At 69.6% G+C, this 112,445-nt stretch carries 113 protein-coding genes (2 of these 113 cut by a window edge); 72 read left to right on the plus strand and 41 right to left on the minus strand.

Going from position 1 to position 112,445, the window contains the following annotated elements:
- Nucleotides 1-525, minus strand: partial view of a pentapeptide repeat-containing protein gene (locus IE246_RS07985; RefSeq protein ID WP_189988428.1) — the 5' end (the start) only. 705 nt of this gene lie to the left of the window's left edge; 525 of the gene's 1,230 nt are visible here — the first part of the coding sequence; its start codon is at nt 523-525; the stop codon falls past the left edge of the window.
- Between the two features lie 244 nt (nt 526-769).
- On the opposite strand from IE246_RS07985, the gene dnaE reads away from it, so the two are divergent.
- Nucleotides 770-4,258: a DNA polymerase III subunit alpha gene (dnaE, locus tag IE246_RS07990; RefSeq protein ID WP_189988429.1), complete on the plus strand. Its 3,489-nt coding sequence runs from the start codon at nt 770-772 to the stop codon at nt 4,256-4,258.
- A 72-nt stretch (nt 4,259-4,330) separates the two neighbouring features.
- Nucleotides 4,331-5,857 carry a M81 family metallopeptidase gene (locus IE246_RS07995; protein ID WP_189988430.1) on the plus strand — a complete coding sequence of 509 codons (1,527 nt, stop codon included), beginning with the start codon at nt 4,331-4,333 and terminating at the stop codon, nt 5,855-5,857.
- A 3-nt stretch (nt 5,858-5,860) separates the two neighbouring features.
- Here IE246_RS07995 and IE246_RS08000 read toward each other — a convergent pair whose 3' ends face one another.
- A complete protein-coding gene (locus IE246_RS08000; protein ID WP_189988431.1) occupies nt 5,861-6,406 on the minus strand; it encodes a hypothetical protein in 546 nt (181 codons plus the stop codon).
- Here IE246_RS08000 and rpsB point away from each other — a divergent pair.
- The 15 genes from rpsB (at nt 6,384) to lpxB (ending at nt 20,860) form a co-directional block, all read left to right on the plus strand.
- Entirely contained in the window at nt 6,384-7,196 is an 813-nt protein-coding gene (gene rpsB, locus IE246_RS08005; RefSeq protein WP_189988432.1) for a 30S ribosomal protein S2, read from the plus strand. The genes IE246_RS08000 and rpsB overlap by 23 nt on opposite strands.
- An 82-nt stretch (nt 7,197-7,278) precedes the next feature.
- Complete coding sequence (gene tsf, locus IE246_RS08010; RefSeq protein WP_189988433.1) at nt 7,279-8,199, plus strand: translation elongation factor Ts; 921 nt, start codon at nt 7,279-7,281, stop codon at nt 8,197-8,199.
- Between the two features lie 82 nt (nt 8,200-8,281).
- Nucleotides 8,282-8,998 carry a UMP kinase gene (gene pyrH / locus IE246_RS08015; RefSeq protein ID WP_268245271.1) on the plus strand — a complete coding sequence of 239 codons (717 nt, stop codon included), beginning with the start codon at nt 8,282-8,284 and terminating at the stop codon, nt 8,996-8,998.
- 5 nt (nt 8,999-9,003) lie between these two features.
- Nucleotides 9,004-9,561, plus strand: coding sequence for a ribosome recycling factor (gene frr / locus IE246_RS08020; RefSeq protein ID WP_189988435.1), 558 nt, complete (start codon nt 9,004-9,006; stop codon nt 9,559-9,561).
- Between the two features lie 3 nt (nt 9,562-9,564).
- Nucleotides 9,565-10,311 carry an isoprenyl transferase gene (locus IE246_RS08025; protein ID WP_189988436.1) on the plus strand — a complete coding sequence of 249 codons (747 nt, stop codon included), beginning with the start codon at nt 9,565-9,567 and terminating at the stop codon, nt 10,309-10,311.
- Complete coding sequence (locus IE246_RS08030) at nt 10,308-11,150, plus strand: phosphatidate cytidylyltransferase (protein ID WP_189988437.1); 843 nt, start codon at nt 10,308-10,310, stop codon at nt 11,148-11,150. The genes IE246_RS08025 and IE246_RS08030 overlap by 4 nt, the downstream gene beginning before the upstream one ends.
- Nucleotides 11,144-12,355, plus strand: a complete 1,212-nt coding sequence (locus IE246_RS08035; RefSeq protein ID WP_189988438.1) for a 1-deoxy-D-xylulose-5-phosphate reductoisomerase — start codon at nt 11,144-11,146, stop codon at nt 12,353-12,355. Before IE246_RS08030 ends, IE246_RS08035 begins: the two co-directional genes overlap by 7 nt.
- Before the next feature lie 51 nt (nt 12,356-12,406).
- Entirely contained in the window at nt 12,407-13,534 is a 1,128-nt protein-coding gene (gene rseP / locus IE246_RS08040; protein ID WP_189988439.1) for an RIP metalloprotease RseP, read from the plus strand.
- 98 nt (nt 13,535-13,632) lie between these two features.
- Nucleotides 13,633-15,909, plus strand: a complete 2,277-nt coding sequence (gene bamA / locus IE246_RS08045; RefSeq protein ID WP_229836668.1) for an outer membrane protein assembly factor BamA — start codon at nt 13,633-13,635, stop codon at nt 15,907-15,909.
- 11 nt (nt 15,910-15,920) lie between these two features.
- Entirely contained in the window at nt 15,921-16,505 is a 585-nt protein-coding gene (locus tag IE246_RS08050; protein ID WP_189988440.1) for an OmpH/Skp family outer membrane protein, read from the plus strand.
- Nucleotides 16,506-16,515: 10 nt separating this feature from the next.
- Nucleotides 16,516-17,544: a UDP-3-O-(3-hydroxymyristoyl)glucosamine N-acyltransferase gene (gene lpxD / locus IE246_RS08055; RefSeq protein WP_189988441.1), complete on the plus strand. Its 1,029-nt coding sequence runs from the start codon at nt 16,516-16,518 to the stop codon at nt 17,542-17,544.
- Between the two features lie 11 nt (nt 17,545-17,555).
- Complete coding sequence (gene fabZ, locus IE246_RS08060; protein WP_189988442.1) at nt 17,556-18,032, plus strand: 3-hydroxyacyl-ACP dehydratase FabZ; 477 nt, start codon at nt 17,556-17,558, stop codon at nt 18,030-18,032.
- A gap of 14 nt (nt 18,033-18,046) precedes the next feature.
- A complete protein-coding gene (gene lpxA, locus IE246_RS08065) occupies nt 18,047-18,850 on the plus strand; it encodes an acyl-ACP--UDP-N-acetylglucosamine O-acyltransferase (RefSeq protein ID WP_189988443.1) in 804 nt (267 codons plus the stop codon).
- 7 nt (nt 18,851-18,857) lie between these two features.
- Complete coding sequence (locus IE246_RS08070; protein ID WP_189988444.1) at nt 18,858-19,682, plus strand: LpxI family protein; 825 nt, start codon at nt 18,858-18,860, stop codon at nt 19,680-19,682.
- Entirely contained in the window at nt 19,679-20,860 is a 1,182-nt protein-coding gene (lpxB, locus tag IE246_RS08075; protein ID WP_189988445.1) for a lipid-A-disaccharide synthase, read from the plus strand. The genes IE246_RS08070 and lpxB overlap by 4 nt, the downstream gene beginning before the upstream one ends.
- 75 nt (nt 20,861-20,935) lie before the next feature.
- Here lpxB and IE246_RS08080 read toward each other — a convergent pair whose 3' ends face one another.
- Both IE246_RS08080 and gltX read right to left on the minus strand, forming a co-directional pair.
- A complete protein-coding gene (locus IE246_RS08080) occupies nt 20,936-22,237 on the minus strand; it encodes a citrate synthase (RefSeq protein ID WP_189988446.1) in 1,302 nt (433 codons plus the stop codon).
- Nucleotides 22,238-22,309: 72 nt separating this feature from the next.
- Nucleotides 22,310-23,725 carry a glutamate--tRNA ligase gene (gltX, locus tag IE246_RS08085; protein ID WP_189988447.1) on the minus strand — a complete coding sequence of 472 codons (1,416 nt, stop codon included), beginning with the start codon at nt 23,723-23,725 and terminating at the stop codon, nt 22,310-22,312.
- A 176-nt stretch (nt 23,726-23,901) separates the two neighbouring features.
- Here gltX and IE246_RS08090 point away from each other — a divergent pair, with 176 nt between their 5' ends.
- On the plus strand, nt 23,902-26,037 hold the full coding sequence (locus IE246_RS08090) for a ComEC/Rec2 family competence protein (protein WP_189988448.1): 2,136 nt from the start codon (nt 23,902-23,904) through the stop codon (nt 26,035-26,037).
- A gap of 86 nt (nt 26,038-26,123) precedes the next feature.
- The gene (locus IE246_RS08095) at nt 26,124-26,432 is read left to right on the plus strand and encodes a hypothetical protein (protein WP_189988449.1); all 309 of its coding nucleotides are present in this window, start codon (nt 26,124-26,126) and stop codon (nt 26,430-26,432) included.
- 13 nt (nt 26,433-26,445) lie between these two features.
- On the opposite strand, the gene lexA is transcribed toward IE246_RS08095, so the two are convergent.
- The 6 genes from lexA to IE246_RS08125 all read right to left on the minus strand — a co-directional run bounded on the left by lexA (nt 26,446) and on the right by IE246_RS08125 (nt 31,552).
- Nucleotides 26,446-27,171 (minus strand): transcriptional repressor LexA, encoded by a 726-nt coding sequence (gene lexA / locus IE246_RS08100; protein WP_189988450.1) that lies wholly within the window; start codon nt 27,169-27,171, stop codon nt 26,446-26,448.
- A 134-nt stretch (nt 27,172-27,305) separates the two neighbouring features.
- The gene (locus IE246_RS08105; RefSeq protein ID WP_444545904.1) at nt 27,306-28,559 is read right to left on the minus strand and encodes a molybdopterin molybdotransferase MoeA; all 1,254 of its coding nucleotides are present in this window, start codon (nt 28,557-28,559) and stop codon (nt 27,306-27,308) included.
- Complete coding sequence (gene moaC, locus IE246_RS08110) at nt 28,549-29,025, minus strand: cyclic pyranopterin monophosphate synthase MoaC (RefSeq protein WP_189988451.1); 477 nt, start codon at nt 29,023-29,025, stop codon at nt 28,549-28,551. Before moaC ends, IE246_RS08105 begins: the two co-directional genes overlap by 11 nt.
- A gap of 41 nt (nt 29,026-29,066) precedes the next feature.
- A complete protein-coding gene (gene trpC / locus IE246_RS08115) occupies nt 29,067-29,873 on the minus strand; it encodes an indole-3-glycerol phosphate synthase TrpC (protein ID WP_189988452.1) in 807 nt (268 codons plus the stop codon).
- On the minus strand, nt 29,870-30,904 hold the full coding sequence (gene trpD / locus IE246_RS08120; protein ID WP_189988453.1) for an anthranilate phosphoribosyltransferase: 1,035 nt from the start codon (nt 30,902-30,904) through the stop codon (nt 29,870-29,872). Before trpD ends, trpC begins: the two co-directional genes overlap by 4 nt.
- A 9-nt stretch (nt 30,905-30,913) precedes the next feature.
- A complete protein-coding gene (locus tag IE246_RS08125; RefSeq protein ID WP_189988454.1) occupies nt 30,914-31,552 on the minus strand; it encodes an anthranilate synthase component II in 639 nt (212 codons plus the stop codon).
- A gap of 143 nt (nt 31,553-31,695) precedes the next feature.
- Here IE246_RS08125 and IE246_RS08130 point away from each other — a divergent pair, with 143 nt between their 5' ends.
- The 7 genes from IE246_RS08130 to IE246_RS08160 all read left to right on the plus strand — a co-directional run bounded on the left by IE246_RS08130 (nt 31,696) and on the right by IE246_RS08160 (nt 38,176).
- Nucleotides 31,696-32,736, plus strand: a complete 1,041-nt coding sequence (locus IE246_RS08130) for a divergent polysaccharide deacetylase family protein (RefSeq protein WP_189988455.1) — start codon at nt 31,696-31,698, stop codon at nt 32,734-32,736.
- Nucleotides 32,737-32,765: 29 nt separating this feature from the next.
- On the plus strand, nt 32,766-33,236 hold the full coding sequence (locus IE246_RS08135; protein ID WP_229836671.1) for a GNAT family N-acetyltransferase: 471 nt from the start codon (nt 32,766-32,768) through the stop codon (nt 33,234-33,236).
- 63 nt (nt 33,237-33,299) lie between these two features.
- Entirely contained in the window at nt 33,300-34,052 is a 753-nt protein-coding gene (locus tag IE246_RS08140) for a sulfite exporter TauE/SafE family protein (RefSeq protein WP_189988456.1), read from the plus strand.
- Between the two features lie 93 nt (nt 34,053-34,145).
- Nucleotides 34,146-34,829, plus strand: a complete 684-nt coding sequence (locus IE246_RS08145) for a nitroreductase (RefSeq protein WP_229836673.1) — start codon at nt 34,146-34,148, stop codon at nt 34,827-34,829.
- Between the two features lie 117 nt (nt 34,830-34,946).
- The gene (locus tag IE246_RS08150; protein ID WP_189988458.1) at nt 34,947-36,587 is read left to right on the plus strand and encodes a CHASE2 domain-containing protein; all 1,641 of its coding nucleotides are present in this window, start codon (nt 34,947-34,949) and stop codon (nt 36,585-36,587) included.
- 159 nt (nt 36,588-36,746) lie between these two features.
- Nucleotides 36,747-37,091, plus strand: a complete 345-nt coding sequence (locus tag IE246_RS08155) for a hypothetical protein (RefSeq protein WP_189988459.1) — start codon at nt 36,747-36,749, stop codon at nt 37,089-37,091.
- A 2-nt stretch (nt 37,092-37,093) separates the two neighbouring features.
- Nucleotides 37,094-38,176, plus strand: coding sequence for a M48 family metalloprotease (locus IE246_RS08160; RefSeq protein ID WP_189988460.1), 1,083 nt, complete (start codon nt 37,094-37,096; stop codon nt 38,174-38,176).
- Nucleotides 38,177-38,228: 52 nt separating this feature from the next.
- Here IE246_RS08160 and IE246_RS08165 read toward each other — a convergent pair whose 3' ends face one another.
- The gene (locus tag IE246_RS08165) at nt 38,229-39,020 is read right to left on the minus strand and encodes a helix-turn-helix domain-containing protein (protein ID WP_189988461.1); all 792 of its coding nucleotides are present in this window, start codon (nt 39,018-39,020) and stop codon (nt 38,229-38,231) included.
- A 126-nt stretch (nt 39,021-39,146) separates the two neighbouring features.
- Between IE246_RS08165 and IE246_RS08170 the strand changes: the two genes are divergently transcribed.
- The 13 genes from IE246_RS08170 to IE246_RS08230 all read left to right on the plus strand — a co-directional run bounded on the left by IE246_RS08170 (nt 39,147) and on the right by IE246_RS08230 (nt 52,675).
- Nucleotides 39,147-40,310 (plus strand): acyl-CoA dehydrogenase family protein, encoded by a 1,164-nt coding sequence (locus tag IE246_RS08170; protein ID WP_189988462.1) that lies wholly within the window; start codon nt 39,147-39,149, stop codon nt 40,308-40,310.
- A gap of 14 nt (nt 40,311-40,324) precedes the next feature.
- A complete protein-coding gene (locus tag IE246_RS08175; protein WP_189988463.1) occupies nt 40,325-41,494 on the plus strand; it encodes a CaiB/BaiF CoA transferase family protein in 1,170 nt (389 codons plus the stop codon).
- Nucleotides 41,495-41,528: 34 nt separating this feature from the next.
- On the plus strand, nt 41,529-42,323 hold the full coding sequence (locus IE246_RS08180; protein ID WP_189988464.1) for an SDR family NAD(P)-dependent oxidoreductase: 795 nt from the start codon (nt 41,529-41,531) through the stop codon (nt 42,321-42,323).
- 101 nt (nt 42,324-42,424) lie between these two features.
- On the plus strand, nt 42,425-43,246 hold the full coding sequence (locus IE246_RS08185; protein ID WP_189988465.1) for a CoA transferase subunit A: 822 nt from the start codon (nt 42,425-42,427) through the stop codon (nt 43,244-43,246).
- A complete protein-coding gene (locus IE246_RS08190) occupies nt 43,243-43,983 on the plus strand; it encodes a CoA-transferase (RefSeq protein ID WP_189988466.1) in 741 nt (246 codons plus the stop codon). Before IE246_RS08185 ends, IE246_RS08190 begins: the two co-directional genes overlap by 4 nt.
- Nucleotides 43,984-44,033: 50 nt before the next feature.
- Nucleotides 44,034-45,251 (plus strand): CaiB/BaiF CoA transferase family protein, encoded by a 1,218-nt coding sequence (locus tag IE246_RS08195; RefSeq protein ID WP_189988467.1) that lies wholly within the window; start codon nt 44,034-44,036, stop codon nt 45,249-45,251.
- A gap of 43 nt (nt 45,252-45,294) precedes the next feature.
- The gene (locus IE246_RS08200) at nt 45,295-46,251 is read left to right on the plus strand and encodes a D-2-hydroxyacid dehydrogenase family protein (protein WP_189988468.1); all 957 of its coding nucleotides are present in this window, start codon (nt 45,295-45,297) and stop codon (nt 46,249-46,251) included.
- Between the two features lie 27 nt (nt 46,252-46,278).
- Nucleotides 46,279-46,998, plus strand: coding sequence for an SDR family NAD(P)-dependent oxidoreductase (locus IE246_RS08205; RefSeq protein ID WP_189988469.1), 720 nt, complete (start codon nt 46,279-46,281; stop codon nt 46,996-46,998).
- Between the two features lie 151 nt (nt 46,999-47,149).
- On the plus strand, nt 47,150-47,344 hold the full coding sequence (locus IE246_RS08210) for a hypothetical protein (protein WP_189988470.1): 195 nt from the start codon (nt 47,150-47,152) through the stop codon (nt 47,342-47,344).
- A 105-nt stretch (nt 47,345-47,449) separates the two neighbouring features.
- Complete coding sequence (gene katG, locus IE246_RS08215; protein WP_189988471.1) at nt 47,450-49,666, plus strand: catalase/peroxidase HPI; 2,217 nt, start codon at nt 47,450-47,452, stop codon at nt 49,664-49,666.
- Nucleotides 49,667-49,783: 117 nt separating this feature from the next.
- Nucleotides 49,784-50,530, plus strand: a complete 747-nt coding sequence (locus IE246_RS08220) for a GntR family transcriptional regulator (RefSeq protein WP_189988472.1) — start codon at nt 49,784-49,786, stop codon at nt 50,528-50,530.
- Nucleotides 50,496-51,293 (plus strand): phytanoyl-CoA dioxygenase family protein, encoded by a 798-nt coding sequence (locus IE246_RS08225; protein WP_189988473.1) that lies wholly within the window; start codon nt 50,496-50,498, stop codon nt 51,291-51,293. The genes IE246_RS08220 and IE246_RS08225 overlap by 35 nt, the downstream gene beginning before the upstream one ends.
- A 20-nt stretch (nt 51,294-51,313) precedes the next feature.
- Nucleotides 51,314-52,675 (plus strand): NAD(P)H-dependent oxidoreductase, encoded by a 1,362-nt coding sequence (locus IE246_RS08230; RefSeq protein WP_189988474.1) that lies wholly within the window; start codon nt 51,314-51,316, stop codon nt 52,673-52,675.
- A 132-nt stretch (nt 52,676-52,807) separates the two neighbouring features.
- On the opposite strand, the gene arsC is transcribed toward IE246_RS08230, so the two are convergent.
- The gene (arsC, locus tag IE246_RS08235; RefSeq protein ID WP_189988475.1) at nt 52,808-53,155 is read right to left on the minus strand and encodes an arsenate reductase (glutaredoxin); all 348 of its coding nucleotides are present in this window, start codon (nt 53,153-53,155) and stop codon (nt 52,808-52,810) included.
- Nucleotides 53,156-53,224: 69 nt separating this feature from the next.
- On the opposite strand from arsC, the gene IE246_RS08240 reads away from it, so the two are divergent.
- Entirely contained in the window at nt 53,225-53,794 is a 570-nt protein-coding gene (locus IE246_RS08240; RefSeq protein WP_189988476.1) for a GNAT family N-acetyltransferase, read from the plus strand.
- Here IE246_RS08240 and IE246_RS08245 read toward each other — a convergent pair.
- Both IE246_RS08245 and IE246_RS08250 read right to left on the minus strand, forming a co-directional pair.
- Nucleotides 53,781-54,578, minus strand: a complete 798-nt coding sequence (locus IE246_RS08245) for an enoyl-CoA hydratase-related protein (RefSeq protein ID WP_189988477.1) — start codon at nt 54,576-54,578, stop codon at nt 53,781-53,783. The genes IE246_RS08240 and IE246_RS08245 overlap by 14 nt on opposite strands.
- A 19-nt stretch (nt 54,579-54,597) precedes the next feature.
- Complete coding sequence (locus IE246_RS08250; RefSeq protein WP_189988478.1) at nt 54,598-55,221, minus strand: class I SAM-dependent methyltransferase; 624 nt, start codon at nt 55,219-55,221, stop codon at nt 54,598-54,600.
- A gap of 75 nt (nt 55,222-55,296) precedes the next feature.
- On the opposite strand from IE246_RS08250, the gene IE246_RS08255 reads away from it, so the two are divergent.
- A complete protein-coding gene (locus IE246_RS08255; RefSeq protein WP_189988479.1) occupies nt 55,297-55,851 on the plus strand; it encodes a PAS domain-containing protein in 555 nt (184 codons plus the stop codon).
- Nucleotides 55,852-55,856: 5 nt separating this feature from the next.
- Here the strand turns inward: IE246_RS08255 and IE246_RS08260 are convergent, their stop codons facing one another.
- Entirely contained in the window at nt 55,857-56,579 is a 723-nt protein-coding gene (locus tag IE246_RS08260; RefSeq protein WP_189988480.1) for a ribonuclease activity regulator RraA, read from the minus strand.
- A gap of 112 nt (nt 56,580-56,691) precedes the next feature.
- Between IE246_RS08260 and IE246_RS08265 the strand changes: the two genes are divergently transcribed.
- The 3 genes from IE246_RS08265 to IE246_RS08275 all read left to right on the plus strand — a co-directional run bounded on the left by IE246_RS08265 (nt 56,692) and on the right by IE246_RS08275 (nt 59,310).
- Nucleotides 56,692-57,702 carry an aldo/keto reductase gene (locus IE246_RS08265; protein WP_189988481.1) on the plus strand — a complete coding sequence of 337 codons (1,011 nt, stop codon included), beginning with the start codon at nt 56,692-56,694 and terminating at the stop codon, nt 57,700-57,702.
- A 2-nt stretch (nt 57,703-57,704) separates the two neighbouring features.
- Nucleotides 57,705-58,130: a GNAT family N-acetyltransferase gene (locus IE246_RS08270; protein WP_229836675.1), complete on the plus strand. Its 426-nt coding sequence runs from the start codon at nt 57,705-57,707 to the stop codon at nt 58,128-58,130.
- A 61-nt stretch (nt 58,131-58,191) separates the two neighbouring features.
- Complete coding sequence (locus IE246_RS08275) at nt 58,192-59,310, plus strand: glycine cleavage T C-terminal barrel domain-containing protein (protein ID WP_189988482.1); 1,119 nt, start codon at nt 58,192-58,194, stop codon at nt 59,308-59,310.
- A gap of 46 nt (nt 59,311-59,356) precedes the next feature.
- Here IE246_RS08275 and typA read toward each other — a convergent pair whose 3' ends face one another.
- Entirely contained in the window at nt 59,357-61,186 is a 1,830-nt protein-coding gene (gene typA / locus IE246_RS08280) for a translational GTPase TypA (RefSeq protein ID WP_189988483.1), read from the minus strand.
- A gap of 165 nt (nt 61,187-61,351) precedes the next feature.
- Here typA and IE246_RS08285 point away from each other — a divergent pair, with 165 nt between their 5' ends.
- Nucleotides 61,352-62,182 carry a substrate-binding periplasmic protein gene (locus IE246_RS08285; protein WP_189988484.1) on the plus strand — a complete coding sequence of 277 codons (831 nt, stop codon included), beginning with the start codon at nt 61,352-61,354 and terminating at the stop codon, nt 62,180-62,182.
- Nucleotides 62,183-62,222: 40 nt separating this feature from the next.
- On the opposite strand, the gene IE246_RS08290 is transcribed toward IE246_RS08285, so the two are convergent.
- A complete protein-coding gene (locus IE246_RS08290; RefSeq protein WP_189988485.1) occupies nt 62,223-63,401 on the minus strand; it encodes a M24 family metallopeptidase in 1,179 nt (392 codons plus the stop codon).
- A 121-nt stretch (nt 63,402-63,522) separates the two neighbouring features.
- Nucleotides 63,523-64,299 carry a LamB/YcsF family protein gene (locus IE246_RS08295; protein ID WP_189988486.1) on the minus strand — a complete coding sequence of 259 codons (777 nt, stop codon included), beginning with the start codon at nt 64,297-64,299 and terminating at the stop codon, nt 63,523-63,525.
- An 80-nt stretch (nt 64,300-64,379) separates the two neighbouring features.
- On the opposite strand from IE246_RS08295, the gene pxpB reads away from it, so the two are divergent.
- Together pxpB and IE246_RS08305 are read left to right on the plus strand one after the other, a co-directional pair.
- The gene (gene pxpB / locus IE246_RS08300; protein ID WP_189988487.1) at nt 64,380-65,135 is read left to right on the plus strand and encodes a 5-oxoprolinase subunit PxpB; all 756 of its coding nucleotides are present in this window, start codon (nt 64,380-64,382) and stop codon (nt 65,133-65,135) included.
- The gene (locus tag IE246_RS08305) at nt 65,132-66,154 is read left to right on the plus strand and encodes a 5-oxoprolinase subunit C family protein (protein WP_189988488.1); all 1,023 of its coding nucleotides are present in this window, start codon (nt 65,132-65,134) and stop codon (nt 66,152-66,154) included. Before pxpB ends, IE246_RS08305 begins: the two co-directional genes overlap by 4 nt.
- A 184-nt stretch (nt 66,155-66,338) precedes the next feature.
- Here the strand turns inward: IE246_RS08305 and IE246_RS08310 are convergent, their stop codons facing one another.
- From IE246_RS08310 to phnG, 14 genes are all read right to left on the minus strand, one after another.
- Nucleotides 66,339-67,367, minus strand: a complete 1,029-nt coding sequence (locus IE246_RS08310) for an MBL fold metallo-hydrolase (protein ID WP_189988489.1) — start codon at nt 67,365-67,367, stop codon at nt 66,339-66,341.
- Nucleotides 67,368-67,437: 70 nt separating this feature from the next.
- Complete coding sequence (phnE, locus tag IE246_RS08315; RefSeq protein ID WP_189988490.1) at nt 67,438-68,301, minus strand: phosphonate ABC transporter, permease protein PhnE; 864 nt, start codon at nt 68,299-68,301, stop codon at nt 67,438-67,440.
- On the minus strand, nt 68,298-69,215 hold the full coding sequence (phnE, locus tag IE246_RS08320) for a phosphonate ABC transporter, permease protein PhnE (RefSeq protein WP_229836676.1): 918 nt from the start codon (nt 69,213-69,215) through the stop codon (nt 68,298-68,300). The genes phnE (IE246_RS08315) and phnE (IE246_RS08320) overlap by 4 nt, the downstream gene beginning before the upstream one ends.
- 84 nt (nt 69,216-69,299) lie before the next feature.
- Nucleotides 69,300-70,238 (minus strand): phosphonate ABC transporter substrate-binding protein, encoded by a 939-nt coding sequence (gene phnD / locus IE246_RS08325; protein WP_189988491.1) that lies wholly within the window; start codon nt 70,236-70,238, stop codon nt 69,300-69,302.
- Between the two features lie 40 nt (nt 70,239-70,278).
- Entirely contained in the window at nt 70,279-71,118 is an 840-nt protein-coding gene (gene phnC / locus IE246_RS08330) for a phosphonate ABC transporter ATP-binding protein (RefSeq protein WP_189988492.1), read from the minus strand.
- A 143-nt stretch (nt 71,119-71,261) separates the two neighbouring features.
- Nucleotides 71,262-71,846 (minus strand): phosphonate metabolism protein/1,5-bisphosphokinase (PRPP-forming) PhnN, encoded by a 585-nt coding sequence (phnN, locus tag IE246_RS08335; protein ID WP_189988493.1) that lies wholly within the window; start codon nt 71,844-71,846, stop codon nt 71,262-71,264.
- The gene (locus tag IE246_RS08340) at nt 71,843-72,475 is read right to left on the minus strand and encodes a DapH/DapD/GlmU-related protein (protein WP_189988494.1); all 633 of its coding nucleotides are present in this window, start codon (nt 72,473-72,475) and stop codon (nt 71,843-71,845) included. The genes phnN and IE246_RS08340 overlap by 4 nt, the downstream gene beginning before the upstream one ends.
- Nucleotides 72,475-73,620 (minus strand): alpha-D-ribose 1-methylphosphonate 5-triphosphate diphosphatase, encoded by a 1,146-nt coding sequence (locus IE246_RS08345; RefSeq protein ID WP_189988495.1) that lies wholly within the window; start codon nt 73,618-73,620, stop codon nt 72,475-72,477. Before IE246_RS08345 ends, IE246_RS08340 begins: the two co-directional genes overlap by 1 nt.
- Nucleotides 73,617-74,345, minus strand: coding sequence for a phosphonate C-P lyase system protein PhnL (gene phnL / locus IE246_RS08350; protein WP_189988496.1), 729 nt, complete (start codon nt 74,343-74,345; stop codon nt 73,617-73,619). Before phnL ends, IE246_RS08345 begins: the two co-directional genes overlap by 4 nt.
- Before the next feature lie 4 nt (nt 74,346-74,349).
- Nucleotides 74,350-75,129 (minus strand): phosphonate C-P lyase system protein PhnK, encoded by a 780-nt coding sequence (phnK, locus tag IE246_RS08355; RefSeq protein ID WP_189988497.1) that lies wholly within the window; start codon nt 75,127-75,129, stop codon nt 74,350-74,352.
- Complete coding sequence (locus tag IE246_RS08360) at nt 75,126-76,055, minus strand: alpha-D-ribose 1-methylphosphonate 5-phosphate C-P-lyase PhnJ (protein ID WP_189988498.1); 930 nt, start codon at nt 76,053-76,055, stop codon at nt 75,126-75,128. Before IE246_RS08360 ends, phnK begins: the two co-directional genes overlap by 4 nt.
- 8 nt (nt 76,056-76,063) lie before the next feature.
- Nucleotides 76,064-77,176 (minus strand): carbon-phosphorus lyase complex subunit, encoded by a 1,113-nt coding sequence (locus tag IE246_RS08365; RefSeq protein WP_189988499.1) that lies wholly within the window; start codon nt 77,174-77,176, stop codon nt 76,064-76,066.
- A 3-nt stretch (nt 77,177-77,179) separates the two neighbouring features.
- Nucleotides 77,180-77,779, minus strand: coding sequence for a phosphonate C-P lyase system protein PhnH (gene phnH / locus IE246_RS08370; protein ID WP_189988500.1), 600 nt, complete (start codon nt 77,777-77,779; stop codon nt 77,180-77,182).
- A 3-nt stretch (nt 77,780-77,782) separates the two neighbouring features.
- On the minus strand, nt 77,783-78,265 hold the full coding sequence (phnG, locus tag IE246_RS08375; protein WP_189988501.1) for a phosphonate C-P lyase system protein PhnG: 483 nt from the start codon (nt 78,263-78,265) through the stop codon (nt 77,783-77,785).
- A gap of 113 nt (nt 78,266-78,378) precedes the next feature.
- Between phnG and phnF the strand changes: the two genes are divergently transcribed.
- Both phnF and IE246_RS08385 read left to right on the plus strand, forming a co-directional pair.
- Entirely contained in the window at nt 78,379-79,146 is a 768-nt protein-coding gene (gene phnF, locus IE246_RS08380; RefSeq protein WP_229836677.1) for a phosphonate metabolism transcriptional regulator PhnF, read from the plus strand.
- Between the two features lie 67 nt (nt 79,147-79,213).
- Nucleotides 79,214-80,497, plus strand: a complete 1,284-nt coding sequence (locus IE246_RS08385) for a pentapeptide repeat-containing protein (protein ID WP_189988502.1) — start codon at nt 79,214-79,216, stop codon at nt 80,495-80,497.
- A 12-nt stretch (nt 80,498-80,509) separates the two neighbouring features.
- Here IE246_RS08385 and IE246_RS08390 read toward each other — a convergent pair whose 3' ends face one another.
- Nucleotides 80,510-81,946, minus strand: a complete 1,437-nt coding sequence (locus IE246_RS08390; protein WP_189988503.1) for an aldehyde dehydrogenase family protein — start codon at nt 81,944-81,946, stop codon at nt 80,510-80,512.
- Between the two features lie 208 nt (nt 81,947-82,154).
- Here IE246_RS08390 and IE246_RS08395 point away from each other — a divergent pair, with 208 nt between their 5' ends.
- From IE246_RS08395 to metZ, 8 genes are all read left to right on the plus strand, one after another.
- Nucleotides 82,155-83,456 carry an ABC transporter substrate-binding protein gene (locus IE246_RS08395; protein WP_229836686.1) on the plus strand — a complete coding sequence of 434 codons (1,302 nt, stop codon included), beginning with the start codon at nt 82,155-82,157 and terminating at the stop codon, nt 83,454-83,456.
- A 102-nt stretch (nt 83,457-83,558) separates the two neighbouring features.
- The gene (locus IE246_RS08400; RefSeq protein WP_189988504.1) at nt 83,559-84,455 is read left to right on the plus strand and encodes a branched-chain amino acid ABC transporter permease; all 897 of its coding nucleotides are present in this window, start codon (nt 83,559-83,561) and stop codon (nt 84,453-84,455) included.
- Nucleotides 84,456-84,467: 12 nt separating this feature from the next.
- Nucleotides 84,468-85,433 (plus strand): branched-chain amino acid ABC transporter permease, encoded by a 966-nt coding sequence (locus IE246_RS08405; RefSeq protein WP_189988505.1) that lies wholly within the window; start codon nt 84,468-84,470, stop codon nt 85,431-85,433.
- Entirely contained in the window at nt 85,430-86,248 is an 819-nt protein-coding gene (locus tag IE246_RS08410; RefSeq protein ID WP_189988506.1) for an ABC transporter ATP-binding protein, read from the plus strand. Before IE246_RS08405 ends, IE246_RS08410 begins: the two co-directional genes overlap by 4 nt.
- Nucleotides 86,235-86,897, plus strand: coding sequence for an ABC transporter ATP-binding protein (locus IE246_RS08415; RefSeq protein ID WP_189988507.1), 663 nt, complete (start codon nt 86,235-86,237; stop codon nt 86,895-86,897). The genes IE246_RS08410 and IE246_RS08415 overlap by 14 nt, the downstream gene beginning before the upstream one ends.
- 67 nt (nt 86,898-86,964) lie before the next feature.
- On the plus strand, nt 86,965-87,630 hold the full coding sequence (locus tag IE246_RS08420) for a hypothetical protein (RefSeq protein ID WP_189988508.1): 666 nt from the start codon (nt 86,965-86,967) through the stop codon (nt 87,628-87,630).
- Nucleotides 87,605-89,308, plus strand: a complete 1,704-nt coding sequence (locus IE246_RS08425; RefSeq protein WP_189988509.1) for a thiamine pyrophosphate-binding protein — start codon at nt 87,605-87,607, stop codon at nt 89,306-89,308. The genes IE246_RS08420 and IE246_RS08425 overlap by 26 nt, the downstream gene beginning before the upstream one ends.
- A gap of 255 nt (nt 89,309-89,563) precedes the next feature.
- The gene (metZ, locus tag IE246_RS08430) at nt 89,564-90,754 is read left to right on the plus strand and encodes an O-succinylhomoserine sulfhydrylase (protein WP_189988510.1); all 1,191 of its coding nucleotides are present in this window, start codon (nt 89,564-89,566) and stop codon (nt 90,752-90,754) included.
- A gap of 39 nt (nt 90,755-90,793) precedes the next feature.
- Here metZ and IE246_RS08435 read toward each other — a convergent pair whose 3' ends face one another.
- Genes IE246_RS08435 through IE246_RS08450 form a run of 4 tightly spaced genes read right to left on the minus strand, consistent with a single transcriptional unit; the run spans nt 90,794 to nt 92,894 of the window.
- Nucleotides 90,794-91,288, minus strand: a complete 495-nt coding sequence (locus IE246_RS08435; RefSeq protein WP_189988511.1) for a periplasmic heavy metal sensor — start codon at nt 91,286-91,288, stop codon at nt 90,794-90,796.
- The gene (locus IE246_RS08440) at nt 91,285-91,758 is read right to left on the minus strand and encodes a hypothetical protein (protein ID WP_189988512.1); all 474 of its coding nucleotides are present in this window, start codon (nt 91,756-91,758) and stop codon (nt 91,285-91,287) included. The genes IE246_RS08435 and IE246_RS08440 overlap by 4 nt, the downstream gene beginning before the upstream one ends.
- The gene (locus IE246_RS08445) at nt 91,755-92,327 is read right to left on the minus strand and encodes an RNA polymerase sigma factor (RefSeq protein WP_189988513.1); all 573 of its coding nucleotides are present in this window, start codon (nt 92,325-92,327) and stop codon (nt 91,755-91,757) included. Before IE246_RS08445 ends, IE246_RS08440 begins: the two co-directional genes overlap by 4 nt.
- Nucleotides 92,328-92,345: 18 nt before the next feature.
- The gene (locus IE246_RS08450; RefSeq protein ID WP_189988514.1) at nt 92,346-92,894 is read right to left on the minus strand and encodes an EF-hand domain-containing protein; all 549 of its coding nucleotides are present in this window, start codon (nt 92,892-92,894) and stop codon (nt 92,346-92,348) included.
- 178 nt (nt 92,895-93,072) lie between these two features.
- Here IE246_RS08450 and kce point away from each other — a divergent pair, with 178 nt between their 5' ends.
- From kce to IE246_RS08515, 13 genes are all read left to right on the plus strand, one after another.
- On the plus strand, nt 93,073-94,008 hold the full coding sequence (gene kce, locus IE246_RS08455; protein WP_189988515.1) for a 3,5-dioxohexanoate:acetyl-CoA acetone transferase: 936 nt from the start codon (nt 93,073-93,075) through the stop codon (nt 94,006-94,008).
- Nucleotides 94,009-94,012: 4 nt separating this feature from the next.
- On the plus strand, nt 94,013-94,843 hold the full coding sequence (locus tag IE246_RS08460) for a shikimate dehydrogenase family protein (protein WP_189988516.1): 831 nt from the start codon (nt 94,013-94,015) through the stop codon (nt 94,841-94,843).
- A 168-nt stretch (nt 94,844-95,011) separates the two neighbouring features.
- Nucleotides 95,012-95,437, plus strand: coding sequence for a GNAT family N-acetyltransferase (locus tag IE246_RS08465; RefSeq protein ID WP_189988517.1), 426 nt, complete (start codon nt 95,012-95,014; stop codon nt 95,435-95,437).
- 123 nt (nt 95,438-95,560) lie between these two features.
- Entirely contained in the window at nt 95,561-96,238 is a 678-nt protein-coding gene (locus IE246_RS08470; protein WP_189988518.1) for a glutathione S-transferase family protein, read from the plus strand.
- A gap of 105 nt (nt 96,239-96,343) precedes the next feature.
- Nucleotides 96,344-97,246, plus strand: coding sequence for a penicillin-binding transpeptidase domain-containing protein (locus IE246_RS08475; RefSeq protein WP_189988519.1), 903 nt, complete (start codon nt 96,344-96,346; stop codon nt 97,244-97,246).
- A gap of 196 nt (nt 97,247-97,442) precedes the next feature.
- Nucleotides 97,443-97,835, plus strand: coding sequence for a GcrA family cell cycle regulator (locus IE246_RS08480; RefSeq protein ID WP_229836692.1), 393 nt, complete (start codon nt 97,443-97,445; stop codon nt 97,833-97,835).
- A gap of 13 nt (nt 97,836-97,848) precedes the next feature.
- Nucleotides 97,849-98,619, plus strand: coding sequence for an SDR family NAD(P)-dependent oxidoreductase (locus IE246_RS08485; protein ID WP_189988521.1), 771 nt, complete (start codon nt 97,849-97,851; stop codon nt 98,617-98,619).
- Nucleotides 98,620-98,656: 37 nt separating this feature from the next.
- A complete protein-coding gene (gene pepN, locus IE246_RS08490) occupies nt 98,657-101,326 on the plus strand; it encodes an aminopeptidase N (protein WP_189988522.1) in 2,670 nt (889 codons plus the stop codon).
- Nucleotides 101,327-101,353: 27 nt separating this feature from the next.
- Complete coding sequence (locus IE246_RS08495; RefSeq protein WP_189988523.1) at nt 101,354-102,043, plus strand: aspartate/glutamate racemase family protein; 690 nt, start codon at nt 101,354-101,356, stop codon at nt 102,041-102,043.
- 4 nt (nt 102,044-102,047) lie between these two features.
- Nucleotides 102,048-102,926, plus strand: coding sequence for a polysaccharide deacetylase family protein (locus IE246_RS08500; RefSeq protein ID WP_229836693.1), 879 nt, complete (start codon nt 102,048-102,050; stop codon nt 102,924-102,926).
- Nucleotides 102,927-103,055: 129 nt separating this feature from the next.
- Nucleotides 103,056-103,631 (plus strand): PAS domain-containing protein, encoded by a 576-nt coding sequence (locus IE246_RS08505; protein WP_189988524.1) that lies wholly within the window; start codon nt 103,056-103,058, stop codon nt 103,629-103,631.
- Between the two features lie 159 nt (nt 103,632-103,790).
- Nucleotides 103,791-105,464, plus strand: coding sequence for an FAD-dependent oxidoreductase (locus IE246_RS08510; protein ID WP_189988525.1), 1,674 nt, complete (start codon nt 103,791-103,793; stop codon nt 105,462-105,464).
- Nucleotides 105,465-105,468: 4 nt separating this feature from the next.
- Nucleotides 105,469-105,663 carry a DUF2783 domain-containing protein gene (locus tag IE246_RS08515; protein WP_189988526.1) on the plus strand — a complete coding sequence of 65 codons (195 nt, stop codon included), beginning with the start codon at nt 105,469-105,471 and terminating at the stop codon, nt 105,661-105,663.
- An 11-nt stretch (nt 105,664-105,674) separates the two neighbouring features.
- Here IE246_RS08515 and IE246_RS08520 read toward each other — a convergent pair whose 3' ends face one another.
- The 3 genes from IE246_RS08520 to IE246_RS08530 all read right to left on the minus strand — a co-directional run bounded on the left by IE246_RS08520 (nt 105,675) and on the right by IE246_RS08530 (nt 108,782).
- Nucleotides 105,675-105,917 carry an Lrp/AsnC ligand binding domain-containing protein gene (locus IE246_RS08520; RefSeq protein ID WP_189988527.1) on the minus strand — a complete coding sequence of 81 codons (243 nt, stop codon included), beginning with the start codon at nt 105,915-105,917 and terminating at the stop codon, nt 105,675-105,677.
- A 57-nt stretch (nt 105,918-105,974) separates the two neighbouring features.
- The gene (locus tag IE246_RS08525) at nt 105,975-107,498 is read right to left on the minus strand and encodes a DEAD/DEAH box helicase (protein WP_189988528.1); all 1,524 of its coding nucleotides are present in this window, start codon (nt 107,496-107,498) and stop codon (nt 105,975-105,977) included.
- Nucleotides 107,499-107,702: 204 nt separating this feature from the next.
- Nucleotides 107,703-108,782 (minus strand): mandelate racemase/muconate lactonizing enzyme family protein, encoded by a 1,080-nt coding sequence (locus IE246_RS08530; protein ID WP_189988529.1) that lies wholly within the window; start codon nt 108,780-108,782, stop codon nt 107,703-107,705.
- Nucleotides 108,783-108,873: 91 nt separating this feature from the next.
- Between IE246_RS08530 and IE246_RS08535 the strand changes: the two genes are divergently transcribed.
- On the plus strand, nt 108,874-109,572 hold the full coding sequence (locus IE246_RS08535) for an alpha/beta fold hydrolase (RefSeq protein ID WP_308434480.1): 699 nt from the start codon (nt 108,874-108,876) through the stop codon (nt 109,570-109,572).
- Nucleotides 109,573-109,574: 2 nt separating this feature from the next.
- Nucleotides 109,575-110,498, plus strand: a complete 924-nt coding sequence (locus IE246_RS08540; protein WP_189988531.1) for a glycosyltransferase — start codon at nt 109,575-109,577, stop codon at nt 110,496-110,498.
- A 16-nt stretch (nt 110,499-110,514) separates the two neighbouring features.
- Here the strand turns inward: IE246_RS08540 and parE are convergent, their stop codons facing one another.
- Nucleotides 110,515-112,445 carry the 3' portion of a DNA topoisomerase IV subunit B gene (gene parE / locus IE246_RS08545; RefSeq protein WP_189988532.1) on the minus strand. It continues 79 nt past the right edge of the window, so the window shows 1,931 of its 2,010 coding nt (coding positions 80-2,010); the start codon falls outside the window, past its right edge — the gene reads right to left on this strand; it ends in the stop codon at nt 110,515-110,517.

The following is a 112,445-nucleotide window of genomic DNA, read 5'->3' on the forward strand; positions in this document are numbered from 1 at the left end:
CAGGTTGACCGCGTGCAGGACGACGTCGCGGAAGATCGCGCCGCGCGCGCTGCTCACGGCCAGATTCGCTTCCGACATGTTGGAGCCGGTGAAATCCGCCCCGTCCAGGTTGGCGTCGGTGAAATTGGTGTCCCGCTTCTCTTCCTCGCCCCAGTTGACCACGTGGCCGGGCCGCATGTCGGCGCCGCGCAGGATCGCGCCGGACAGGTTGGCCATCGCGAAGTTCGCGCCGCGCAGGTCGGCCCGCTCGAAGTTCGCCGACTGCAGGTCGGCCTGGGAGAAGTCGCAGCCGAACAGGTCGGCTTCGCCGAAGTTGGTGACCCGGGCGTGGGCCTTGATGAAGCTGGCGCCGGTCAGGATCGAGCGGCGCAGGTCGAGGGTGTCGACCGTCTTGCCGTTCAGATTGGCGCCCTTCAGCAGCAGGCGCCGCCCGTTCGGGCGTCCGGCCAGATAGACCTCGTGCGCCTTGACCGCCTTTGCGGTCTCGAAAGGAATGTCGATCGGGCGGGTGAGGACGGGTGGCATCTTTCTGACGCCTCGGTAGTGGTGATGGCGCGGCGACGCATCGAGTCGAGCGACCATGCAGCGTCGGCGGTAAACAGACCGTAAACGGCAATGATCGAAATTGGTTAACGGCCTCCGTCCGAGTCGCATGGGGGCCGGGACCGGCCGACGCGCCGGAATCCCGCGCGACGACCCGGCCGCGCGCGCGACCGTGACCCGGCGCGGCCCGCATGGAAGAATGGTCGGCCGATCGCTGGAGCCCCCGATGCCGCACGCAGACTTCGTCCATCTTCGCGTTCATTCCGCCTTTTCGCTGGCGGAGGGCGCGATCCACGCCAAGCAGCTGGTCAAGATGACCAAGGCCAGCCGGATGCCGGCCGTGGCGATCACCGACAGCGGCAACCTGTTCGGTGCATTGGAGTTCTCGGTGACCGCGGCGGGCGAGGGCGTGCAGCCGATCGTCGGGGTCCAGTTGATGGTGCGCCGACCGGCCGAACCGGACCGTCGCGGGCTCCGCGTAGTCGGCGGGCGCGACGTGCACCCCGATCAGCTGCTGCTGCTGGTGCAGTCGGAGACCGGCTATCTCAATCTGATGGAGCTGGTCAGCCGGGCCTACATGGAGACCTCCGGCGAGGAGGAGCCGCAGCTCAGGCTCGAAGAGCTGGAGGGCCTGACCGACGGGCTGATCGCGTTGACCGCGGGGCCGCGCGGCGGGGTCGGGCGACTTCTGCTGGAGGGACGCGACACCGACGCCGAGGCCATGCTCCTGCATCTCAACCGGCTGTTTCCGGGGCGGCTGTACGTGGAACTGCAGCGGCACTTCCTCGACGAGGAGAACCGGATCGAGGAGCGCCTGATCGACCTGGCCTATGCCCACGACGTTCCGCTGGTCGCCACCAACGAGGTGTTCTTCGCCGACGAGTCGATGTCGGAGGCCCACGACGTCCTGCTGTGCATCGCCCAGAGCACGACGATCGGGAATCCCAAGCGGCGCCGGGTGACCCCCCATCACCGGTTCAAGTCGGCCGCCGAGATGCGCGAGCTGTTCGCCGACATCCCGGAAGCGGTCGACAACACGCTGGTGATCGCCCGGCGATGCTCCTACATGCCGCGCAAGCTGGCGCCGATCCTGCCGCGGTTCGACACCGAGGGCGGCCGGTCGGAGGCGGCGGAACTGCGGGCCCAGGCGGAGGAGGGACTGCAGGCGCGGCTCGAGGCGCACGTGTTCACGCCGGACATGGACGAGGCCCGCCGGGCCGAGATCGCCGAGCCCTACCGCGAACGGCTCGAGATGGAGCTCGGGGTCATCGAGCAGATGGGCTTCCCCGGCTATTTCCTGATCGTGTCGGACTTCATCAAGTGGGCCAAGGCGCACGACATCCCGGTGGGACCGGGACGCGGGTCGGGTGCCGGGTCGCTGGTCGCGTACTCGCTGCTGATCACCGACCTGGATCCGTTGCGCTGGGGGCTGCTGTTCGAGCGCTTCCTGAACCCCGAGCGTGTGTCGATGCCCGATTTCGACATCGACTTCTGCCAGGACCGGCGCGACGAGGTGATCCGCTACGTCCAGGACAAGTACGGCCGCGACCGGGTGGCGCAGATCATCACCTTCGGCAAGCTGCAGGCCCGCGCCGCGCTGCGCGACGTCGGCCGGGTGCTGGAGATGCCGTACGGGCAGGTCGACCGGATCTGCAAGCTGGTGCCGAACAACCCGGCCAACCCGGTGACCCTGGCGCAGGCCCTGGAGACCGAGGAGGAACTCCGCCGCCAGCGCGACGCCGACGAGAACGTCGCCAGCCTGATCCGGGTGGCGCTGCAGATCGAGGGCCTGTACCGCAACTCGTCGACTCACGCCGCCGGCGTGGTGATCGGCGACCGGCCGCTGTCGCAGCTGGTGCCGTTGTACCGCGACCCGCGGTCCGACATGCCGGTCACCCAGTTCAACATGAAGTGGGTCGAGCCGGCCGGGCTGGTGAAGTTCGACTTCCTTGGCCTGAAGACGCTGACGGTCCTGCAGCGCGCCGTCGACCTGCTCAAGGAGCGGGGTATCCAACTCGATCTCTCGAAGATCCCGCTCGACGACGAGCCGACCTACGCGATGCTGGCCAAGGGCGACAGCACCGGGGTGTTCCAGCTCGAAAGTTCGGGCATGCGCGACGTGCTGCGCCGCCTGCGCCCCGACCGCTTCGAAGACATCATCGCGCTGGTGGCGCTGTACCGCCCGGGGCCGATGGCGAATATCCCGAAGTACATCGCCTGCAAGCACGGCGAGGAGCAGCCGGACTACATGCACCCGAAGCTGGAGCCGGTGCTGACCGAGACCTTCGGGATCATGATCTACCAGGAGCAGGTGCAGCAGGCCGCCCAGCGGTTGTCCGGCTACACCCTCGGCGGTGCCGACCTGCTGCGCCGCGCCATGGGCAAGAAGATCAAGGAGGAGATGGACGCCCAGCGCGAGAAGTTCGTCTCGGGCGCCGTCGAGAACGGGGTGGAGGAGGCGCGGGCCAGCGCCATCTTCGACCAGATCGCGGCGTTCGCCGGCTACGGCTTCAACAAGAGCCACGCCGCCGCCTACGCCCTGGTCGCCTATCACACCGCCTACCTCAAGGCGAACCATCCCGTGGAGTTCCTGGCGGCGTCGATGACGTACGACATGGGGAACTCCGACAAGCTCAACACGTTCCGGCAGGAGCTGCAGAAGCTGAAGATCCCGCTGCTGCCGCCGGACATCAACCGGTCGCGGCGCGACTTCGCGGTGGAGCGCCTGCCGGACGGCACCATGGGCATTCGATACGCCCTGGCGGCGATCAAGAACGTCGGCGGCGCGGCGATGGACGCGCTGGCCACGGCGCGCGATGCCGACGGCCCGTTCAGGAGCCTCGGCGATTTCGCCGAGCGCGCCGACCCGCAGCACGTCAACAAGCGGCTGCTCGAGAACCTGGTGCGGGCCGGCGCCTTCGACGGGCTGCATCCGAACCGGGCCGAGCTGTTCGAGAGCCTGGAGACCGTCGTCCGCCATGTCAGCGCGGCCGCCAGCGAGCGCGGTTCGAGCCAGGTCAACCTGTTCGCGGTCGACGGCGGGCGCGAGCCGGCGCGGCTGCGGCTCAAGGACCGGCCGGACTGGCCGCCGATGGAGCGCCTGAAGGAGGAGTTCGACGCCCTCGGCTTCTATCTCTCGGCCCATCCGCTGGACGCCTATGCGGAATCCCTCGATCGCCTGAAGGTGGTCGCGTCCGACCGGGCGCTCGCCGAAACCCGGGCGAAGGGCGGCACCGCCCGGTTGACGCTCGCCGGCATCGTCGTGGGCAAGCAGATCCGCACCTCGAAGTCCGGCAACCGCTTCGCCTTCGTCCAGCTCACCGACCGTTCCGGGGTGTTCGAGGTCACGCTGTTCTCGGAGGTGCTGGCGGTCAGCCGGGAGCTGCTGGATTCCGGCGATCCGCTGCTGGTGAAGGCCGACGCCCGGATCGAGGACGACGCCATGCGGCTGCTGGCGTCGCGCATCGAGCCGCTGGACAAGGCGGTCGAGCAGACCGCCGCCGGCCTGGAGATCCACGTGCGCGATACCCGGGCGCTGGAGCCCCTGCAGTCGCTGATCGCCAAGGAAGGGCGGGGCCGCGGCCGGATCCGCGTGGTGGTCCCGACCGGCGAGGGCGACGTCGGCATCGTCCTGCCGGAGGCCTACAAGGTGTCGGGCCAGCTGCGCGGGGCGGTGAAGGCGATCCCGGGAATCGACTTCGTGCGTGACCTGTAGGCCCGACGGCCGACTTTCCTAACGGCCGGACCGGTGGCAGGCTGGGCGCCTTCCGTCAGCCGGAGAGGTCCGATGAAACGCATCGCCATTCTCGGCTTCGCGCTTGAGAGCAACGCCTTCGCGCCGCCCTGCGGGCGCGCGGATTTCGAGCAGCGGGGCTACTACCGGGGCGCCGACATTACCGCGCAGGCGCGTGCCGAGCATCCGGCGATCTATTCCGGCATCTGCGGCTTCTATGCCGAGATGGACCGTCGCCACGGTCCGGCCGGCTGGCAGCCGGTGCCGATCGTCCATGCGGCTTCGCAGCCGGCTGGGCCGGTGGAGGAGGGATTCTTCCGGGAGCTGCTGGGCGAGTTCGAGGCCGGGCTGCAGGCCGCCGGCCGGCTCGACGGGGTCTACGTCGCGGAGCACGGCGGTGCCACCGCGACCCACACCCACGATCCCGACGGCGAGGTGTTCGCCCTGGTCCGGCGGCTCGTCGGGCCGGACGTCCCGGTGGTCGCGACCCTGGACCTGCACGCCAACGTCTCCGACGCGATGATGAACAGCGTGGATATCCTGGTCGGCTATCGGACCAACCCGCATGTCGACATCTTCGAGCGCGGCGAGGAGGCGGCCCGGCTGCTCGAGGAGCTGATGGCCGGGACCAGGGCCACGGCGTACCGGGTGCGGCTGCCGCTGGTCGGTCCCAGCGTCACCCTGCTGACCGCCGAGGGCCATCCCTACGGCGACCTCATACGGCTCGGGCAGTCGAGGATCGACGAGCGGGTGATGAACGTGACGATCCTCGCCGGCTTCGCGTTCGCCGACACGCCGAAGAACGGCATGACCGTCATCGTGACGACCCGCGACGATCCGGCGCTCGCCAGGAGCCTGGCGATCGAGCTGGCGAGCGCCGGCTGGAACGACCGCCAGCGCTACGTGCCGCGGATGATCCCGCTCGACGAGGCGGTCGAGCAGGCGAGGGCGGTCGGGGCCGATCCGATGGCACCGTCGCTGCTGTTCGCGGATCCGGCGGACAACCCGGGCGGCGGCGGACGCGGGAACACCACCTATATCCTGGCCGCCTTCCTGAAGGCCGGTGTGCACGGCTGCATCGCTGGGGTGTTCTTCGACCCGGCGCTGGTCGAACAGGCGCGGCGGGCCGGCGAGGGCGCCCGGTTCCGGGCCGACCTGAACACCCGGGAGAGTGCGCGGTTCTCCGAGCCACTGTCCTGGGACGCCCGCGTGGTGCATCTGCACGACGGCCGGTTCGTAGGCCATCACGGCATGGTCGAGGGCAAGACGGTCGACCTGGGACCGTCGGCGGTGATCGCGCTCGACGGGATAACCCTGGTGGTGATCAGCAAGCGCCAGCAGTGCCTCTCGACCGACTTCTTCGAGGCACTGGGAGTCGACGTGGCCGGGGCGCGGTCGATCGTCGTCAAGTCGCGCGGGCACTTCCGGGCAGGCTTCCAGCACCTGTTCCCGCCGGAGCGGATCCGCGAGGTCGACGTTCCCGGGCTGACCTCCCCGAACCTGGCGAACTTCGACTGGCGCGGCCTGCCGCGGCCGGTGTTTCCGCTCGATCCCGAGGCGGGCTGGACGCCGCCGGCCTGACGGTCATTCGCACAGCCGCGGCCGGGCTTTCGTCAGCAGGCCGGGGGCATGCGAGACCGGGGCGCAGAAATACAGGGTCATGGCACTGTCGGCCGGGCTCCGGCAGACCGCGGCGTCGCCCGACTTCCGGAACCAGGCACGGGCGTCGGCGCCCTGAATGTCGCGGTACGCACCGGCCATCCGCGCGGTGCGGCGATAGTCGGCATCGGCTGCCGGCTCGAGCCGCATCTCACGGGCGCTCGGCGGATAACAGAGCGCTTCGGCGATGCGATCGGCCAGCTCGCTGGAGCCGGCGGTCGCCGGGGCCGGCAGAAGCACCGCGAGAGCGATGGCGATCGTCGGTTTGTGGCCGGCCGATGCTTGCCAAAGCCGGTCGAGGGGAGTAGATAAGCGCCCGCTCAATCCCGCACACGGGCCCGCGGTGGCTTTCGGCCGATTCCCTTCGGTCGCCGGCCGTCGCTCCGGTGTCGAGGCGCCGCCTCGACCAAGACCCGTGGAGGCGAAACCGGAGAACGTGAGGAACGATATGGCTCTGCCCACTTTCACCATGCGCCAGCTCCTGGAGGCCGGTGTCCACTTCGGCCACCACACCCGTCGCTGGAACCCGAAGATGGAACCGTACATCTTCGGCGTGCGCAACAACATCCACATCCTCGACCTGCGCCAGACCGTGCCGATGCTGCACCGGGCGCTCGAGGCGGTGCGCGACACCACGGCCAAGGGCGGCCGCGTGCTGTTCGTCGGGACCAAGCGCCAGGCGGCCGACATGATCGCCGAGGCGGCCAAGCGCTGCGGCCAGTACTACGTCAACCACCGCTGGCTCGGCGGCATGCTGACCAACTGGAAGACGATCTCGCATTCGATCAAGCGGCTGCGCGACCTCGAGGAGCAGCTCGCCTCGAACGAGGCGCTGGGTCTGACCAAGAAGGAGACCCTCGGCCTGACCCGCGAGCGCGAGAAGCTGGAGCGCGCGCTCGGCGGCATCAAGGAGATGGGCGGGCTGCCGGACATCCTGTTCGTGATCGACACGAACAAGGAGAGCCTGGCGATCCAGGAAGCCAACAAGCTGGGCATCCCGGTCGTCGCGGTCCTCGACAGCAACTGCGACCCGAACGGCGTGCAGTTCCCGATCCCGGGCAACGACGACGCCATGCGGGCGGTGTCGATGTACTGCGAACTGGTGGCGAATTCCGTCCTCGACGGCCTGCAGGCCGAGATGATGGCCTCGGGCTCGGATATCGGCGAAAGCGCCGAGGCGCCGGCCGAGCCGGCTCTGGAGGCCGAGGTCGCCGGCGAGGCGTCCGCCGAGGACAAGGTCGCGGAACAGGCCAGCGCCTGAGCGCGGTCCAGCTACGGGATGAGAGCGGCGCCGGCCGGATGGTCGGCGCCGGCGTCCACATCGAACGACGAGGATGAGAACGATGGCGGTTACGGCAGCCCTTGTGAAGGAACTGCGCGAGAAGACCGGCGCCGGCATGATGGATTGCAAGAAGGCGCTGAGCGAGACCGACGGCAACCTGGAGGCGGCGATCGACTGGCTGCGCACCAAGGGCCTGGCGGCGGCGGCGAAGAAGTCCGGCCGTGTCGCGGCCGAGGGCCTGGTCGGCGTGGTCGTGAACGGCAACCGGGGCGCGGTCGTGGAGGTCAACTCCGAGACCGACTTCGTGGCCCGCAACGAGAGCTTCCAGGCGTTCGTCGAGAACGTGACCGGCCTGGCGATCGAGACCGGCGCCGACATCGAGGCCCTGAAGGGCGTCGCCTATCCGGGCACCGGCAGGACCGTCGGCGACGAGCTGACGAACAACATCGCGACCATCGGCGAGAACATGTCGATCCGGCGCGCCGCGGTGGTGTCGGTCGACGACGGCGTGGTGGTTCCGTACGTCCACAACGCGGTCAAGCCGGGCCTCGGCAAGATCGGCGTGCTGGTGGCCCTGGAATCGACGGGCGACAAGGACAAGCTCGCGGAGCTCGGCAAGCAGATCGCCATGCACATCGCGGCGACCGCGCCGCAGAGCCTGTCGACCGACGACCTTGACCCGGCGGCGATCGAGCGCGAGCGGGCGGTCCTGATCGAGCAGGCGCGCGCTTCCGGCAAGCCGGACAACATCATCGAGAAGATGATCGAGGGCCGGATTCGGAAGTTCTATCAGGAGGTCGTCCTGCTGGAGCAGACCTTCGTGATCGACGGCGAGACCCAGATCCGCAAGGTCGTCGAGGCGGCGGCGAAGGACGCCGGCGCTCCGGTGACCCTGGCGGCGTTCGTCCGCCTGCAGCTCGGCGAGGGCATCGAGAAAGAGCAGGCGGACTTCGCCGCGGAAGTGGCGGCGCTCGCCGGTTGATGTAGAACGGGAGCGGCCGCCGGCGACCGGAGGGACAAGGGCGATGGGCTCCGACAGCGAGCAATCCGAGACAGACCATCGAGTGGCACCCGGGCCGTACTCCCGGGTGCTGCTCAAGATCTCGGGCGAGGCCCTGATGGGCAACCTCGCCTACGGAATCGACCCGGAAATGGTCGACCGGGTGGCCGGCGAGATCGAGTCGGTGAACGCCCTCGGCATCGAGGTCTGCCTGGTCATCGGCGGCGGCAATATCTTCCGCGGCATGTCGGCGGCGGCGTCCGGCATGGAGCGGACCACCGGCGACTACATGGGCATGCTGGCGACGGTGATGAACTCGCTGGCCATGCAGAGTGCCCTGGAAAAGCGAGGCATTCCGACCCGCGTGCTCTCGGCCCTGCCGATCGCGGCGGTGTGCGAGCCGTACATCCGCCGCCGGGCGATCCGGCACATGGAGAAGGGCCGGGTGGTGATCTTCGCCTCCGGCACCGGCAATCCGTTCTTCACGACCGACACGGCGGCCGCCCTGCGGGCCTCGGAGATGGGCTGCAAGGCGCTGCTGAAGGCCACCAAGGTCGACGGGGTCTACGACGCCGACCCGATGAAGGTGAAGGACGCCAACCGGTACGACCGGTTGACCTATATGGACGTGCTGCGCCACGACCTTAAGGTCATGGACGCGTCGGCGATCTCTCTTGCACGGGAGAACGGGATTCCGATCCTGGTCTTCTCGATCCACAATAACGGTGCATTCGCCGACGTGGTCCAGGGTAAGGGACGGTTCACGATAATCACGGAGTAGGGGACATGGCGGACCTCGATCTCGACGACATCGAACGGCGCATGGACGGCGCCGTGAACGCTCTCAAGACCGAGTTCGCCGGCCTCAGGACCGGGCGCGCATCGGCCAGCCTGCTCGAGCCGATCCAGGTCGAGGCCTACGGCAGCCGCATGCCGCTCAACCAGGTCGGCACGATCAGCGTGCCGGAGCCGCGGATGATCTCGGTTCAGGTCTGGGACCGCTCGATGGCCAAGGCCGTCGAGAAGGCGATCCGGGAGTCGGACCTCGGGCTCAATCCGCAGTCGGACGGCCAGCTCATCCGGGTGCCGCTGCCGGACCTCTCCGAGGAGCGGCGGGCCGAGCTGGTCAAGGTCGCCTCCAAGTATGCCGAGAGCGCGCGTGTCGCGGTCCGCAACGTCCGCCGCGACGGCATGGACCATCTGAAGAAGATGGAGAAGGATGGCGACATCAGCCAGGACGACCGTCGTCTGTACGAGGACGAGATCCAGGAGCTGACCGACAAGCACGTCAAGGCGATCGACGAGGCCCTGACGTCCAAGGAAAAGGACATCATGCAGGTCTGATCGATGGTCGATGCCGCGCCGCAGCTCGGGGAGGGCGACCGGCCCCTGCATGTCGCCGTCATCATGGACGGCAATGGACGCTGGGCGCGGGCGCGCGGGATGCCGCGCAGCTTCGGCCATCGCGAGGGGGCGAAGGCGGTGCGACGGGCCGTGGAAGCGGCGACCGATCTCGGCGTCGGCTATCTCACCCTGTTCGGGTTCTCGTCGGAGAACTGGAGCCGGCCGGCCCAGGAGGTCGTCGACCTCATGGAGCTGCTGCGGTTCTATCTCCGGCGCGAGATCGCCGACCTGCACAAGGACGGCATCCGGTTCCGGGTCATCGGCGACCGGAGCCGGCTGTCGCCCGACATCGTCACGCTGATCGAGAACGGCGAGCGGCTGACCGCCGGCAACACCCGCATGGTGCTGACCGTGGCGCTGAGCTACGGCGGACGGCGCGAGCTGACCGATGCCGTCCGGCGGATCGCCGAAGACGTCGCGGCGGGCATCCTGGATCCGTCGGCGATCGACGAGGAGCTGGTGGCGTCCCGGCTCGACACCGCCTACATGCCGGATCCGGACCTGCTGATCCGCACCAGCGGCGAGAAGCGGATCTCGAACTTCCTGCTTTGGCAGATCGCCTATTCCGAGTTCGTGTTCATGGACGTCCTGTGGCCGGATTTCGACCGCTCGCATCTGGAAGCGGCCCTCGACGAGTTTGCCCGGCGGGACCGTCGCTACGGCAGGGCCACCGGGCAGGGCAGCGGATGACCGGGGCGCACGGCAACCCGCCGTCGAAGCCGGGGCGCAGCGACCTGCGGCTGCGCATCATATCGTCGCTGGTCATGGTCCCGGCGGCCGCGATCACCGTGTTCGCCGGCGGGCCGGCCCTGCAGCTCGGAGTTGCCCTGGTCTGCGGCCTCATGGCGTGGGAATGGGGGAGCCTGGTGACGGATCGGCCGGGTCGCACGCTGGCCCGCGGACTGGTGTTCGCGGTCCTGGCGCTGTCGCTCGGCTGGATGCTGCTGCGCGGGCCGTACGAGGGGGTGGCCGCCGCCGTGATCGGTGCGCTCGGGATCATCGTCCTCGGCCGCTTCACCCGGCTGCCGAGCGCGCCCTGGCTGGCGGTGGCGATCATCAGCATCGCCATGCCGGCGATCGCGATCCTGTGGCTGCGCGACGGCGCGCCGCTCGGGCTGGAGACGCTGATCTGGGCGCTCACGACAGTGGTCCTGACGGATGTCGGCGCCTATGCCGCCGGCCGGACCATCGGCGGGCCTAAGCTGATGCCCTCGGTCAGTCCGTCGAAGACGTGGGCCGGGCTGGCCGGCGGGGTGGCGGCGTCGGTCGCCGGCGCGCTGGTGGCGGCCAGTCTGGTGGAAGGCGCGAACCCCTGGGTGCTGGCGCCGATCGCGGCCCTGCTGGCGGTGATCGCGCAGATCGGGGACCTGATGGAGTCGGCGGTGAAGCGGTTCTTCCACGTGAAGGATTCCGGAAAGCTGATTCCGGGGCATGGCGGGATTCTCGACCGGGTGGACGGTCAGATCGCCGTCCTGCCGCTGGTCGCCCTGGCCGTGCACCTGACCGGCCGGAGCGTTCTGCAATGGTGACGGCGACCGGCAGGCGGCGCATCAGTGTGCTCGGCTCCACCGGATCGGTCGGGCGCAGCACCATGGACCTCGTCGAGCGCAATCCGGAGCGCTTCGAGGTCGTCGCCCTGGCCGGCGGGGCGAACGCCGATCTCATCGCCGAACAGGCGAAACGGACGAGGGCGGGGTTCGTCGCGATCGCCGACGGAGCCGCGTGGCCGGCCCTGAAGGCTGCGCTCGCCGGGACCGGCATCGAATCGGCGGCCGGTGCCGAGGCGGTGCTCGAGGCGGCGCGCCGCGACGCCGACTGGACGATGGCGGCGATCGTCGGTGCCGCCGGGCTGGCACCGACCCTGACGGCGGTCCGCCAAGGCCGGGTGATCGCGTTGGCCAACAAGGAATCGCTGGTCTGCGCAGGCGATCTGTTCGTGGCCGAGGCGCGGGCGGCCGGGGCCACGATCCTGCCGGTCGATTCCGAGCACAACGCGATCTTCCAGGTGTTCGAATCCGACCGCCGCCCGGGTATCGAGAAGATCATCCTGACCGCCTCGGGCGGCCCGTTCCGGACGTTGTCGCGCGAGGCGATGGCGAGCAAGGGGCTGAAGGACGCCCTGGCCCACCCGAACTGGTCGATGGGACCGAAGATCTCGATCGATTCGGCGACCATGATGAACAAGGGGCTGGAGCTGATCGAGGCCCACCACCTGTTCGACATGCCGGAGGACCGGATCGACATCCTGGTCCACCCGCAGTCGGTGGTTCACAGCCTCGTCGCCTATGTCGACGGCTCGGTGCTGGCGCAGCTCGGGTCGCCGGACATGCGCACCCCGATCGCCTACGCGCTGGCCTGGCCGGAGCGCATGCCGACACCGACGCCGCGCCTCGACCTGGCCGCCGTCGCGCAGCTCTCCTTCGAGGCGCCCGACCCGGTCCGGTTTCCGGCGCTGCGCCTGGCCCGCGAGGCGCTGCGCGCGGGCGGCACCGCGCCGGTCGTGCTGAACGCCGCCAACGAGGCCGCAGTGGCGGCGTTCGTCGAGCGTCGCATCGGCTTCATCGAGATCGCAGCCGTGGTCGAGGCCGTGCTCGAGGCGCTTCCGGTCGCGCCGGTGGCCGACATCGAGGCGGTGCTGGCCGTGGACCGCCGCGCCCGGGAAGAGGTGGAGCACTGGATCGGCCGGCATCGCGGGCACGCGGCACGCGTTGCGTCCGTCGGCGCCGCCGACTAATGTCGCTCACACGCGGGCGGGGACACAGGTCGAAATAGGGGACCCACAGGCATGCTTGCCGGGCTCGTGGACTACGTTATTCCGTTTCTCGTCATCCTGACCGTTCTCGTGTTCGTTCACGAGATGGGGCACTATCTGGTGGCGCGCCGGGCCGGCGTGCGGGTCGACGTGTTCTCGATCGGCTTCGGCCGCGAGCTGTTCGGCTGGACCGCCCGGTCGGGGACCCGCTGGAAGATCGCCGTGCTGCCGCTCGGCGGCTATGTGAAGATGTTCGGCGACGCCGACCCGTCGAGCTCGGGCGGCTCGAACCTGGACACGATGAGCGCCGAGGACCGGGCCGTATCGTTCCATCACAAGTCGTTGAAGGCGCGGGCGGCGATCGTGGCGGCCGGTCCGGCCGCCAACTTCCTGTTCGCGATCGTCCTGCTCGCGGGCCTGTACGCGATCGTCGGCCGTCCGTACGCGCCGCCGGTGGTGGACGAGGTGGTCGCCGGCTCGGCGGCCGAACAGGCCGGCATCCGGGTCGGCGACGTGTTCGTGTCGACCGACGGTACCGCGGTGAAACGCTTCTCGGACCTGCGCCGCGCGGTGTTCGACCGGCCGGGCGTTCCGATCGAGATGGTCATCGACCGCGACGGCCGCCAGATGACGCTCACGGTGGTTCCGGAAGCCGTCACCGAGGTCGACCGGTTCGGCGCGAAGCATACCTTCGGCCAGCTCGGCGTACGGTCGAACAAGGTCAGCATCGAGCGTCTCGATCCGGTCTCGGCGGTCGGCGTCGCGGCAGTGGAGACCTGGTCGATCGTCGGCCAGACGCTCGACGCGGTCGGGCAGATCATCGCCGGCACCCGCGGGACCGAGGAGCTCGGCGGGCCGTTGCGGATCGCGCAGATGTCGGGGGACGTCGCCCAGAGCGGCTGGGTGACCACCGTCTGGTTCATGGCGATGCTGTCGATCAACCTCGGCCTCATCAACCTGTTTCCGATCCCGGTCCTCGACGGCGGGCATCTGCTGTTCTACGGGGTCGAGGCGCTGCGCGGCCGGCCGCTCGGCGAGCGGGCGCAGGAGTGGGCCTCGATGGCCGGCCTGACCCTGGTTATCGCGCTCATGCTGTTCGTCACCTGGAACGACCTCATCCACCTCAAGGTGGTCGAGTACATCGGCTCCCTGCTCGGGTAATTGGTTGTGATATCTTCGGTTTGCGGGGCGTAACGCCAACGCTATAGTCGCCGCCGCGCGGCATCGCGCGAGGTTTTCCGCCGATAGGGGGCCGGCTCTTGCCGTCATCGTTGAAGCACTGGTTTCAGGCGGTCGCCGTCGTGGTCGCGCTGCTCCTCGGCGGAACGGCACACGCGCAGAGCGCGGGCGGACGCGTGTCGGAGATCGAGGTGCAGGGCACCCAGCGGATCGATCCGGGCACGGTGCGGTCCTACATGCTGATCCAACCCGGCGATCTGTTCGACGCCGACCGGCTGGACCGGTCGCTCAAGGCGCTGTTCGCGACCGGGCTGTTCGCCGACGTGACGATCCGTCGCCAGGGCGACGCGCTGGTCGTGAGCGTGGTCGAGAACCCGATCATCAACCGGATCGCTTTCGAAGGTAACAAGCGGATCGACGACGAGGAACTGGCGCGCGAGGTGGAACTGCGCCCGCGCGTGGTGTTCACGCGGACCCGGGCCCAGCAGGACGTCCAGCGGATCGTCGAGATCTACCGGCGCTCCGGGCGCTACGGCGTCACGGTCGAGCCGAAGGTGATCCAGCAGCCGCAGAACCGGGTCGATCTGGTGTTCGAGATCGACGAGGGCGAACTGACGCCGGTCCAGACCATCTCGTTCATCGGCAACAAGCGGTTCAGCGATTCCACGCTGCGCGGCGTCATCCAGACCAAGGAATACGCGTTCTATCGGTTCCTCAGCACGGCCGACACATACGATCCGGACCGGCTGAGCTTCGACCGCGAGCTGCTGCGGCGGTTCTATCTCGAGAGCGGCTATGCCGATTTCCGGGTGCTGTCGGCCGTGGCCGAACTGACCCCCAATCGCGAGGCCTTCGTCGTCACGTTCACGGTGGAGGAGGGCGAGCCCTACAACTTCGGTCAGATCGGCTTCGATATCGGGCTCCCGCGGGTCACCGAGGGCGACCTGAACGGGCTCGTGGTGACCGAGACCGGCGACCGCTACGATTCCACCAAGGTGGATGAATCGGTCGACGCGATCACCGACAAGCTGGGCAACCTCGGTTATGCATTCGTCGATGTCCGGCCGCGGGTCGAGCGGCATCCGGAAGCGCAGGCCATCGACATCACTTACCAGATCGGCGAGGCCAGCAAGGTCTTCGTCGAGCGGATCGACATCGTCGGCAACGTGCGAACCCTGGACCGCGTCATCCGCCGGGAGATGAACCTGGTCGAGGGCGATGCCTTCAACGTCTCGCAGATGCGGCGGTCGGAACGGCGGATCCGCAACCTCGGCTTCTTCAAGTCGGTCAAGGTCACCAACAGCGAAGGCTCGGCGCCGGACCGCACGGTGATCGTCGTCGAGGTCGAGGAGCAGCCGACCGGCGAGATCTCGTTCGGCATCGGCTACTCCTCGGTCGACGCCGTCATCGGCGACATCGGCATCCGCGAGCGCAACCTGCTCGGTCGCGGCCAGGACCTGCGGTTCGGCGTGTCCGGGTCGGCCAGCTCCACCGAGTACGACATCTCGTTCACCGAGCCGTATTTTCTCGGCCGCGACGTGTCGGCCGGGTTCGATCTGTTCCGGGTGGAGCGGGAGTACACCGAGAGCTCCTACAGCGAGGTCCGGACCGGCGGTTCGCTGCGCGCGGGCTACGACCTCGCCCCCGATCTCCGGCAGTCGGTGAACTACACGCTGAAGAGCACCGACATCAAAGACGTCGAATCGGACGCCTCCCGATTCATCAGGGAGCAGGAAGGCACCACCGTGGTGTCGCAGTTCGGCCAGACCCTGACCTACGACAAGCGGGACAACCGGCTCGATCCGCGCGAAGGCTACATCGGGCAGTTCACCACGGAGATCGCCGGCGCGGGCGGCGACGAGCGGTTCCTGAGGCTGAAGGCCAAGGGGGCGTACTACTATCCGCTGGACAACGTGTGGGGCCTGGCGTTCCTGGGGCAGGCCGGCTACATCATCGGCCTCGGGCAGGACGTGTCGATCGCCGAGCGCTTCTTCATCGGCGGCCATACCTTCCGCGGCTTCGAGAAGGCCGGCGTCGGCCCGCGCGACGTCAGTTCCGACGACGCGCTCGGCGGCAACCAGTATTATGTCGGTTCCGTCGAGCTGACGTTCCCGACCGGGCTGCCCGAGGATCTCGGCATGCGGGCCTTCGTGTTCAGCGACGTCGGCAGCCTCTGGAACGTCGACGCCAGCGGGGCGGAGGTACGCGACGTCAACTCGATCCGGGCATCGTTCGGTGTCGGCGTCGAGTTCGTGACGGCGTTCGGCCGGATCCGGGTGGATGCCGCCGAGCCGGTGCTCAAGGAAGACTTCGACAAGACCGAGCTGTTCCGCTTCAGCTTCGGCACACGTTTCTGAGGAGGCCGCCGATGCCGGCCCCGCGCGCGGCGGCGTTGCTGACCGCCCTGTTGATCCTGGGAGTTCCGACCGGCCTGCTGCACGCCCAGACGGCACCGCCGTCGGCGCCGGCCGAAGTGGCGGAGCTGCCGGTCGCGGTCGTGGATGTTCAGGGGATCATGCGGGCCGCACAGGCGGCCAAAGCGATCCACGAGCAGATCGAGACGCGCCGGAGCGCCTACCAGGAGGAGGTCTCGGCCGAGGAAAAGCGCCTGCGCACGGTCGAACAGGACCTGGCGCAGCAGCGGAGCATCCTCGCCCCGGAGGCCTACCAGCAGAAGGTCAGGCAGTTTCAGTCGCAGGTCGCCGAGGTCCAGCGCCAGGTCCAGATGCGCAAGCGCGAGCTCGACGAGACCTTCGCCAAGGCGATGAACGAGGTCCGCAAGTCGCTGGTCTCCGTGGTTGCCGAGATCGCCGAGCAGCGGGGCATCAAGCTCGTCCTGTTCAAGAGCCAGATCGTCATCGCGGAGAAATCCCTGGACGTATCCGACGAGACCCTGAAGCGTCTGAACGAGCGGCTGCCGACGGTCAAGGTCGACCTGCCGCCGTTGAAATAGGAGGCGCGCGATGACCGATCCCCGGTTCTTCCGTTCCCATGGCCCGTTCACCGTGGCCGAACTCGCCGCCATGACCGGCGCGGAACTCGTCGGGGCGGGCGATCCCGGCCTGGCGATCACCGATCTGGCACCGCTCGATACGGCCGGCCCGACCCAGGTCGCCTTCCTGGAAAACCGGCGATATCTGTCGGGCTTCAGAAGCTGTCGCGCCGGCGCCTGCCTGGTGGCGCCGGAGTTCGTCCCGCAGGCCCCGGAAGGGATGGCGCTGCTGGTGACGCCGCGGCCGCGGCGCAACTTCGCACGCATCGGCCAGGCCTTCTTCCCGCCGGAGCCCGCCGCGCCCGGCGTGCATCCCGCCGCCGTGGTCGACCCGGCAGCCGAGCTCGGCGATTCGGTCTCGATCGGCCCCGGAGCCGTGGTCGCTGCCGGTGCCCGGATCGGGGCGCGCAGCGAGATCGGTCCGAACGTGGTGATCGGCGAAGCGGTCGAGATCGGCGAGGCGACCCGGATCGGGGCCGGCGCCTCGGTCAGCCACGCCCTGATCGGGGCCCGGGTGCATATCTATCCCGGCGTGCGGATCGGCCAGCCGGGCTTCGGGTTCGAGATGGATGCCGACGGCCCCTTCATGGTGCCGCAGCTCGGACGGGTCATCGTGGAGGACGACGTCGAGATCGGCGCCAACACCACGATCGATCGCGGCAGCGGCCCCGACACCGTGATCGGCCGCGGTACCATGATTGATAATCTCGTACAGATAGGCCACAACGTCGTGGTCGGTCGCGGCTGCATCATCGTCGCGCAAGTCGGCATCTCGGGTAGCACGCGGCTGGGGAATCGGGTGGTTCTGGCCGGACAGGTCGGTGTCGCCGGGCATCTGGAGATCGGAGACGGCGTCCAGATCGCCGCCAAGTCGGGGGTGAACCGAAGCGTGCCTGCCGGCGTAGCAGTGGGTGGCGCTCCGGCCGTCCCGATCCGCGAGTTCCGCCGCCAGATCGCGGCAATCAAGCGATTGGGACGTCGAAGCGAAGGCGATACGTGAGGCGTCAGGAAATGAGTCAGGCGGAAGCGACCCCAGCGGCCGAGACCGGGGTGGACATCGACGTGATGCGGGTGATGGAACTGATCCCGCACCGGTACCCGTTCCTGATGGTGGACCGGGTCGAGTCGATCGTTCCGGACACGAGTTGCATCGGCATCAAGAACGTGTCGATCAACGAGCCGTTCTTCCAGGGCCACTTCCCGACGCGTCCCGTCATGCCGGGCGTGCTGATCATCGAGTCGATGGCCCAGACCGCCGGGTGCCTGGTGGTCGCCACGCTCGGTCCGGAGAGCGAGGGCAAGCTCGTGTACTTCATGACCGTCGACGACGCCCGGTTCCGCAAGCCGGTCGTGCCGGGCGACCAGATGAAGGTGCACGTCCGCAAGCTCCGCAACCGCGGTCCGGTCTGGAAGTTCCAGGGGGAGGCTCGGGTCGACGGCACGCTGGTCGCCGAGGCCACCTACTCCGCGATGATTCTCGACGCCTGACCCGGAGACGCCAAGTGGCGCGAGAGATCCATCCGACCGCCGTGGTCGAGGCCGGGGCGGAACTCGGCGAAGACGTCCGGATCGGCCCGTACACGGTCATCGGCCCACAGGTCACGCTGTCCGACGGCTGCGTCGTGCACAGCCATGTGGTGATCGGCGGCCGGACCGGTATCGGGGCCCGCACCGAGATCTTCCCGTTCGCCAGCATCGGCCTGCGTCCCCAGGACCTGAAGTACCGCGGGGAGCCGTCGGAGCTGGTGATCGGCAGCGACACGGTCATCCGCGAGCACGCGACCCTGAACCCGGGCACCGAGGGCGGCGGGCTGCTGACCCGCGTCGGCGACCGCTGCCTGCTGATGGTCGGCAGCCACGTCGCGCACGACTGCGACGTCGGCGACGGCGTGATCATGGCGAACAACGCCACGCTCGCGGGGCACGTGCGGGTCGAGGACTATGCCGTGCTCGGCGGTCTGTCGGCGGTCCACCAGTTCGTCCGGATCGGCCGCAACGCCATGGTCGGCGGCATGACCGGTGTCGAGCGCGACGTCATTCCCTACGGCTCCGTCGTGGGCGACCGGGCCCGGCTCTCGGGGATCAACATCATCGGCATGAAGCGCCGCGGGCTGGGGCGGGACGACATCAACGCGGTGCGCAAGGCGTATCGGCTTCTGTTCGCGGCCGAGGGCACCTTCCAGGAGCGCCTCCAGGAAGTCGCCGATGAATTCGCCGACTGTGCACCGGTGATGGAGATCGTGGGCTTCATCCGCGAGGACTCCTCGCGGAAGATCTGCCAGCCAGGAGACGGCGGCGAACTCTGAGGCGGAGATGGGCGGTCTCGGAATTGTCGCGGGCGGGGGCGTTTTGCCTCGCCGTATCGCCGAGTCCGGGTCGGCCGCAGGCCGGCCGGTGTTCATCGTTGCGTTCGAGGGCCATACCGACCCGGCCACGGTCGAGGGGTTCGGCCATGTCTGGCTGAAGCTCGGGCAGACCGACGCGGCTTTGCGGGCACTGCACGCCGCCGGCTGCGTCGACGTGGTGATGGCCGGGCCGATGCGGCGCCCGACACTGTCGTCTCTGTCGCTCGACCGGCGTTCGGTCACCGCGCTGGCCAAGGCCGGGACCCGAGTCTTCGGGGACGACGGGCTGCTGTCGCTGATCGTCGAGGAGATCGAGCGCGACGGCTTCAGGGTGGTCGGGGTCGAAGACCTGCTCGGCGGTTACCTGGCCTATGAAGGGACCCTCGCCGGCGGGCCGCTCGGCGCGGCGGACGAGCGCGACGTGGTGCGCGGCATCGCGGCGTTGCGGGCTATCGGAGCCGCCGACATCGGTCAGGCGGTCGCCGTCCAGGAGGGGCTCGTGCTGGCGGTCGAGGCAATCGAGGGTACCGACGCCATGATCGCCCGGGCCGGCCTCCTGCGACGGCCCGGCGCCGGTCCGGTCCTGGTCAAGGGCAGCAAGCCCGGGCAGGAAGGCCGTGCCGACCGGCCGACGGTCGGCGCGGGAACGGTTGTCGCGGCGGCCGCCGCCGGATTCCGGGGTATCGCGATCGAGGCCGGGGCGACGCTGGTTGTCGACCGTGCGGCGACCGTGCGCGCGGTCGAACAGGCCGGGCTGTTCCTGGTCGCACGGAGCTTCTCGGATCCGACATGAGCGAGGACGACGCACCGCTGATCTACCTGATGGCCGGCGAGGCCTCGGGTGACGTGCTCGGGGCCGGGCTGATGCGGTCGCTGAAGGCGATGACCGGCGGCCGGGTGAGGTTCGCCGGCCTGGGCGGCGACGCGATGGCCGCCGAGGGGCTGGAGAGCCTGTTCCCGATCTCCGAGATGGCGGTCATGGGGATCGTCGAGATCCTGCCGAAGGCCCCGAAGCTGCTGCGTCGGGTTCGCGAGACCGTCGAGGACGCCTGGCAGCGCCGGCCGGTTGCGGTCGTCTCCATCGACTCCAAGGCGTTCACCATGCGGGTGCAGAAGCGGCTTCACAAGCTGCGCGACGCCGCCGGCGGGCAGGGGCCGAAACTGATCCATTGGGTGCCGCCGACGGTGTGGGCGTGGCGACCCGGGCGCGCCAAGGCGATCGCCCGCCACCTCGACCACCTGCTGACGCTGTTTCCGTTCGAACCGCCGTACTTCGAGGAGCACGGCCTGGACACCACCTTCGTCGGCCACCCGGCGGTCGGACAGCCGGCCGGCAACGGCGCGGCGTTCCGCGGACGGTTCCGGCTGCCGAAGGGCGCACCGGTGCTCGGCGTGATGCCCGGCAGCCGCCCGGGCGAGGTCAGGAGTCTGCTGCCGGTGTTCCGGGAGGTCGTCGCGCGGCTTGCTGGGCGCTACCAGGCGCTGCAGGTGGTGATCCCGACGGTGCCGCTGGTGGCCGATGCGGTCCGCGAAGAGACCAGGGACTGGCGGGCGCCGGTCACGGTGGTGCAGGACCCGCGCTACAAGTACGACGCATTCGCGGCCTGTACGGTGGCGCTGGCGGCGTCGGGCACGGTGACCCTCGAGTTGACTCTGGCCGGGGTGCCGACGGTGGTCGCCTATCGCGTCAACGCCGTCTCGGCGGCGATCGCCCGCCGGCTGATCGACCCGGATGCGATCGTGCTGACCAACAAGCTGCTGGGGCGGCGCGTAATCCCGCAGTTCATCCAGGAGGACTGCACCGCCGACCGGCTGACGGTCGCGGTCGAGCGGCTGTTCGACGACCCGCGGGCGCGGGCCGAGCAGGGTGCCGCCAGCGAGGCGGTCCGCGGTCTTCTCCAGGCCGACGACGAGGCTCCCTCGGAGCGGGCGGCGCGGACCGTCCTGCGGGTCGCCGGCCTCGCTGCCTGAGCGGAGCCGTCGGGCCGAAACGCAAAGAGGGCGGCCGTCGGCCGCCCTCTGTCGTCGCTGCGAGGCCGCTGTCGATCAGCGATCGCCCAGCGGCACGTAGGCGCGCTGCGCCGGGCCGGTGTAGAGCTGCCGCGGCCGGCCGATCTTCTGGCTCGGATCCTCGATCATCTCCTTCCACTGGGCGACCCAGCCGACCGTGCGGGCGACCGCGAACAGCACCGTGAACATCGAGGTCGGGAAGCCCAGGGCCTTCAGCACGATGCCCGAGTAGAAGTCGACGTTCGGGAACAGCTTCTTCTCGACGAAGTAGTCGTCCTCGAGCGCGATCTTCTCGAGCGCCATGGCCAGTTCGAGGAGCGGGTCGTCCAGGTCGAGCTCCGCCAGGACCTCGTGGCAGGACTTCTGCATGACCTTCGCGCGCGGGTCGTAGTTCTTGTAGACCCGGTGGCCGAAGCCCATCAGGCGGAACGGATCGTCCTTGTCCTTCGCCTTCTTGATGTACTCGTTGATGTTGTCCTTGTGGCCGATCTCCTGAAGCATGTTCAGGACCGCCTCGTTGGCACCGCCGTGCGCCGGGCCCCACAGCGAGGCGATGCCGGCGGCGATGCAGGCGAACGGATTGGCGCCGGACGAGCCGGACAGCCGCACCGTCGAGGTCGAGGCGTTCTGCTCGTGGTCGGCGTGCAGGATCAGGATGCGGTCCATGGCCCGGGCGATGGTCGGGCTCATCTTGTAGGGCTCGGCCGGGACCGCGAACATCATGTGCAGGAAGTTCTCGGCGTAGGTCAGGTCGTTGCGCGGGTAGTTGAACGGCTGCCCCACCGAGTACTTGTAGGCCATGGCGGCGATCGTCGGCATCTTGGCGATCAGCCGGAACGAGGCGACCATCCGCTGGCGTTCGTCGTGGATGTCGGTGGAGTCGTGGTAGAACGCCGACAGGGCGCCGATCACACCGCACAGAACCGCCATCGGATGGGCGTCCCGCCGGAACCCGCGGTAGAAGTTGCTGAGCTGCTCGTGGACCATCGTGTGATAGGTCACGTCGCGGTCGAACTTCTTCTTCTGGTCCTTGTTCGGCAGGTCGCCGTACAGCAGCAGGTAGGCGACGTCGAGGAAGTCGGAGTTCTCGGCGAGGTCCTCGATCGAGTAACCCCGGTGCAGCAGGATGCCCTCGTCGCCGTCGATGAAGGTCAGGGCGGACTCGCACGAGCCCGTCGAGGTGAACCCCGGGTCGTAGGTGAAGTGTCCGGTCTCGGCGTACAGCTTGCGCACGTCGATCACGCTCGGACCCATCGTCCCGTCGATCACCGGCAGCTTGTACGACGTCCCCGTGGCGTCGTCGGTCAGCGTGAAGGTCCCGGCGTTGCTCTTGGTCATAGTATCCGTCCCCTGTGTCTCGGGCGGCCTCTGGCGCGGGCCCCGAGGGGCCCGCCGGGCCGGCGGTGGATATTAGCCGTTAGTGTGCACTGCGCAAACCGCCTCGATGCGCCGCAGCGACTCGGCCTTTCCGAGCACCGCCAGGACCTCGAAGATCCCCGGCGAGGCGGTTGACCCTGTGACCGCGGCCCGCAGCGGTTGCGCCACTTTCCCCAGCTTCAGGTCGCTGGCCTCGGCGAACTGGCGCACGGCTTCCTCGATGCCGTGCTCATCGAACGAAGTAAGTGCGTTTAGGTGCGGTGCAAGAGCGGCCAGCGCGGCGCGGCCGGCGTCGTCGAGCAGGGCGGCGGCCTTCGGCTCCATCGGCAGCGGCAGCGGCGCGACGTAGAAGCGCGCCTTCTCGGCCAGTTCGACCAGGGTCTTGGCCCGCGACTTCAGGCCGGCCATCCCGGCGTTCAGCCGGCGTGTCGCCTCGCCGTCGAGGGTCAGTGCCGGGTCGCAGGCCAGTCGCTCGACGACCAGGTCGGTCAGGCGGCGGTCGTCGGCCTCGCGGATGTAGTGGCCGTTGAGGCTCTCCAGCTTGGCATAGTCGAAACGGGCGGCCGACTGCCCGACCTTGTCCAGGTCGAACCACTCGACCGCCTGCTCGGTCGAGATGATCTCGTCGTCGCCGTGGCTCCAGCCGAGGCGCAGCAGGTAGTTGCGCAGCGCCTCCGGCAGGTAGCCCATGTCGCGGTAGGCGTCGACGCCGAGTGCCCCGTGCCGCTTCGAGAACTTGGCGCCGTCCGGCCCGTGGATCAGCGGGACGTGCGCGAACACCGGCACCTGCCAGCCCATCGCCTGGTAGATCAGCATCTGCCGGAAGGCGTTGTTCAGGTGATCGTCGCCGCGGATGACGTGGGTGACCGCCATGTCGTGGTCGTCGACCACCACCGAGTGCATGTAGGTCGGCGAGCCGTCGGCCCGTAGCAGGATCATGTCGTCGAGCTGCGCGTGCGGCACGGTGACCGCGCCCTGCACGGCGTCGTGGATCGTCATCTCGCCGTCCAGCGGCGCCTTGATGCGGATCACCGGGGCGACGCCGGCCGGCGCCTCGGACGGGTCGCGGTCGCGCCAGCGGCCGTCGTACCGGATCGAGCGGCCCTCGGCGCGCGCCCGGTCCCGCATCTCCGCGAGCTCCTCGGGCGTGCAGTAGCAGCGGTACGCCTTGCCTTCCGCGAGTAGCTGATGCGCCACCTCGGCGTGTCGAGCGGCGCGCTCCGACTGGAACACGATCTCGCCGTCGCCCTGCAGGCCGAGCCACGACAGTCCGTCGAGGATCGCGTCTACGGCTTCCTTAGTGGAGCGCTGACGGTCGGTGTCCTCGATGCGCAGTCGGTAGGTGCCGCCATGGTGGCGGGCGAACAGCCAGTTGAAGAGCGCGGTCCGGGCTCCGCCGATGTGCAGGAAGCCGGTGGGCGACGGCGCGAAGCGGGTGACGACGGTCATGAGGCGCGGCTCGTTTCGCGTTTAGGGTGCGGGCGATCGGACCCGATCGCGCCCACCCGGCGGGAGGGCGGGAGGTGAATAGCACAACGACCGTCGCGAGGCGACCGAGCGCCGGCCCGGCACCGCCGAGCACCCGCCCGGAACCGGGAGGCCATGCGGGCGACCGGGGTTGGCGGGTGATCGGGCGGTTCGCCGACGCGGCAAGGCGCGAATCCCCGCGGCGCCTGCTGTGGCTGCCGGTCGCCCTCGGCGGCGGCATCGGCGTGTATTTCAGTTTGCCGGCCGAACCGTCGGCGCTGCTCGGACCGGCGCTGCTGACCGGCGCGATCGGCGGGGCGCTGCTGGTCCGTCGGAACGCGCTGATGCTCTGGGTTTCCCTGCTGCTGGTCGCCGCCGCGCTAGGCCTTTCGGCGGCGCAGCTGCGGACCCGGACCGTCGGCACCGTGATGCTGGACCGGGAGGTCTGGGCGACCGTCGAAGGTCGCGTCACGGCAATCGAACGGCGTCCGGCCGGTTGGCGACTGACCCTCGCCGACGTCGCGCTCGCCGAGCCGCGCCGCGACATCGCTGTCCCGACCGGCGTCCGGGTGGCGATCGGCGGCCGAACTCGGGATGCACAGCTGCAGATGCTGCGGATCGGCGACCGGGTCCGGGTGCGGAGCCGGTTGCGCCCGCCGTCGCCGCCGGTCTCGCCGGCAGCCTACGACTTCCAGCGCGACGCCTATTTCCGGGGCATCGGGGCGGTCGGCTTCGCCGTCGGCGACATCGCCCTCGTTCATCGCAGCGGCGCCCCCGTTACGGCCGGCGTAGTGGAAGGCATCGGGCCGGCGATCGACCGGATACGGCTCGGCGTTGCCGTGCGCATCCGGGCGGCCTTGCCGGATCCGGCGGGGGCGGTCGCGGCGGCCATGCTGGTGGGCGACCGTGCCGGAATCGACGAGCCCACCGCCGACACGTTCCGAGAGACCGGACTGGCCCATCTGCTGGCGATCTCCGGCCTGCACATGGGGCTGGTGGCCGGCACGGTCTACGCGGCGATGCGGCTGGCGCTCTCGGCCTTTCCCGCCATTGCCCTGCGACGGCCGGTCAAGAAGTGGGCGGCCGGCGCGGCCCTGGCGGTGGCGGCGGCGTACCTGCTGCTGGCGGGGGCGCCGGTGCCGACCCAACGGGCGTTCCTGATGACCGGGCTGGTCCTCGCGGCGGTGCTGCTCGACCGCGAGGCGATCAGCCTTCATCTCGTCGCGTGGGCCGCCGCCGCGGTACTCCTGATCAGCCCGGAGGCCTTGATCGGTCCCAGCTTTCAGCTCTCGTTCGCCGCGGTGACCGCGCTGATCGGTCTGTGGGAGGCGGTCGCCCGGCGGCACCGCCGACGCCCCGGCAAGCCGCCCGGATGGCTCGGCAGAACCGTCCGCTACGTGGCCGGCGTCGCCGCGACCTCGCTGGTGGCCTCCCTGGTGACGGCCCCGGTGGCGGCCCATCACTTCCAGCAGGTGCCGGTCCTGGGTGCGGTCGCCAACCTGGTGGCGGTCCCGGTGACCGCCTTCTTGACGATGCCTGCCGGCGTCGTCGCCCTGCTGGCGATGCCGCTGGGCCTGGAGGCCTGGCCGCTGCGGACGATGGGGTGGGGGATCGACCTGACACTTCGGGTCGCCGGAATCGCCTCCGATGCCCCGTTGACGGCGGTCGGGGTGGCGGCGCTCGGCACGGCGCCGCTGGTGCTGCTGGCGCTCGGCGGCCTCTGGCTGACGCTGTGGCGAACGGTGCTGCGCTGGCTGGGCGCCGTGTTCGTCGTCGCCGGGCTCCTCGCCACCGCCTGGGAGCGGTCGCCGGACGCGTTCATCTCGGCGGACGGGGAACTGGCGGCAGTGCGCATCCCGGGGGTCGGCTGGGCGATCTCGCGCGAGGGCGGCAGGTCGTTCGTCCGGGACGCCTGGCGCCGGCGGTGGGGTGGCGCGTCGGCAACCGGGTTCCTGACCGCCGAAGCGCTGGCCGGTGGCGGTGCCGACGGCTTCGGGTGCGACGGGCTCGGCTGCGTCCTGCGGGTCCGCGGCCGGCTCCTGGCGATGCCGGCGACGCCCGAGGCGGCGATCGAGGACTGCGAGCGCGCGGATCTCGTCGTGACCGGGGTACGCCTGCGGCGGCCCTGTCCCGGAAACGTCCGGACCATCGACCTGGACGTCCTCCGCCGGGAGGGGGCCTTCGCCGTCTGGCTGACCGATGACGGGATACGGACGCGCTCGGTTGCCGAGGTGCGCGGCCATCGGCCCTGGACCGGTACAATCGACAGGAGAAAATCGCCGGTCCGAGAATGAATCTGGAATCCGAGACTAAAGCAATGTACAACCGACCGTCCACTTCCGGGGGGCGGCGGACACTACGCGGTAGGGGAGAGTTGGGGATGACGGATTCGCTGCGTCAGCGTTGCTTTACCATTCTCGGGGACGCGATTGCGGACGTCGTCGGGCGCCGCAACCTTGCCTATGTGGCCGTCGTGCAGGCGTCCCGGGCCGAGGACCAGAGCAAGGACCGCTTCGCCAGCTCGATGTTCCAGCAGATCTCCGTGACCAACCGCAAGCAGATCCGCAGCAACGCCATCGAACGCGCGCATGTCGAGCGCGCCCGGATGAACGACGTCGCCCGCCGGCGCCAGCCGGAAGTGGTGCTGGCCGATCTCGGGAAGCTGTTCGGCCGCGCCCAGCTCGCCTGAGCGAGTCGCACCGTCAATACTGTCTGAGAAGCCCGACCAGCTTGCCCTGGACCTTGACGCGATCCGGGCCGAAGATCCGCGTCTCGTAGGCCGGGTTCGCCGGTTCCAGGGCGATCGAGTGGCCCTTGCGGCGTAGCCGCTTGAGGGTCGCTTCCTGATCGTCGACCAGGGCCACGACAATCGACCCGTTCTCTGCCGTATCGCATTGCCGGATGATCACGGTGTCACCGTCCAGGATGCCGGCATCCACCATCGAATCGCCGGAAACCTCGAGGGCGTAATGCTCGCCGGCGGCCAGCATCGCGGCCGGAACCGCCACCGCCGTCGACGGATCCCTGAGCGCTTCGATCGGCGTACCGGCTGCGATCCGGCCGTACAGCGGCAGCTCGACGCTTTCCGGACCTTCACCCGGCGGCGGTGCGGCGACCGGCGGTTCCCCCCGGAACGGGAAGTTGCCGGGTATGACGTTGGGGGCGAAGCCGCGGGCGACCGGACGGTCGGCCCGGACGGGACGGGCCGAAACCTCCTCGATGGTGCGCAACACCTCGAGCGCCCGGGCACGGTGGGCCAGCCGCCGGATGAAGCCGCGCTCCTCCAGCGCAGTGATCAGCCGGTGGATCCCCGACTTGGACTTGAGGTCGAGGGCGTCCTTCATCTCGTCGAAGGACGGCGATACGCCGGTCTCCTCGATCCGCTTCTGGATGAAGGCCAGCAGTTCATGTTGCTTCTTGGTGAGCATCGCCCGCGTCTCCCGACCGGTCGCACCGGATAACGGCGCGAACAAAAACGGTACATGGGTCGATGTTCTACTTTTGGTCCCGGGTCCGGGTCAAGCAAATTCAAGGCACTGCGGAGAGTTCCGCCGGGATCGTCTCAGATCGTGAGGAAGCCGCCGTCGAGCGGGAGGATGGAGACGGTGTCGCCCCGGGACCGGGCGGGATCGAACGGCGGCCGGACCATCAGGCAGTCGGCCTCGGCGAGACGGGACATCATCGAGCTGTCCTGGCGCACGAACGGCGTCACCAGGCGCCGTCCGTCCGGGCCGGGCTCGGAAGTGGCCCGCAGGTAGTCCTGGCGCCGGTCGTTCTCCTTGAGGTCGATCGCCAGGATCGCCTCGGTGAGGGCAGCCGGCCCGGCCGGGAGTCCGAGCAGGCGCTCGAGCGCCGGGCGCAGGAACACCGTCGCACACACCACCGTCGACACCGGGTTGCCCGGCAGGCCCAACATGGGGATCGCGCCGAGATGCCCGAAGATCAGTGGCTTGCCGGGCCGCATGGCGATCTTCCAGAACCCGACCTTGAGGGCGTCGGCCCCGAGGGTGCCGTCGCCGAGCGCCTCCTGGACAAGGTCGTGACGGCCGACCGACGCGCCGCCGCTGGTGACCAGCAGGTCGGCGCCGCGGGCCCCGGCCGCCAGCGCCCGCAGGGCGTCGCGGTCGTCCGGCGCGATGCCGAGATCGACGGCCTCGCCGCCGACCGCCCGAACCACGGCGGCCAGGGCGTAGGCGTTGGAGGAGACGATGCGGGTCGGGTCGTCGAGCTCGCCCGGGCGGACGATCTCGTCGCCGGTCGACAGGATCGCCACGCGCGGGCGCCGGATCACCCGGACCCAGGGCACGTTCATGGCGGCCGCCAGGCCGATGTCGCGGGCGCTCAGCCGGCGGCCGGCGGGCACGCCGACGTCGCCGGTCCTGAAGTCCAGGCCGGCCGGCCGCACGAAGGTTCCGGCGGGAGCGCCTTCGCGGACCAAGATCTCGGCGCCGTCCGCCTCGGCCGAGGCGTCGACGTCCTCCTGCAGGACGATGGCGTCGGCGCCGGCCGGCACCGGTCCGCCGGTGAAGATCCGCACCGCCTCGCCGGGGCCGACCGTGCCGGCGTAGCCGCCGCCGGCCGGCGCCGACCCGACCCGCCGCAGGGTCGCCGGGACCGTCGCCACGTCGGCCGCCCGCACGGCATAGCCGTCCATCGCCGAAACCGCCACCGGCGGTTGGGTGCGCCGGGCCAGGATCGGCGCGGCGGTCACCCGGCCAAGCGCCTCGGAGATCGGCACCACCTCGGCTGGCAGCGGCGACAGCGCGGTCAGGATGCGGTCGAGGGCGTCCTCGACCGGCAGCAGGTCACTCGCCACGGAACTCTCCCGACTTGCCGCCGGCCTTGTGGACCAGCCTGACGTCGCCGATCCGCATGGTGCGGTCGACCGCCTTCACCATGTCGTACACCGTCAGCGCCGCCACCGAGACTGCGGTCAGGGCTTCCATCTCGACGCCGGTGCGGCCCTTCAGCTTGCAGGTCGCCTCGATGTCGACGGCCTTGCGGTCGGGATCGACCGTCAGGTCGACCGCGACCGAGGTGAGGGCGAGGGGGTGGCACAGCGGGATCAGCTCGGGTGTCCGCTTCGCCCCCATGATGCCGGCGAGGCGGGCGACCGACAGCACGTCGCCCTTCTTCACGCCGCCGCTGCGGATCAGGGCGATGGTGTCGGTCGAGCAGTACACCGAGCCGCGGGCGGTGGCGCTCCGCTCGGTGATGTCCTTGTCGCCGACGTCGACCATGCGGGCGCGGCCGGCATCGTCGAAATGGGTCAGATCGCTCATGGCACTCGACAGTGAGTCGGAATCGGGCTCTCTCGGTCCGGTCAGGCCACCGCCGCGACCGGGTCGGCCAGCAGGGCGCGGGTGGCGGCGGTGACGTCGGGCTGGCGCATCAGCGACTCGCCGACCAGGAAGCAGCGGGCGCCGACCCGGGCCATGCGGGCGAGGTCGGACGGACTGTTCAGGCCGCTCTCCGCCACCAGCATCCGGCCGGCCGGCACCCGCGAGGCCAGCGCCTCGGTGGTCGCCAGGTCGGTCTTCATGGTCTTCAGGTTGCGGTTGTTGACGCCCAGCAGCGGCGACCTCAGGGCGAGCGCCCGGTCGAGCTCGGCCGCGTCGTGCACCTCCACCAGCACGTCCATGCCCCAGGACATGGCGGCGTCCTCGAGTTCGCCGGCCTGGGCGTCGGACAGCGCCGCCATGATCACCAGGATGCAGTCGGCACCGAGCGCCCGGGCCTCGGCGACCTGCCAGGGATCCAGCATGAAGTCCTTGCGCAGCACCGGCAGGGGTACCGCCGCCCGGGCCGCGACCAGGTAGCCGTCGGCGCCCTGGAAATACTTCTCGTCGGTCAGTACCGACAGGCAGGTGGCTCCGCCGGCGGCGTAGGCCCTGGCCAGCTCGGGCGGATCGAAGTCGGCCCGGATCAGGCCCTTCGACGGCGACGCCTTCTTGATCTCGGCGATCAGCCCGTAACCGGTGCCGGACGCCCGGCGCAGGGCGGCGGCGAACCCGCGCGGCGCGTCGGCGGCGCGAGCGGCGGACTCGACCTCGGCCAGCGGGCGGGCCGCCTTGCGGGCGGCCACCTCGGTGCGCTTGTGGGCGCAGATCTCGGCCAGCACGTCGCTCACGACGCCGCACTCCGGTTGGTGACCGCCACAAGGGCGTCGAGCTTGGCCTTGGCCCTACCGCTGTCGATCACCTCGGCGGCCAGCGCCACGCCGTCCTTCATGGTCTCGGCCTTGCCGGCGACGATCAGGGCGCCGGCGGCGTTCATCAGCACGATGTCGCGGTACGGCCCGGGCACCCCGTCCAGGACCGCCCGCAGGGCCGTCGCGTTGTGCTCCGGATCGCCGCCGCGCACCTGGTCGATGGTGGCGCGCGCCAGCCCGGCGTCCTCGGGCGTGATCTCGAAGGTCTCGATCCGACCGTTCTCCAGCGACGCGACGCTGGTCACGCCGGTCGTGGTGATCTCGTCGAGGCCGTCGCCGTGCATCACCCAGGCCCGCTCGGAGCCGAGCTTCAGCAGGGTCTCGGCCATCGGCACCACCCAGTCCTTCGAGAACACCCCGATCAGCTGGCGCTTCACCCCGCCGGGATTGGACAGCGGGCCGAGGATGTTGAAGATCGTGCGGGTCCCGAGCTCGACCCGGGTGCCGCCGACATGGCGCATGGCGCTGTGGTGGCGCGGCGCCATGAAGAAGCAGATCCCGGCCTCGGCGAGGGCGGCTTGCACCAGGCTCATGTCGCAGTCGATGTCGACGCCGAGGTGGGTGAGCACGTCGGCCGCGCCGGCGCGCGACGACAGCGCCCTGTTGCCGTGCTTGGCGACCACCACGCCGGCGCCGGCGACCACGAAGGCCGCGGCGGTCGAGATGTTGTAGGTCTTGGTGCCGTCGCCGCCGGTCCCGACGGTGTCGATCGCACCTTCGGGCGTCGGGATCCGCAGCATCTTGGCGCGCATGGTGCGGGCGGCGCCGGTGATCTCCTCCACCGTTTCGCCGCGCACCCGGAGCGCCATCAGGAAGCCGCCCATCTGCGACGGGGTGGCGTTGCCCGACATGATGATGTCGAAGGCCAGCTCGGCCTCCTGTTCGCTCAGGGACAAGCCGTCCGCCACGCGGGCGATCAGCGCCTTCATATCCTGGATGTCACCGGTCATGGGTCTTCTTCAGCCGTCGGTCCCGGTCCGCTTCAGACGGGCCTCGATCTCCTCGATGGGCTGGATCGGGCTGCCGTTGAAGCCGGCGAGACGCAGGAAGTTGGCAAGCATGCGATGGCCATGCTCGGAGGCGATGCTCTCCGGATGGAACTGGACCCCCCAGCACGGGTACTCACGGTGCTTCAGCCCCATGATGACGCCGTCGTCGGTCCAGGCCGTCTTCTCCAGCACGCTCGGCCATCGCTCGTCGCCCACGACCAGCGAGTGATACCGGGTCACCTCGAAATCGCGCGGCAGGCCGTCGAACAGGCCCTTGCCGTCGGTATGCACCGTCGAGACCTTGCCGTGCATCGGCACGGGGCCGCGGCGTACCACGCCGCCGAACACCTGACCCATGGTCTGGTGGCCGAGACAGACCCCCAGCATCGGCACCTTCGGCGCCAGCCGCTGGACCACTTCGATGCAGATGCCGGCACGGTCGGGATCGCAGGGGCCCGGCGAGATCACGATGCCCTGCGGGTTCATCGCCTCGATCTCGTCGACGGTGATCCGGTCGTTGCGGTGCACCTCGAACCGGGCACCGAGCTCCCCGAGGAAGTGGTACAGGTTGTAGGTGAAGCTGTCGTAGTTATCGATCAGAAGAAACATTTCAGCAGCTTGCGAAAGTTTGTTAACATTGCGGCGCAACGGGATCACGCTACCTTATCAACCCGATCACCGGCACGGAAGCGGCACGTATGGCGCGGCGCGCAGGCTCGCGAAAGACCCATCGGCGGCGGGCGGAACCGCGCATGCCGTGGCGGCGTGCGGCGCTCGCGGTGACCGGTGCCGCGCTGCTGTTCGGCGCCGGCATCGGGTTCGGCGCCTGGATCGCCCGGCCGGCGCCCGAGCTCTCGCATCAGCGGAGCGCCTCCGTCGCCACCCCGGAGCATCCTGCGTCGCCGCGAATTTCTGCGCCCCCGCCGGTCGAAACCGCCGCCGTGCCGCTGCCCAAGCTGACGCCCGTCCAGCCGGCGGCGTCGTCGTCGTCGGAACCCGCGGTGCGCGCACCGGCGCCGGATGTCGCGCCGCCATCGCCGGCGGCCGGAGAGCCGGCCTGGCGCCGGTTCGCCGGTGTCGCCGAGCCGGCCGAAGGGCGGCCGATGATCGCCATCGTCCTGGACGATCTCGGGATCGACAAGCGTCGCGGGCGCCGGGCGATCGAGCTGCCCGCGGCGGTCACCCTGGCGTTCCTGCCGTACGCGACCGACCTGGACGAGCAGACCGCGCTGGCCCGCCAGCGCGGCCACGAGCTGCTGGTGCACGTCCCGATGCAGCCGCACGGCCACAACTCCGACCCTGGGCCGAACGTGCTCGATATTCAGCTCGGCGCCGCCGAGGTGCGCCGCCGGATCGACTGGAACCTGAAGCAGTTCGAAGGCTATGTCGGCGTCAACAACCACATGGGCAGCCTGTTCACCGAGAGCGACGAGGGCATGCGGCTGGTCGCCGAGGAGATGGGGGCCCGCGGGCTGCTGTTCCTCGACTCCCTGACTTCGGCCAGGAGCGTCGGCGAGGCCACGGCCCTCGGCCTCGGGGTGCCGACGACCCGGCGCGACGTGTTCCTGGACAACACCGACACCGCGGCCGAGGTCGAGTACCGGCTGGCTCAGACCGAGCGGATCGCCCGCGAGACCGGCAGCGCCATCGCCATCGGCCATCCTCGCGACGCGACGCTGAACGTGCTGGAGGAGTGGATCCCGAAGGCCCGGGCGGCCGGCTTCGTGCTGGTGCCGCTGACCGCGGTGGTCGAGGCGCGTGCGGCGCCCGGCGTCCGCCAGGCCCGCCGCTGACGTTTCCTGTCGAGAGGAGGGGAAGAAGCGTGGCCTCTGACGCAGCTATCGTCTGGACCTGGTATCGCTGGGACGACCTGGACCGGGAAACGCTCTACGAACTGCTGAGGGCCCGGCAGGACGTGTTCGTGGTCGAGCAGACCTGCCCGTATCCGGACATCGACGGAAAGGATGCGGTCGCGTGGCACCTGATCGGCCGGGAGGGCGGCGCCCCGGGATCGCCGATGCTGGCCTCGGCGCGGGTGTTCGCGCCCGGGGACTACTACGACGAGGCGGCGATCGGCCGGATCCTGACGACGGCGTCGGGCCGGGGACGGGGGCTCGGTCGCGCGATCATGGCCGAGTGCCACCGGTTCGTCGCCGAGCGCTTCGACTCCGCGGTCCGGCTGAACGGGCAGGCCTATCTCAAGGATTTCTACGAGGGGCTCGGCTACCGCGTGGTGACGGGCCCGTACGACGAGGACGGCATCCCGCACTACGAAATGCTGCGGCCGCGCTGAGCCCGGGCGACGCTTCGGCCGAGGCCGAAGCATCGACCTCGCCGGCCGGCTAGGGTGTCGACCATGAGCGTCGCCACCGACCCCGCCGCAATCGCCGTCGTGCTCGCCGTGCTGACGCTCGCCGGGCTCGTGAAGGGCGTGGTCGGGCTCGGCCTGCCGACCGTCACGCTGGCCCTGCTGACCGCGACGCTCGGACTCGATGTGGCGGTCTCGGTCATGCTGCTGCCGTCGCTGGTGACCAATCTGTGGCAGGCGGTCAGCGGCGGTGCTTTCCGGCCCCTGCTGCGCCGGCTCTGGGCGTTCCTGGCCGTCCTGGCGGCCGGGACTCTGTTCGCCAGCGCCGCTCCGACGCTGGTCCCGGCAAGCCTGCTGGCGGCCGTTCTCGGCGCCTCGACTGCGGCCTACGGCGCGCTCGGCCTGACGCGGCCGGGCTGGGTCGTAGATCCGGGCCGCGAGCGGGTGCTGTCGCCTGCCATGGGGCTCGCGACCGGGGTGCTGACCGGCATGACCGGGTCGTTCGTGATCCCCGCGGTGCCCTATCTGCAGGCCCTCGGGCTGCCGCGCGACCGGCTGGTGCAGGCCATGGGCATGACCTTTCTGACCGCGACCCTGGCGCTCGGAGCCGGGCTCGGCGGGCATGGTCTCGTCCCGACGGGGCTGGTCGCGCTGTCGGCCGTGGCCGTGCTGCCCGCGCTGGTCGGCATGGAGGTCGGGCGGCGGCTCCGCGGGCGGCTGTCCGAGCGTCGGTTTCGGCAGGCTCTGTTCGTCGCGCTACTCGGCCTGGGGCTGTGGATTCTGATACGGCAGGTGACGTAGCGGCAATCCGCAGGGGCTAGGCGGCTCCGCCGGCACGCGCTAGCCTCCGCCGCCATGGACGCCGTAACCCCGCCTTCCGCCCCGCGAATTCCGTTGCCGGTCGAGCCCGAGAACGCCGTCGAGGAGGCGGTCGGGCAGCGCCGTTCGGTCCGCGCGTTCCTCGACACCGCGGTGCCGCGCGCGACCGTCGAGCGGATCCTGCAGTTCGCCGCCCGGGCGCCGTCCGGCACCAACATGCAGCCGTGGAAGGTGCACGTGCTGACCGGCGCCGCCCGCGACCGGCTGTGCGATGTCGTGACCGCCGCATTCGACGGCGACGAGACGCACGCCAACGAGTGGGCGTACTATCCCAAGGAGTTCCGCGAGCCGTACCTGTCGCGCCGCCGCAAGGTCGGCTGGGACCTGTACGGGCTGCTCGGCATCGCGCGCGGCGAGGCCGAGCGCATGCACGCCCAGCACGGCCGCAACTTCCGGTTCTTCGACGCGCCGGTCGGCATGATCTTCACGGTCGACCGGCATCTGGAGATCGGGTCCTGGCTCGACTACGGCATGTTCCTGCAGAACATCATGATCCTGGCCCGCAGCCACGGGCTCGAGACCTGCCCGCAGGCCGCCTTCGCGGCGTACCACAAGGTGATCCGCAAGGAGCTCGACCTGGATGACGAGCAGGTCGTGGTCGGTGGCCTGTCGCTCGGCTACGCCGACTGGTCGGCGGTCGAGAACACGCTGATCACCGAACGGGTTCCGCTCGACGGGTTCGTGACGTTCCGCGAGTAGGGCGGGCCCGGCCGTCGTCGGTCCCGGAGCCCCCGGGGGCCGGCCGCAGAATAATACCTATGCTTGCAACCCAGGGTCGATTCCCGCGAGACTGTCGCGGGGATCAACCGCCGGTAGATGTTTCCGGGGGGAGGCATGGGGATCTGTCGCGCTCTGTTCACCCTTCGCAATCTCGTGCGGCTGGCCGCGGCGCTGGTGATCGGGGCGGTGCAGATCTATCTCGACCCGTTCGGGTTCTCCGATGCGACCCGTGAGATCAGCTATCGCGCGGTGAACCGGATCGTCGGACCGGCGGTCGAATGGACGGCGTTCCGGAAGAACTCGCCCGGCGCGATCGACGACGGCGACCTGTTTCCCGCAGAGCGCTCCCGGATCCGAGACGACATCGTCCTCGTCGTCCTCAGAGAGGAGGATGTGAAGAGGTACGGTGAGATCTGGAAGCGTCGCCAGGCATGGCCGTTGCCGTTCGGGGCGCATGCCGAGGTGATCGGCCGCATCCGACTGGGAGAACCGCGCGCGGTCTACGTGGATTTCGTCTTCAACGACGAGCGCGACGACGAGTCCCTGAGGTCGCTTCTGTGGGCCGTCGAGGAGTACGACCGGACCTACTGGATCGGCGAGGGCGGCGGCGAACCGACCGAGACGACGGCCGGAGCCGGCCCGGTCGTTCGGGACATTCCGATCTACTTCGCGGGCCTGCGGCACCGGGTGGACAACGTGCTGTCGGTCATCGACGATCTTCGAGAGTTGAAGAACGTCAACGTCGTCGCGGCGCGGCGCAAACGGGGCAGCGACTACATCCTCTGGGACCGCCCGAAAGACCGGGAGGTTCAGGCCCTCGAGAAGATCGAGAACTACGTTCCCGCGGTCTCGCCCGCATTGGCGATCTACATCGACCAGTGCCGCCTCGGAGCGCCGATCAACTGCCCCGGCAGCCTGGGTAAGCTTAAGAGCGACTGGCTGGCGAAACCCGATGCCCAGGTCTATGCGGCGCTGAGGATGTTCAGCGAGGACATGCAGATCTTCTGGGGGGCGACTCCATCCCCGAGGAACTTCAATGAATTCGTCTGCAACTCGGAGATCTCGTACCAAGAGTACGGACTGCACTACTTCCTGAAATACTATTTGAATTACGTTGGGCGTGGGTTCGAGGAAACCGACTGTTATCACAACCCCGTCGCTACCGTCAGCAGCCTGTTCAGGTCGAGGCCGGAGGACGTCGACAAGCTTCTGAAGGACAAGATTGTGATCTACACCGCCGACATCGCCGGCGTTTCGCGGGAGATTCATCCTCCCACGAGTGCGCGGGACCTGCCGTTCGGCGTAAAGCATGCCACGGCACTCGAAAACCTCCTGGCCTGGGGCGAGCAATACCTGAAAACAGAGAACACGAGCGACGCGGTACCGGTGCGTATCGAGGACGGAAACTTTGCGATGTTCGTTTTTGCCGTGATCACGGTGATCGCACTGGTCGCATCGACCTGGATGGATACCAAGTTTCCGATCGAGTCGACGGTCATGTGGCGGAATATCGGTTACCACGTGATTCGCGATGCCGGTCTGACCGTTTCCTACGTACTGATTATTGTCGGCATCATGATGCTGCAGATACTGATCTTCCGGGTCACGAATCTCAACTACATCGAGATCATCCTTCTTTCAGTGGGGTTATTCGTCATCGAGCGAAACAAGTACGTCCTGTTCTTGGAGGAACTGTTCGTCGGCCGCGCGGATCGGACCTCGGTCGTGGGGGAGTAGCGGTGGCATTCCCGTCGGCGACGAATCGGGATGGTTGAATTTTCGGGAAATGATGAAATAATTGCTTGCAGGCATCGGGAAGCGTCGTCGGGGGGACACGCCATGCTCGCAAGATCAACGGTTTCGGGAGGTGTCGCCGCGACGGTCGCGGCGATCGTGGTGGCGTTCTCGTTCGTCTCTGCGGAAGGAGACACCGGAAAGCCGCTGATGATCGCGTCGTTCGTGCGGCCGGTGCTCTTCCTCTACGACCCCGAGACCGCGGAACAGCGGATCGGTCAGATGCGGCGGCGCGACTACGAGGCGCGGCAACCCAGCCGACGGTTCGTGGTGGTCCGGGCGTTGCCGTCCGGCGCGCTCGTCGTGAAGGACGGCGACAGGCTCTACGGAGTCCGGCGGTCGCATGTCATCACCGATGCCGATGCCCGCGCCAAGAAGGACTGCAACAAGGTCGCCCAGGGCGCCGTCGACAGTGGGGCCAACCGTGCCTTCGGCACGGACTGCTGACCATGATCGGGCGCGGATTGAGGGTGGCGGTCCTGGCGGCGGCGTTGCTGCTTGCCTGCGGCGGTGCCGCATACGCCGGGGAGGCGGAGGACCATGATCGGGAATCCACCTTGTCGGCCAGTGCCAAGGAGATCCCTGACGAGCCGGCGCTGGCCACGTTCCGCAGCGAGTACGGCGATGCCTACGTCAGTCCCGCCGCCATGGACCGTCGGAAGGCGGATGCGCGGAAGCGGCTCCGGGCCGACGGCCTGACGTTCCTGAAGGCGCCCCGCACGACACGCCTGCTGCAGCGGGTGGTCGACAAGTGCCTGCTGCCGCACTCGCCGCGCCCGGATGCGCCGGTCGAGGTACGGATCGTCGTGGAAGCCACGCCCCCGGCGGCCGGGGAGCGGCGCAAGAAGGTGGCGCAGGCCGATCCGTCCGGCCTGTTCGTGGTCTCTCCGGCTCGGCTCGCCGAGTTCGATACGATCGGGATGGTGGCGTTCGTGCTTTCCCATGAGTTGGCCCACGTCCAGATGCAGCACGACCGCGATCCCTGGGGACGTGTCACCGGCCAACTGGCCAAGGCCACCGAGGGCACGGCGCTGCAGGGCTCCGAGCAGATGCTCTCGGGCTTCGGCAAGAGCAAGCTGGTCCAGAACATGCTCCGCCGCGCCCAGGAGGACGACGCCGATTTCCTCGGTCTCGATGTCATGGTGAAGTGCGGGATGGCTCCGCAGGGCGCGCTGGACACCCTGGAGCGGATACGCAACTGGCACTCTCCCGACGGGGGAACGCTCCAGGACGTTTCCGACGACATGGCCGAGGCGTCGGCCAAGGCCAACGACGGCGATATCGGCAGCTTCCTCGGGATCTTCGGCACACTTGCCGTGTCGGCTGTGAAGGGGATCGGCGTTCTCGCTACGGACGGGGCGCACAACGCGCGCTCGGCCCAGTCGCGCCTGCGCCTGATCAAGGACTATATCGCCGCGCATCACCGGAACGCTCCCGGCGGGGACGGGCATCGCGATCCGTTCGCCGAGGAGTGGGACACCCTCATCGCAAGCGACGCCTTCGCGAACTTCCTCACCCAGTACGCCGACTGAGGCCGCTGCTGCCGACAGGCTGCCCGGCCGCGGCGCTGCCCGGCGCCGCCTGCTACTCGGCCGAGTAGCGCGCCAGGTCCGCGGCCAGCCGGTCGGCGGTGGCATGCAGCGGCCCCAGCAGGACGGCGACCGCCCGGGCCGGGGTCAGGGCATTCAGCAGATAGAGGGTGTTCATGGCGCCGTAGACGCGGCCGTCGCGCATGATCGGAACGCCGATGCTGCTGATCAGGCCGTCGTACTCGCGGGTCGAGTAGCTCGCGGTCATCTCGGCGTAGCCGCGTGCGCGGATCTCCGCGAACAGCTCTTCGGCCCGGTTCGGGTCGCGGGCCAGCGCGTTCCACGGCGCCGGGTCGTCGGCGACCCGGGCGAGGAACGCCTCGCGCTCGCCGGCCGGGCAGTGCGCCAGGTAGGACAGCCCGATACTGGTCGCCAGCACCGGCGCGCGGTAGCCGGGCTGCCGGTTCAGGAACATCGGTCCCGGCTCGCGCGAGGTCTCAACCACCAGCATCGAGTCGTGGTCGAAAAGTGCCACGTCCGACGGCCAGCCGACCTTGGTGCGGAAGGCCGCCAGGGCCGGGGCGACGATGGTGCCGACGGCCCGGTGGCGGTCGTAGCCGGCGCTGAGCTGCAGGGTCTTGCCGGTCACCTGCCAGCTTCGGCGATCGTCGTCGCGCACGACGAAGCCGGCGTGCTCCAGGGTCTCCAGCATCCGCAGGATGGTCGACTTGTCGAGTTCGGTGAGCCGGTGGATCTCGGCCAGGGTCGCGCGCGAGCCGAGCCGGCTGGTGGCCGACAGGACTTCGAGACCGCGCAGGGTTGCCGTGACGGGCCGGTAGGAGGGCATGGGATCACCGCTCTGTTGCCGGGCCGGGTCGCTCTACGCTATTTCAACAGATGATAAAAGCTTTCATTTACAGCGAACCGCCCGGCGGTATGGTTCAGGCGCGTTTCGGTTCGGGAGGACGACACCGTGGATTTCAGGCTCACCGAGGATCAGCAGCGGCTGCGCGACACCGCGCGCGACTTCGCCCAGGGCGAGATGACCGAGGTCGCGAAGCGGCTCGAGGTCGAGGACGAGGCGCTGCCGAAGGAGTGGATCAAGCGCTATGCCGAGATGGGCTTCCTCGGCATCAACGTCGCCGAGGAGTTCGGCGGGCTGGGGCTCGGCAACCTCGAGGCGCTGATCGTGCTCGAGGAGTTCGCCAAGGTCTCCCCGGCGGTCGCGTTCCCGATCTTCGAGAGCTCGGTCGGCCCGGTGCGGGCGGTCGAGCACTTCGCGGATTCCGCACTCGCCAAGCGCGTGGTCCCGCAGGTCTGCGCCGGCGAGCTGGTGTGCGCGGTCGCGATGTCGGAGCCGGATGCCGGCACGGCGCTGACCGACCTGAAGACCCGGGCGGTCGACGCCGGCGACCACTTCGTGCTGAACGGCCAGAAACGCTGGTGCTCCGGCGGCGGTCATGCCGACGCCTACGTGGTCTACACCAAGCTGTCGGACGATCCGGGCGCCAAGGGCATCGGCGCGCTGTACGTCGAGAAGGGCATGCCGGGCGTGTCGTTCGGCGAGCGCGAGCGGCTGATGGGCTTCCGCGGCATCCCGTCGGCCGACATCTTCTTCGACGACGTTCGGGTCCCGAAGGAGAACCTGATCGTCCCGGCAGGCGGCGGCTTCCGCCAGCTCATGGAGGCGTTCGACCTGGAGCGCTGCGGCAACGCCACCATGTGCCTGGCGATCGCCCAGGCCGCCCTCGACCAGTCGCTGGCCTACGTCCAGGAGCGCAAGGCGTTCGGCAAGAACCTGGTCGAGTTCCAGGCGGTGCAGCTCAAGCTCGCCGAGATGGCGATGAAGGTCGAGGCCTCGCGGCTGCTGATCTGGCGGGCCGCCAAGAACGCCGAGGACGGCCTGCCGAGCGTGCTCGACAGCTCGCTCGCCAAGTGCTTCGCCAACGAGATCGTGCGCGACGTCGCCGGCGCCGGCCTGCAGGTCATGGGGGCCTACGGCTACGCCAAGGAGTACGGCATGGAGCAGAAGCTGCGCGACGGCTGGGGCTGGGGCATCGCCGGCGGCGCCATCGACATCCAGAAGACGAACATCGCCGCCGCCCTGGTCGGCCGGCGGTTCGACCAGCGGAGGTAATCGGGGAGAACGCCGTGTTCCTGCCGCTGTCCGGGCTGCGGGTGATCGACATCACGTCGATCATCTACGGGCCCTATGCGACCCAGATCCTGGGCGACCTGGGCGCCGACGTCATCAAGATCGAACCGCCGGAGGGCGATGCCACCCGCGTGCTCGGGCCGGCCCGCAACCCGGGCATGGGGGCGGTGTTCCTCGGCTCCAACCGCAACAAGCGCAGCGTGGTGCTGGACCTGAAGAAGCCGGCCGCCAAGGAGGCGCTGTGGCGCCTGATCGACGGTGCCGAGGCGCTGGTCCACAACATGCGGCCGCAGAAGATGGTCTCGCTCGGCTTCGGGCCGGACGCGGTCATGGCGCGCAACCCGAAGATCGTCTACGGCGGGCTGCACGGCTATCGCGAGGACGGGCCGTACGCCACCCGGCCGGCCTATGACGACGTGATCCAGGGCGAGTCCGGGTTCGCCGGTGCGTTCACGGCGCGCGACGGGGCGCCGGTTCTGGCACCGTCGGTGGTGGCCGACAAGAGTGCCGCCCTGCTGGCCGCCACCGGGCTGGTGGCCGCGCTGTTCCAGAAGTTCCGGACCGGCAAGGGCGTCTACGTCGAGACCGCCATGTTCGAGGCCATGGTCGGCTACACCATGATCGAGCACCAGTACGGCGCCACCTTCTCGCCGCCGGAAGGGCAGATGGGTTACGTCCGGGCGCTGTCGAAGCAGCGTCGGCCGCACGCCACCAGCGACGGCTATATCTGCATGCTGCCCTACACCAACAGGCAGTGGTCGCGGTTCTGGGACCTCGTCGGCATGCCGGAGCGGGCCAGCGAGCCGCGCTTCGAGAGCATCGCCGCCCGGTCGCGCAACATCGACGACCTGTATGCGATCGCCGGCGTCGAGGTCGCGAAGCGCAGCACGGCGGAGTGGCTGCAGGCGCTGCGGGAAGCCGAGATTCCCTGCGGGCCGGTCAACACGCTGGAGGCACTGCGCGACGACCCGCAACTGCAGGCGATCGGCTTCTTCCGGCCCTATGAGCACCCGAGCGAAGGAGCGCTGGAGATCCCCGACGCGGCGTTCCGCTTCGACCGCCAGTCGCTGCCGGTGCGCCACCACCAGCCGCGGCTGGGCGAGCACGGCCGCGAGGTGCTGCGCGAGGCCGGCTTGACCGAGGCCGAGATCGACGCTGCCCTGTAGCCGACAACAAAGCAGACCTTCGGGAGAGAGACGCATGACCCAGGGACGCATTTCGGTGGTGACCGGCGGTGCCAGTGGCATCGGGCACGCGACCGCCGAGAAGCTGGCCGCCGCCGGCGAGGTGGTGGTGATCGCCGACCGCAACCTCGAGGCCGCCGAGACGGTCGCCGACAGCCTGCGCCGCTCCGGCGGCACCGTGCATGTCCGCGCCATCGACGTCGCCGACGACAAGGCGGTCGAGGACCTGTTCGACGACATCGAGGTCGGGATCGGCCCGGTCGGCGCGGTGGTGCACTCCGCCGGCATCCTGCAGAACGCGATCACGACCGAGCGCATGGATCGCGCCGAGGCCGACCGCGTCATGGACGTGAACTATCGCGGGACCTGGTCGGTCAACGTCGCCGCCGCGCGCCGGATGAAGGCCCGGCAGGCCGGCGCGATCGTCAACCTGGCGTCGATCAACAGCTTCGCCGTCATGCCGATCCCGGCCTACAACGTCAGCAAGGTGGCGGTCCGGCACCTGACCGAGATCCTGGCCTGCGAGTACGGCATCCACGGCATCCGGGTGAACGCCGTCGCGCCGACCTACACCATCACCCCGGCGATCCAGGCGCGCATCGACAGCGGTCACCGGGACCCGGAGAAGATCAAGGATTCCGGGGCGCTGAAGGTGCTGGTCTATCCGCGCCACATCGCCGACGGCATCGTCTTCCTGCTGTCCGAGCAGGCCGCCGTCATCACCGGAGTGACCCTGCCGATCGACGCCGGCTGGACCGTGGCCCAGGCCTACAACGGCTATCCGGCGGCGGTCGAGGGCTTCGGGCAGTAGCAGCCTGCGTCTCCCGGCGGCGAACGGTGTCGTCACGCAGGGGACGGTTGCCGCTCCGTCCGCCGGAGCGCAGTATTCGGCCGAGTTTCAGGAGGACTCCCATGACCGACATGCTGCCGAGCGTCGAGGCCCTGGCCGCCCGGATTCCGGACGGCGCCAAGGTGGCGGTCCCGCCCGACTACACGCCGGGCGCCAACGCCCTGTGGCGGGCCGCGATCCGCCGAGGCGTGCGCGACCTGCACCTGGTCGGCGTGCCGGTGTTCGGCTACCAGGGCGACCTGCTGATTGGTGCCGGCTGTGTTAACACGGCCGAGACCTCGGCGGTCACCCTGGGCGAGCACGGCTTGGCGCCACGGTTCACCGCTGCCGTGAAGGCCGGGACGATCCGGACCATGGATGCGACCTGTCCGGCGGTGCATGCCGGCCTGCAGGCGGCCGAGCGCGGGGCGCCGTTCAGCACGATGCGCGGGCTGATCGGCTCCGACATCCTGGCCCGCCGGTCCGACTGGAAGGTGATCGACAATCCGTTCGGCGAGGACGACCCCGTCGTGGCGATTCCGGCGCTGCGGCCAGATTTCGCGGTGTTCCACGCCCGCAAGGCCGACCGCAGCGGCAACGTCTGGGTCGGCGTGCGGCGCGAGTGCATGCTGATGGCCCACGCCGCCCGCGACACCCTGGTGACGGTCGAGAAGATCGTCGACGACGACCTGATCGCCGACGAGACGACGGCCGCCGGCACCATCCCGTCGCTGTACGTCACGGCCCTGGCCGAGGCGAAGAACGGGGCATGGCCGCAGGCGGTGCCGGGCTATTACGGCGCCGACAACGACCACCTGGCGCAGTACGCCGAGCTGGCGCGCACCGAGGAGGGCTTCCAGCGCTATCTCGCCGAGACCGTCCTGGGGCGGGAGGCCGCGGAATGAGCGATATCCAGCTGGAAGAGATCCTGATCGGCGCGATCGCCGGGATGCTGGCGGGGCTGCGGCACGTGGCGGTCGGCGCGTCGTCGCCGGTGCCGGGCGCGGCGGCGCTGCTGGCCCGGGCCAAGTCGGGCACCGTCCCGCGGGTCTCGGTGCTGGGCTCGCGCGACAACAACTTCTTCACCGACGGCGGCAAGGAGCTGTTCGACTGCGCCGGCCAGGGGCGGATCGACGCGTTCTTCCTGAGCGGCGCCCAGATCGACGGCCGCGCCAACATCAACCTGGTGTCGATCGGCGACCCGGACCGTCCGAAGGCGCGGTTCCCCGGTTCCTTCGGCTCGGGCTACCTGTACTACGTGGTGCCGCGCGTCATCCTGTTCCGGCTCGAGCACACCAGGCGGACACTGGTCGACAAGGTCGACTTCGTCTCCGCACCGGGCGTGTCGGAACCGAACGTCTACCGGCCGGGCGGCCCGTACAAGCTGATCACCGACCGCTGCCTGTTCGACTTCGACAAGGCCGGCGCCCGGTTCGTGCTGGAGAGCGTGCATCCCGGCCACACGGTCGAGGAGATCGCCGAGAACACCGGCTTCGAGTACGACGTGCCGGCCTCGGTGCCCGAGACCCCGGTGCCGGACGCCGAGACCCTGGCACTGATCCGCGGCCCGGTGGCCCGGCAGATCGCCGAGATCTACCCGGCCTTCGCCGAGCGGGTGTTCGGGATCGCCCAGGCCGCCTGACGCCGTACCGACCAACAGCATCCGATCGTTCAATCCGAGTGGAGGATACCGTGGCCGACGCCACAGCTTCCGGCGGCGCGCTCGCCGGCCTCAAGGTCATCGACTGCACCCGTGTGCTGGGCGGGCCTTACTGCACCCAGCTCCTGGGCGACCACGGGGCCGACATCGTCAAGATCGAGCCGCCGCAGGGCGACGAGGTGCGCGACTGGGGACCGCCGTTCGACGACGGCGGCGACGCCAGCTACTTCCTGGGCGTGAACCGCAACAAGCGGTCGCTCGGCCTCGATCTCTCGACCGACAAGGGCAGGGAGGTGCTGCTGCGCCTGCTCGACGGCGCCGACGTGCTGATCGAGAACTACAAGCCCGGCTCGATGGAGCGCTGGGGCCTCGGCTACGAGGCGGTGCTGCGCGAGCGGTTCCCGAAGCTGGTCCACTGCCGGATCTCCGGCTTCGGCGAGGACGGGCCGTATGGCGGCTTCCCGGGCTATGACGGCATCATCCAGGCGATGGTCGGGCACTTCTCGGTGAACGGCGCGCCGGACAGCGGGCCGACCCGGCTCGGCCTCGCCATGGTCGACATCGGCACCGGCCTGTACGCCTGCAACGCCATCATGATGGCGCTGTACGAGCGGGCGAACTCCGGGCTCGGCCAGTATATCGACATGACCCTGTACGACTGCGGCCTGGCGCTCATGCACCCGCACGTCGCCAACTACTACCTGTCCGGCAAGGTGCCGAAGCAGACCGGCAACCAGCACCCGAACATCAGCCCGTACGACCTGTTCCCGACCAGGACCGTCGACGTGTTCGTCGCCGGCGGCAACGACCGGGCATTCAAGCGGCTGTGCAAGGAGCTCGGCAAGCCGGAGCTGGGCGACGACCCGCGGTTCGCGACCAACGGCGACCGTCTGGTCAACCGCGACGAGCTGCGGGCCGAGCTCGAGGTGCTGCTGGCCGAGGTCGACGGCAACGAGCTGACCGACCGGCTGCTGGCCGCCGGCCTGCCGATCGGGCCGGTGCGCAACACCGAGGAGGTGATGAACCACCCGCACACCATCCACCGGCAGATGGCGGTCGAGAAGGACGGCTACCGGTCGTGGGGCATCCCGATCAAGTTCCGGCGCACTCCGGGCTCGATCAAGAGCCGGCCGCCGCGGTTCGCCGAGCACAGCCGGCAGATCCTGGCCGACCACGGGTTCTCGCCGGAGGAGATCGAAGGCCTAGCCGCGGAGGGTGTCGTCGTCGAGAAGCGCCGGCAGTCTATATAACAAACAGTTACGAGGTGAACTTCACCTCGTCAGGGAGGATGTGATGCCGAAGATCGCGATCCTGGACGACTACGCCGACGCCGCGCTCGACATGGCCGACTGGGGCAGCCTGCCGGCCGGGTTCGAGCCGGTCGTGTTCAACGACAACCTCGTCGAGCACGACGCGCTGGTCGACCGCCTGAAGGATTTCGAGGTGGTGTGCGCTATGCGGGAGCGCACCCCGTTCCCGGCGGCGGTGTTCGAGCGGCTGCCGAACCTGAAGCTGTTCATCACCAGCGGCATGCGCAACAAGTCGGTCGATTTCGCGGCCGCCCGCAAGCGGGGGGTCGTCTGCTGCGGCACCGAGACCTCCGGCACCACCACCACCGAGCACACCTGGGCGCTGATCCTGGCCACGGCCCGGCACGTGCCGCACGACCACATGGTGATGCGGCAGGGTGGCTGGCAGACCCGCATGGGTTTCGACCTCGCCGGTAAGACCCTCGGCTGCGTCGGCCTCGGCCGGCTCGGCTCGGCGGTCGCGAAGATCGGCGCCTCGGCGTTCGGCATGAAGACCGTCGCCTGGAGCCAGAACCTGACGGCCGAGCGCTGCGCCGAGGTCGGGGCCGAACTGGTCTCCAAGCAGGAGCTGTTCGAGCGGGCCGACGTGGTGACCATCCACCTGCTGCTGTCTGACCGCACCACCGGCTTGGTCGGGGCGGAGGACCTCGCCCGCATGAAGCCGGGCGCGATCCTTGTGAACACCTCGCGCGGGCCGATCGTGGACGAGACGGCGCTGTACCAGACCCTGAAGGCGGGCAAGATCCGGGCCGCCGCGATCGACGTGTTCTCGGAGGAGCCGCTGCCGGCCGACGCGGCGATCCGCGGCCTGGACAACGTCGTGCTGACCCCGCACATCGGCTACGTCACCGAGGACACCTACCGGCTGTTCTACGGCCAGATGGTCGAGGACATCGCGGCCTGGGCAAAGGGCAGCCCGATCCGCACGATCGACGCCTGAAGACCCGGGCCGGGCAGGGAGGAGACGATGGCGGAACGGGTGCTGGTCACCGGCGGCGCGCGCTCGATCGGGCGGGGCGTCGTGGAACGGCTGCTGGACGACGGCTACGAGGTGGTCATCCTCGACCGCGAGGCCCCGGAGCCGTCGACGACGGCGCACTGGATCCCGGTCGACCTGATGGACGGCGACGCCACCGACGCCGCGGTCCGAGAGGCGCTTGCCGGCGGGCCGATCACCCGGGTCGTCCACAACGTCGGGCACGTCCGGCCGAACCTGCTGGACGAGACCCGGCTGTCGGACTTCGACGACGTCATGGCGCTCAACGTGAAGACCACGATCCGCATCACCCAGGCACTGCTGCCCGGGATGCGGGCCGCCCGGTCGGGCCGGATCGTGGCGATCTCGTCGCGGGCCGCGCTCGGCAAGGAACTGCGGACCAGCTACGCGGCGTCGAAGGCGGCGCTGCACGGGCTGATGAAGACCTGGGCGCTGGAACTGGCGCGCGACGGCATCACCGCCAATGCGGTGGCGCCGGGAAGCATCGAGACTCCGCTCTGGCATGCCGCCAATCCCTCGCAGGACCCGCGGACCCGAAAGATCCTCGATTCCATACCGGTCGGGCGACTCGGCCAACCCGAGGACATCGCCAACGCCGTGGCGTTCTTCCTCGACGGCCGGTCCGGGTTCGTCACCGGGCAGGTACTTTACGTGTGCGGCGGCCTGACCGTCGGTAGCGCCCGGGCATAGCTTCTCCCTATCGCTACGATCGGCAGTTTGGACTCATTCTAATATCGAGGTCCTGTCACCATATCCTCCATCGTCGGACAGTTCCCGGCAGGGCAAGCCCGACAGAGCAGGCCCGGCTGAACGGGCCTGGCAGAACAGGATGGAGGCCAGCGTGATCCTGCACCTGAAGACCACCGTTCCCGCGAAATCCAGGGATAGCGACGCCGTCCGGGCGGCCGCCGGCGGTCCGCGCGCGCCGTCCGGCAGCCGCGGCTGGCAGGCCGTGGTCTCGGCCGGCGGGTTGACGACGCTGTGGCGCCGTCGTGGCCGCATCGCCTCCGTCCGGTCTGTCCGCCGGGACACGTGATAGCAAAACGCTATCGATAAGATAGATCGATAAGAGTTCCCTCGATCAACCGGTGGTGCGATCTCAGAGCCAGGTCGACCCATCTATCCATTTCGGGAGGTATTTATGGACGGAAACGAACATCCCAGCGCCAGTGGCTGCCCGGTCCTGCACGCACCCAACATGTCGAAATGGGTGACCAACCAGGATTGGTGGCCGAACCGGCTGAACCTGAAGCTCCTGCGCCAGAACTCCGACAAGTCCGACCCGATGGGCAAGGGCTTCAACTACGCCGAGGCGTTCAAGAAGCTCGACTACGCGGCCCTGAAGAAGGACCTCACCGCGCTGATGACCGAGTCGCAGGACTGGTGGCCGGCGGACTACGGTCACTACGGCGGGCTGTTCATCCGGATGACCTGGCACGCCGCCGGTACCTATCGCACCGGCGACGGTCGCGGTGGCGCCGGTACCGGCCAGCAGCGCTTCGCCCCGCTGAACAGCTGGCCCGACAACGGCAACCTGGACAAGGCGCGCCGGCTGCTGTGGCCGATCAAGCAGAAGTACGGCAACAAGATCTCCTGGTCCGACCTGCTGGTGCTGGCCGGCAACGTCGCCATGGAATCGATGGGCTTCAAGACCTTCGGGTTCGGCGGCGGCCGTCCCGACGTGTGGGAGCCGGAAGAGGACGTCTACTGGGGCTCCGAGACCGAGTGGCTGGCGACCAGCGACAAGCCGAACAGCCGCTACTCCGGTGAGCGTGATCTCGAGAACCCGCTCGCGGCCGTGCAGATGGGCCTGATCTACGTCAACCCCGAGGGCCCGGACGGCAAGCCGGACCCGCTGGCGTCGGCCCGCGACATCCGCGAGACCTTCGCGCGTATGGCCATGAACGACGAGGAGACGGTGGCGCTGACGGCCGGCGGTCACACCTTCGGCAAGGCCCATGGCGCCGGTCCGGCGTCCCATGTGGGCCCGGATCCCGAGGGCGCCCCGATCGAGGCGCAGGGCTTCGGCTGGCTGAGCAGCTACAAGTCCGGCAAGCTCGACGACGCGATCACCAGCGGCATCGAGGGGGCGTGGACGCCGAACCCGACGCAGTGGGACAACGGCTACTTCGACATGCTGTTCGGCTACGAGTGGGAACTGGTGAAGAGCCCCGCCGGCGCCTGGCAGTGGCATCCCAAGGACGTCGCCGAGAAGGACATGGCGCCATCGGCCGGTGATCCCTCGAAGAAGGTCACCACCATGATGACCACCGCCGACATGGCGATGCGCATGGATCCGGCCTACGAGAAGATCTCGCGGCGGTTCCACGCCAACCCGGACGAGTTCGCGGACGCCTTCGCCCGCGCGTGGTTCAAGCTGACCCACCGTGACATGGGGCCGATCGCCCGCTATCTGGGCCCGGAGGTGCCGGACGAGCAGCTGATCTGGCAGGACCCGGTTCCGGCGGTCGACCATCCGCTGGTCGATGCGAACGACGTCAAGAAGCTCAAGGCCGACATCCTGGCCACCGGCCTGTCGGTCTCCGAACTGGTCTCGGTCGCCTGGGCTTCGGCCTCGACCTTCCGCGGATCCGACAATCGCGGCGGGGCCAACGGTGCCCGGATCCGTCTGGCGCCGCAGAAGGACTGGGAGGTCAACGAGCCGGCGCAGTTGGCCAAGGTGCTGGATGCCCTCGAGGGCGTCCGCAAGGCGTTCAACGACGGCCAGTCCGGCGGCAAGAAGGTCTCGCTCGCCGACCTGATCGTCCTGGCCGGCTGCGCGGCCGTCGAGCAGGCCGCGAAGGCCGCCGGCCACGCCGTGGAGGTGCCGTTCACGCCGGGACGCACCGACGCGACCGAGGAGCAGACCGACGTCGACTCGTTCGCCGTCCTCGAGCCGATCGCCGATGCCTTCCGCAACTACGAGAAGGGCAAGTACACGGTGTCGGCCGAGGAGCTGATGATCGACCGCGCCCAGCTCCTGACGCTGACCGCGCCGGAGATGACGGTCCTGCTCGGCGGCATGCGCGTGCTGAACGCCAACTTCCAGCGCTCGCAGAACGGCGTGTTCACCGACCGTCCGGAGACCCTGACCAACGACTTCTTCGTGAACCTGCTCGACATGGGCACGGCGTGGTCGAAGGCTCCCGGCAAGGAGGACGTGTTCGAGGGCCGCGACCGCAAGACCGGCCAGGTGAAGTGGACCGGCACCCGGGTCGACCTGATCTTCGGCTCGAACTCCGAGCTCCGGGCGCTGGCCGAGGTCTACGCCCAGGACGACGCGAAGTCGAAGTTCGTGACCGACTTCGTGGCCGCCTGGAACAAGGTGATGAACGCCGACCGTTTCGACCTCGCCTGATACCAGGGGAGAACGACAGAGTTGAGGGCCGCCCGTCTGGGCGGCCCTTCGCTTTTTGGGTAGGTTGACTCCCGGAACGAACCAATATTGAATTCAGAATTCCAAGGGAGGCATCTGTTGGAACTGCGCGCCCTCGATTCCCGACCGGTTCTGATCGACCAGGTGTATGAGCGCCTGGTCGACGCCATCGCGGCCGGGGCGCTTCCGCCCGGCCACCGGCTGCGGCAGGAGCAGCTCGCCGCCGATCTCGGGGTGTCCCGCCAGCCGGTCAGCCACGCCCTGGCCATGCTGAAGAACGCCGGCCTGGCGGTCGAGCAGGGCGTTCGCGGGCTAGTCGTGGCCCCGGTCGACCCGGACCGGCTTCACCAGCTCTTCCAGGTCCGTGCGGTGCTCGACGGCCTCGCCGCCGGCCTGGCCGCCGGGCGGGTCGCCGCGGACCCGTCGATCGACACCTCGGAACTCCAGAGCTGCATCGAACACGGGTTCGCCGCCGAGCTCGGGCGCGACATCGCCACCGCGGTCGACTGGGACATGCGGTTCCACGCGGCCGTCAACGCCCTGTCGGGCAACCCCGTCCTGTCCGAAGTCGCCGAGGCGCAGCGGCCGCAGATCCGGCGGGTGATGGTGGTGATCAAGTTCGATCCGGCGATCGCCGAGCGGATCTGGCGCGAGCACGCCGGGATCGCCGACGCGATCAGGGCCGGCGATGTCGAGAAGGCCGGGACCCGGGCCCGGGAACACGCCTTGAAGGCGGGAGAGGAAACCCGCCAACGGCTGATCGACCAGGCTCGGTCGATTGCCGGCAAGCTCAACAAAGGGACGAAACGCCATGCAACTCGATCAAGGTCAGCTCGAGCGGTTTGACAAAGAGGGCTACCTGTTCCTGCCGAACACCTTCACGGCCGACGAGGTCGGGGTGCTGCGGCGGCGGGCCGACGCGATCTTCACGATGGACCGCGAGGAGGTCTGGCGGGAGAGCTCCGGTGTCGCCCGCACCGCCTTCGCCGCGCACAAGTACGACGAGGGATTCCGGCGCCTGGGCGCCCACCCCCGGCTGGTCGAGCCGGTGATGCAGCTGCTCGACGGGCCGGTGTACATGCACCAGTTCAAGATCAACGCCAAGGCCGCCTTCGACGGCGAGGTCTGGCAGTGGCACCAGGACTTCGGCACCTGGCACCGCGACGACGAGATGCCGGAGCCGCGGGCCATGAACATCGCGCTGTTCCTCGACGAGGTGAGCGCCGTCAACGGCCCGCTGATGTTCATTCCCGGCAGCCACAAGGGTGGCACCCTGCAGGCCGGGCACGACCTGGCGACCACCAGCTATCCGCTGTGGACGCTGTCGCGCGACGAGGTGACCCGGCTGGCGAACGAGGGCGGCTGCGTCGCACCGACCGGGGCTCCCGGATCGGTGATCATGTTCCACGGCAACCTGGTGCACGCCAGCCCGCCGAACATCAGCCCGTTCCCGCGGACCATCGTCTATCTGAGCCTGTGCCACGTCGACAACCACATCCGGGCGTTCAAGCGCAAGGAGTGGATCGCCCATCGCGACTTCACGCCGATCGCGCCGCTGCCGGACGACTGCCTGGCCGAGCTGGTGAAGCAGGAACGCCAGGCAGCCTGACAAGGGCGACGGAGGAAGCGATGAACCTGTCCCGCATGCTCGCCAAGCGGGCGGAAGACGGCAATCCGGTCCGGGTCGGGATCATCGGAGCCGGCAAGTTCGGCGCCATGTACCTGTCGCAGGCCCGGCTGACCAAGGGCACCCACGTGCTCGGCATCGCCGACCTCGACGTCGCGCGGGCCAAGGACCAGCTCCGGCACATCGGCTGGGAGGCGGAACGCTATGCCGCGAGCGGCTTCGCCGACGCCCTCGCCAACGGCTCGACCTTCGTCACCGACGATGCCGAGGCGCTGATCAGGGCCGACGGGCTGGAGGTGCTGATCGACGCCACCGGCGATCCGGCGGTCGGCATCAGGCACTGCCTGATGGCGATCGAGAACGGCCGCCACGTGGTCATGGTCAACGTCGAGGCCGACGTGGTCGCCGGACCGCTGCTGGCCGCCAAGGCCGAGGCGGCCGGGGTCGTGTACAGCATGGCCTGGGGCGACCAGCCGGCGCTGATCTGCGAGCACGTCGACTGGGCCCGCTCGGTCGGCTTCAAGGTGGTGTGCGCCGGCAAGGGCACGCGCTACCTGCCGCGCTACCACGAGTCCACGCCGGACACCGTCTGGGAGAACTTCGGCTTCGACCTGGAGATGGTGAAGCGCGGCCGGATGAACCCCAAGATGTTCAACAGCTTCATCGACGGGACCAAGTCCGGGATCGAGATGTCGGCGGTGTGCAACGCGACCGGGCTCCGGCCGCAGGCCGACGGGCTGCACTTCCCGCCGTCGTCGCGGCTCGAACTGGCCGAGGTCTGCAAGCCGAGATCGGCCGGCGGCCAGGTCGACTTCGCCGGCACTACCGAGGTGGTGTCGTCGCTGTACCGCGACGGCTCCGAGGTGCCGGTCCACCTGCAGTTCGGCACCTACGTGGTGATCGAGGCCGAGACCGACTACGCGACCTGGTGCTTCGAGGAGTACCGGATGCTGCACGACAGCTCGTTCCGGTACGCCGCGCTGTACCGCCCGACCCACATGATCGGGCTGGAACTCGGCGTGTCGGTCGCCTCGGCAGCGCTCCGCAAAGATCCGACCGGCTGTCCGATCGGCTTCCATTCGGACGTGGTGGCGACCGCCAAGCGCGACCTGAAGGCCGGCGAAATGCTGGACGGCGAGGGCGGATACTGCGTCTGGGGCAAGCAGACCCCGGCCGAGACCTCGCTGGAGAACGGCTACCTGCCGCTCGGCCTCGCCCACAACGTCAAGCTGCTGCGCGACATCAAGCAGGGCGAGCCGCTCGCCTGGGCCGACGTGCAGGTCGACGAGACCTCCCAGGCGGTGAAGGTGCGGCGCGAGATGGAGGCCCGGTTCGCCCGCCCGAACGTGCGGGCGGCCGAGTAGGTGGGCTCGTAGGCCCCGGATCGCCGCAGGCCCCGGATCGCCGCTGCGCGCCGTCCGGGATGAGGAACGTCAGGCCCGCATCCCGGCCGGAGCGGCGCCGCCGCGGAGAGCCGGGACCCGGCCCTGCGGGAGCTACAGGATGCGCAGCACCGCCTCGGGCGGGCGGCCGAGCGCGACCTTGTCGCCGTTCACCACGATCGGCCGCTCGATCAGCACCGGGTTCTCGACCATCGCCATGATCAGCTCGCCGCGGGTCAGGGCCGGGTCGTCGAGGTTGAGTTCCTTGTAGGGCGCCTCCTTGTGGCGCATCAGGTCGCGCGGCTGCATGCCCAGCGCCCGCAGCAGGCCGTCCAGCACGACCGCCGACGGCGGGTGCTTGAGGTACTCGACGATCTCCGGATCGTGCCCGTGGTCGCGAAGCAGCTGCAGGGTCTGCCGCGACTTCGAGCAGCGCGGATTGTGGTAGATGCGGATCGACATCGGCGGCTTCCCCGGACGGTTTCGGCGACTCTAGCAAGCATAGTCGGCTCAGCCTATTGTCGCGCCGCCATGACCGACATCATTCCCATCGAGACCGATCGCCTGATCCTGCGCGCCTGGCGCGACGAGGACCGGGCGCCGTTCGCCGCGCTCAACGCCGACCCCGAGGTGATGCGGTACTTCCCGAAGCTTCTGAGCCGCGAGGAGAGTGACGCGCTTGCCGCTCTGGTGGTCGAGCGAATGGCCGAGAACGGCTGGGGCTGGTACGCCGTCGAGGTGAAGGGCGGCGAGCCGTTCGCCGGGTTCGTCGGCCTCAACGTGCCGGGCTACCCGATCCCGTGCGGGCCGTGCGTCGAGGTCGGCTGGCGCCTGGCCCGGTCGGCCTGGGGCAAGGGCTACGCCAGCGAGGCGGCGCGGGCCTGCCTGGGCTTCGGTTTCGGCCGGCTCGGCCTGGACGAGATCGTGTCGTTCACGGCCGTGGGCAACACCCGCTCCCGCGCCGTGATGGAACGGCTCGGCATGACCAGCGACCCGGCCGACGACTTCGAGCACCCGTCGCTCCCCGACGGACACCCGCTGCGGCGGCACGTCCTCTACCGGATCGGTGCCGCCACCTGGGCCGGGCTCAGCGGCCGGTGAAGTTCGGCGGGCGCTTCTCCAGGAAGGCGTTCACGCCCTCGCCGTAGTCGTAGGAGAACCCGCATTCGCGCTGCAGGTCGCGCTCCATCGCGAGCTGGGTGTTGAGGTCGTTGCCGAGTGCGGCCCGCATCAGCCGGCGGGTGCCGACCACCGCTTTCGGCGGCAGGGCGGACAGCCGTTCGGCGAGCGCCAGGCCGGCCTGCGGCAACTCGGCGAACTCGACGACCTGCCAGGCGACGCCCCAGGCCTGCAGCTTTTCGGCGTCGATCGGCTCCATGGTCAGCGCCGCCGCCAGCGCCCGGCCTTCGCCGATCAGTCGGGGCAGGTGGTGCGTCACCCCGGCGTCCGGCACCAGGCCGATCCGGGCGAACGAGATCACCATCGAGGCGGAACGGGCTGCCACCATGACGTCGCCGGCCAGCGCCAGGCCGGCCCCGGCGCCGGCGGCGACGCCGTTCAGCGCCGTGACGATCGGCATCGGCAGGTCGCGCAACCGGCGGATCAGCGCGTTGTAGCTCTTCTCCAGCCCGGCCCCGAGATCGCGGACCGGTCGGCCGTCCTTCGGCGGCATGCGGGCGGATAGATCCTGTCCCGAGCAGAAGGCTCGGTCGCCGGTACCGGTCAGGATCAGTGCCCTGGCGTCGCCGCCGCGCTCCAGGGCCGACAGCGCGTCGCGCAGTTCTTCGTGGACCGTGTCGTTCACGGCGTTGCGCTTCTCCGGCCGGTTCAGGGCGATCCGGGCGATGCTGCCGATCCGGTCGACGACGATGGTCTCGTAGCTCATGGGGGCCTCGGGCTCGATGTCAGGCGGCGGGTGCCGCGAAGCGGAAGTTGAGTCGGACGAACGTCACACCGGGCGTTCCGAGATCGGCGCTGTGGGTGCTTCGGGCGATCTCCTCGAAGCCGTGACGGGCCATCTCGGCGCTGATGACGTCGGGGTCGCAATCGTGCATCGGCCGGTCGGCCGGCGAGGGGCCCTGACGGACCGCCATCGATACCGCGGCACCCGGGGCGGCGAGGGCGGCGAGCGCCGCGCACGCCCGGTCGCGGTCGGCCGGCGGGACGTGCATCCACACCGCGTTCACCAGGATGAATCCGAAGCGCGCGCTCCGGGCGCGGACGGTTGCGAGGTCCGGCAGGCGGTCGTCGACCCACTCGACCGGGGCATTCGGGAACAGGCGCACCGCTTCGGCCCGCATGCCGGCCGACGGCTCGACCGCGACCACCCGGTAGCCGAGTTCGGCCAGCCCGACGGCGTGGACGCCGCTGCCGGCGCCGATGTCGAGGATCGGGCCCGGCGGGGCCGGCAGCAGGTCCCGGTGGCGCTTGATGAACCGCTCGGCCCCGAGACCGGCATAGCGCGGCGCCAGGTCGGCGGCGGCCCGATCGTAGTCGGCGATCGCCTGCTCGACTGTCGGTCCCGTCATTCCATGTTCCTTTCTCGGTTCGGCTGCGGCGTGCTAGGTCAGGTCGGGGGCGCTAGCCTAGCCGAAGTATCGTCGATGCCCATCACCGAAGCCGATTTCTCGCATGTCGAAGACGACCGTTTCAGACGTCTTCTGGCCTACTGGCTGGAAGCGCGGGGCGGGGCCGTGGTTCCGCCGGTCGATGCCATCGACCCGGTCCGGTTCCCGTTCCTCCTGGAACAGGTCTGGCTGTGCGCGGTCGAGGAGAATCCGAGGAAGTTCCGCTATCGGCTGACCGGCGACCACATCCGGGCCGCGTACGACGCTCCGCTGGTCGGGCGGACGCTGAACGAAGTCACCGAGCCGTCGGTGGCGGAGCGGGTGCTGGGCTACTTCAACCTCGTCGTCGACCTGCCGGCGATCGTCCATGTCATCGGCCGGATCTACAGCGAGGACGCACGGCCGGCCCGCGGCGAGCGGATGATCCTGCCGTTCGCCGACCCGGGGACCGGCCGGGTCACCCGGATCCTCGGCGCCACGATCCACTCCTGGGAGTCGCGCGGGATCGGCACCGGCGAGGTTCCGGTCCGGCAGGTCCGGACCTTCACCCCGGCCGACGGCAGCCCGGCCTGGTGCGAGAGCTGGCTGTAGCGGTCTCAGCCCTTGCTCTTGCGCCACTCCTCGTAGCGCGCCTTGGTCTCGGCGTTCGGCGGATAGGTGCCGCGCAGCGGCTTGCCGGACCGGACCTCGCCGATGATGAACTCTTCCAGCTGCTCCTGCTCCCAGGCGTCGTTCGCCACCTCGTCGGCGAGATGCCGGGGGACAATCACCACGCCTTCCAGGTCGCCGACGACGATGTCGCCCGGGTAGACCGGAACGCCGCCGCAGCCGATCGGCTCGTTCAGGGTCTCGACCGCATGGTGCTTGATCAGATTGGTCGGCGCCGACGGGGCGCCGATATAGGCCGGGATGTCGAACTCTGCGATCTCGGGCGAGTCGCGCAGGCCGCCGTCGCTGACGAGGCCGGCCGCGCCCCGCACCATCAGTCGGGTGACCAGGATCGAGCCGGCGGACGCCACACTGGCGTCGCCACGGCAGTCCATGACCAGCACATGGCCCTCGGGACAGGTCTCGATCGCCTTGCGCTGCGGGTGGTCGTAGTCCTGGAACACGTCCAGCGTGTCGATATCCTCGCGCGCCGGGATGTAGCGCAGGGTGAAGGCCGGTCCGACCATCGAGCGGTCGTGGGCGGCGGTCAGCCGGCTGACTCCCTGGATGAACACGTTGCGCAGGCCGCGCTTGAACAGTTGCGTGGTAAGGGTGGCGGTGCTGACCGAGGCGAGCTTGTCGCGGGTCTCGGCTGAAAGGGGCTCGGTCATGGCGTTCGTTCGCTCCCGGGCTTGCATGGCTTGCGCACTTGTATGATGACTTCGATCCGAGCACGGGGCTCGGCCGGACACAAGGGGCAACGGAGCCCGGAAGGAGATCGCCATGGACTACCGCACGCTCGGCCGCTCCGGCCTCAAGGTGTCGCCGCTCTGCCTCGGCGCGATGATGTTCGGGGGGCCGACCTCGGAGGCCGACAGCCGGGAGATCATCGCCGCCGCCCGCGACCTGGGGGTCAACTTCATCGACACCGCCGACGCCTACAACGGCGGCGAATCCGAGCGTGTCGTCGGCCGCGCTATCGGCCCCGAGCGCGACCGCTGGGTGCTGGCGACCAAGCTGGCCAACAAGCTCGGCGACGACCCCAATTCCGGCGGCCTGTCGCGGCGCTGGGTGCAGATGGCCTGCGACGCCAGCCTGAAGCGGCTCGGCACCGACGTCATCGACATCTACTACCTGCACAAGGAAGACCATTCGACGGCGCTGTCCGAGACGGTGACGGCGCTGGGCGACCTGATGAAGGCCGGCAAGATCCGCTACTTCGGGGTGTCGAACTACCGGTCCTGGCGGGTCGCCGAGATCTGCAGCATCTGCGACCGCCTCGGCATCGACCGGCCGATCGTGAGCCAGCCCTACTACAACGCCATGAACCGCATGCCCGAGGTCGAGCACCTGCCGGCCTGCGGCTACTACGGCCTCGGCGTCGTGCCGTACAGCCCGCTGGCCCGTGGCGTGCTGACCGGCAAGTACGCGCCGAACGTGACGCCGGAGGAGGGCACCCGCGCCGCCCGCCAGGACCGCCGCATGATGCAGACCGAGTGGCGGCACGAGAGCCTGGAGATCGCCCAGAAGATCAAGGCGCACGCCGAGGCCAAGGGCGCGACCCCGATCGACGTCGCGGTGCAGTGGGTGCTGAACAACCGGCTGGTCACCGCCAGCATCGCCGGGCCGCGGACCATGGAGCAGTGGCAGTCCTACGCCAAGGCCCTGGACTACGCCTTCACCACGGAGGACGAGGCGCTGATCGATGGCCTGGTGGTGGCCGGACACCCGTCGACCCCGGGCTACAACGATCCGCAGTACCCGATCGAGGGACGGAAGCCGCGGATCGGCTAGTGATGCCGGCGTCCCGGCTGCGCCTGGCCGACAGGTCGGACATCCCGGCATTGATGACCATCCGGTCGGCGGTCCGCGAGAATGTTCTGAGCGATCCGGCCAAGGTGCCGGCCGGGGCCTATTGCCCGTTCATCGATGACCGGGGGCTCTGGCTCTGGGAGGAGGCGGGCCGGGTTCTCGGATTCGCCGCCGCGGATCCGGCGAATGGATCGGTCTGGGCCCTGTTCGTGGATCCGGCCGAGGAAGGGCGCGGCATCGGCCGGGCGCTCCTGTCGACCGTCCTGAGCGACCTCAGGCGTGCCGGTTGGGCCCGGGCTCGGCTTTCGACGCAGCCAGGATCCCGGGCCGAGCGGTTCTATCGCCGGGCCGGCTGGCTCGACGCCGGAATCGCGGCCGACGGCGATCTCATCCTGGAAGCCGCGCTCTGAGACGACGGAGGCGCGGCGGGGGTGCGAACAGGCTCTCCACGGGCACAGAGGAACAAAATCGATGGCGTTTCAGATCCACATCGGCCCCAACATCCGCAAGTCGCCGTACTTCGACGCCACGGTCGCCGACGGGGTGCGCTCGTTCTCCGTCTACAATCACATGTACATCCCGGGAAATTTCGGAGACCCGGAGGCGGAGTACCGCCGGCTGCTCGAAGGCGTCGCCATGTGGGACGTCGGCGCGCAGCGCCAGGTGGAGATCGTCGGCCCGGATGCCGGACGCCTGGTCAGCTACCTCACGACGCGGGATCTGTCGGGTACCCGGGCAGGGCAGGGGCGATACGTCCCGCTGTGCAATCACGACGGCATCCTGATCAACGACCCGGTGCTGCTGAAGTTCGACGAGATGCGCTACTGGCTCTCGATCGCCGACAGCGACATCGCGCTGTGGGCGGACGGAATCGCGCGCGAGCTTGGCCTGGACGTCCGCGTCTTCGAACCCGATGCCGCGCCGATGGCGATCCAGGGCCCGAAGGCCGCACAGGTCGCCCGGGACCTGTTCGGTGCCTGGGTGGACGACCTGAGGTACTTCTGGTTCCGGGAGACCGAACTGGCCGGCATCCCGCTGGTCGTGGCGCGGTCCGGCTGGTCGAAGCAGGGCGGCTTCGAGCTCTATCTGCTCGACGGCTCGCGCGGTGGCGAGTTGTGGGACCGGGTCAAGCGGGCCGGAAGCCGCTACGATATCGGCCCCGGGGCGCCGAACGACCAGGAGCGGCTGGAGAGCGGGCTGTTGTCCTACGGGGCCGACGCCCGCTACCAGCAGTACCCGGCCAACCCGTTCGAGCTGGGCCTCGGCGGCATGGTCCATCTCGACCGGCCGGACGCGTTCGTCGGGCGTGACGCCCTTCGAGCGATCCGCGACACCGGGATCAAGCGGCGTCGGGTCGGGCTGTTCGTGGAGGGCGAGGCGGTGTCCGGCAACGGCCACCCGTTGGATCTCGTGCTCGGGACCGATGTCGTCGGCACCGTCTGCGAGGTCGGCTACTCGCCGCGCCTCGAGCGCAACATCGCCGTCGCCCTGCTGAGCAACGACGTGGTCGACGGCGAGACCGGCCTGTCGGTTCGGCTCGACGCAACCGACAGGCGTCGCGCGACCGTCGCCGGCCTGCCGTTCCTGTGAATGGCGGTCCCCGGGGACGCCGGTCGCGGCGTTCCCGGGCCCCTCGTCAGGCGCTCTCGGCAGCTGCGCGTTTCGCCATTCGCTTGCGCTCGTGCGGATCCAGGTAACGCTTGCGCAGGCGGATCGATTTCGGGGTGACCTCGACCAGCTCGTCGTCCTCGATGTACGGGATCGCCTTCTCGAGGGTCATTCGGATCGGCGGCGTCAGGATCACGTTCTCGTCCTTGCCGGCGGCCCGGAAGTTGGTGAGCTGCTTGGCCTTCAGCGGGTTGACGTCGAGGTCGTTGCCCTTGTTGTGCTCGCCCAGGATCATGCCGGAGTAGACCTTGTCGCCCGGTCCGACCATCAGCGGGCCGCGATCCTCGAGGTTGATCAGCGCGTAGCTCTGGGCCTCGCCCTGCTCGGTCGAGATCAGCACGCCGGCCCGGCGGCCCGGGATCGTGCCCTTGTACGGGGCGTAGGTGTGGAACACCCGGTTCATGATGCCGGTACCGCGGGTCGCGGTCAGGAACTCGCCATGATAGCCGATCAGGCCGCGGGCCGGGGCGTGGAACACCAGCCGGGTCTTGCCGGCACCCGCCGGCTTCATCTCCAGCAGGTCGCCCTTGCGCTGGGTGATCGCCTCGATCACCGGGCCGGTGTAGTCGTCGTCGACGTCGACCACGACCTCGTCGATCGGCTCCTGGCGCTGGCCGGTCTCGGGGTCGGAGCGCATCAGCACGCGCGGGCGGCTGATCGACATCTCGAAGCCCTCGCGGCGCAGCTGCTCGATCAGCACCGCGAGCTGCAGCTCGCCGCGGCCGGCGACCTCGTAGGCGTCCTTGTCCTCGGTCTCGCGCACCCGGATGGCGACGTTGCCCTCGGCCTCGCGGAACAGCCGGTCGCGGATCAGGCGCGAGGTGACCTTGTCGCCCTCGCGGCCGGCCAGCGGGCTGTCGTTCACCGAGAAGGTGACGGCGATGGTCGACGGGTCGATCGGCGCAGCGGCGATCGCCTGGTTGACCTCGGGGGCGCACAGGGTGTCGGCGACGGTGGCCTCGGAGAACCCGGCGATGGCGACGATGTCGCCGGCATGGGCCTCCTCCAGCGGCGTCCGCTCGAGGCCGCGATAGGCCAGGATCTTGGAGACGCGGGCACGCTCGATCTCCTGGCCGTCCCGGTCCAGGGCCTTGATGTGCGCCGCCTGCTTGATGGAGCCGGACAGGATGCGGCCGGTCAGCAGCCGGCCGAGATAGGGGTCGGCCTCCAGCGTGGTCGCCAGCATCCGGAACGGCGCGTTCTCCTCGATGGTCGGCGGCGGCACGTGCGCCACGATCCGCTCGAACAGAACGCTCATGTCGCTGCCGATCTCGTCCGGCGTCTCCGACGCCCAACCCTGCTTGGCGGACGCGAACAGGGTCGGGAAGTCGAGCTGCTTGTCGTCGGCGCCGAGGGCCGAGAACAGGTCGAACACCTCGTCCTGGACTTCGTAGGCACGCTGCTCCGGCTTGTCGACCTTGTTGATCACCACGATCGGCCGCAGCCCGAGGGCCAACGCCTTGCCGAGCACGAACTTTGTCTGCGGCATCGGGCCTTCGGCGGCGTCGACCAGCAGCAGGGCGCCGTCGACCATCGACAGGATGCGCTCGACCTCGCCGCCGAAGTCGGCGTGGCCCGGCGTGTCGACGATGTTGATCCGCGTGTCCTTCCACGGCACCGAGGTGCACTTGGCGAGGATGGTGATCCCGCGCTCGCGCTCGATGTCGTTGGAATCCATCGCGCGTTCCGCCACCTGCTGGTTGGCGCGGAAGGTGCCGGACTGGCGGAGGAGGACGTCGACCAGCGTGGTCTTGCCGTGGTCGACGTGCGCGATGATCGCGACGTTGCGCAGCTGCATGTAGGGTTTCCGTAGCGGAGAGTTGCGCGGAATGTACTCACGTTTTGCTGCATTGCAAGATCAGTCGTCGCGACAGTCGATCCCGAGCGGGAGTCCGGCTGCTAGATTTCGTTCGTCGCAGGCAGTTTTCCTGATGCCGGCGACCAGCTCTTGCGGGAGGGAACCATGCGACGCCGAATGACACCGGCGGCGATCCTGCCGGCGGCGATCCTGCCAGTGGCGATGCTGCTGGCGGCGATCCTGCTGACGACGGCGGCGGTAGCGCGACCGGCCGCGGCGCGCGACGCCCTGACGGTCGGGCTGAACGATCGCGGGGCCCACCCCTATGTCGTGGGCGAGGGGGAGGCGCTGGCGGAGCCGCCCGGATTGACGGTCGAACTGATGCGGGAGGTCGGGCGGCATCTCGACATCGACATCCGGTTCGTGCGGATGCCCGGGCTGCGGGTTCTGACCGAGCTCAAGGCCGGCCACGTCGACGCGGCGCTTCTGTACTCCCACAGCCCGGACAGGGAGACCTTCGGCGTCTACCCGATGCGGAACGGCCGGCCCGACCCGTCGCGTCGCCTCGCCACCCTGTCCTACACGCTCTACAAGCCGCGTGGCAGCGCGCTGGACTGGACCGGCGAACGGTTCGTCAACCTGGACGGGCCGATCGGCGCCAACCTCAACTATTCCATCGTCCGGGACCTCAGGGAGCTCGGGGCAAGTGTCGTCGAACTACGGACGACCGCCGACAGTTTCCGGATGCTGCGGGCCGGGCGCATCGACGGGGTCGCGGATCACGAGGCGGTCGCCGACGCCTACCTGACGACTGCCGGCATCACCGGGGTCGAGAAGGTCGGCCCGCCGCTGCGCGAGAAGCCGTACTACCTGATGCTGAGCCACCAGTACGTTTCGGGACACCCGGAGCGGGCCACGGCGATCTGGGACCTCGTCGGCGAGCTGCGCGACCGGATCCTCCGGGACGCGATGCCGAAATACCTGGACCAACCCTGACCGCCCGACGGGGACCGCGGCAGGGAGCCGCGTAGGCGGCTCAGGTCTTGACGACCAGCGGGCGCGGGAAGTCGCACAGGCATTCGGCGCCGGTCTCCGTGATCAGGAAGCACTCCGAGATCTCGATCCCGCAGTCGTCCAGCATCAGGCCCGGGATCATGTGGAACGCCATGTTCGGCCGGATCACCGTGCGGTCGCCCGGGCGCAGGCTCATGGTGTGCTCGCCCCAGTCCGGCGGGTAGTTGAGGCCGACCGAGTAGCCGATGCGGCTCTCCTTCTCGAAGCCGGACTTCGCCAGTTCCCGGCGCCAGGCCTGTTCGACCTCCTCGCAGGTGGCGCCCGGCCTGGCCGCCTCCAGCGCAGCGGCGATGCCGTCGCAGATCACCGCGCTGGCGTCGGCCAGCTTCTGCGGGGGCTTGCCGAGCGAGACCGTGCGCGCCATCGGGCAGTGGTAGCGCCGTCGGGTGCCGGCCAGTTCCAGGATCGTCGCTTCCCCGGTCTTGAACCGTTCGTCCGACCAGGTCAGGTGCGGGGTCGACGCCCCTATCCCGGTCGGCAGCATCGGCACGATCGCCGGATAGTCGCCGCCGACACCGCCGGCGCCGCGGATCTGGGCGTCGTAGATCGCCGCGACGGCATCGCATTGCCGGGTGCCCGGGCTGACGTTCTCGATGCCGACCGCCATCGACCGCTCGACGATGCGGGCGGCTTCGCGCATGTAGGCGATCTCGGCCGGCGACTTGATGCTGCGGCACCAGTTCACGAGGTTGTTGGCGTTGACCGCCCGGCAGTTCGGCAGCCCGGCCTTCAGGTGCTCGTAGGCCATCGGCGAGAAATAGTAGCTGTCCATTTCCAGGCCGAGCGAACCCTTGGCGATGCCCCGCCGGCCCATCTCCTCGGCGACCCAGTCCATCGGGTGCCGGTCCGGCTGCTGCACGTAGTGGTCCGGATAGCCGAGGATGTTGCCGTGATCGAGGTAGGTGGTGACCTTGCCGGCGTTGGCGTCCATGCCGCGCACGATCAGCACCGGCTCGTCGAGCGCCTGGGCCACCAGCAGGCATTGCGGGGTGTAGAACGACCAGCCGTCGTAACCGGTCAGCCAGCACATGTTGGCGGGCTCGGTGACCACCAGCACGTCGATGCCGGCATCGGCCATCCGTTTCCTGGCGGCCGCGACGCGGGCCTGATACTCGGCCTTCCCGAAGGCGGGACTGGTCATGGCGCTCGAACCTCCTGCTGTGCTTCTCCCGGCAACCTTTGCGGGGCAGCGAGCGTCCCGCTGTCCTGCGGGCGACGGTTCTGGGCGGCGGCGCTTCAGTCCGTCGCCGGCGGACCGGCGTTCAGGACAGCCCCAGCTCCGGGAGGGTGACGACCGCCACGCCGGCCCCCTCGAGCCCGTTGCGCACCGCGGTCGCCAACTCGACGGCGGTCGGGCCGTCTCCATGCACGCAGATGCTGTGCACTTCGGCCGGGATCCGCTTGCCGCTGGTCGACACCACTTCCTGGTCCTCGACCATGCGCAGCACGCGCTCGACCGCCTCGGCCGGGTCGTGGACCATCGCGTTCGGCAGCCGCCGCGGCGTCAGGTCGCCGTCGTCGGTATAGGTGCGGTCGGCGAACACTTCCGACGCGTAGGTCAGGCCGGCCTTGCGGGCGGCGTTCAGCAGCTCGGAGCCGGTCGGCACCAGGAAGATCAGCGACGGGTCGACCGCCTTCATGGCCCGGGCCACCGCCATCGCCAGGTCGGCATCGACGGCCGCCATGTTGCCGAGCGCGCCGTGGGTTTTCAGGTGGGTGACCTTCATGCCGTTGGCGGCGGCGATCGCCTGCAGGGCGCCGATCTGGTAGATCACCATGCGTTCGACGTCGCCGGCCGGCATCGCCATCGCGCGGCGGCCGAAGCCCCACAGGTCGTTGAAGCCGGGGTGGGCGCCGACCGACACGCCCTTCTGCTTGGCCAGCTTGCACACCCGGTCCATGACGTTCGGGTCGCCGGCGTGGAAGCCGCAGGCGACGTTCGCCGAGGTGACGATGTCGAGCAGGGCGGTGTCGTTGCCGATGTCGTAGGCGCCGAAGCCCTCGGCCATGTCGGCGTTGAGATTGACCTTGCGTGTCATGCGTTGCTCAGCCTAGGGATCGTGGAGCCGGTGCCGCGCCGCGGCCCGGCAAGTTAACACCCAACCGACGGCCCAGGTCCATGACCGAGACCAACTCCGAACCGCGTCCGGCTCCCCGTTTCCTGTCGGCCGGCGACGCCGCGCTGGTGGTCGAGTTCGGCAACGCCGTCGACCCGGCGATCAACCACCGGGTCATGCGGCTCGGCGAAGCCGCAAGGGCGGCCGGTCTGCCCGGCCTCGTCGACCTGGTGCCGACCCTGCGTTCGCTGATGGTGCACTACGACCCGACGGTCACGTCGCGCCGGGCGGTCGAGGAGCGCCTGCGGGACCTGATGGCCGATACCGGCGGCACTCCGGTCGTCGGGCGGCTGTGGGAGTTCCCGACCCTGTACGGCGGGGAGATGGGGCCGGACCTCGAGGACGTCGCCAAGCGCACCGGCCTGTCGCCCGAGCGCGTGGTCGAGCTGCACGCCGGCACCGGGTATGAGGCCTTCATGATGGGGTTCATGCCGGGGCTGGCCTATCTCGGCATCATCCCGCCGGAGCTGGAGCTGCCGCGCCGCAGCGAGCCGCGGGTGCGGGTTCCCGCCGGATCGGTGGCGATCGCCACCAACCTGACCAACGTCTACTCGCTGGAATCGCCGGGCGGCTGGCACCTCCTGGGACGCACCCCGGTGGCGCTGTTCGACCTGCACCGCGACCCGCCGGTGCTGCTGCAGGCCGGCGACCGGGTCCGGTTCGTGCCGGTCGGGCGCGACGCCTACGACGAGCTGCGCGACAGGATGGAAGCCGGCGACACCGCGTTTGCGCCGGTCGAGGCGGAGGACCGGGCATGAGCGGGCTGCGGATCGTCTCGGCCGGTTTCGCGCCGACCCTGCAGGACCACGGCCGGCCGCACGTCCAGCACCTGGGGGTGCCGCCGGCTGGCGCGCTCGATCCGGTGGCGCTGCGGATCGCCAACGCCCTGGTCGGCAATCCGGCCGATACCGCCGTCATCGAGCTGCGGGTGATGGGGCCGACCGTCGAGGTCGAGACCGGTTCCGTGCGCGTGGCCCTGGTCGGGACCGACGCACCGGTCGAGATCCTGGGCGACCGCAAGGTCGAAGCCCCGTCGCATCAGTCGATCCTGCTGAGCCGCGGACGCCGGTTCCGGGTCGGCAGCCTGTCGGACACCGGCGTCGCCTATCTGGCGGTGCAGGGCGGGTTCGACCTCGAGCCGGTCTACGGCAGCCTGTCGACCTATACCCGCGCGAAGATCGGCGGGCTGGACGGACGGGCGCTTCGCGACGGCGACCTGCTGCCGCTGAACCGGGGCGAGGCCGACGACCGGGCCGAACTGCGCTGCGCCGACCGCTCCTGGCGGCGCGACAATGGCCCCGTTCGGGTCGTGCTCGGCCCGCAGGACGACTATTTCACTGCCGACAGCACCGCCGCCTTCTTCGCCAGCGAGTACCGGGTCACCCGCGAGGCCGACCGCATGGGGATGCGGCTCGACGGCCCGGTGCTGGCGCACGCCAAGGGCCACGACATCGTCTCGGACGGGATCGCCACCGGCGCCATCCAGGTTCCCGGCAACGGCCGGCCGATCGTGCTGCTGGCCGACCACCAGACGACCGGCGGCTACCCCAAGCTCGGCACCGTGGTCTCGGCCGACGTGCCGCGGCTGGGCCGGCTGCGGCCGGGCGACGCCCTGCGGTTCGCCCGGGTCGAGGTCGAGGAGGCGGAAGCCGCCCGCCGGGTGCTGGAGGAGCGGATCGACCGGATCGTCGAGCGCTTCGGCCCGGCCGAGCCCTGGCTCGACGAGGATGCGCTGTACCGCCGCAACCTGGTCAGCGGCATCGTCGAACCGGGGTGATTCCGCGACGCTGGGCGCCATGCGCCGCGCGCTTGCCGCGAAACCGACCTGGCGTCGCACCTGAGACGGTCGCTTAGATCCCGGATCGTCGCAGCTTCGCCGCGACGTCCGGGATGAGGGTGGTTGTGGGTTTTCCCCGATTCCTCATCCCGGACGCCGCGACAGCGGCGAGCCGGGCTGGCCGTCAGACCGCCAGGTAGTGCCAGGCGCCGTCCTCGCCGAGTTGCCGGCTCATCCGGCCCTGGTCGATCAGCAGGTTGAGGTGGGCCAGCGACTCGCCGACCGCGAAGCGGACCTGGTGGGCGTCCATCTTGCGCTGGAACATGGCGTTCATGACGTCGATCGCGGTCGACGGGACGGCGCACACCTGCAGGGTCAGGTCGAGCCGCCGGTCGTGGTGCGCCGACAGGTCGAGCGCCCGCGGCTTGACGCCGCGATACGGCCGGTCGTGCGACGGCAGGATCAGGGTGTCGTCGGCGATCGGGTCGAGGGAATCGAGGAACCGCATGTAGTCCTGCAGCGGGTTGCCGTCCGGCTCGTTCCACCACACCGAGATGTTCGGCGAGATCCGCGGCAGCAGGAAGTCGCCGCCGATCATCAGGCCGGCCTCCGGGCAGTACAGGCAGGCGTGCTCGGGCGAGTGGCCGGAGCCGATCACCACGGTCCAGCGCCGGCCGCCGATCTCCAGCACGGTGTCCGGGGCCAGGCGGTGGAAGGTCAGCGGGATCGGGCCGACCATCCGGCGGTAGCTGTTGCCGAGGGTCCGCATGTCGGCGACGTCGGCGGCCGACAGGCCGGTCTTGCGGTAGAAGGCGACGATGCCGTCCAGCAGTTCCTGGGTGTCGTCGAGCCGGATCGCGCGGGCCGACAGCCACTCCGAGCGGGTCATCCAGAGCTCGGCCTCCGAATGCTCCAGCATCCAGCTGCAGTTGCCCATGTGGTCGGGGTGATAGTGGGTCACGATCACCTGGGTGATCGGCCGACCGTCGAGCTGGGTCTCCAGGACCCTGGTCCACAGCTCGCGGGTGGTGTCGTCGCCGAGCCCGCAATCGACCAGCACCCAGCCGTCGCCGTCGTCGATCAGGTACAGGTTCACGTGATTGAGGGCGAAGGGCAGGGGCATTCGCACCCAGCGCACGCCGTCCGCCACCTCGATCGCCGTTCCCGGCTCCGGCAGCGCGTCCCCGAGGACGTAATCGATCTCTTTCGTCATGGCCCGGCGAACTTAAACGGTTCGACCGGGGGCGCAAGTCCGATTGAAACGACGGTTCAAACGGCGAGTCTCAGAGCTCGCGCCTGCCGATCAGATTCAGCCGGATCCACTTCGAGCCGGTGTCGATGATCGCCACGGTCAGCAGGATCAGCACGATGATGAAGCATGCCTGATCCCAGTACTGCACCTTCATGCGCTCGGAGAGCTGCATGCCGATGCCGCCGGCTCCGACGATGCCGAGGATGGTCGCCGAGCGGGTGTTGCTCTCGAACCAGTACAGCGAGGTCGACAGGAACACCGGCAGGACCTGCGGCAGGTAGCCGAAGCGGTAGACCTTCAGGTTGCCGGCGCCGGTCGAGCGGACGCCCTCGATCGGCTTGCGGTCGACGTTTTCGACGGCTTCCGAGTAGAGCTTGGACAGGGTGCCGGTGTCGCTGACCATGATCGACAGCACGCCGGCCAGCGGCCCGAGCCCGACCGCCCGCACGAACACCAGCGCCCAGATCAGGGTGTCGACGCCGCGCAGCAGGTCCAGGAACCGGCGGACCAGGTGGTGGATGATCCGGTTCGGCACCACGTTGCGGGCGGCGGCGAAGCCGATGACGACGGCGAACAGCGACGCGACGAAGGTGCCGAGGAACGCCATCCCCAGGGTCTCGGCCAGGCCCTGGAAGATCCCGAGGTAGTCCCAGCTGGCCATGTCCTTCCAGACCAGCATCGAGCGGACCACGATCCACATCTTGCCGAGCCCGCCGAACAGCCGCTCGACCGTGATGTCGAACACCCAGACGCAGAACGCCATGTAGGCGACGATGCCGGCGGCGACGGCGCGGTGCGTCCAGCGGCGGCGCCGGTCGACCGACAGCGCCTCGGGGAAGCGTTCGCGCAAAGCGGCGATCTCGGCGGCGGTCATGGTCGCGACGGACGAGCTCATGCCAGCTGTTCCTTGCCGATGAAGCGGTAACGGACGCGGGCCGACAGCAGGTCGACGCAGGTCACCGTGGCAACGATCAGCAGCACCAGGGCGCTGACCTCTTCGTAGAAGTTGAAGTTGATGACGTAGTACAGCTCCTGGCCGATGCCGCCGGCGCCGACGAAGCCGATGATCGACGAGGCCCGGATGTTGATCTCGAAACGCAGCAGCGCGTAGCTGGTGAAGTTCGGCAGCACCTGCGGCACGACGCCGAAACGGATCTCGTCGAACCAGGTGCCGCCGGCGGCGCGGATGCCCTCCATCGGCTTGTGGTCGACGTTCTCGTTGACCTCGGAGAACAGCTTGCCGAGCGCGCCGGCCGAGTGGATCGATATCGCCAGGATGCCGGCCAGCGGGCCGATGCCGACGGCCCACACGAACAGGATGGCGAAGATCACCTCCGGCACCGAGCGGCAGAACTCCATCACACGGCGGAACCCGAAGTAGACCCAGCCGTTGGGGGCCAGGTTGCGGCTGGCGGCGAAGCACATCAGGAAGCCGCCGACCGTCCCGAGCAGCGTCGAGAACAGCGCCATGTTGACGGTCTCGAGCAGGAGCTGCAGATACTTCGGCATGTTGAAGTACCAGTAGGCCAGCGAACCCTCGGTCTTGGTGCCCGCGAACAGGTGCTCGGCGCTCAGCACCGGCAGGATGTCGTACAGGTAGTCGCCGATCTTCGGCGCGCCGGCGATCAGCCGGCCGGGAAAGAAGTGGCTGATGTAGATCGAGCCGGCGAGCGCGGCCAGGAACAGGGCGCCGTACAGTGCGGTCTTGACCTGCCGCTCGCGATGCAGTTCGGCGCGGTGCCGCTCGAAGCGGTCGACCGGTGAGGGGCCGGGACCGTGGTCCGGATCCGCCAGGGTCTGGCTGCTCACGCGATCCTCCGGGAAAGGACTGGAAAACGGCGAGACGGTCGGCCGGCCGGGTTGTCCCGACCGGCCGGTCCGCGTGTCGATCGATCAGCCGCGACGAGCCTTCTGCAGCTCGCGACGCATCTCGATGATGGTCTTGTAGAAGTCGTGCCCGATCGGCTGGAAGCCGTTGAGCTTGCCACCGGCGACCGCCTCGGCGCACGGCCGGTCCTCGAGCGGCAGGCTGACCAGGACGCCACGCACCAGGTCCTTCAACTCCTGCGGAACGTCCTTGCGGACCACCACCGGGCCGTTGGTGATGCGGTTGGACTTCCAGATGATCCGGATGTCCTTCATGTCCAGCGCGCCCTTGTCGACCATCTTGCGCAGGTTGCCGCGCGAGTAGCCCTTGGCCTCGTCGCCGACCCCGGAGGTCCAGGTCACGCCGGCGTCGTACTGCTTGTTCAGCACCGCGACCACGCCCTGCTCGTGACCGCCGGCGAAGCCGGTCTTGCCGAAGAACTTGTCGGCCGTGTAGCCCTGCTGCTTCAGCTCGTAGGACGGCACCAGGTAGCCCGAGGTGGAGTTCGGGTCGGCGAACGCCAGGGTCTTGCCCTTCAGGTCCTCGACCGACTGGTACGAGCTGTCGGCGCGGACGTAGAGCACCGAGTAGTAGCCGAGCGAGCCGTCGACCTGCTCGGTGGTGACGATCGGCTCGACCGCCTCCGGCTCCTGGATCGAGATGCCGGCGTAGCCCGACGACCCGAGGCTGGCGTATTCCAGGTTCTTGGAGATCAGGCCCTGCATGACGCCGGCGTAGTCGGAGGCCGGGTACAGCTCGACCGGAACGCCGAGACGGCTCTCCATGTGCTCCTTGAAGCAGGCGTAGTTCTTCAGCCGGTCGGCCTCGTTCTCGCCGCCGAGGATGCCGACCCGGAACACCGGGACCTGCTTGCGCCAGTCGTCGGCCGCGTGGGCGACGGTCGACAGGGCCGCCAGCGCCGTGAAACCGGCGAGGGCGACGCCGAGAGTGCGACGTCCGATCATGGAATACCTCCGTGAGCTGGGGCAGTGGGCTGCGGTGCGATCAGGCGGCCGCAGTGCGCGTCGAAGGCGCGCTGGTCGATCCGGCAGCCCCCGGGGCCGGACCGATCGAGGTCGAGGTCACGCTTTCGCTCAGCGCCTCGTCGAGGCCGTCGACGCCGTAGATCTCGCGGGCGGCCTGGATGGTCAGCTCGGCGGGCGGGCCGTCGAACACCACGGCGCCGCTCGCCATGCCGACGATGCGGTCGCAGTAGGCGCGGGCGGTGTCGAGGGTGTGCAGGTTGCAGACGACGGTGATGCCTTCCTCGCGGTTGATGGCGCGCAGCGCGTCCATCACGACGGTGGCGTTGCGCGGATCGAGCGAGGCGATCGGCTCGTCGGCGAGCAGGATCTTCGGCTCCTGCATCAGGGCGCGGGCGATCGCGACGCGCTGCTGCTGGCCGCCGGACAGGGTGTCGGCGCGCTGCAGGGCGGCCTGGGCGATGTCCAGGCGGTCGAGCGCGCGGATCGCGAACGCCCGTTCGGCCGGGGTGAAGCGTTTCAGCATCGCCGAGGCGAAGCCGTGGTAGTTCAGCCGGCCGAGCAGCACGTTGGTGATCACGTCGAGCCGGTTCACCAGGTTGAACTGCTGGAAGATCATCGCGCAGCGGGCCCGCCAGGCCATCAGCTCGCGGCCGCGCAGCGCCGAGACGTCGTCGCCGGCGTACAGGATCTGTCCGCCGGTCGGCTCGGCCAGGCGATTGATCAGCCGCAGCAGGGTCGACTTGCCGGCGCCGGACCGGCCGATGATCCCGACCATCTGGCCGTCCGGGATCTTCAGCGAGACCTGGTCGACCGCGGTGACCGAGCCGAACCGCTTTTCCAGGCTGTGGATTTCGAGCATCGACGCGTCCCGCTGCTGCGCGCGCGGCCATCAGGAAACCGATCCACGGGATCGGCGGCTGCGTGCTTGTTGCAACGCGGTAGGTATCGGCGGCGGGTAACCGGACGGTGACTCAGGCGTGAAGTTTCAGAGTCGTTGATGCGTCAGAACGATGACACGCCCTGTGCGTGCGCGTCCGAGCGGATGGCGTCGATCACCCGGGCGAGCGCGGACTCGATCGAGCCGTCGTTGACGACGGTCACCACGTCCGGCCCGGCGACGGCGAAGGCGGTCGCTCGGGCGACCCGCGCTTCGATGTCCTCCACCGTCTCGCGGCCGCGGGCGGCCAGTCGCCGGCGCAGGATCTCGGCCGGCACGGTCAGGCTGAGGACACGCACCCGCGCTAGGCGGCGGGCGGTGTCGATGATGCCCCGAGACACGTTGACGACGATGGTCCGGCCGGCGTCCAGGTCGTCGAGGATCGTCGCGGGCACGCCGTAGCCGAGGCCGTGCGCTTCCCAGGCCAGCGCATAGGCGTTGCTCGAACGGCGGGCACGGAACTCCGCCGGCGTCACCGGCCGGTGGTCCTCGCCGCCGGCGTCGGCCGGCCGGGTGATCTCGCGGCGGGGAAACACGATGGCCGGGTCGTGGGCGAGTGCCGCGCGGGCCCCGTCGATCAGGGTGTCCTTGCCGACCCCCGACGGCCCGACGACCAGGACCAGCAGGCCGGGACGGCCGTCGGCACTCATGCGTACTTCGCTGCGAAGGCATCGGCGTCGAGCGAGCGGAAGTCGCCCAAGCGCTCGCGCAGCATGTCGTGCGTCCAGTCCCACCAGGCGATCGCCATCAGCTTCGCCTCGGTCCTCTCCGACACCCGGCGCCGGATCGGCTTGGCGGGAACACCGGCGACGATGGTGTAGGGCTCGACGTCCCTGGTGACGACGGCGCCGGAGCCGACGATCGCCCCGGTGCCGACGGTGACGCCCGGCATGATCACCGCGCCGTGCCCGATCCACACGTCGTGGCCGAGGGTCACCGGGGTCGAGCGCCGCCAGTCGAAGAACGAGTCGTCGCGCTCGCCCAGGCCGTAGTCATCCGAGCGGTACTGGAAATGGTGCAGGCAGGCCCGCCAGTGCGGGTGGTTGCCGGGGTTGATGCGGCTGTGCGAGGCGATGTTCGCGAACTTGCCGATGGTCGCGTAGATGATCTGGCTGTCGCTGACCACGTAGCTGTAGTCGCCCATCGACGACTCGACGACGGAGGTGCGGGCGCCGACCTCGGTCCAGGCCCCGAAGGTCGAGGCGACGACGTTCGCCTCCGGATGGATCCAGGGACCGTCCGGGGACAGTTTCTTGGCTATTATCGCCGACGTGGCCATCACAGCACCTGTGTGCCCTGGCGCCAGACCCGGCGCACCACCGGGACGCCGTCGTCGAGGATCCGCACCCGGATCAGGTCGCCCCGCGTCCCGGCCTCGATCCGGCCGCGGTCGTCGAGCCCGATCATGTCGGCCGGGTTGCGGGTCACCGTCGCGACCGCGCCGGGCAGGGTCATGCCGTGGCGCTCGTGCAGCAGCAGCGCGCCGTGCAGCAGGCTCGCCGGCACGTAGTCGGAGGACAGCGCGTCGAGCACCCCGGCCTGGGCCAGCTCGCCGGCCGATACGTTGCCGGAGTGCGAACCGCCGCGGACCACGTTCGGCCCCCCCATGATGGTCCGGAGGCCCTTGGCACGGGCGGCCCTGGCGGCGGTCATGGTGGTCGGGAACTCGCTGATCGTCAGCCCCAGCTCGGCCGCCTCGTCGACATGCTCCTCGGTCGCGTCGTCGTGGCTGGCCATGGTGTGGCCGGACGCGCGCGCCATCTCGACCAGGATCCGGCGGTGCTTCTCCGAGTACAGCTTCTGCGACTCCTTGCGGTCGCTGATGAGCTGCTGGAACGCCGCCTCGGTCATGTTGTGCTTGCCCTGGTAGTAGATCCGCAGCTTGTCGATGTCGACGAACTGCCGTTGGCCGGGCGTGTGGTCCATCAGCGAGACGAGGCGGACCAGGGGGTCGTCCTTGAACGGCTCGAACAGCCGCAGCACGTCCTTGTTGGCGACCTCGCAGCGCATGTGCAGGTGATGATCGGCGCGCAGCAGGTCGGCGGCCCGGAAGCTCCGGATCGCCTCGGCCGATTCCCGCACGATGTGGTCGCGGATGTCGTCGCTGAGCGTGCCGCCGACGGCGATGGCGTCCAGCACGGTGGTGATGCCGGCCGCCACCACCTGGGTGTCGTGGGCGAGCAGGGCCGAGGAGGTCGGCCAGTGCACCTTCGGGCGCGGCTGGATGTGCTTCTCCAGGTTGTCGGTGTGAAGCTCCACCAGCCCCGGCATCAGGTAGTCGCCGTCGAGGTCCTGGGCGCCCGGAACCGACGTGGTCCCCGGATCGACCGACGCGATCCGGCCGTCCGCGACCCGGACCGAGGCGCGCACGATCTCGTCCGCCAGGACCACCCTGACGTTGGTGAGGATCACCTCGGCGGTCATGCGGCCTTCCTCTCTGTCAGGTCGTAGGAGCGGGTGCCGACGGCCGCGCGGACCTCGGCGTCGTGGAAGATCCCGACGATCGCCGCCCCGCGTCGGCGGGCCTCGTCGATCAGGTCGGTGACGGTCCGGCGGTTCTCCAGGTCGAGCGAGGCGGTCGGCTCGTCGAGCAGCAGGATCGGATAGTCCTGCACGAAGGTCATGGCGATGTTCACCCGCTGCTGCTCGCCGCCGGAGAAGGTGGCCGGCGGCAGCCCCCACAGCGCTTCGGGGATGCGCAGCCGGGCGAGCAGGGTGCCGGCGCGCTCGCGGGCCTCGGCCGGGTCGACGCCGCGGACCGTCAGCGGCTCGACCACCAGGTCGATCGTCGGCACCCGCGGGATCACCCGCAGGAACTGGCTGACATAGCCGAGGGTGCGGCGCCGCACCTCGAGGATCTCGTAGGGCTCGGCCGAGCACAGGTCGACCACGGTGTTGTCGTGGCGGACCAGGACCGAGCCGGCCTGCGGCTTGTAGTTGGCGTACAGCGAGCGCAGCAGGCTCGACTTCCCGGCGCCGGACGGGCCGGCCAGGATCAGGCACTCGCCGCGGCCGACCTCCAGGTCCAGGCCGCTGAACACGTCGAGCCGGACGCCGCCCTGGTTGTGCAGGACGAACGATTTGGCGAGGCCCTCGGCCTTCATCATCACGCCGGCTTCCAGGACGCGGGTATCGGGAGAGGTCGTCATGGCGTCACACCGGCAGGATCGAGGAGACGAGGAGCTGGGTGTAGGGGTGCTGCGGGTCGTCGAGCACCTGGTCGGTCAGGCCCTGCTCGACCACCCGGCCGCCCTTCATCACCATCAGCCGGTGCGACAGCAGCCGCACCACGCCGAGGTCGTGGGTCACCACCACGCAGGCGATGCCGAGCGATCCGACGAGGCCGCGGATCAGATCGAGCAGGCGGGCCTGCACCGACACGTCGAGGCCGCTGGTCGGCTCGTCCATGAATACCAGCCGCGGCTTGGTCACCAGGTTGCGGGCGATCTGCAGGCGCTGCTGCATGCCGCCGGAGAACGTGCCCGGCAGGTCGTCGATCCGGCCGATGTCCATCTCGACCCGCTCCAGCCAGTCGACCGCCTCGTTGCGGATGTGGCCGTAGTTGCGCTCGCCGATCGCCATGAGCCGCTCGCCGACATTGGCGCCGGCCGAGACCTTCATGCGCAGGCCGTCGCGGGCGTTCTGGTACACGATCCCCCAGTCGGTGCGCATCAGCATGCGGCGCCGGGCCTCGGTCATGCCGTAGACGTCGACCGTCCCGATGTCGCGGGTGCGGTAGGCGACTTCGCCCTCGCTCGGCTGCATCTGCCCGGACACGCATTTCAGCAGCGTGGTCTTGCCGGAGCCGGACTCGCCGACGATGCCCAGCACCTCGCCCGGATGCAGGTCGAACGAGACGTCGCGGCAGCCGACCTGCCGGCCGTAGCGGTGGGTCAGGCCGCGAACCTGCAGCAGCGGATCGCGGGCGCTCATTGCGGGCCCCCGCTGTTCGGACCGCCGTCGCCCACATGGCCGGCCTCCCGGCGCTCGCGGCAGTAGTCGCTGTCGGAGCAGACGTACATCTTGGTCCCCTGGTCGTCGACGATCACCTCGTCGAGGTAGCTGTCCCCGGCGCCGCACAGGGCGCAGTTCTCCTCCCAGGTCTCGACCTCGAAGGGATGGTCCTCGAAGTCCAGCGACTTCACCTCGGTGTAGGGCGGCACCGCGTAGATCCGCTTCTCGCGGCCGGCGCCGAACAGCTGCAGGGCCGGCATGCGGTCCATCTTCGGGTTGTCGAACTTCGGGATCGGCGACGGCGCCATCACGTAGCGGCCGTTGACCCGGACCGGGTAGTTGTAGGAGCGGGTGATGCGGCCGAACTTGGCGATGTCCTCGTACAGGCTGACGTGCATCACCCCGTACTCCTCGAGGGCGTGCATCTTGCGGGTCTCGGACTCGCGCGGCTCGAGCTGGCGCAGCGGCTCCGGGATCGGCACCTGGTAGACCAGGATCTGGTCCTCGGTCAGCGGCGTCTCGGGGATCCGGTGGCGGGTCTGGATGATGCTGGCGTCGACCGTGCGGTCGGTGGTGGCGACCCCGGCGGTCTTGGCGAAGAAACGGCGGATGTTGACGGCGTTGGTGGTGTCGTCGGCGCCCTGGTCGATCACCTTGAGGGTGTCGTCGGGGCCGATCACCGCCGCCGTCACCTGGATGCCGCCGGTGCCCCAGCCGTAGGGCAGCGGCATCTCGCGCGAGCCGAACGGGACCTGGTAGCCGGGCACGGCGACCGCCTTCAGGATCGCGCGGCGGATCATCCGCTTGGTCTGCTCGTCCAGGTAGGCGAAGTTGTAGCCCTCGATTCGGGCCTGGGTCGCCTCGGTCGCCGTGCTGGCGGTCGGATGCGGAATCACGGTGCTCATCGGGGGGCTCACTCGGCGGCGTCGGGGACGGCGGAGTCCGGGCCGTCGACAGCCAGTCCGGCCTTTCGGCGCAGGGCCCGGACGGTGACCAACTCGGCCTGGAAGTCGACGTAGTGCGGCAGCTTCAGGTGCTGCACGAAGCCGGACGCCTCGACGTTGTCGGAGTGCGCCATCACGAACTCCTCGTCCTGGGCCGGCGCCTCGATCGGCTCGGCGAACTCGTCGGCCCGGAGCGCCCGATCGACCAGGGCCATCGCCATGGCCTTGCGCTCGCAGTGCCCGAAGGTCAGGCCGTAGCCGCGGGTGAACTGCGGCGGAACGTTGGCCGAGCCCTTGAACTGGTTGACCATCTGGCACTCGGTCACGGTGATCTCGCCGATCTCGATCGGGAAGCCGAGCTCCTCCGGCGCGAACTCCACGGCGACCTCGCCGACCCGGATCTCGCCGGCGAACGGGTGGTTGTTGCCGTAGCCGCGCTGGGTCGAGTAGCCGAGGCCGAGCAGCCAGCCTTCGTCGCCACGCGCCAGGTTCTGCAGGCGGGCGGCGCGGTCGGCCGGATAGCGCGGCGACTCGCGCGTCAGATCGAATACCGGCGCGTCGTCGGCGTCCGGCTCCTCGGCCTCGATCAGGCCCTCGTGGTTGAGGATGTCGGCGACGTGCGGCATGCCGGGCTCGACGCCCTCAGGCGCAATCTCGGCGACCGGCCGCTCGTCGCCGGCGGCCAGCGCGAAGTCCAGCAGGCGGTGGGTGTAATCGAAGCTGGCGCCCAGCAGCTGCCCGCCGGGCAGGTCCTTGTAGGTCGCCGAGATCCGGCGCCGCACCGCCATCGCCGCGGTGTCGATCGGCTCGCCGATGCCGAAGCGGGGCAGGGTGGTCCGGTAGGCCCGCAGCAGGAAGATCGCCTCGACCAGGTCGCCGCGCGCCTGCTTGATCGCCAGCGCGGCCAGTTCGGGGTCGTACAGCGAGCCCTCGGTCATCACCCGGTCGACCGCCAGCGACATCTGCTCGCGGATCTGGGCGAGGGTCAGTTCCGGCACCCGCGGATCGCCGCGGCGCTCCTCGGCCAGCAGCTTCTGGGAGTTCTCGATCGCCTGGTCGCCACCCTTGACGGCTACGTACATGGCTCAGTCCTCCGTGCGGACGGCGGTGGTGCGGGGCAGGGCGGCGATCCGGCGGTCCGCGACCAGGACGAGGTCGATCCCGCGCGGGAACAGCGCGCCGTTGGCCGTCCATTCCGGCCAGACCCCATCGCGCAGCCCGGTCACCGCCAGGCGATGCTCCGTCGCGATCCCGGGACCGGTGAGCGTGAGGCCGGAGCCCTCGGTCAACTCGTCGAGCTGCACGATCACCGTGGTCGAGGTTTCCGGCCAGGCGTCGTCGCCGACGCTGAAGCCGTCGAGCGCCGGCAGGCTGTCGCCGGTCGCGACCGCGAAGGCGGCCTCCCCGGGGTCGTCGGTCAGCGGGCTGCCGCAGTGGAAGCGCAGGAATGCCGCGGTCGCCGGGGTGCGGATCTCCGGTGCGAGCCAGAGCGGGGTGTCGTGGTCGGCCAGCGCCAGCAGCAGCGACGCCGCACCGACCGAGAGCGGGGCGGGCGGCTCGATCGTCTCGTCGATCGTCCCGATGCGACCCGGACGCGACATGGCGTCGAGTACGGCCCGGAACACCTTCTGGGAGGCGGCCACCGGGTCGGCGAAACCCGGGCGGATGTCGATCGTGTCGGCCATCGGTCAGCTCCCCCGGACCATCGTGAAGAACTCGACCTTGGTGGCGGCCGCCTTGCGGCTCCGCTTCTGCCGGCTCTCCTCGAGCCGAAGGGTCAGCGGCGCGATGATCGCCCGCTCCAGCGCGTCGCGCCGCGAGGGAGTCTGCAGCATCGCGTCGACCGCGGCCGCCAATTCGGCGTGCCGCCGGTTGCGGCCCATCACATAGCCGAACCCGATGGCGCCGTACTCGAGCTGGACCGCGCAGCGCGTGACCGTCACCTCGCCGAGGTTGAAGCGCTGGCCGGTGCCGCCGGCGCGGCCGCGGGTCATGACCATCCCGACTTCCGGCGCGCGGACCACGGTCCAGGCCGGTTTCGACGGAAGGTTGTTCCACAGCGCGTCCAGGTCGGCGAAGTCGGCTTTCGCCAGCACCGACATCCAGCGTTGTCGGGCGCGGCGTTCGGCCGATTGCTCGGCGGTCGGGGCGGGTGATCGTCTGTTGGCCATGGACGACTTCCAGATTTGTCTAGACATCCATATCAATTTTCCGGACTATGGCGCCGAACTCCGGGGCTGTAAAGGCCACTGGCGTGAAGTTTTGATGACGGGGAGGGTGCCTGGTGTCGGTGATCGACCGGGAGTCCGGCGTGGCGGTCTGGCGGCAGATCGAGGAGAGCCTCGCCGATGAGATCCGCAGCGGCGCGCGCGGCGAGGGCAGTCGCCTGCCGACCGAGGCCGAGCTGGCTGCCCGGTTCCGGGTCAACCGTCATACCGTGCGCCGAGCGATCGGCGGGCTGTCGGACCGCGGCCTCGTGCGGGTCGAGCAGGGTCGCGGGATCTTCGTGCGCGAGAACGTCCTGGAGTACCTGATCGGCCGCCGCACGCGCTTCACCGAGAATGTCCGGCGAGTCAACCGGTCGCCGGGCGGCCATGCCATCGACTTCGAGCGCCAGCGCGCCAGCCGGGAGATCGCCGAGGCCCTCGGGATCCGGATCGGTGCGCAGGTGATCCACCTGCGGACCCTCGGCAAGGTCGACGACCGGCCGGTTTCGTACGGCGAACACTGGTTCCCGGCCAGGCTGTTCCCGCGATTCGACGCGGAATACAGGTCGACCGGCAGCGGTTCAATTACCCGTCTGATGGAGAGTCACGGTTTCGGCGACTACGAACGCGCCGTCACCAAGGTTACCGCCCGGATGCCGGACGCCGCCGAGGCGGAACTGCTGGAGCAGCCGAGAACCCGGCCGATTCTCTACGTCGAGAGCCTGAACGTCGCCGGCGACGGGACGCCGCTGCAGGCGTCGCATGTCCGCCATGCCGCCGATCGCTTTCAGATGGTGTTCGAGACCCGGCCGGCGGCGACCCCCCGGATTGGGGAGGCGGAGTGATTTCTGGTAAAGTAGTCGTTACGGAACCGGTCGCAGGACTTACCGTCGGAACTGAAGGGATTAGACCGTGGCCTTCGACCCGAACAACGTCGACTGGAAGACGGCCGAGCTGATCCGCCGTCACGGGAACTTCCTGAACAACTACCCCGGTGGTCAGCGCGCCGACATGCGCGGCGGCCGGTACAACGGTGCGCTGCTGAACGGCGTCGATCTGCGTCGGGCGCTGATGTCGGCCGCGGATTTCCGGGGCGCGCAGTTCGTCGGGGCGAACCTGTCCGAGACGACGCTGGCCGGCTCGCAGCTGCGCGCCGCCGACCTCAGCGGAGCCAAGCTGATCAAGGCCGATCTGCGCGGTGCCGATCTGGAGCAGGCGAAGCTCGCGTCGGCCGACATCACCGATGCCGACTTCCGCTCGACGACGGTCGGATCCGCCGACGGATCGGACATCGCGACCAAGCTGGACGGGGCCGATCTCGACAACATCAAGGCGGTCCGGACCAACCTCGCGCGGGCCAGCCTGATGGGCGTGACGGCACGCGGTGCGCATTTCGACGGCGCCACCTTGGACAAGGCCAACATGAAGGGCGCCAACCTGCAGCACGCGACCTTCACGAACTCCAGCCTGCGGGGCGCCAACCTGCAGGAGGTGAACTTCGCCGACGCGCAGCTCTCCAACACCGACCTGACCGGCGCCGACCTGCGGTCCTGTCATCTCGACGGTGCCGACATGTCCGGCGCCAACCTGACCGACTGCGTGATCGCGTCCGACATGGAGCAGCTGGCGCCGGAAGTGCGCGAACTGGTGATCGCGCACTTTGCCTGGATCAGTTCGGGCGGCCGGAAGGGAACGCCGGCCAGCTTCGCCGGCCGCGACCTGAGCGGCGTCAATCTCTCGGGGGCGGACCTCTCGGCGGCCGATTTCACCGGCGCCAACCTGGCGGGCGCCAACCTCAGGCGCTGCTCGTTCCGGTTCGCGAAGTTCGGCGGCGCGATCCTGTCGGAGGCGCAGATGGGACGTTCCGACCTGCGCGGCGCAAACTTCCGCGGGGCGGCGATGGAAGGCGCCGACCTGCAGGGCGCGTCGCTGATCGCCATGCAACTCGTCGACCCGCGCAGTGGCGAGACAAAGGGCGAATGGCAGTCTGACCTGTCCGGCGTGCGGGCGACCGGGGCGTGCTTCAGCCGGGTCGACTTCGGCGGCGCCAGTTTGGTGGACGCGGTGTTCGACGGCGCGGACCTGAGTCACGCACGGCTGGTCGGCTGCCCGGTCACCGGGGCGAGCTTCGCCGGTGCGAAGCTGGAGAAGGCCCGCCTCCCCGAGGGCATGTCCAGCAACGGGGAGGCGGCCTGAGCGTCCCGCCGGTTACGGCAGGGTGTAGGCGGTTTTGACCGTGGTGTAGAACTCGGCGGCGTAGCGGCCCTGCTCGCGCGGGCCGTAGCTCGAGCCCTTCCGGCCGCCGAACGGCACATGGTAGTCGACGCCGGCGGTCGGCAGGTTGACCATCACCATGCCCGCTTCGGCGTTGCGCTTGAAGTTGCTGGCGTGCTTCAGCGAGGTCGTGCAGATGCCGGCCGACAACCCGAAGGCGGTGTCGTTGGCGACTGCGAGCGCCTCGTCGTAGTCCTTCACGCGGATCACCGTGGCGACCGGGCCGAAGATCTCCTCGCGGTTGATCCGCATGGCGTTGCTGGTCTCGGTGAACAGCGCCGGCTGCAGGTAGAAGCCTTCCTTCGAGCGGTTGAGGCGCTCGCCGCCGAACGCCAGCTTGGCGCCCTCGCTCTGGCCGATCTCCAGGTATTTCATGTCCTGGGCCAGCTGTGATTCGTCGACCACCGGGCCGATGTCGGTGCCGGCCTCCAGCGCGTCGTCGATCTTCAGCGACTTGATCTTGGCGACCATGGCGTCGACGAAGCGGTCGTGGATGCCCTCGGTCACGACCAGTCGCGACGAGGCGGTGCAGCGCTGGCCGGTCGAGAAGAACGCGCCGTTGACCGCCGCCCCGACCGCGACGTCGAGATCGGCGTCGTCGAGCACCACCATCGGGTTCTTGCCACCCATCTCGAGCTGGACCTTGGCCAGCCGTGCGGCGCAGGTGGCGGCGACGTGCTTGCCGGTATCGACGGAGCCGGTGAACGACACCGCGCCGATCGCCTGGTTGGTCAGGATCGCCTCGCCGACCACCGAGCCGCGGCCCATCACCAGGTTGAAGGCGCCGGCCGGGAGTCCGGAGCGCGAGAGGATCTCGGCGATCGCCCAGGCGCAACCGGGGACTAGGTCGGCCGGCTTGAACACCACGCAGTTGCCGTAGGCGAGGGCGGGCGCGATCTTCCATGCCGGGATCGCGATCGGGAAGTTCCACGGGGTGATGATCCCGACGATGCCGACCGGCTCGCGGGTGATCTCGACGTCGACGCCGGGACGGACGCTCTGCACCTTCTCGCCCTGGATGCGGAGCGCCTCACCGGCGAAGAACTTGAAGATCTGGGCGGCGCGGGTCGCCTCGCCGATGCCTTCCGGCAGGGTCTTGCCCTCCTCGCGCGACAGCAGCCGGCCGAGTTCCTCGCGCCGCGCCATGATCTCGTTGCCGACGAATTCGAGGACGTCGTATCGCTGCTGCGGGGTCGAGCGGTTCCAGCCCGGTGCCGCCGCCTTGGCAGCGTCGACTGCACGGGCGACGGCGGCCGCGTCGGCCTGGGCGTAGGTGCCGACGACGTCGGCCAGATCGGACGGGTTGATGTTGTCGCGCTCGGCCGCGCCGTCCACCCATTCACCGCCGATGTAGTTCTGCTGCACACCCATGGGGCGTCTCCCTCGTTCATTCGTGTAGCTTTGGAAACTGAGTAACCCCCGATCCCCCGCCCTGGCAAGCGGTCCCCCGCGTTGCATGTTGCCCCCGGGCGTGGTTCCATTTCGCCCCCGCTACGAGGCGGGAAAGACGGGCGGGTCAACCGCCCGCGCGGACAGGGATTTGGTTTCGCGGTACCGGGCTTCCGGAAAGGGGACGGAGATGACGAACAGAACAATGATCGGAGCGATCGGCGTATCGGTCGCGGCAGCGCTCGCGGCCGCGGCTCCGGCGCTCGCGAAGGACGCGGTGTCGATCGCCGTGCCGGCCTTCCTGTCGGGGCCGGCTGCCGGGCCGTTCGGCGTGCCGGCGCGCAACGGCGCCGAAATGGTGATCGACGCCATCAATGCCGGGAAGCTGCCGGCGCCCTATGACAGCAAGGGTTTCGCCGGCGCGACCGTGAACGTCGAGTTCGTCGACGAGAGCGGCGGCAACACCAAGCAGGTGGCGGAGTACCGCAACCTGATCCAGAAGCGGAACGTCGATGCCGTCATCGGCTACATCTCGTCCGGATCCTGCGCTGCGCTGGCGCCGGTGGTCGAGGAACTCAAGACGTTGACGGTGTTCGCGGTCTGCGGCACGCCGCGGGTGTTCGAGGACGGCGAGCGTCAGTACATCTTCCGGACGATGAGCCACGCCACCGCCGACAACGTGGCGGCCGCGCACTACATCAAGGACATGTTCCCGGCTGTGAAGTCGTACACCGGGATCAACCAGAATTATGCCTGGGGTCAGGACAGCTGGCGTGACTTCGAGCTGAGCATGAAGGTCCTGATGCCGGATGCCGCGCAGTCCGACAAGGTCCAGTTCCCGAAGATCTTCGCCGGCCAGTACGGCTCGGAGATCTCCGCGCTGTCGCTCGACGCGGCCGAACTGGTGCACTCCTCGTTCTGGGACGGCGACCTCGAGGGCTTCATCTTCCAGGCCACGCCGCGCGGGCTGTTCAAGCAGAAGAAGGTGATCCTCACGGTCGGCGGCACCGCGGCCTACCGGCTCGGCAAGAAGATGCCCGACGGCGTCATCCTCGGCGCCCGCGGCCCCTACGGGATCCTGGTCCGCGACCGCAAGACCGCGCTGAACGAGTGGTTCATCAAGACCTACTTTGACCGTTACGGCACGTATCCGTCCGGGCCGGCGTACCAGTACGCCCAGGCCGTCCTGGCGACCAAGATCGCCTATGACAAGGCGGCGGCGGCAGCGGGCGGGTTCCCGACCCAGGATCAGGTGATCGCCTCGTTCAAGGGGATGGAGTTCGAGAGCTTCTCGACCACGGTCAAGCTGGCCCTGGCCGGCGGTCACCAGGCGATCACCGAGAACGTCTACGGCATCACCAAGTGGAACGCCGACGACGCCGAGCCCGGCGTCACCGACGTCAAGTTCTATCCGGCCGAGTGCGTGATGCCGCCGGACGGCGTGAACAGCGTCGACTGGATCACCAAGGGGATGCCCGGCGCCAAGTGCTGATCTGAGCATTTCGGCCTCGCGTCGGGGTGGCGGCGGTCCGGGCCGCCACCCCATTCCCTGGGTCCGGCGGAACGCCGGATACATCTGGTCGGGAATGACCGAATGAATCTCCTTCTGACGATCCTGGTCGAGGGACTGGGGTACGCATCCTATCTCTTCATCGTCTCGCTCGGCCTGACGGTCATCTTCGGGGTGCTGAAGATCCTGAACGTGGCGCACGGCGCGTTCTATGCGTGGGGAGCGTATCTGTGCGCGTTCCTGATCGGCGAGTTCTCGACCATGGGGGTGTCCGATCTCGGAACCATGGTCGCCATCCCGATCGCCGCCCTGATCGTCGGCCTGATCCTGGGTTCGGCGATCGAGCGGACCATCATCAAGAACCTGTACGGGCGCGACGAGGTTCTCATCGTGCTCGCCACATTCGGCCTGTTCCTGGTCCTGGAGGACGTCATCCTGCTGGTGTTCGGGGTCGATCCGTACTTCGCCTATCAGCCGACCTACGCCATGCCGGGCGTGCAGATCGGCGGGATCCACCAGGACGGCTACAAGCTCTCGATGATCGTCGTCAGCCTGGTGATCGGGTTGATCTCCTGGGCGGTGCTCAACCGTACCCACTGGGGCAAGCTCGTGACCGCCATCATCTACGACAGCGAACTTGCTGTCGCGATGGGGATCAACGTCCCGCGCGTGTTCTATACGGTGTTCGTCGCCGGTGCCGTGCTCGGCGCGCTCGGGGGCGCCTACATCGCCCCGACGATTTCGGTGGCACCCGGCTTCGGCGTCGAGGTCATCGTGCTGTCCTTCGCGGTCGTCGTGATCGGCGGACTGGGCAGCATCCCCGGGGCCGCGATCGGGGCGCTGCTGGTCGGCATGCTCCGCGCCTACGCAGTACTGCAATGGCCCGAGATCGAACTGTTCGTGGTCTATGCGGTCATGGCGGCGGTGCTGATCTTCCGTCCCGAGGGCCTGTTCGCGCCCGCCAAAGCGCGCAAGATCTGAGGGGACGGGCAAATGGCACTGACCAGTGACCGTACCACCCTCGGGCTGACAGTCGGCTTCGTCGCCGTGGCGCTGTTGGGCGTCTTCGTGCTTCCCGACTGGCTGCTGAACCAGATCCTGGTCGCGTTCTCGCGGGCTCTCGCGGTCGTCGGACTGCTGGTGCTCTGGCGAACCGGCCTGGTGTCGTTCGGCCATGCCCTGTACTTCGGTCTCGGCGCCTACACGGTGGCGCTGCTGGGCCGGAACTACGGGATCGGCGAGGTGCTCGTGACGCTGCCGGCGGCGACGCTGGCTTCGGCGCTTGTCGGGTTCCTCCTCGGATTCATCGTTCGCCGGTACCGGGAGATCTTCTTCGCCATGCTGAACCTCGCGTTCTCCATGGTGCTGTTCGGCATCCTGGTGAAGACCGAGGCGCTCGGCTCGACCGACGGGTTCAACGTCGAACAGCCGACGCTTCTGGGCATCGGAACCGACGACGCGGCCGTGAAGCTCACCGCGCTGTTCCTCGGGGTGTGCGCGATCGGATGGCTGACGGCGGTCCTGGTGCACCGCTATCTGGGCTCGATCCTGGGCAGCCTGACGACGGCGGTGCGCGACAACGAGATCCGGGTCGAGTACCTCGGCTATTCGGCGGCCGAGGCGATCCACGGAAAATACGTGATGTCGGCGGCACTGACCGGCCTGGGTGGCGGCTTCATGGCGATCTCGCTCGGTCAGGTGGATCCCGAATCCATGGTGAACTGGACGGTCTCGGGCGAGCTGGTGTTCGTCACCATCCTGTCCGGCCCGGGGAGCGTCGCCGCCCCGTTCATCGGTTCGCTGATCTTCGAGCTGCTGCGCACCTACGCCTTCGAGCTCGTGCCCTATGCCTGGCAGCTGATCGTCGGCGGCACCCTGCTGCTGATCATCTTCTTCCTGCCCGGCGGCGTCTGGTCGGTGCTCAGCCGGCTGGCCGGGCGACGGGGAGTGGAGCCATGAGCGCGATCCTCGAGACCGTCGGCGTCAACAAGACGTTCGGCGCCGTGACCGCGGCCCGGGACATCAACGTCTCGGTCGCGAAGCACGAGATCGTCGGCATCATCGGCGCCAACGGAGCCGGCAAGACCACGTTCGTGAACATGGTCACGGGCTGGCTTCCGCCGAGCACCGGCCGGATCCGGTTCGACGGCCGCGACATCACCGGCCTGGCGCCCCGGAAGATAACCCGGCTGGGAATCTGCCGCTCGTTCCAGGTGGCCCAGGTGTTCATGACCGCGACGGTGTTCGACAACCTGATGATCGCGCTCGGCATAGCCGATGCCCACGGGCTCGGCGTGCTGCTGCCGCTGCGCGTCAGAGCGCGAGAGGAACGGGCGGACGCGATCCTCCGCCGGTACCAGATGCAGGACTACCGGGACCAGCCGGCCAGCACGCTGCCTCAGGGCATCCGCAAGCTGCTGGACATCGCCATGGCCATGGTCGCGCAGCCCAAGGTCCTGCTGCTCGACGAGCCGACTTCGGGCATCTCCGTCGAGGAGAAGTTCCCGCTGATGGATATCGTCATGGGGGCCCTGAAGGAGGAGGGGGTCACCGTGCTGTTCGTCGAGCACGACATGGAGATCGTCAGCCGGTACGTCAGCCGGGTGCTGGCGTTCTACCAGGGCGAGATCATCTGCGATGCGCCGCCCGCGGAGGCGCTGGCCGACCCGAAGGTGAAGGAGTTCGTGATCGGCGACGACCTGCACAACCAGACCCTGCTGCAGGCCGGAGCGCTGCAGGACGGCGCACAGGAGGTGAGCGATGCTCGCGGTTGAGGGTCTCGACGTCTCGATCGGGGCGGTGCCGATCCTTCGGGGCGTCGACCTGCAGGTGCCGACCGGCGCCATGTGCGGGCTGATCGGGCGCAACGGCGCCGGCAAGACCACGCTGATGCGGGCCGTCATGGGGCTGCTGAAGACCCAGAGCGGCCGCCTGGCGTTCGAGCAGGACGAACTCCTGCCGCGGCCGGGTTTCGAGCGCGCCCGTCTCGGGGTCGGCTACATGCCGGAGGACCGCAAGCTGGTGCCGGCCCTGACCGCCGAGGAGAACGTGATGCTGCCGGTCTGGTCGACCGGCATCGAGAACGCGGCGGAGCGTCTCGAGTGGGTCTATGGGCTGATGCCCGAAGTGAAGGAGTTCCGCAGTCGTCCGTCCACCAGCCTGTCCGGCGGCCAGCAGAAGCTGGTGGCCCTGGCACGGGCCCTGATGGTCGGCCGGCGGTTGCTCCTGCTCGACGAGCCGACCGAGGGCATTGCGCCGGTGCTGGCGCGACGGATCGTCGACGTGCTGTCCGACCTGAAGCGCGAGGGCATGTCCGTGCTGGTCGCCGAGTCGAACGATACCCATCTGCATGGGTTGCTCGACCGGACCTACGTGATCGAGCGCGGGAGCGTTCGGCTCCGCGAGGAGGCGTCCGCAGCCTGAGACGACGCCGCCTCCGGCCAGCGGAGGGAGGCGGCGGGACAAGAAGAAAGAAACGGGAGGTGCTTCGATGTCCGCGACCGGGTACCTGCTTCGGCAGATGGTGGACCGACTGGAGCCGGGGGCCACCCTGGCCGAGCCGCTGCCGCCGCTGAACCGGGTTCTGTACTGCCATCGCGGCAGCTTCGAGACCGGCGAAGGTGTGAGGTGTGCCGAGGACAGCGCCTGGTACGGCGCGTCGGAGGTGCATCTGACCGCCGGTCCCGACGGTGCCGTGATCTGGCGCTGGGAACTCGCTCCGGACGACAGCGAAGCGATTCGCGCCCAAGGCGACGGGGTCACCTCGACCGAGAACATGGCGGCGCCGCTCGACGGGCCCGATCCCGGCAGCGAGTGGATCATGCGCTGCGACAGCGTGAAGTTCCCGATCGGCGGCAACGCGCTTACGCATACCCACCAGGGGCCCGGCATCCGCTGCCTGAAACAGGGTCAGATCCGCATCGACACGCGCGGCAAGTCGACCCATTATCTGCCCGGGCAGGCTTGGTTCGAGCCCGGACCCGATCCCGTCTACGCGCAGGCCAGCGAACTCGAGTGCACCCGGTTCGTCCGGGTCATGATCCTGCCCGCCGACCTGCGCGGCAAGTCGTCCATCCAGTACGTCAATCCCGAAGACCTCGAGAAGCCCAAGTCGCAACGGTACACAGGCTATGTCGACGAACCCATCGAGCACTGACCGCAGCAACGCCGGCCGCATCGGCGGCCACATCCTCGTCGACTGCCTGCGCGCCCATGGCGTCGATCTGGCGTTCGGCGTGCCCGGAGAGAGCTACCTCGCCGTGCTCGACGGGCTGGTCGACGCGCCGGAGATCCGCACCATCGTCTGCCGCCAGGAGGGCGGCGCCGCCATGATGGCCGAGGCCTACGGCAAGCTGACCGGCAAGCCGGGCATCTGCATGGTGACCCGCGGCCCGGGCGCGACCAACGCCAGCGCCGGGGTCCACGTCGCCTTCCAGGACTCCACCCCGATGATCCTGCTGGTCGGCCAGGTCGGGCGCGACATGTTCGACCGTGAGGCGTTCCAGGAGCTCGACTACCGCCGGATGTACGGCCAGCTCGCCAAGTGGGTCGCCCAGATCGACGACCCGGCCCGCATCCCGGAGTACGTCAGCCGCGCCTTCCACACCGCGGTGTCCGGCCGGCCGGGGCCGGTGGTGCTGGCGCTGCCGGAGGACATGCTGGTCGAGCGCGCCTCGGTCGCAGATTTCGACCCGTACAAGCGCACCGAGCCGCATCCGGGGGCGGCCGACATCGCCCGGTTCCGCGAGATCCTGGCCGCCGCCAAGCGACCGCTGGTGATCGTCGGCGGCGGCGGCTGGGACGCCGAGACCTCGGCCGCGCTGGCCCGGTTCGCCGAGGCCAACCACCTGCCGGTCGGCGCCTCGTTCCGCTGCCAGGACTACCTGGACAACCGGCACCCGAACTATGTCGGTCACGTCGGCATCGGCATCGACCCGAAGCTCGGTGCCCGGGTGCGCGACAGCGACCTGCTGATCGTGGTCGGCGCGCGGCTCGGCGAGATGACCACCAGCGGCTACACGCTGCTCGACATCCCGCGGCCGCGCCAGGGTCTGGTGCATGTCCACGCCGGTGCCGACGAGCTCGGTCGGGTCTACCAGGGCGACCTGCTGATCAACGCCAGCCAGCGCAGTTTCCTGCAGGCGGTCGCCGAGATGGAGCCGGTGGACTCTTCGGCCTGGGCCTCGGAGACGCCGCTGGCCCGCCGCGAGTACGAGGCGCTGCTGACGCCGCTGGCGACCCCGGGACCGGTCCAGATGGCCGAGATCGTCAAGTGGCTGGACGCCACCCTGCCGGAGGACGCGATCGTCACCAACGGCGCCGGCAACTACGCCACCTGGGTGCATCGCTATTTCCAGTACAAGCAGTACCGGACCGGGCTGGCGCCGACCTGCGGGTCGATGGGCTACGGCGTGCCGGCCGGCATCGCCGCCAAGCTGGTTCACCCGGAGCGCACCGTGGTCTCGGTGTCGGGCGACGGCTGCTACATGATGCACGGCCAGGAGCTGGCGACCGCGGTGCAGTACGGCGCCAACGTCATCTTCCTGGTGGTGAACAACGGCATGTACGGCACCATCCGGATGCACCAGGAGCGCGAGTACCCGAACCGGATCAGCGCCACCGAACTGCACAACCCGGACTTCGCCGCACTTGCCCAGGCCTACGGGGCGCATGGCGAGGTGGTCACCCGCACCGAGGACTTCGCCGCCGCCTTCGAGCGGGCGCAGGCCGCCGGTCGGCCGGCGGTGATCGAGCTGCGGGTCGATCCCGAGGCTCTGACGGTCGCACGCTCGCTCAGCCAGATCCGCGAGGCGGCGCTGGCGGCAGGGCGCTGAGAGCAGCGGGTGGATTTCGGCTCGGTCGTGCCGAGGGCGGCACGTCCGTCCGGAATGACGTCATTGGGGGCGAAGGGGCGGCGCCGCGACCTCCGCTCAATCCGTCATTCCGGACCGGGCCGCCGAAGGCGGGACGGAGCCGGAACCCACGGCGCGACGATGCGTGCGGTGTTTCGGCCTGAAAGTTCTTTATAGCGGATGTGATCCGGTTTATTGGATGCCCGGCACCCTGGACCGACCCGAGGCCGAGACCCGATGACCGACCGTTCCGACTGGCGCCCTGCGACCCGACTGGTGCGCGGCGGGCTGAACCGCTCGCAGTTCCGCGAAACCAGCGAGGCGCTGTTCCTCAACTCGGGCTTCGTCTACGACGACGCCGCCCAGGCCGAGGCGGCGTTCAACGGCGACGTCGACGTGTTCATCTACTCGCGCTACGGCAACCCGACGGTCGCGACCTTCGAGGAGCGGCTGGCCCTGCTGGAAGGCGCCGACGCTTGCCGGGCGACCGCCACCGGCATGGCTGCGGTGTTCGCCGCCATGCTGTGCCAGGTCTCGGCCGGCGACCGGGTGGTGGCGGCGCGCGAGCTGTTCGGCTCGTGCCACTACATCGTCTCCAAGCTGCTGCCGCGCTGGGGCGTCGAGATCGAGTTCGTGAAGGGCACCGACCTGGCGGCCTGGGAAAAGGCGCTGTCGCGCCCGGCCACCGTGACGTTCCTGGAGAGCCCGTCGAACCCGATGCTCGACCTGGTGGACATCGCGGCGGTCGCCGAGCTGTCGCACAAGGCCGGCGCCCGGCTGATGGTCGACAACGTGTTCGCGACCCCGATGTTCCAGCGCCCGCTGGCGCTCGGCGCCGACATCGTCGTGTACTCGGCGACCAAGCACATCGACGGGCAGGGGCGCTGCCTGGGCGGCGCCGTGCTCGGCGACCGGAAGTTCATCGACGACGTGTTCCAGCCGTTCTACCGGAACACCGGCCCGTCGATGAGCCCGTTCAACGCCTGGGTGATGGTGAAGTCGCTGGAGACCCTGGAGCTCCGGGTCGAGCGCCACACCCGCAACGCCGCCCGCATCGCGGAATGGCTGGAGGCCCGGCCGGACGTGCTGATGGTCCGCTATCCGGGCCTGGAGAGCCATCCCCAGCACGCGCTCGCCAAGCGCCAGATGTCCGGCTTCGGCAGCCTGGTGACCCTGGAGCTGCCGGGCGGCAAGGCGGCGGCGTTCCGGTTCCTGGATGCCCTGCAGCTGATCGACATATCGAACAACCTCGGCGACGCCAAGTCGCTGGTCTGCCACCCGGCGACCACCACGCACTCGCGCCTGACCGACGCCGAGCGCGCCGATATCGGGGTGACCCCGGGCGTGGTCCGGCTGTCGATCGGCCTGGAGGATCCCGAGGACCTGATCGAGGACATCGACCGGGCGCTGCTGGCCGCGGCCGGCTGAGCAGGGGTTCGCCGACTGCCGGCTTCTACTGCACCGGGTTCAGTCGTCCTTGCTTCGGTCGTGGCGGCGATGCCATTCGCGGCTCTGCTCGACCATCTGGCGGCGCTGTTCCGGGGTCAGGTGCTCGACCACGTCCACCATCGCGCCGTGGATGGCCTCGAACAGCCGGCCGGTGCGGGCCTGCATGTCCTCGAGGGCGGCGGCATAGGCCCGGGAGTCGAACGGTTCCGCCTCGAGCGTGTCGATCACCGCGCTTCGGGACCGGCGCAGCTCGTCGCGCAGCGGCTCGATCGTCGGGGCGTGCTTGCGCCAGACTTCGTCCAGGGTCTCCGCACCTTCCGGGCCGATCGCCCGCCGCAGCCAGAACGGCGGGGCGCCGGGGCCGCGGTCCTCGCGCTCGAACCGCGGACCGTGCGGCGGCCCCGGCGGGTGGTGCGGCTCGAGCCAGCGGCCGACCATCAGGCCGCCGAGGAACAGGTTCACGGCCAGCGAGCCGAACAGCACGAGCGCCATCAGGCGCAGTCGAGTGGTCATTGCAGGTACTCCAGGTCACCGGCGCCCGACGCCATCGCGGCGACGGCGGCGACCGGGTCATAGGCGACCGTGGTGGTGGCGGTCCCGGACGATGCGGCATCGGTCACGGCGGCGGGGTCGGGGACGGTGACGCCGATCACGACGCCGAACAGCGCGGCGGCGACCAGCCCGGCCGCCGGCCCCCAGGGGGCGCCGAACGGCCACAGGGTGGCCAGCCGGTCGGACCAGCGCAGTCGCGCCCGGTCGGGGATCGCGTTCAGGGCGACCCGCAGGGCCGGCCGCGGGGCCTCAGCGGGCAGGGCGTCCAGAAGGGCGTCGAACGCGGCGGCCTCGGCCAGCTCGGCCGCCAGCGCCGGGTCGGCGTCGACCAGGCGACGGGCCGCCTCGCGCTCGTCGGCCGGCCAGCGCTCGGGGTCGGCGCCGTAGGCGTCGATCAGGGTGCGCACCCGTTCGGTCGTCACTTCGGTCATGGTTCACCTCCGACCAGGTCGGGGCGCCGGCCTTCGAGAGCCGCGCGCAGGGCCCGCCGTCCACGGGCGAGCAGGGATTCCAGGGCTTCCACCGAGACGCCAAGCACCTCGGCGGCATCGGCGCCGGAGCGCCGCTCGTAGTGCACCAGCACGATCGCGGTGCGCTGGCGTTCCGGCAAGGCATCGATCGCCCGGCGGACCGCGGCCGCGGTCTCGCGCCGGGACAGCCCGCGCTCGGGACCGTCGGTCGGGTCGATCAAGGTCACGGCCTCGGGATCCACGCTCGGCCGCCGCCGGCGCAGCCGGTCGAGGGCGGCGTTGCGGGCGACCCGGTACAGCCAGGTCGAGACCTTGGCCGCCGGGGTCCAGCGTGCCGCCGTCCGCCAGACCGCGAGGTAGGTGTCCTGCACCACGTCCTCGGCACCGGCGCGGTCGCCGACCAGCCGCTCGGCGAAGGCGAGCAGCCGGTCGGCGTGCCGGTCGACGAGCGCGCGGTAGGCCGCCGCGTCGCCTTCGGCGATGCGCGGCATGAGCGCCGCATCCGGGTCATCCTCGGACGCTCCTGTCATCGCATCGCCGCCGGTCGCTCAGTTCTTCGGGCCGCCCATCGGGCAGTCGCCCATCCGGCCGCCACCCATGCGGGCACCGCCTTCCTGGCCGCCGGAGCGGTGATGGAAGCGCTTGCCGGCGTCACGCATCTCCTCCATCGACACGGCGCCGTCGCCGTTGTCGTCCATGCGCGCCATCATGCGGCCCTTGCGCGGATCGTACTCGGCCGCCGACAGCATGCCGTCGCCGTCGGCATCGAGCCAGACCACCATGCGCTGCAGGCGCTCCAGGCGCTGGGCCTTGCGGGCGTCGTCCATCTCCTCGACGCTGAGCTTGCCGTCACCGTTGGCGTCGATCGCGGCGAATCGTGCGGCGCGGGCGGCCTGCATCTCGGCGGCCGTGACCTTGCCGTCCTTGTCGGCGTCCATCTCCTGGAAGCGCTGCTCCATGCGGGCGCGGTGGTCGCCGCCCGGCATCATCATTCCGCCCGGCTTCATTCCGTCGGGGCCGTGCGCCAGCGCGGCGGTCGTGCCGGCGGCGGCGGCGAGCACCAGGGCGGTGGCGAGGGTCAGTTTGCTGCGGGTCATCGTCTCGGTCTCCTCGGGGGATCCTTTGGGGGGCGGGAGCGGCCGGACCCGGCCGTCCATGTTCCCTCCAACGGGGCTGCCGCGGAGTTCCGTCGCACTCTTTTCATCCCGTCGCCGAACCGGCTAGGCTCACGCCGTCACGCAACAGGCAAACAAGTCGATCCGGAGGAAACGAGTCATGGCTGCCCCCCAGAACAAGGTCATCATCACCTGCGCGGTCACCGGCTCGATCCACACCCCGACCATGAGCCCGTACCTGCCGATCACCGGCGACGAGGTTGCCGAGCAGGCGATCGGCGCGGCCGAGGCCGGCGCCTCGATCCTGCACCTGCATGCCCGCAATCCCGACGGCAGCCCGACCCCGGATCCCAAAGCGTTCATGGAGTTCCTGCCGCGCATCAAGCAGAACACGGACGCGGTGGTGAACATCACCACCGGCGGCGGTCACGGCATGAGCCTGGAGGAGCGGCTGGCGGCCGCGGTCGCGGCCAGCCCGGAGATGACCTCGCTGAACATGGGGTCGATGAACTTCGGCCTGTTTCCGATCCTCGACAAGATGACCGAGTTCAAGCACGAGTGGGAACCGAAGTTCCTGGAGAACTCCCGAGACTTCATTTTCCGCAATACCTTCAAGGATATCGAGTACGTTCTTAAGGAGCTGGGCGAAGGGCACGGCGTGCGCTTCGAGTACGAGTGCTACGACGTCGGCCACCTGTACACCCTGGCGCACTTCCTGGAGCGCGGCCTGGTGAAGCCGCCGCTGTTCGTGCAGACCATCTTCGGGATCCTCGGCGGCATCGGCGCCGACACCGAGAACCTGCTGCACATGAAGCGGATCGCCGACAAGCTGTTCGGCGACCAGTACCGCTGGAGCGTGCTGGCGGCCGGCCGCCACCAGATGGCGTTCACCACCATGGCGGCGATCAACGGCGGCAACGTCCGGGTCGGCCTGGAGGACAGCCTGTTCCTCGGCAAGGGCCAGCTGGCCAAGAACAACGCCGAGCAGGTGGCGAAGATCCGCCGCATCATCGAGGACATGAGCCTGGAGGTCGCGACCCCGAAGGAGGCCCGCGAGATGCTCGCGCTCAAGGGCGGCGACATGGTGAAGTTCTGAGGCGATGCCCACCCTCACCATCACCGGCAAGACCCGCGTCTACGGCACGCTCGCGCACCCGATCGACCACATCAGGGTGCCGAGCGTGATGAATCCGCTGTACGAGCAGCACGGGATCGACGCCGTCATGGTGCCGATCCACGTGCTGCCGGAGGACCTGGAGGACGCGGTCCGCGGCATGCGGGCGACGCGCAACCTCGGCGGGCTGTGCGTGACGGTGCCGCACAAGGTGACGATCGCCGCGCTGTGCGACGAGGTCGGGGCCGGCGGCCGGCGGGTCGGGGCGGTCAACGCCGTGCGGTTCGACCCGGCCGATGCAGACGGGCGGCGCCGGATGATCGGCGACAACTTCGACGGCCAGGGCTACGTCGCCGGCATGAAGGCCGGCGGCTTCGACTTCGCCGGCAAGCACGTGCTGCAGCTCGGGGCCGGCGGTGCCGGCATGGCGATCGCCTTCGCGGTCGCCGAGGCCGGGGCGGCCAGCCTCAGCATCGCCAACCGCACGGTCGCCAGGGCCGAGGATCTGGCGCATCGGGTGCATAAGGCGTTTCCGGGCTGCATCACCCGGGGCATCGAGGCCGACGCCGACCCGGCCGGCTACGACGTGGTGATCAACACCACCTCGCTCGGCCTGCATGCGGGCGATCCGCTGCCGGTCGACGTCGACCGTCTGGACCCGGCGACCGTGGTCAGCGAGATCATCATGATCCCCGAGGAGACCGCGCTGCTGAAGGCCGCCAGGGCGCGCGGCCACAGCGTCCACTACGGCCGGCCGATGCTCGAGGAACAGATCAAGCTGATCGCCGCGTTCATCGGCTGCCCGTTCCCCGGGTAGCGGCGCCTCGGCGAATCCATGGATTTCGGGGTCGTCCGCTGCGCGGCCGCCCCGGAATGACGAAGGGAAGAGGGGCGGTGCCGTTCCCGTTCTCCGTCATTCCGGAGCCGCAGGGCGGACTCCGGAATCCATCCGACACACAGCCCCAGCGACAGACGGCTTCCTGACATGACCGACTACGAACTCCGCGAGACCAAGGACCTGGCGCGCGACGACGTGCTGGGGCTGTACCGGGCCAACAAGTGGTCGTCGGCGGCCAAGCCGGACCGGCTGATGACCGCGCTCGGCAACAGCGACACGGTGGTCACGGCGTGGGCCCCGGGTCCCCGGAAGGGAGACACCCTGATCGGGCTCGGCAACGCCCTGTCGGACGGCGCGCTCGTCGTCTACTACCCGCACCTGCTGGTGCACCCGGACTGGCACGGCAAGGGCGTCGGGCGGGCGATCATCCGGCACATGCAGGAACGCTACGCCGGGTTCCACCAGCACGCGCTGATCGCCGACGCGCCGGCGATCGGGTTCTACGAGCGCTGCGGCTTCACCAGGGCCGGCGATTGCCAGGCGATGTGGATCTACGCCGGCGGCGACGGCTGACCCGCCGGGGCTGGCGGACGCGATCGGCCGGGCGCACACTCCATCATTGCAACCGGTCGGCCGGCGGCGCCGGCATGGGCCGTCGTCACGCACGGCCGACCGCACTCCGTGGTGGGGATCGCGATGAAGCTGCACGTCATCAAGCCGAGCGTAAACAACATGGCCGTCCGGGTCCTGGTCAGGGCGGCCGGCCTGCCGGTCGAGGAGGTCGACGCCTACGGCCAGACCCGGAGCGAGGCGTTCCTGGCGCTGTGCCCGGCGCACGCCACCCCGCTGCTCGAGGATGCCGGGGTCTACAAGGGCGCGCTGTGGGAGAGCTGCGCGATCATGCAGTACCTCTGCAACCGCCATGGCCTGGAGAACCTCTACCCGACCGACCCGGCGGCGCGCGCCAGGCAGGACAGCGCCATGCTGTACACGACCGGCAGCCTGTACCCGCTGGTCGCCCGCGCCGCCTATCCGCGCCTCGGCTTCCCGGCCTACCCGGGCGAGGTGGCGGCCAGCGACGCCGATCCGGCCGCCAAGGAGGCCGCCCGCAAGGCGGCGGAAGCGGCGATTCCCGAGATCCTGGAGGTGTATCGCAGCTTCTTCCTCGGCGGGCAGAAGTTCATCGGCGGTGCGGCGCCATCGATCGCCGACATCCGGCTGGCGGCCACGGTCGAGTTCCTGCGGATCACCGACCTGGCGTTCCCCGGCTGGCTCGAGGACTACATGGCGGCGGTCGCCGGTGCGCTGGGCGACGCCTATGCCGGGCCGGCGGCCGACGTGCGCGGCTACATCGACTACGTGCGCTCGCGCTAAACCGGCTCAAGGCGACGCCGCCGTCCTTCCGTCTTCGTGCCATCCCGGCACCGCAATCCGCCGCCAGCGTTACCGCCTGCAGGAAGGCAGCGAACGGAGGCGGCGATGAAGCCGGTGATGCGCAGGCGGGCCCGGTGGATGGGGCCGGTGATGGTGGTGGTGGCCGGCATGGCGGCGGGGGCCGGGCCGGCCGCCGCCGCCGAGATCGAGATCCCGGAATGGCGCAAGGCGTTCGTCGAGCAGGGTGTCGCCGGCAGCGTGGTGGTCCGGCGACTCGGCGAGAACCGGAGCTACGTCTCCGACCTCGACCACGGCGTCCGCGGCTACCTGCCGGCGTCGACCTTCAAGATTCCGCACCTGCTTATCGCGCTCGAGACCGGTGTGGTGCGGGATCTGCAGCAGGTGGTTCCGTGGGACGGCCGGGAGCGTCGGGTCGCCGCCTGGAACCGCGACCGGAGCGTGCAACAGGCGGTCGCGGTATCGTCGGTGCCGGTGTTCCAGACCATCGCCCGGTCGATCGGCGAGGACCGGATGGCGACCTGGCTGCAGCGGCTCGGCTATGGCAATGCCGCGGTGTCCGGCGGCCTGGAGCGGTTCTGGCTGGACGGCGGGCTGCGGGTGACGCCGCTGCAGCAGGTCGACTTCGTCGAGCGCCTGCTGCTGGGCACCCTGCCGGCCAGTACCCGGTCGCAGATCGCCGCGCGCGACGCGGTCCCGGGCGAGCGGCTGGCCTGCGACGTGGCGATCCGCGGCAAGACCGGATGGGCGCACAGGCCCGGCGACGACGGTCCGGACACCGGCTGGTGGGTCGGGTGGGTGGAACGGCCGCACGACGTCTGGCTGTTCGCGACGGTCGTCGAGGGCTATCCCGAGCGCATCCGGGAAGCCCGCCGGGCGGTCACCCTGAACGTGCTCGGGAAGGCGGGAATCCTGCCCGGGATCGGCTCGACCGGCGGTTGTTCGGAGGGGGCCGTGACGGCGGCGCTCCCGGCGAGCGTTCCGGAGTAGCGGCTGAATGCGACTCGCGGCGGCAGTGCGAGTCGCCGAATCCCTGGGGTTCTTGTGTTATCCACAACAAAGTGCGCGAGATGTTGTGGCATGGCTTGCCGGCCTGATCCATATCCCGTAGCCTCTTGCCATCCGAACACAAGATGTGGGTGGCAACGAGTCGGTCGCCCACCGAACCGGACCGATGGAGGCAACCATGTCGGACAACGCGCCGAGCGTTTGGACGGAAGAACGTCTGTCAGACCTGACCAGGCTGTGGGGCGAGGGACTCTCGATCACCCAGATCGGCCTGGCGCTCGGCGTATCGCGCAACGCCGTCGTCGGCAAGGTCCATCGGATGGGCCTGCCGAAGCGGCAGTCGCCGATCGTCAAGTCGGACAAGCCGCGGGCACCGAAGGCGCCGATCCAGCGCCGCCGCGCCGTCCCCCTGACCCTCGAGCAGTGGGACCGCAACACCTGCAGCTGGCCGATCGGCGACCCGAAGACCGACAATTTCAGCTTCTGCGGCGAGACCGTGGAGCCGGGCCGCCCGTACTGCACCGCGCACTGCGCCAAGGCCTACACGACGTCGCGCGAGAACGCGGCCTGAGCGGCGATCGCTCGTGCGTCTGAAGGAACGGACCGCGGTCGTCACCGGCGCCGCATCGGGCATCGGCAAGGCGATCGCGGTCCGGCTCGCGGCCGAGGGCGCGTTCGTCGTCCTGGCCGACCTGACCGAGACCCCGCGCGAGGGCGGGGCGACCACCCGGGAAACCATCACGGCCGGCGGCGGGACCTGCGAGTTCCGCCGCTGCGATGTCGCGCGCGCCGAGGATCTGTCGGCAGCCATCGCCGCTGCCGTCGCCCGCACCGGCCGGCTCGACGTCATGGTCAACAACGCGGCGATCGGAACCGACACGCCGCTGCTTGAGACCTCCGAGGCCGACTGGGACCGGGTGATGGCGGTGAACGCCAAGGGCGTGTTCCTCGGCTGCCGCGAGGCGGTGCGGCAGATGCTGGCGCAGGAGCCGGTCGGCGAGGTCCGCGGCCGGATCGTCAACATCTCGTCCCAGCACGGCATGATCCGGGCGCCCAACGATTTCGCCTACGGGGTCGGCAAGGCCGCCGTGGTCTACATGACCCGGCAGATCGCCGGCGACTACGCGGCCGACGGCATCGTCTGCAACGCGGTCGCGCCGGGCAAGATCCTGACCGGCAAGTCCGGCCGCGCGGTCGCGCCGGAGATGCTTGAGTATTCGCGTTCCCGTACGCCGTGGCCGCGTCTCGGCCGGCCCGAGGACGTGGCGAACGCAGTGCTGTTTCTCGCCAGCGACGAGGCGAGCTATATCACGGGGGAGAACCTGATGGTGGACGGCGGCTGGATGGCCAGCTGACGCCACCGTGACCCGCGATGTGGAAAGGACGCCTTCGATGGACCGCGCCGCGCACGAGACTTCGCCGCAGCCCGTCCGCCTGCAGGACTACGCCCCGCCGCCGCACCTGATCGACTCCGTCGAGCTGACGGTCGAGCTCGGCGACGACTGGACCAAGGTGACCGCTATCCTGAGCGGCCGGCGCAACCCCGCCGCCGGCAGCGGACCGGCGCCGATCGTCCTCGACGGCCAGGACCAGCAGCTGCAGGCGGTGACGCTGGACGGCCGGCGGCTTGCCGAGTCGGAGTACCAGGTAGGGGCGGAGAAGCTCACGTTGCCGGCGGTCGACGGCCCGTTCGAGCTGATGATCGAAGGCCGCATCCGGCCGCAGGACAACACCGCGCTCGAGGGCCTGTACCGCTCCGGCGGCCTGTACTGCACCCAATGCGAGGCCGAGGGTTTCCGTCGGATCACCTACTACCCGGACCGGCCCGACGTCATGGCGGTGTTCACCGTCCGGATCGAGGCCGACAAGGAGCGCTTCCCGGTGCTCCTGGCCAACGGCAACTGCGTCGAGACCGGCGAGCTGCCGTTCGGCCGGCACTTCGCGGTCTGGCACGACCCGTTCCGCAAGCCCGCCTACCTGTTCGCCATGGTCGCCGGCGATCTCGGCTGCGTCGAGGACAGCTACGTCACCCGTTCCGGCCGCGAGGTGACGCTGCGGATCTACGTCGATCCGGGCAATGAGGGCCGCACCGGCCACGCCATGGAGTCCCTGAAGCGCTCGATGCGCTGGGACGAGGAGGTCTACGGCTTCGAGTACGACCTCGACGTCTTCATGATCGTCGCGGTGTCGGCGTTCAACATGGGGGCCATGGAGAACAAGGGCCTCAACATCTTCAACGACAAGTTCATTCTGGCCGACCCGGACACCGCCACCGACGGCGACTTCCAGCGCATCGAGGGGATCGTCGCGCACGAGTACTTCCACAACTGGACCGGCAACCGCATCACCTGCCGCGACTGGTTCCAGCTGTCGCTGAAGGAGGGCCTGACGGTCTTCCGCGACCAGGAGTTCTCGGCCGACATGCACGACCGCGGGGTCAAGCGGGTGTCCGACGTCCGGCTGCTGCGGACCGTGCAGTTCCCGGAGGACGCCGGCCCGACCGCGCACCCGGTGCGCCCGGACACCTACATCGAGATCAACAACTTCTACACCGTCACGGTGTACGAGAAGGGCTCCGAGGTGGTGCGGATGATCCACACCCTGCTGGGGCCCGACGGGTTCCGCAAGGGCATGGACCTGTACGTCGAGCGCCATGACGGCCAGGCCGTGACCTGCGACGACTTCGTCGCCGCCATGGAGGACGCCACCGGCGTCGACCTGTCGCGCTTCCGGCTGTGGTACAGTCAGGCCGGCACGCCGACGGTGACCGCCCGCTGGCAGCACGACCCGGCGACCCGGCGTCTCGACCTGACCCTCAGCCAGGCCACCCCGTCGACCCCGGGACAGCCGACCAAGCAGCCGATGCCGATCCCGCTGCGCACCGCCCTGATCGGCCGCAACGGGGCGCCGCTGCCGCTGCGCCTGGACGGCGAGCCGGACGGCGGCGGCGCCACCGAGCGGGTGCTGGTGCTCGACGAGGCCGCGACCACGGTCTCGTTCGTCGACGTGCCGCCGGGGGCGGTGCCGTCGCTGCTGCGCGGCTTCAGCGCGCCGGTGAAGCTCGACGCCGCCTGGAGCGAAGAGGATCTGGCGTTCCTGGCCGGCGCCGACGACGACCCGTTCGGGCGCTGGGAGGCCCTGCAGTCGCTGTCGACCCGGGCGCTGCTGGCCATGGTCGGGGCACTTCGTGCCGGCAAGCCGGCGGTCCTGGACCAGCGGGTGGTCGAGGCCTTCCGCGCCAGCCTGGCCGACGACCGGTTGGAGCCGGCCTTCCTCTCCGAACTGCTGGCGTTGCCCGGCGAGTCGCTGCTCGGCCAGGCGCTCGACGTCTGGCACGTCGACGAGGTCCACGCGGCCCGGGCCGAGGCGCGCCGGGTGATCGGGGAGACCCTGTTCGACGGCTGGTCCGCCCTGTACGAGCGGCTGTCGGCGGCCGAGCCGGCCGGCGGGGCCGATCTCTCGACTGCAGCGATGGGGCGCCGGGCGCTCGCCAACGCCGCGCTGGCCTACATGGTGGCGAGCGGGCGCGAGGAGGGGATCCGGCTCGCCGTCGCGCAGGCCCGTCCCGACGGCACCATGACCCGGGTCATGGGGGCGCTGGTCGCCCTCAACGACCTGGAGCGGCCCGAGCGCGACGCAGCGCTGGCGGCGTTCCACGACCGCTGGCAGAACGACCCGCTGGTGCTCGACAAGTGGTTTGCCCTGAAGGCCGGCTCGGCACGGACCGACACCCTGGACCAGGTCAAGGGACTGCTGGAGCATCCGGGCTTCAGCATCCGCATCCCGAACAGGGTGCGGGCGCTGATCGGCGGCTTCACTGCCGGCAACCCGGTGCGCTTCCACGCGGCCGACGGCTCCGGCTACGACTTCCTCGCCGAGCAGGTGCTGGCGCTCGACGCCATCAACCCGCAGGTCGCGGCCCGGATGACCCAGCCGCTGGTGCGCTGGCGCAAGTTCGACGCCGGCCGCGGCAAGGCGATGACGGACGCCTTGCGCCGCATCATCCACAGTCCCACTCTGTCGAAGGACGTCTACGAGATCGCCTCGAAGGCGTTGGCCTAGGATCATCTGCCCGCCGGGGAGGCTGCGTTGACCGATCGCATCGTCGTCATCAATCCGAACTCGACCGAGGCGGTGACCACCGCCATGGACCGGGCGCTGGACCCGCTGCGGATCGCCGGCGGGCCGGAGATCGTCAGCGTCACCAACCCGGACGGCCCGCCGGGCATCGAATGCCAGGCCCATGTCGACGACGTGTCGCGCGACATCCGAGCGATCGTCCGGACCCACGAGGCCGAGGCGTCGGCCTTCGTGATCGCCTGTTTCTCCGACCCCGGCATCCACGCCGCCCGCGAGAGCACGGCCCGGCCGGTGTTCGGGATCGCCGAGAGCGGCCTGCTGACCGCCCTGGCGCTCGGCAGCAAGGCCGGGATCGTGGCGATTCTCAGCCGCTCGATCCCGCGTCACATGCGCTATGTGCGGGCGCTCGGCCTGGAGAGCCGGCTGGCCGGCGACCGGGCGATCGAGCTCGGCGTGGTCGCGCTGTCGGACGAGGCCAAGACCTTCGGCCGGATGGTCGAGGTCGGCGAGGCGCTGCGCGACCGCGACGGCGCCGACGTGCTGGTGCTCGGCTGCGCCGGCATGGCCCGCTACCGGGAGCGGCTGGCCGAGGCGGTCGGCATCCCGGTGGTCGACCCCACCCAGGCGGCAGTCGGCATGGCGATCACGGCGATCCGCCTCGGCCGAGCGACCAGCGGCGTCGCCGCCGCGGCGGAGTGACGCGGTGGGCCTGCCGGGGCACGGCCGGTACCAGTACGACCCGATCGAAGGACGGCGCACCGTCGAGTGGCCCGGCGGCAAGCGGCTGGCGGTCTACATCGCGCTGAACATCGAGGTGTTCGCGTTCGGCGAGGGGCTGGGGGCCGAACTGGCTCCCGGCGGCCCGCAGCCGGACGTGCTGAACTATGCATGGCGCGACTACGGCAACCGCGTCGGCGTGTGGCGCCTGCTCGACGAGTTCTACCGCCTGGAGCTGCCGGTCACCGTCCTGGCCAATGCCGAGACCTATGCCGAGTGCCCGGCGGTCATGGAGGCGTTCCGCCGCCGCGGCGACGAGGTGGTCGCCCACGGCCGGACCAATTCGGAACGCCAGGGCGTGCTCGACGAGACCGAAGAGCGGGCGCTGATCGCCGAGACCACCGATGCCATCCGTCAGGCCGAGGGGCACCGGCCGTTCGGCTGGCTGGGCCCCTGGATCTCGCAGAGCCGGACGACGCCCGACCTGCTGGCCGAAGCCGGCTACAGCTACCTGCTGGACTGGTGCCACGACGACCAGCCGGTCCGGATGACGACCCGGAACGGCGGAGGCATCCTGTCGGTGCCGTATCCGCAGGAGCTGAACGACATCCCGGCGGTGGTCGCCCGCAAGGTCGAGGGCCGGGAATTCGCCGAGATGATCGTCGACGGCTTCGACGAGCAGTTCGAGCAGTCGGCCAGGCAGCCGCTGGTGTTCGGCATCGCGCTGCACCCGTACATCGTCGGCCAGCCGCACCGCCTGCGACCGCTGCGCCGGGCGCTCGAGCACATCGCCGCGCATCGGGACCGGATCTGGCTTTGCCACGCCGGCGAAATCGCCCGGCACTGGGACAGCGTCGAGGCTTAACGGTTCGTTAAGTGGCCGCTTCTACGGTTCGATCCGCGGAATGGGATCGCGGGTTCGCTGTCGGCCTGACCGCAGGCGTGTGGAAATCGGTCGGCGCGAGCAATGTCCAGTGAGCCGGAAGCCAACCAGGTGAGCGGACTGGCCGCAAACCTGATCGACGAGGACTACGGTCCGGTCGCGCATTTCTTCGCGGCGAACGGCGTGGCCGCACCGAAGATCGCCTGGGATCCTTCGGGCGACGACGCGGGGGCGAACTTCCTGGGCTTTCTGGTCGAGTTCTGGCGCCGGGGCAGGGGCGGCGCCCCCTGGCCGCCGGAATCCGCGATCGACCCGGTCGATCTGCGACCGGCGCTCGGCAGCCTGCTGGTGTGCGAACCGCTCGAGGACCTGAGCGACTTCCGGATCCGGCTGTACGGCAGCCGGCTGGCCCTGAGCATGGGACGCGACCTGACCGGGGCGCACGTATCGGATATCGACCCCGGTTCCTACATCACGACGTTCTATCTGGCCTGCTATCGGGCGGTCGCCATCCGTGGCGCGGCCCTGTTCACCCGCCACAATCCGTCGAAGGCCTCGTTCGCCTCCGAGATCAACCGGCTGCTGCTGCCGTTCGGGCCCGCGGGAAGGGTGAGCCGGATCCTGGTCGGGGTGGATTCCATCGCCCGCCGGCCGCTCGGACGGCCGAACTGGACGAAGCAGAACTAGCCTCCGTTCCGTGCCGCTTGCCTTTGGTTTCAAGTGAAACTAATTTTCTCCGCAAGCTCGAACCGGGAGGAAACGACATGGCCAAGGCCTTCGCGCCGGCCGGCGAACTCGCCGCCAACAGGACCACGTCCGGCCGCATCGATCGGGGCGGGGCCTGAGATGGCCGGCGGCCTCGCGGACCGCCCCCGCTACGCGTACGCGGCTCCGCCGGAACTGGGGCAGGACTCCGTCCGGCGGGCGCCGATCGTGATCGTCGGTGCCGGCCCGGTCGGCCTGTGCGCCGCCGCCGAGCTGGCGATGCTCGGCCACGACACGATCCTGCTCGACGAGGACGACACGGTTTCGGTCGGCAGCCGGGCGATCTGCTGGGCCAAGCGGACGCTGGAGATCTTCGACCGTATCGGGGTCGGCGACCGCATGGTCGGCAAGGGCGTCGTGTGGAACCGCGGCCGGCTGTTCCACCGCGACCGCGAGGTCTACAACTTCGACCTGCTGCCGGAGCCCGGCCACCAGCGTCCCGCCTTCATCAACCTGCAGCAGTACTACGTCGAGGAATACCTGGTCGACCGGGTGCAGGAACTCGGACGGACCGACATCCGCTGGCGCAACAGGGTGGTCGGCCTCGACGTCCTGCCGGACGGCGGCGCGCGTCTGACCGTCGAGACGCCGGACGGCAACTACCGGCTCGACGCCGACTACGTCCTGGCGGCGGACGGGGTGCGCAGCCCGATCCGCCGGATGATGGGCCTCGACTTCAAGGGCAAGGTATTCGAGGACCGGTTCCTGATCGCCGACGTGATCATGAAGGCGGACTTCCCGAGCGAGCGCTGGTTCTGGTTCGAGCCGCCGTTCCATTCCGGCCAGTCGGTCCTGCTGCACCGGCAGCCCGACGACGTGTTCCGGATCGATTTCCAGCTCGACCCGTCGGCCGACCCCGAGGAGGAGCGCAAACCTGAGAACGTGGTTCCGCGCCTCCAGCAGATGCTGGGGCCGGACAAGCCGTTCGACCTGGAGTGGGTCAGCGTCTACACCTTCACCTGCCGCCGCATGGAGCGCTTCCACCACGGGCCGGTGTTCTTCGTCGGCGACAGCGCCCACGTGGTCAGTCCGTTCGGCGCGCGCGGCGGCAACGGCGGTATCCAGGACGTCGATGCCCTGTGCTGGAGGCTCGCCGCGGTGCTGAACGGGACGGCGCCGGCGGCGTTGCTCGACAGCTACGATGCCGAGCGGATTCCGGCGGCGGACGAGAACCTGTTGAATTCGACCCGGTCGACCGACTTCATCACCCCGAAGAACGAGGCCAGCGTGGCGTTCCGCGAAGCGGCGCTCGACCTGGCGGCGGATCTTCCGTTCGCGCGGCGGGTCGTCAACTCCGGGCGGTTGTCGCTGCCGCACACCTATGCCGCAACCCCTCTGTCGACCCCGGACGGCGACGCCTGGTCGGGCGGGCCGCGACCGGGCGCGCCGGCTCCCGACGCGCCGGTCCAGGTGGCGGAAGGCGAGCCGTGGCTGCTGCGGCGACTGGGCGGGCGGTTCACGCTGCTCCGGTTCGTCGACGACCCGGCCGCGGCGGCACTCGGCGGCGTCCCCGACGGGGTGGACGTCGTCACCGTCGCCCGCAGCGGTCGGCCGGACGGTGCAACCGTGATCGACCGCGACGGCACCGCCTTTGCCCGTTGGGATGCCGCGGACGGCAGCGCCTATCTGGTCCGCCCGGACCAGCACGTGGCCGCCCGCTGGCGAACGCCGGAGCCGGGCGCTATCGCCACGGCCCTGGCCCGGGCGCTCGGGCGCCCCGCTGCGGCCGAGGCCCGGCGCGCGGCCGGAGGGTGAGCCGATGACAACGTTGAAGACCGACCTGAACCTGACCGACGCCGACGGCTTCTACGAGCGGCTGATCGAGGCCCATCGCGGGCTCGACGGACCCGCGAGCCGACGCCTCAATGCCAAGCTTGTGCTGCTGCTGGCCAACCACGTCGGCGACGCCGCCGTGCTGGACGAGGCGCTACGGATTGCCCGCGGCGAGCGGTAGCGCAGGCGCCGCTACCCGAACGCCTTGAAGGTGATCAACGTGAAGGTGTCCTTGACGCCGGGCAGGGTCTGCACCCGGTCGGTCACGAAGTGGCCGATATCGGCGGCGTCCGGCAGATAGCACTTCATCATCAGGTCGTACTGCCCGGACGTCGAGTAGACCTCGGAGACCTCCTCGACCTCCTGGACCGCCTGATCAGCCACCTGATAGGCCTTTCCGAGATCGCATTTGACCTGGATGAAGATCGTCTGCATGGCCTCACCGGGCATGTCTTGAGGACGCCGGCATGGTCCCGCACGGGACCACGGAAATCAACCGGTAGCCTTCTTCGGAACCGGACGGAGCAGGAAGGCGGGAACCTCGTCGCCGAAGCCGGTGACCCGCGGCCCGTCGTCGTCGCGATCCCGACGCCCCCGGCCCCGGCGGCCGCCGTCCCGGTCCGGGAAGCGCTCGACGACGCCGCCGCCGGTCAGCGACGGCTCGCGCTTCGGTGCCTCGGAGACCGCTTCCGGCTCCGCCGGCTTCTCCGAACGCCGGCGGTCGCCGCGTTTCTTCGGCTGCTCCGCAGGCGCGGCAGCTTCCTCGGCCTGGACCGCCGGCTTGTCGGCCGGCTTGTCGTCGGACTTGCGGGCACGGCCGCGTCCGCCGCGGCGGCGCTTGTCGCCGGCCTCCTCGACCTCTTCCTCGACCGACGGGGCCGCGACCCCGGCCAGGTCCAGGACCGGGATCTTCTTGCCGATCAGCCGCTCGACGGCGGCGAGCAGCTTGGAGTCCTCCGGCGTCGCCAGGGTGAACGCGCGGCCGCTCATGCCGGCTCGGCCGGTGCGGCCGATCCGGTGGACGTAGTCCTCGGCGTGCGACGGAACGTCGAAGTTGAAGACGTGGCTGAGGCCCTTGATGTCGAGCCCGCGGGCGGCGACGTCGCTGCACACGACCATCCGCGCCTCGCCGTTCTTGAACTTCTGCAGCGTCTCCATGCGCGCCGGCTGGGACATGTCGCCGTGCAACTGGACGGCGTCGTAGCCGTGGCGCTGCAGCGAGCGGTGCAGCACGCCGATGTCGCGCTTGCGGTTGCAGAAGATCAGGGCGCTGTCGACGGTCTCGCTGGCCAGCAGCGACCGCAGCGCCGCCCGCTTGTCCTTGGTCGAGCAGCGGATCAGGTGCTGGGCGACGGTCTCGGCCGGCGAGGCCGGCGGCGCCACCGACACCTCCTTCGGGTTCATCAGGAACTTGTCGGCCAGACGCCGGATCTCCGGCGCCATGGTCGCCGAGAAGAACAGGGTCTGCCGGATCGTCGGCAGCAGCGAGACGATGCGTTCGACGTCGGGGATGAACCCCATGTCGAGCATCCTGTCGGCCTCGTCGATCACCAGGATCTTGACGTCGGTCAGCAGGACCTTGCCGCGCTCGAAATGGTCCAGCAGCCGCCCGGGCGTCGCGATCAGCACGTCGACGCCCCGGTCGAGCTTGGATTCCTGCTCGTCGAACGACACGCCGCCGATCAGCAGCGCCATGGTCAGCCGGGTGTTCTTGCCGTACTTGACGAAGTTGTCGGCGACCTGGGCGGCGAGTTCGCGGGTCGGCGCGATGATCAGCGACCGCGGCATGCGCGCCTTGGCGCGCCCGGCCGACAGCACGTCGATCATCGGCAGCGTGAAGGACGCCGTCTTGCCGGTCCCGGTCTGGGCGCAACCGAGAACGTCGCGCCCCATCAGAACGTAGGGAATCGCCTTTTCCTGAATCGGCGTCGGCTTTTCGTAGCCGGCGGAGGCGACGGCGGAAACGACCTCGTCGGAAAGACCGAGGTCTCTGAAAGTTACTTGTGTGTCGGCCATGTCGTCTTGAGTTGTCAGCCCTCGCGGTCGGCGACCGCCAAGTGGCGCGCGGACTATAGGCATTCATGCAGGACTGTCAATGACAGACGCACGGAAAGCCCGGAAAACACTTGTATTTCGTGCCCGCGATGCGGTTTCGCCATGGTCTCGGAGCGGATTTGGCCGGATCGGATCCGACCGGCCCTCGACAAGGCGACTGTCCGGTCACGCCCGCAGCCGATCCAGCCCCTTCCAGTCGAGCGCAACGCCGTGTCCCGGGCGGTCCGGCGCGGTCACCTTGCCGTCGACGATCGTCAGCGGGTGCTCGATGAAGGCATCCAGGCCGAAGCCGTGCCATTCGAGATAGGACGCGTTCGGAACGGCGGCGAGCAGGTGCACGTGAAGATCGTGCACGCCGTGCGACGTCACCGGCAGGTGGTGCGCCTCGGCCAGGCGGGCGATCTTCATCCAGGGCGTGATGCCGCCGCAGCAGGCGAGGTCGGGCTCCGGGAACTGTACCCCGCCGGCCTCGATCAGCGGCTTGAATTCCGCCGGGTTGTGGAAGTTCTCGCCGGCCGCGACGGGGATGCCTTCGGCCGCCACCAGGGCGTGGCCCTCGACGTCCTCGGGTTCCAGCGGCTCCTCGAGCCAGCCGAGGTCGTAGGGCGCCAGCGCCCGGGCCGCGGCGACGGCCCGGTGGCGGCTCCAGCCCATGTTGGCGTCCACCATCAGAGGGAACCCGTCGCCCAGGAACTTGCGCATGGCGGCAACCCGCGCGACGTCCTCGTCGAGCGAGTCCCGCCCGACCTTCATCTTGATCGCCCGGAAGCCGCGGTCGAGGTTGCCGCGGGTTTGCTCCAGCAGTTCGTCGAGGGTGAAGTACAGGTCGATGCCGCCGGCATAGACCGGGACTTTCGGGTTCGAGCCGCCGAGCAGCCGCCACAGCGGCAGGCCGGCACGCCTGCCCAGGATGTCCCACAGCGCCACGTCCACGGCGGCCATGGCGAAGGCGACGGCGCCCCCGCGACCGACCCAGTGCAGCGCCCACCACATGCGTTGCCAGCAATCCTCGATCCGGCCCTCGTCGGCCCCCGACAGGACCTCGCCGAGTTCCTCGATTAGCGCCAGGATGGCCCGGCCGCCGCGGCCGACCGTGTAGGTGTAGCCGAGCCCGACGACGCCGTCGGTCGTCGTGACCCGCACGGTGATCAATTCGAAGCCGGGAATCTCGCGGTGGGTCGAGTCCGACAGCGGGCGCGGCAGCGGGATCCGGTAGTGGTCGGCCTGGATGCGGTCGATCGTCATGGCGTCCTCTTTCCCCGGTTCCGCGATCATTGTAGAGCATGCCCGACCTTGCCCCTATGTGCACCGCATGCCCGAGGCGGAGGAGACTGAGTTGCCCGAGAACCTGGTCCTGCTGCCGGGATTGCTGAACGACGCGGACCTGTGGTCCCGGCAGATCGCCGGCCTTTCGGACCTGGTCGACCGCATCGACGTTCCCGACCTGACCCGCCACGAGACCCTGGCCGGGCTGGCCGAGGCGGTGCTCGCGGAGGCACCCGAGCGGTTCGCCCTGGCCGGCCTCTCGATGGGCGGCTACGTCGCGCTCGAGGTATTCCGGCGGGCGCCCGAACGGGTCGAGCGCCTGGCCCTGCTCGACACGTCGGCGCGGCCCGACAGCGACGAGCAGCGGCGCCGGCGGACCGGCCTGATCCAGTTGGCCGACATGGGGCGGTTCAAGGGCGTGACGCCCAGGCTGCTGCCGATGCTGGTGCACCCGGACCGGCTCGACGACCCGGCGGTCACCGGGCCGATCTTCGAGATGGCGGCGCGGGTCGGACGCGACGGCTTCATCCGCCAGCAGAAGGCGATCCTGTCGCGCGGCGACAGCCGGGACCTGCTGCCCGCCATCGACCGCCCGACGCTGGTGGTCTGCGGACGCCAGGACCAGCTGACGCCGCTGCATCTGTCCGAGGAGATCGCCGCCGGCATCCGCGGGGCGCGCCTGGAGGTGGTCGAGGGGTGCGGCCATCTGCCGGCTCTCGAGCATCCGGACGCCACGACCGGTCTCATGCGGCAGTGGCTGGAGACCTGACCGTGGCACGCGTGCTGTTCGGAATGATCGACAACAGGACCCGGCCGATCGGCGGGGTCAAGGTCATCTACCAGGCGGTCGGCGCGCTGCGGCGCCGGGGCATCGACGCCTATGTGGCGAGCGGCGTCGGCATGCCGGAATGGCTGGCCGGCAGCCGGGCCATACGGGACGTCGAGATCGTCGACATGTCCAAGCCGCAGCGGCTCGAGGCGGACGACCTGTACGTCGCGACCGACGCCATCGGCCCGCACCGCATGGAGTTCATGCTGGCCCGGCCGGATCGCCGGGTGCTGTTCGTCCAGAACCACAACGCCATACCCACCAACACCGCGGTCGACTGGAGCCGGCTGACCCACATCCGCTGCCTGACGGTGTCGCAGTACTCTAGGCGGTACCTGATGGAGGAGGCCGGGTTCCGGCAGGTCGACGTGGTGTCGCCGGGGGTCGATCTCGAGGTGTTCAGGCCGGGGCGCGAGCGCCGGCACCGGATCGCCTACATGCCGCGCAAATGGCCCGGCCTGGCGGAACGCTTTCGCCAACACGTCGCCGGATCCGTCGAGTGGTATCCGATCGAGAATGCGACCGAGCAGGAAACCGCCGATATTCTAGGGGGTTCGAGCATATTCTTGAATCTCGGTCGTAACGAAGGCCTCGGCCTGCCGCCGCTCGAGGCCATGGCCGCCGGCTGCATCGTCTGCGGCTTCGCCGGGGAAGGGACCACGGACTTCGCCTCGCCGGAGAACGGATTCTGGGCGGCCGAGGGCGACATGCGGGGCTGCCTGCAGGCCGTCGCGGACGCGGCGGCGGCGGCCGGGAATCCGGCCAGGGCCGAGGCGATCGTCCGCAACGGGCAGGAGACCGCCGCGCGGTACTCGCTGGCCGCGTTCGAGGAGGCGCTGGCGGCCTACATTCGCCGGCTGCTCTGAGAAGGCCGCTTCCGGGCTACACGTCGACGTCGTGCACGAACCGGGCGTTCTCCTGGATGTAGGCGAACCGCAGCTCCGGCTTCTTGCCCATCAGGGTCTCGACGGTCTCGCGGGTCCGCCGGGTCTCGGCCTCCAGTTCCGGCTCGACCATCAGCTCAGGCCCGCCGGCCGGCGGGATCTTGACCCGCAGCAGCTGGCGGGTCTCGCGGTTCATGGTGGTCTCCTTGAGCTGGGCCGGCGGCATCTCGCCCAGGCCCTTGAACCGGCTGATCTCGACCTTGCCCTTGCCGCCGAAGCCGCCGGCGAGCAGCTCGTCCTTGTGGGCGTCGTCGCGGGCGTAGACGGTCCGGCCGCCTTGCGTCAGCCGGTACAGCGGCGGCATCGCCAGGAACAGGTGGCCGTCCTCGATCAGCCTGGGCATCTCCCGGTAGAAGAAGGTCATCAGCAGGGACGCGATGTGGGCGCCGTCGACGTCGGCGTCAGTCATGATCACGACCTTCTCGTAGCGCAGCTGGTCGGCCCTGTAGGACGAGCCGGTGCCGCAGCCGAGCGCCTGCACGAGGTCGGTGAGCTCCTGGTTCTGGCGCAGCTTGTCGGCCGAGGCGCTGGCGACGTTCAGGATCTTGCCACGCAGCGGCAGCACCGCCTGGGTCGCGCGCTCGCGCGCCTGCTTGGCGGAACCGCCGGCGCTGTCGCCCTCCACCAGGAAGATCTCGGTGCCTTCGGCGTCCGAGCGCGAGCAGTCCGCCAGCTTGCCCGGCAGCCGCAGCTTGCGGGTCGCGGTCTTGCGGCTGACCTCCTTCTGCTGGCGCCGCCGCAGCCGTTCCTCGGCCCGCTCGATCAGCCGTTCCAGCAGCAGGTTCGCGGTCTCCGGCGCGCCCGACAGCCAGTGGTCGAAGTGGTCCTTGACCGCCTGCTCGACCATCCGGGTGGCGTGCGGGCTGACCAGCCGCTCCTTGGTCTGACCCTGGAACTGCGGGTCGCGGATGAACACCGACAGCATCACGCAGGCGCCGCCCATCAGGTCGTCGGCGGTGACCTGCGCGGCCTTCTTGTTGCCGACCATCTCGCCATAGGCCTTCACGCCGCGCAGCAGGGCGGTGCGCAGCCCGGCCTCGTGGGTACCGCCCAGCGGCGTCGGGATGGTGTTGCAGTAGGCGTGCAGGAAGCCGTCGTCCTGGTCGTCGGGCCAGGTCACCGCCCATTCGACCCTGCCCTGGCCCTCCGGCACCTCGACGTCGCCGGTGAACGGACGCGGGGCGACGGTCCGCCGGCCCTCGATGGCGCTGGCCAGGAAGTCGGCGAGGCCGCCCGGGTAGTGCAGAACGGCCTCCGGCGGGGTCTCGTCGCCGTCGCGCAGCAGCTCGGGATCGACCTTCCAGCGGATCTCCACACCCTTGAACAGATACGCCTTGGAGCGCGCCATCCGGTACAGGGTGGCCGGCCGGAACCGCGCGTTCGGGCCGAAGATCTCGGCGTCGGGGTGGAACCGGACGGTGGTGCCGCGGCGGTTCGGGGCGGCGCCGATCGTCTCGACCGGGCCCTGCGGCACGCCGCGGGCGTAGTGCTGGGCGTACAGCCGGCGGTCGCGGGCGACCTCGACCTCCAGGCGGTCGGAGAGCGCGTTGACCACCGAGACGCCGACGCCGTGCAGGCCGCCGGCCGTGGCATAGACCTTGTCGGAGAACTTGCCGCCGGCGTGCAGCGTCGTGAGGATGACCTCGAGCGCCGACTTGTTCGGGAACTTCGGGTGCGGATCGATCGGGATGCCGCGGCCGTTGTCGCGCACGGTCACCGTGTGGTCGGCCGCCAGCTCGATCTCGATCCGGCTGGCGTGCCCGGCCACCGCCTCGTCCATCGAGTTGTCCAGGACCTCGGCGACGAGGTGGTGCAGGGCGCGCTCGTCGACGCCGCCGATATACATGCCGGGGCGCCGGCGTACCGGCT

The organism is Thalassobaculum fulvum, assembly GCF_014652915.1.
GTDB classification, from domain to species: Bacteria; Pseudomonadota; Alphaproteobacteria; order Thalassobaculales; family Thalassobaculaceae; genus Thalassobaculum_A; species Thalassobaculum_A fulvum.

Coding starts and splice junctions, on each gene's coding strand:
- dnaE (WP_189988429.1), top strand. CDS start 770: ATGCCGCACGCAGACTTCGTCCATCTTCGCGTTCATTCCGCCTTTTCG.
- IE246_RS07995 (WP_189988430.1), top strand. CDS start 4,331: ATGAAACGCATCGCCATTCTCGGCTTCGCGCTTGAGAGCAACGCCTTC.
- rpsB (WP_189988432.1), top strand. CDS start 6,384: ATGGCTCTGCCCACTTTCACCATGCGCCAGCTCCTGGAGGCCGGTGTC.
- IE246_RS08000 (WP_189988431.1), bottom strand. CDS start 6,406: ATGGTGAAAGTGGGCAGAGCCATATCGTTCCTCACGTTCTCCGGTTTC.
- tsf (WP_189988433.1), top strand. CDS start 7,279: ATGGCGGTTACGGCAGCCCTTGTGAAGGAACTGCGCGAGAAGACCGGC.
- frr (WP_189988435.1), top strand. CDS start 9,004: ATGGCGGACCTCGATCTCGACGACATCGAACGGCGCATGGACGGCGCC.
- IE246_RS08025 (WP_189988436.1), top strand. CDS start 9,565: ATGGTCGATGCCGCGCCGCAGCTCGGGGAGGGCGACCGGCCCCTGCAT.
- IE246_RS08030 (WP_189988437.1), top strand. CDS start 10,308: ATGACCGGGGCGCACGGCAACCCGCCGTCGAAGCCGGGGCGCAGCGAC.
- IE246_RS08035 (WP_189988438.1), top strand. CDS start 11,144: ATGGTGACGGCGACCGGCAGGCGGCGCATCAGTGTGCTCGGCTCCACC.
- rseP (WP_189988439.1), top strand. CDS start 12,407: ATGCTTGCCGGGCTCGTGGACTACGTTATTCCGTTTCTCGTCATCCTG.
- IE246_RS08050 (WP_189988440.1), top strand. CDS start 15,921: ATGCCGGCCCCGCGCGCGGCGGCGTTGCTGACCGCCCTGTTGATCCTG.
- lpxD (WP_189988441.1), top strand. CDS start 16,516: ATGACCGATCCCCGGTTCTTCCGTTCCCATGGCCCGTTCACCGTGGCC.
- fabZ (WP_189988442.1), top strand. CDS start 17,556: ATGAGTCAGGCGGAAGCGACCCCAGCGGCCGAGACCGGGGTGGACATC.
- IE246_RS08070 (WP_189988444.1), top strand. CDS start 18,858: ATGGGCGGTCTCGGAATTGTCGCGGGCGGGGGCGTTTTGCCTCGCCGT.
- lpxB (WP_189988445.1), top strand. CDS start 19,679: ATGAGCGAGGACGACGCACCGCTGATCTACCTGATGGCCGGCGAGGCC.
- IE246_RS08080 (WP_189988446.1), bottom strand. CDS start 22,237: ATGACCAAGAGCAACGCCGGGACCTTCACGCTGACCGACGACGCCACG.
- gltX (WP_189988447.1), bottom strand. CDS start 23,725: ATGACCGTCGTCACCCGCTTCGCGCCGTCGCCCACCGGCTTCCTGCAC.
- IE246_RS08095 (WP_189988449.1), top strand. CDS start 26,124: ATGACGGATTCGCTGCGTCAGCGTTGCTTTACCATTCTCGGGGACGCG.
- lexA (WP_189988450.1), bottom strand. CDS start 27,171: ATGCTCACCAAGAAGCAACATGAACTGCTGGCCTTCATCCAGAAGCGG.
- moaC (WP_189988451.1), bottom strand. CDS start 29,025: ATGAGCGATCTGACCCATTTCGACGATGCCGGCCGCGCCCGCATGGTC.
- trpD (WP_189988453.1), bottom strand. CDS start 30,904: ATGACCGGTGACATCCAGGATATGAAGGCGCTGATCGCCCGCGTGGCG.
- IE246_RS08125 (WP_189988454.1), bottom strand. CDS start 31,552: ATGTTTCTTCTGATCGATAACTACGACAGCTTCACCTACAACCTGTAC.
- IE246_RS08130 (WP_189988455.1), top strand. CDS start 31,696: ATGCCGTGGCGGCGTGCGGCGCTCGCGGTGACCGGTGCCGCGCTGCTG.
- IE246_RS08140 (WP_189988456.1), top strand. CDS start 33,300: ATGAGCGTCGCCACCGACCCCGCCGCAATCGCCGTCGTGCTCGCCGTG.
- IE246_RS08150 (WP_189988458.1), top strand. CDS start 34,947: ATGTTTCCGGGGGGAGGCATGGGGATCTGTCGCGCTCTGTTCACCCTT.
- IE246_RS08160 (WP_189988460.1), top strand. CDS start 37,094: ATGATCGGGCGCGGATTGAGGGTGGCGGTCCTGGCGGCGGCGTTGCTG.
- IE246_RS08165 (WP_189988461.1), bottom strand. CDS start 39,020: ATGCCCTCCTACCGGCCCGTCACGGCAACCCTGCGCGGTCTCGAAGTC.
- IE246_RS08180 (WP_189988464.1), top strand. CDS start 41,529: ATGACCCAGGGACGCATTTCGGTGGTGACCGGCGGTGCCAGTGGCATC.
- IE246_RS08185 (WP_189988465.1), top strand. CDS start 42,425: ATGACCGACATGCTGCCGAGCGTCGAGGCCCTGGCCGCCCGGATTCCG.
- IE246_RS08190 (WP_189988466.1), top strand. CDS start 43,243: ATGAGCGATATCCAGCTGGAAGAGATCCTGATCGGCGCGATCGCCGGG.
- IE246_RS08200 (WP_189988468.1), top strand. CDS start 45,295: ATGCCGAAGATCGCGATCCTGGACGACTACGCCGACGCCGCGCTCGAC.
- IE246_RS08205 (WP_189988469.1), top strand. CDS start 46,279: ATGGCGGAACGGGTGCTGGTCACCGGCGGCGCGCGCTCGATCGGGCGG.
- katG (WP_189988471.1), top strand. CDS start 47,450: ATGGACGGAAACGAACATCCCAGCGCCAGTGGCTGCCCGGTCCTGCAC.
- IE246_RS08225 (WP_189988473.1), top strand. CDS start 50,496: ATGCAACTCGATCAAGGTCAGCTCGAGCGGTTTGACAAAGAGGGCTAC.
- IE246_RS08230 (WP_189988474.1), top strand. CDS start 51,314: ATGAACCTGTCCCGCATGCTCGCCAAGCGGGCGGAAGACGGCAATCCG.
- arsC (WP_189988475.1), bottom strand. CDS start 53,155: ATGTCGATCCGCATCTACCACAATCCGCGCTGCTCGAAGTCGCGGCAG.
- IE246_RS08240 (WP_189988476.1), top strand. CDS start 53,225: ATGACCGACATCATTCCCATCGAGACCGATCGCCTGATCCTGCGCGCC.
- IE246_RS08245 (WP_189988477.1), bottom strand. CDS start 54,578: ATGAGCTACGAGACCATCGTCGTCGACCGGATCGGCAGCATCGCCCGG.
- IE246_RS08250 (WP_189988478.1), bottom strand. CDS start 55,221: ATGACGGGACCGACAGTCGAGCAGGCGATCGCCGACTACGATCGGGCC.
- IE246_RS08255 (WP_189988479.1), top strand. CDS start 55,297: ATGCCCATCACCGAAGCCGATTTCTCGCATGTCGAAGACGACCGTTTC.
- IE246_RS08260 (WP_189988480.1), bottom strand. CDS start 56,579: ATGACCGAGCCCCTTTCAGCCGAGACCCGCGACAAGCTCGCCTCGGTC.
- IE246_RS08265 (WP_189988481.1), top strand. CDS start 56,692: ATGGACTACCGCACGCTCGGCCGCTCCGGCCTCAAGGTGTCGCCGCTC.
- IE246_RS08270 (WP_229836675.1), top strand. CDS start 57,705: ATGCCGGCGTCCCGGCTGCGCCTGGCCGACAGGTCGGACATCCCGGCA.
- IE246_RS08275 (WP_189988482.1), top strand. CDS start 58,192: ATGGCGTTTCAGATCCACATCGGCCCCAACATCCGCAAGTCGCCGTAC.
- typA (WP_189988483.1), bottom strand. CDS start 61,186: ATGCAGCTGCGCAACGTCGCGATCATCGCGCACGTCGACCACGGCAAG.
- IE246_RS08285 (WP_189988484.1), top strand. CDS start 61,352: ATGCGACGCCGAATGACACCGGCGGCGATCCTGCCGGCGGCGATCCTG.
- IE246_RS08290 (WP_189988485.1), bottom strand. CDS start 63,401: ATGACCAGTCCCGCCTTCGGGAAGGCCGAGTATCAGGCCCGCGTCGCG.
- IE246_RS08295 (WP_189988486.1), bottom strand. CDS start 64,299: ATGACACGCAAGGTCAATCTCAACGCCGACATGGCCGAGGGCTTCGGC.
- pxpB (WP_189988487.1), top strand. CDS start 64,380: ATGACCGAGACCAACTCCGAACCGCGTCCGGCTCCCCGTTTCCTGTCG.
- IE246_RS08305 (WP_189988488.1), top strand. CDS start 65,132: ATGAGCGGGCTGCGGATCGTCTCGGCCGGTTTCGCGCCGACCCTGCAG.
- IE246_RS08310 (WP_189988489.1), bottom strand. CDS start 67,367: ATGACGAAAGAGATCGATTACGTCCTCGGGGACGCGCTGCCGGAGCCG.
- phnE (WP_189988490.1), bottom strand. CDS start 68,301: ATGAGCTCGTCCGTCGCGACCATGACCGCCGCCGAGATCGCCGCTTTG.
- phnD (WP_189988491.1), bottom strand. CDS start 70,238: ATGATCGGACGTCGCACTCTCGGCGTCGCCCTCGCCGGTTTCACGGCG.
- phnC (WP_189988492.1), bottom strand. CDS start 71,118: ATGCTCGAAATCCACAGCCTGGAAAAGCGGTTCGGCTCGGTCACCGCG.
- phnN (WP_189988493.1), bottom strand. CDS start 71,846: ATGAGTGCCGACGGCCGTCCCGGCCTGCTGGTCCTGGTCGTCGGGCCG.
- IE246_RS08340 (WP_189988494.1), bottom strand. CDS start 72,475: ATGGCCACGTCGGCGATAATAGCCAAGAAACTGTCCCCGGACGGTCCC.
- IE246_RS08345 (WP_189988495.1), bottom strand. CDS start 73,620: ATGACCGCCGAGGTGATCCTCACCAACGTCAGGGTGGTCCTGGCGGAC.
- phnL (WP_189988496.1), bottom strand. CDS start 74,345: ATGACGACCTCTCCCGATACCCGCGTCCTGGAAGCCGGCGTGATGATG.
- phnK (WP_189988497.1), bottom strand. CDS start 75,129: ATGAGCGCCCGCGATCCGCTGCTGCAGGTTCGCGGCCTGACCCACCGC.
- IE246_RS08360 (WP_189988498.1), bottom strand. CDS start 76,055: ATGAGCACCGTGATTCCGCATCCGACCGCCAGCACGGCGACCGAGGCG.
- IE246_RS08365 (WP_189988499.1), bottom strand. CDS start 77,176: ATGTACGTAGCCGTCAAGGGTGGCGACCAGGCGATCGAGAACTCCCAG.
- phnH (WP_189988500.1), bottom strand. CDS start 77,779: ATGGCCGACACGATCGACATCCGCCCGGGTTTCGCCGACCCGGTGGCC.
- phnG (WP_189988501.1), bottom strand. CDS start 78,265: ATGGCCAACAGACGATCACCCGCCCCGACCGCCGAGCAATCGGCCGAA.
- IE246_RS08390 (WP_189988503.1), bottom strand. CDS start 81,946: ATGGGTGTGCAGCAGAACTACATCGGCGGTGAATGGGTGGACGGCGCG.
- IE246_RS08395 (WP_229836686.1), top strand. CDS start 82,155: ATGACGAACAGAACAATGATCGGAGCGATCGGCGTATCGGTCGCGGCA.
- IE246_RS08400 (WP_189988504.1), top strand. CDS start 83,559: ATGAATCTCCTTCTGACGATCCTGGTCGAGGGACTGGGGTACGCATCC.
- IE246_RS08405 (WP_189988505.1), top strand. CDS start 84,468: ATGGCACTGACCAGTGACCGTACCACCCTCGGGCTGACAGTCGGCTTC.
- IE246_RS08410 (WP_189988506.1), top strand. CDS start 85,430: ATGAGCGCGATCCTCGAGACCGTCGGCGTCAACAAGACGTTCGGCGCC.
- IE246_RS08415 (WP_189988507.1), top strand. CDS start 86,235: ATGCTCGCGGTTGAGGGTCTCGACGTCTCGATCGGGGCGGTGCCGATC.
- IE246_RS08420 (WP_189988508.1), top strand. CDS start 86,965: ATGTCCGCGACCGGGTACCTGCTTCGGCAGATGGTGGACCGACTGGAG.
- IE246_RS08425 (WP_189988509.1), top strand. CDS start 87,605: ATGTCGACGAACCCATCGAGCACTGACCGCAGCAACGCCGGCCGCATC.
- metZ (WP_189988510.1), top strand. CDS start 89,564: ATGACCGACCGTTCCGACTGGCGCCCTGCGACCCGACTGGTGCGCGGC.
- IE246_RS08435 (WP_189988511.1), bottom strand. CDS start 91,288: ATGACCACTCGACTGCGCCTGATGGCGCTCGTGCTGTTCGGCTCGCTG.
- IE246_RS08440 (WP_189988512.1), bottom strand. CDS start 91,758: ATGACCGAAGTGACGACCGAACGGGTGCGCACCCTGATCGACGCCTAC.
- IE246_RS08445 (WP_189988513.1), bottom strand. CDS start 92,327: ATGACAGGAGCGTCCGAGGATGACCCGGATGCGGCGCTCATGCCGCGC.
- IE246_RS08450 (WP_189988514.1), bottom strand. CDS start 92,894: ATGACCCGCAGCAAACTGACCCTCGCCACCGCCCTGGTGCTCGCCGCC.
- kce (WP_189988515.1), top strand. CDS start 93,073: ATGGCTGCCCCCCAGAACAAGGTCATCATCACCTGCGCGGTCACCGGC.
- IE246_RS08460 (WP_189988516.1), top strand. CDS start 94,013: ATGCCCACCCTCACCATCACCGGCAAGACCCGCGTCTACGGCACGCTC.
- IE246_RS08465 (WP_189988517.1), top strand. CDS start 95,012: ATGACCGACTACGAACTCCGCGAGACCAAGGACCTGGCGCGCGACGAC.
- IE246_RS08470 (WP_189988518.1), top strand. CDS start 95,561: ATGAAGCTGCACGTCATCAAGCCGAGCGTAAACAACATGGCCGTCCGG.
- IE246_RS08475 (WP_189988519.1), top strand. CDS start 96,344: ATGAAGCCGGTGATGCGCAGGCGGGCCCGGTGGATGGGGCCGGTGATG.
- IE246_RS08480 (WP_229836692.1), top strand. CDS start 97,443: ATGTCGGACAACGCGCCGAGCGTTTGGACGGAAGAACGTCTGTCAGAC.
- pepN (WP_189988522.1), top strand. CDS start 98,657: ATGGACCGCGCCGCGCACGAGACTTCGCCGCAGCCCGTCCGCCTGCAG.
- IE246_RS08510 (WP_189988525.1), top strand. CDS start 103,791: ATGGCCGGCGGCCTCGCGGACCGCCCCCGCTACGCGTACGCGGCTCCG.
- IE246_RS08515 (WP_189988526.1), top strand. CDS start 105,469: ATGACAACGTTGAAGACCGACCTGAACCTGACCGACGCCGACGGCTTC.
- IE246_RS08520 (WP_189988527.1), bottom strand. CDS start 105,917: ATGCAGACGATCTTCATCCAGGTCAAATGCGATCTCGGAAAGGCCTAT.
- IE246_RS08525 (WP_189988528.1), bottom strand. CDS start 107,498: ATGGCCGACACACAAGTAACTTTCAGAGACCTCGGTCTTTCCGACGAG.
- IE246_RS08530 (WP_189988529.1), bottom strand. CDS start 108,782: ATGACGATCGACCGCATCCAGGCCGACCACTACCGGATCCCGCTGCCG.